Source organism: Methylotuvimicrobium buryatense 5G (assembly GCF_000341735.1).
In the GTDB taxonomy this organism is placed as follows: Bacteria; Pseudomonadota; Gammaproteobacteria; order Methylococcales; family Methylomonadaceae; genus Methylotuvimicrobium; species Methylotuvimicrobium buryatense.
In genome coordinates, this window is the sequence record NZ_KB455575.1 from 3,239,260 (window position 1) to 3,354,602 (window position 115,343).

The following is a 115,343-nucleotide window of genomic DNA, read 5'->3' on the forward strand; positions in this document are numbered from 1 at the left end:
GCTCGGTCGGCGTTGCGCTGTGGGTCGATCAAGAATCGGAACTCGATGCGGTTACTGCGGTATCGGGCAGCGGCCCGGCCTATTATTTTTTACTGATGGAAGCGATGGAACAAGCCGCATTGTCTTTGGGCATGCAGGAACACACGGCCCGTTTACTAATTCAGCAAACCGCGCTCGGCGCCGCTAAAATCGCACTCGAATCGAACGAGTCACCCGAACAATTACGCAAACGCGTTACCTCACCGGGCGGCACCACCGAACAAGCAATCGAAGCTTTCGAACAAGGCGGCTTCAGAGAGTTGGTCGCCAAAGCCGTACTCGCCGCACATAGCCGCTCGATCGAAATGTCCAAACAATTGGGAGAACAATGATGGATTCGAATTATATGTCTAATCCGGTCATTTTTTTAATCGATACGGTTTTTTCGTTATACATTCTGGCCGTCATGCTGCGCTTCCTTCTGCAGTGGTGTAAAGCCGAATATTACAATCCGATATCGCAATTTTTGGTCAAAATTACTCACCCACCGCTTCGACTCATGCGCCGCTTCATTCCACCGGTAGGTCAAATCGATACCTCCTCGTTGGTTTTGGTCATGGCTTTGCAGATGCTTGCCGATTTTTCGATCTTGCTTTTGAAAGGCATCATGATCAGCGTTGGCGCATTGATTGTTTTATCGTTTACGCAACTGGTTTCGTTGCTGTTCAACATTTTTATTTTTGCGATTTTTGCCCGGGCGATTCTAAGCTGGGTCAATCCCGGCTCTTTCGATGCCGCCTCGTCGATATTACATAGCTTGACCGAGCCCCTGCTCGATACTTGCCGTAAATTCATCCCCGATATCGGCGGCGTCGATTTATCGCCGCTAGCCGCGCTGGTGTTATTGCAACTAGCTAAAATGGTTATTTTGCCGCCTTTGCATCAATTAGCCGGTCTGATTGGCTGAACTGGTTTTGTTCAGCCATTCCAAATTTGGAGATCAAAAAAGGTGTGGAGTGTGCTTGGCGAGGATGTCGGCAGCAGGGGCAGATTTTTGCTCCTGCAAAATCTGCATTCACACCATCCTTGGTGCTTAGCTGCCGCCAAGCCCCCATGGATGGGTTTACGGCGTTCCTCGACAGGCATACCCCACACCCTAAAATCGGCGAAAATGCTCAAACTGGGAATTGCTGTTAACAACGACTCATCGCTGCATACGATTCACTTACGTTATATACTTAGCTGATTTCCGGCGAAAAATATACCGTATGCCTGATTTTTTGCCTATCTACCGCGCTCAAAATGGTTACATAGCTTCGCTTAACGCTCTTTTTTGCGCCTTGCATAGGGGAAAATACGCCATCCTGGCATATTTATAATAATAATCGTCTTATTCTTCTTTTGATCAGCTGTTGCTGTAGCCGCCTATGCCGATTGCCTTACTACGAAAATACCTTAACATTGCCGCAGTCACACTACTTCTATGTCATGCGCCCTCGATCCATGCAAAAAAAATGTACCGCTGGGTTGACGACCAAGGCAATACTTATTTTTCAGACCAAGTCCCGCCGGAACACGCAAAGCATCGCCGCGAAGCGTTAAACCAGCGAGGCAGGGTAATCGATGTCATTGAAAAAGCCAAAACAAAAGAAGAGCTAGAATTGGATCAAAGACTTAACGAGCTTCGTGAGGCGCAGGAAAAAATCATTCAAAAACAACAAACCTATGATAGGGTTTTACTAAGCACTTTCCGCAACATAGACGATTTATTGTTGTCGATCAAAAATAAGACTCGCACTATGGAAGCCCAAATCAGGGCGACGGAAGGCAACTTAAACCGGCTCAAGAGTCAGCTATCCGGACAACAAAGAAAAGCCGCAGCATTCGAAAGAAATGCTCAACGCGTCCCCGAGTCGCTATTGAAGGATATCCGGTCGACCCAAGAGCAAATTCAACAAACCGAAATAGCGATCAGTCGACAAATGGAAACGTTGAACCAAGTAAAAAAAGAGGACGATGCCGACGTCGAGCGCTATTTATTTTTGACTCAATCCAGGACCGATACGCAACCGAAACAACATAAAATTCCTAGCATTAAGGAAGCCAACGAATTAGGATTGTTTTATTGCGAGAACGATCATCAATGTAACCAGGCGTGGGAAATTGCTCGAACTTTCGTCACTTTTCATTCAACGACCGGCCCGGATATCGACACCGACAAGTTGATCATGACCCGCTCGCCGTCTAAAGATTCCGACTTAAGCTTATCATTATCAAAAATCGCGATTAGCGATGTCGACTATCAACTTTTTCTCGATATTCGTTGCCGAGACTCTTCATTAGGCCGCGAGTTATGCGCGAGTCAGCGAGTCAGCGATATCCGGTCCGCGTTTAGACCTTATATTAACGACGCCTTATCTCGGTCGACTGAATAATAAGGTCCCCACTCCCTGGTCGGTAAACAGCTCCAACAATACTGCATGCTCGACGCGCCCGTCGATGATATGGACGCTAGAGACCCCTCCTTTCAGCGCATCGGTTGCGCAGCGGGTTTTCGGTATCATACCGCCGGAAATCGTACCGTCTTCAATCAAGTCGTCTACATCCTTTAACGAGAGACCGGTCAGCAAATTTTGTTGCTTATCGAGAATGCCTGCGGTATTGGTCAACAAAATCAATTTTTCGGCTTTCAAGACTTCTGCAACCTTGCCGGCGACCAAATCGGCATTGATATTATAGGAATGCCCATCGTCGCCCACGCCGATCGGAGCAATCACTGGAATAAAATCACTGTGATTCAACATCGACAGTACCGCCGGATCGATACTACTGACCTCTCCCACATGACCTAAATCGATGATTTCAGGCTCTTGCGCTTCGATCGCATTTTTTTTCATTTTGATCTTGTTGGCGCGAATAAAGTCGCCGTCCTTACCGGTCAAGCCAACCGCTTTGCCGCCATGCCGGTTTATCAGATTAACGATCTCTTTGTTCACCAAGCCGCCCAATACCATTTCAACAACATCCATCGTTTCGCTGTCGGTTACACGCATGCCGTCAATAAACTCTGAGGTTTTTCCGAGCCGTTTCAGTAAGTCCCCTATTTGAGGGCCGCCGCCATGTACGACGATGGGGTTTAAACCGACCAGTTTCATCATGACAATATCTTGCGCAAAACTGTTTTTTAGCGATTCATCGATCATCGCATTGCCGCCGTATTTGACGACGACCGTTTTATCTTTAAAACGGCGAATATAAGGTAAGGCTTCGATCAGAACGTGCGCAATCTGATGCGCGGCTTTGTTTTTCATGTATTCTTTATCCATTGATTAAAAAGGTAAAACTAGCTGTGGCTCGATACTCGCGATCAATGTCTTGAACTCCTTTTGAATTCGGCGCATCGCTTGCTCGCTATCGGCTTCGAAACGGACCACTAATGAAGGCGTGGTATTCGATGCTCTAACTAGCCCCCAACCATCGGAAAAATCGACCCGTAATCCATCGATGTTGGTGATTTTCCCATCTTTGAAATCGGCCTTGGCAAATAACCGTTCAATAAAGTCAAAATTTTCGCCCTCTTTCATTGAAACGAGCAATTCCGGTGTATTAAGGCTTTCCGGAAACTCGGCAAAAATTTCGGCACTGGTTCTGGCATCCGAGGACAAAATCTCAATTAGACGCGCCGCTGAATATAAAGCGTCATCAAACCCGTACCATCGGTCATTAAAAAAGATATGCCCGCTCATCTCTCCAGCTAATTTAGCACCGGTTTCTTTGACTTTTGCCTTCATATAAGAGTGGCCGGTTTTCCACATTAAGGCTCGACCGCCGTATTTGGCGATCTGCTCGGCCAAATGCCTAGAGCATTTAACATCGTAAACAATCTGCGCACCGGGCTTTCTTGCCAAGACATCCTTGGCAAACAGCATCATCAGCCGATCCGGCCATATAATTTTGCCGTTTGAATCGACCACCCCAAGACGGTCTCCATCACCGTCGAAAGCGATGCCGATGTCCGCTTCATAATGTTGTACCGCAGCAATTAAGTCTTCCAAATTTTCCGGAACGCTTGGATCCGGATGGTGATTGGGAAAACTGCCATCGACATCGCAAAACAATTCGACGACTTCGCAACCCAGCGTCTTAAACAGTATCGGTGCAATATCTCCGGCCACGCCGTTCCCACAATCCAATACGATTTTCATCGGCCTGACCAAATGTACATCTTCGGCGACAATACCGATGTATTCATTAACAAACATGCTGTTCTGGTCGACCGTACCGCCTACCTCAACGGCATAATCTTGTTTATCGATGATGTTTTTAAGCTTCGCGACACGCTGCCCTGCCAAGGTTTCACCCTTAATCACCATTTTCATGCCGTTGTATTCTGCCGGATTATGACTCCCGGTAATCATTAACCCGGTCCGTCCTTCGGTATGTTGCGTAACGAAATACAGAATAGGTGTCGGCACCATGCCCAAATCGAGGACATCCCGCCCTGTCGAAACAATGCCATTGATCACGGCATCCGCCAATTCGGGACTGGAATGGCGCCCATCACGTCCGACCACGACAATGTTACAATCCGCTTTTCTCACTTCCGTACCAAACGCGCGGCCAATATCATAAGCCAGTTCGGTTGTCAGCGTTTTGCCGACCACGCCCCGTATATCATAGGCTCTAAATACTTCTCCGCTCCCCTCGTGCAACGGTGCCGTCGCTTTTGAAATAGGGGAGGGTTTTGGCTGCTCGGGAACCGGAGTTGGTTTCGCTTCTGGTAACGGCATATCCCAATCGACATCCGGCATTGAGACTGGACTGGTTTCGGCATCGCCTGCTTTAGCGTTTTCAACAATTTCTTCAATCGCAAAATCGGATTCTTCAAAAAATCCGTCAAAATCGGCTTCGCTTTCATTAGCAATCGCAACGACGTCGTCTCCTTGATGATCCAATACTCGCTTGAATTGTACCAGTGTGGAAATAATGACACTCATCTCACTCAAATTTACCGGATAATTACCATACGCATTTCCGGTCATTAGATCCTTGACGGCTTTTAAAACAATACTTTGGTCGTGGCTTAAAATATTGGCACTTTTCCGATAGCCTACAAAAAACGCAAGACAAACCAACAGCACCGCTATTAACATAATTGCCGCAATCAACCCTACATCCGAAGAGCTCCCCCCTATCTGATACCAAACCTGAACTTGCCATGCCGTGTGAGCAACAGGCATCTGCACACTAGCAGCATCGCCGATAAGCGCTCGGTTTCCAACCGCTGCCAACTCGAAGTCACCCTGCCTCAATTGAATCAACTGATTGCCGATAGAGCTAGGCTTAATGCTGTTATTAATAAAGTCATAACTCAAACTGGCCAATATGACACCCGCCACGCGGCCGCTTTCTTCAATTCTAGCCGTTATCGCAAGATGCCGGTTAGCACCCTCCCCTTGAATCAAGGGTTGAGGATTCCCGCTAAAGGTTTCCTTAACCATGTCCAAATCGGCAAAGCCCATGTGCGGAACATGTTCGGTATCCAAATCGTTTATGCCTGGCAGCAATAATCTGATCTTTAATGCGCCCGGCAAATATTTTTCCAATTGTGCTTCTAACGCTCGAATCCGGCCCCTGTCTCTGTTTTCCATTGCCTCTATTACAGTCGGATCTCGAGCCATTTTGTCGATTGCGCTAGCCAATTGTTCGATTTGTTTTGAAATACCTAATGCGGTACCGGCAGCCAGAGCCATTGCTGAATCATGCTTAGCTTCCTTGATGCTGGAGTCATTAGCCCAATAAATCGCTCCTCCTGTCAATAGCACCACAAATGCCGCAATGATCGACAGCGGTAAGAATATACGCTCCATCAAATGTCCCCTATCAATTTAATGTCGCCCGGTATGTCCGAAACCACCTTCACCTCGAGCACTTTCATCAAACGCGTCGACCAACTCGAATTGCGCCTGTTCGACAGGCACGAAAATCATTTGTGCGATTCTTTCCCCGACATTAACGATAAATGCGGTCTGTCCACGATTCCAACAAGATACGAAAATCTGTCCCTGATAATCCGAATCGATCAATCCCACGAGATTACCCAAAACGATTCCGTGTTTATGCCCTAATCCCGAGCGAGGCAGGATGATTGCCGCCATAGTATTATCGGCAATATGAATCGCAATGCCGGTGGGGATCAAGATACTGTCGCCAGGCTTCAATTCGACCGATTCTCTCAAACAGGCCCTCAAATCCAAACCGGCCGAACCGGTAGTGGCGTATTCAGGCAGAGGAATATCCTTACCCAATCGTTCATCCAGAATTTTTAATTGTATTTTTTTCATTGATTTTCTCAGCGATTAAGCTCATTAGCTGCCGTGCGAGTTGTTTTTTATCGGTCATGGCCAAATCTACGCCGCCACCATGCCAGAAGACAGACAGGGCATTTAGATCGCTTTCGAACCCGCCCTTATCTTTACCAACCCAATTGGCCGCAACCATATCCAAATTCTTTCGAATTAACTTGTCTTGAGCATATCGCTCCAAATCGTGCGTTTCGGCGGCAAAACCTACCGTATAAGGTCTGTTATGCGTCAACTTCGAAACATCGGCTAAAATATCACGGGTTTTATGTAACAAAATGACGACCTCGTCATTTTGTTTTTTTATTTTCTTATCATTAACACTAACCGGACTGTAATCGGCGACTGCCGCCGCCGCGATAAAAATATCGGCCGATTGAACACTCGTCATGACCGCTTCATGCATTTGCGCGGCAGTTTCAACCTGTATCAGACGCGCGCCATCGGGTGCTGACAATGCGACTGGCCCACTAACCAAAGTGACTTCAGCTCCCATTGCCAAGGCCGCATGGGCAAGCGCATAAGCCATTTTTCCGGAACTGCGATTCGTAATATAGCGAACTGGGTCGAGAGGTTCCCGTGTAGGGCCGGCTGTAATCAAAATCTTTTTACTCTGTAAAACCGCTTGCGCAGTATTTGCCATTAAACACTGCATGATCGCTTCCGGCTCGGACATACGCCCTAAACCTGTTTCGCCGCAAGCTTGACTGCCGACTTCCGGCCCGATGAATTGCGCTCCTTGGCCGACTAAGCGCTCTATATTTTCCTGAGTAACGGCTTTATGCCACATGACACGATTCATTGCCGGCGCCAAATAAAGAGGACACCCGGCGGCCAACACCAACGTGGAGACTAAATCGTCGGCCAAGCCATGGCTCAATTTTGCGATCATATTTGCGGTCGCCGGAGCAATCACGATGCAATCCGCCCAGCGCGCCAAGCTGATGTGTCCCATTGCGTGTTCTTGATCACAGTCCAACAAATCAATATGCACAGGGTTTCCGGATAAGGCTTGCAAAGTCAACGGAGTGATAAAGGCCATCGCCGACCGAGTCATCACCACTCTAACTTCACACCCGTGTTTTCTCAAGAGCCGGATGAGCTCTGCAGACTTGTAGGCCGCGATTCCGCCGCAAACTGCTAGTAATATTCGCTTCTTATTAATAGTTGTACCGATAGAAAATTAAATTGGATATTATGGCAAGTATAGTAAATTTCTTCTATGCTTGATATCTTTGACCTAACTTGGGTAATCAATGGCAATCAAAGATTGGCCGGCGGATGAACGACCTCGGGAAAAATTATTACAAAAAGGCTCAAACGCGCTTACCGACGCGGAATTGCTCGCAATATTTCTGCGCACCGGAACGCCTGGAAAATCGGCTGTCGATTTAGCCAGAGACTTACTGAACGACTTCGGTTCTTTAAAGGCGCTGCTCGATGCCGACCTGGAACGTTTTTGTCAAAGTGTCGGCTTAGGACCCGCCAAATACGCGCAACTGCAAGCCGTTTTAGAAATGGCTAGAAGGCATTTTTGTGAAATTCTACAACGCGGTGACGCCTTGACCAGCCCCGACATTACCCGAGCTTATCTCAGCGCGCAATTAAGAGGATACAGTTATGAGGTATTCGCTTGCTTGTTTCTCGATAACCAACATCGTGTTTTAAAGCTCGAAGAATTGTTCCGAGGCACTATAGACAGCGCCTCTGTGTATCCTAGAGAAGTAGCCAAAGCCGCTTTACAGCACAACGCCGCCGCCGTTATATTCGCACACAATCACCCCTCCGGAATCAGCGAACCCAGCCAAGCCGACCGCCACATAACCGACAAACTCAAGCAAGCCTTGGCTTTATTCGACATTCGGGTTCTCGATCATTTTATCATCGGCGACGGCTTACCCTACTCGTTTGCCGAGCATGGGTTGATATGACAAATAATTTTTATCTATATACTTTTTAAAAAGTAGACTAAAAAAGGCGACCCGCAAAGAGAGTTATAATACACGGATGTATCAATCGTCCAGAAAGAGTCTCCCCGGTCATAAACGCTAAACATCTAAGGCTGCGCATTAACTCTTTGAACCGATTAACTTTGTCTCCGCTTCCAGGTATTTTTCGGTCGTCTTCCGAATAACTTCCTCGGGCAATGATGGTGCCGGCGGCTTTTTATTCCAGTCCAAGGTTTCTAAATAGTCGCGTACATACTGCTTATCGAAACTGGCCGGGCTAATACCGACTTGGTATTGATCGGCGGGCCAAAAGCGCGATGAGTCGGGCGTTAGCGCTTCATCGATCAAATATAAGACGCCGGCGTCGTCGGTGCCGAATTCGAATTTGGTATCGGCAATAATTATGCCTCTTTCCTTGGCATAATTCGCCGCTTCTTGGTAGAGGGCCAAACTGGCCTCACGCACTTTTTCGGCGAGTTCTGGCCCCATCAATTCAACCGTTTTCGCAAACGTTATATTTTCATCATGATCGCCGACAGCGGCTTTGCTGGACGGGGTATAGATCGGTTCGGGCAATTGCTGTGCCTGCTGTAAACCTTCGGGAAGACGAATGCCGCAAATATGACCGGTTTGTTGATAATCTTTCCAACCCGAGCCAATGATATATCCGCGTACAATCGCTTCGACCGGTAGCGGTTTCAATTTTCTGACTACAACCGCCCTTCCTTCCAGCTGGGCGAGCTCTTGCGGATCGGTAAGCACTTCGGCCAAAGAAACGCCGGCTAAATGATTCGGCAAGATGTGTTTCAATTTGCTAAACCAAAAATTCGAAACCGATGTCAAAACCCGCCCTTTTTCCGGAATCGGGTCCGGCAATATCACATCGAAAGCCGATAGGCGATCGGTCGTGACGATCAACATGTGTTTATCGTCTATGTCGTAAATATCACGGACTTTTCCGCGAGCACGCAGCGTCAATTGCGACAAAGATGATTCGTAAAGAACAGCCGGAGCGTTCATAATACCTCGTTCTAAGAAGTTAATATCAAATCGCATACAATAGCATTTATTTTCGAATTACGGGATGTCTGGCAATGAGTTGGTTGGGAAAATTCTTGGGCGGCGCCTTCGGATTTCTATTGGGCGGTCCGCTTGGGGCTATACTAGGGGCATCGGTCGGCCATCATTTCGATTCCGGCTTGGAGGCATTCGATTTCGACGAGAGCTTGAGCCCCGGCGATAAACATCGCATACAAACCGCTTTTTTTACCGCGACTTTTTCGGTAATGGGCCACATCGCCAAAGCGGACGGGCGCGTTTCTCAAGCGGAAATCGATCTGGCTAAACGCGTAATGGACGAAATGGGTTTATCGGCCAACTTGCGCTCGACCGCCATCAAACTGTTTCAACAAGGCAAAAGCAAAGACTTTCCCCTTGACGATGCGCTTCGTCAATTTCGTCACGAGTGCCAGAGACGAACCGACTTAATCCGCATGTTTTTAGAGATTCAACTTCAAGCCGCGATGGCCGACGGCCATTTGGACGAGGCCAAGGATAAGCTGTTGATCAAGATCTGCGGAATACTCGGTTTATCGCGGTTTGATTACGAGCGCATCAAATTGCAAATTCTAGCGCAATATCGGCTCTATGGCAGTCAACATCGACAGCAATATCAATCGATTAAAAAAGAGGATAACTTAGCCACTGCCTATGAGGTCCTCGGCGTTCGCCCCAATGCCAGCGATAGCGATATTAAAAAAGCTTATCGCCGCCTAATCAGCCGACATCATCCGGATAAACTAGTTGCGAAAGGTCTCCCCGAAGAAATGATGACCTTAGCCAAGGAAAAAACGCAAAAAATTACAAAGGCTTATGAAACGATAAGTGAAGCGCGTAAAAAATGATTGAATTAAAAACGAGAATGTTCGTCTTCGTCTTCTTTTAAATGCATATTTTCATTGACTAAAGTCCCTAAGTCTTCGGCACCCAGCTTAATCATCAAGCGTACTTCGTTTCTTGAATCAGCAGAGTTCAAGGCATCCTCATAGCTAATTTTTCCGGCGGTATAGAGATCGTAAAGCGCTTGATCGAAGGTCTGCATCCCATGTTCCCGCGAGTTCTTCATTAATTCCTTAAGTTTGTGAACCTCGCCTTTACGAATCAAGTCGGAAACCAAGGGTGTGTTCAACAAAATTTCAACCGCGGGATAGCGCCCTTTGCCATCGGCACGGGCAATCAACTGCTGCGCGACAATGCCTCGCAAATTCAACGACAAGTCCATAAATAATTGATTATGCATTTCGTCCGGGAAAAAATGCAAAATCCGATCCAATGCCTGATTGGCATTGTTCGCATGCAAGGTCGTTATACATAAATGTCCGGTTTCGGCGAACGTAATCGCATTTTGCATCGTTTCACGGGTTCTAACCTCACCGATCAGGATGACATCGGGCGCTTGGCGCAAGGTATTCTTAAGTGCGACTTCATAGGACTCGGTGTCCATGCCGACTTCACGCTGCGTAACGATACACCCCAAGTGCGGATGCAAAAACTCGAGCGGATCTTCAATGGTAATGATATGACCGCTGCTGTTTTGGTTTCGGTATTTGATCAACGACGCCAGTGAAGTCGACTTACCGGTTCCCGTCCCGCCGACAAACAACACCAGTCCGCGCTTGTTCATGACCATATCTTTTAAAACCGGCGGCAAATGCAGATCTTCGGCATCAGGAATATGGGTCTCAATACGTCTCAACACCATTCCCGCCGCATCTCGCTGAGTAAACGCACTCACCCGAAATCGGCCGAGCTTAGGAAAGGCAATCGCAAACTGACATTCTTTGGTATTATCGAATTCGTCTTTTTGCCGTTGCGTCATCACACTCATGACAATGGCTCGAGATTGATCGTTGTTAAGCATCGTTTTGGATACCTCGATCAACTTACCGTCGACTTTTATCGTGGGCGGGCGTCCCGCTGTGATGAATAAATCGGAGGCCTTTTGCTGGACCATTAACTCAAGTAGTCGCTTAAATTCATCCATATCGCCACCTTTATCTGAACATGTCTTTGTTGACCGCTTTCATCATGGCGACTTTTGAAGCCACTAACCCTTTTTCAACCATCTCTTTCAAATTTTGATCCAAGGTCTGCATGCCTTCCTTGCGCCCGGTTTGTATCGCCGAATACATTTGCGCAACTTTCGCTTCGCGAATCAAATTTCTAATGGCAGCAGTCCCGACCATGATTTCATGCGCCGCGATACGTCCTCCTCCGACTTTTTTCAGCAAGGTTTGCGAAATAACCGCTTGCAACGATTCCGACAACATTGAGCGGATCATGTCTTTTTCAGCCGCCGGAAACACGTCGATAATGCGGTCTATCGTTTTCGCGGCCGACGTGGTATGCAACGTGCCGAAAACCAAATGACCGGTTTCCGCCGCAGTTAGTGCCAATCGTATCGTTTCCAAATCGCGCATTTCGCCCACTAGAATAACATCGGGGTCTTCCCGCAATGCGGAACGCAACGCTTCGGTGAACCCTAAAGTATCGCGATGGACTTCGCGTTGGTTGATCAAGCATTTTTGGCTTTCATGTACGAACTCGATCGGGTCCTCAACGGTTAAGATATGTGCATAATCATTGGTGTTGATATGGTTGATCATCGCCGCGAGCGTCGTCGATTTACCCGACCCGGTAGGTCCGGTTACCAGTATTAAACCTCTCGGTTTGCGCGTAACTTCTTCAAAAAACTTTGGCGCATTTAGATCCTCTAAACTCAACACCTTCGAAGGAATTGTTCTAAAAACAGCCCCCGCACCTCGATCCTGATTGAATGCATTGACACGAAACCTTGCAACGCCCGGCAATGCAAAAGAAAAGTCGGTTTCAAGAAATTCTTCATAATCGCGGCGCTGTTTGTCGTTCATGATGTCGTAAATCAAAGCATGAACTTCTTTATGCTCCAAGGCAGGAATATTGATACGCCGGATATCGCCGTCCACTCGAATCATCGGCGGCAAACCAGCCGATAAATGTAAATCCGATGCATTGTTTTTAACGGAAAAAGTCAATAATTCAGCAATATCCATACGATTCTCAAGCGGCTAATAAAAATAGAAACACTAGATAACCTTAGCCTAAGTCTTTGCTTTTTGAAAGGGCTGCTGTTTAATAGCGGTTTTTTATCATCTAAATTGTGCTTATGTTCGCAATTGCTCAACAAATCGCATCCGTTCGAACCCAAATCAGACAAGCCGAGATCGACTTCGAACGCTTACCGGGAAGTGTTCGCTTACTTGCCGTCAGCAAGACTAAACCTACTTCGGACATTATCCTCGCCTATCTTTCCGGCCAACGCCATTTCGCGGAAAGCTATGCTCAAGAAGCGCGATCCAAGCAACAAGAGCTCGGGGCTTACAATATCACCTGGCATTTCATCGGCCCGATTCAATCCAATAAGACCAAGCTCATCGCCCGCCATTTTGCCTGGGTTCATAGCGTAGACCGGTTCAAAATTGCCCAGCGGCTTAGTGAACAACGCCCGGCCAATTTACCGGCATTGAATATTTGTTTGCAAGTCAACATCAGCCATGAAAGCAGCAAATCAGGCATTGCTCTGAATGATCTTTCGGAATTGGTCGACGCAGTTAAAGCCCTTCCGAGTCTCCGTCTAAGAGGGGTTATGGCGGTACCTGCACCGCAAAGCGACTTTTCTTTGCAACGAGAACCCTACCGATTGCTCTATGAAGCGGTTTCCGAACTCAAGCATCCTGAACTCGATACGTTTTCATTCGGGATGAGTAACGACTTAAACGCGGCGATTGCAGAAGGATCCACAATGGTCAGAATCGGCACGTCCTTGTTCGGAACCCGGCAATACATTTAATCCGGTACCACAGATGCATCAACCTAAAAAGAGCAGTTTGAGACTTCACCAAGCCGGTGAAAGTGTTGTAGACCCTTCATGCTTCGACTCGGCTCAGCACGAACGGTCTACAACCCATGTCAACTGCTCTTTTTAGGATCAATCTTTTTTCTTAACTATCGCCAACCCCTGATCTTTTAGCTGCTGCGCGGCTTCGAGAATATCTTTGCGGTGCTTGTTAATATATAGCCCGCTACCGATACCCATCGCCATTAACAGCACAGGGTGCTTCGCGAGTTTGAGAATGATTTCCGCACCAACCTTAGAGCCGACCGAGAGTATGCCTAACTTGATTAATGGATGCATACTCTTTCCGTCCTGCTCTATGTTGCCAGACCCTCCATTTGACTCCTGTTCGCTCATTTAGATTTTTCCTATTATTTTGAATTGAAACCTTCACGACGAAGCATACCTTTCGCACTTCAATTTTCGCCAATATGCACTCTCTACCGACATGGGAGAGGGTTTTAAAAAACGAAAACAGGGCTGCTCGAAAGGTATATTTTCCGTCCTTCGCCTGTACTCGACAAAATATTAGCAAGACCTCTGATAAATCCCAAAATTAATGATTGATTTTTATTATTGACAGTTAAGACAACCGGTCGTATTATTTTCCCATGATCGAAATATCGCAAAAACAAATCAACCGAGATAATCTACTCAATCAAGGCGTAAAGCTATTGATGGAGCAGGGTTATCATGGTACCGGACTTAAAGAAATTTTGGATGCCGTTAAAATACCAAAAGGTTCTTTTTACAACTATTTCGGCAGTAAAGAAAATTTCGGCGCGGAGGTCATTCAGCATTACATTGAACCATTTATTAAACAGCTTGACACCTATTTGGAACATTCGAATGGCGACGCCCTATCTGCGTTAAAACGTTATTACCACGAGTTAATTGCCGAAACCGAAAAACAAAACTTCAAAGGCGGTTGCCTGCTTGGCAACCTCATGGGAGAAATCGGCGACACCAGCGAAATATGCCAAAAGGCATTGCAATCCGCGGTGACTCGTTATCGCAACATCATGCGTTCGGCACTTGCCCAAGCGCAGCAAGAAGGAACCGTTCGATCGGATTTGACGGCCGAGGAAATGGCCGATTTATTACTCAATACCTGGCAAGGCGCACTACTTCGAATGAAAATCGAGCAGTCCTCGGAACCCTTAAAGCAATGCTGCCGGAATTTGTTGGAGGGCTATTTCAAAGCCTAATTTTTTTTCAATCTCTACAGAGACGACCAGTCATTTTTTAATTGGAGAAACACATGCCTAAATTCATTATCGAACGAGAAATCCCCAACGCCGGATCGTTGACAAGCGAAGACCTTCAAGGTATTGCTCAAAAATCATGTTCCATTCTTCAGGATATGGGGCCGAAAATTCAATGGATTGAGAGTTATGTAACCGATAATAAAGTCTATTGTGTTTATATCGCTCCGGACGAAACGGCTATTCGGGAACACGCTCAACAAGGATCATTCCCTGCTAATCGTATCAGCCAAATCAAGACGATTATCGATCCAACCACTGCCGAAGCATAAGCACTTTATCACCCCTGAAACACTATAAGCCAAAGGAGGTAGCCAGTCCACCTAGCGAAAACTCACTATTACTCAGATAATTATAAGAGAGTGCATACTATGAAATCACAAAGCAAAAACCGAAATCTTCTTGGCAAACTAACTCAATCAGCCCTGTTTGCCGCTTCAACAATCATGATCAGCAGCCTTGGCATTCAGTCTGCTCAAGCCGATGAAACCTGCATGTCGCCTTATATGGCCAAAATCGTCGGACAGGAGGACTTTGTCTATATCTGGACGCTCGGCATGGAAGGTGTCGGTGACGAACAGGACAAACTGGTCACGGTCGATGTAAATCCTAAGTCCAAGAACTACGGCAAAGTCGTCAACTCGCTGTCGGTCGGCGGTCGCAATGAGGCACATCATTCCGGTTTTACCGATGATCGACAGTACTTGTGGGCTGGCGGCCTCGATACCAATAAGGTTTTTATTTTCGATGTTCACAGCGACCCGGCTAAACCCAAATTAACGAAGGTCATCAGCGATTTCGTCGCGAAAAGCGGTGGCGTAGTCGGCCCGCATACGACCTATGCCTTGCCCGGTCGCATGCTGATCACCGGTCTGTCGAATAACAAGGATCACGGCGGCAGAACCGCCTTAGTCGAATACACCAACGAAGGAGAATATCTCGCGACTCATTGGCATCCGACCGACAGCGACCTGCGCGGCGCGGTCAAGACTGGAAACTATGCCGACGGTTATGGCTACGACGTGCGCGTGTTGCCTAGACGCAATGCGATGTTCACCTCGTCGTTCACCGGCTGGTCCAATTACATGATGGATTTCGGCAAGATGCTGAACGACCCCGAGGCGATGAAACGCTTCGGCAATACCGTCGTGCAATGGGACCTGCATGCGCGCAAACCGAAAAAAGTCTTCGACGTTACCGGTGCGCCTCTGGAACTTCGTTGCGCATGGGGGGCCAATAATAATTACTGTTTTACCAGCACAGCACTAACATCGAAAATCTGGTTGATTTACGAAGACCAAGCAGGCGAATGGCAAGCGAAAGCCGTTGCCGATATCGGCGATCCTTCAAAAATCCCGTTGCCGGTCGACATCTCTATTTCGAGCGACGACAAAACATTATGGGTCAATACCTTTATGGACGGGAAGACTCGAGGTTTCGACATTAGCGATCCGTTCAACCCGAAACAAGTTTACGAACAAAAAATCGGCGCCCAAGTCAATATGGTGTCGTCAAGCTGGGACGGCAAACGTCTCTATTATACGTCTTCTCTATTGGCCAACTGGGATAAAAAAGGCGACGATAACGAGCAATTCTTCAAGCTTTATCACTGGGATGGAAAGCAACTAAAAGAACAGTTCGCGATCGATTTCATCAAGGAAAAGTTAGGCCGTGCGCATCAAATGCGGTTCGGTGCATATTCTCTTTATAGCAGCAACAGCCAGCAGCCCGACCTGCTCACAAAATATCAATAGCCCCAATGAGCGGCTTCGGCCGCTTTTTCTATTGACAGCGGCTTCCGCCGCTCTCTGTTCCCATCGATTCGCCGGAGCGACGTCATGAAACATTTGTTTACCATCGTCATTTTGCTGTCGAGCGTAGCGGTCTTTTCGGTCAAGGCCGACAACGAAACGCTTGCGCCAGGTTATGGCGCGCTGCAATACGAACTCCCGGCCGTCGGCAGCTATCTGTTACCGGCGCTCGGAAAAGCCGCAGACGGTAAAATTCTCGACGAACAAGGCCAAACTATTAACTTGCATCAACTGATGGGCGATAAGATCGTGCTACTCAGTTTTATTTATTCGACGTGCAGCGACGTCAACGGCTGCCCTTTAGCAACCGGGGTATTTCATAAAATCAAAAACCGGCTTAAAAAGGACCCCGAATTGAGCCGACAACTGCGTTTGTTGACGTTAAGCTTCAACCCGGAACAAGACACGCCAGACAAAATGAAACAGTATGGCGAGCACCTGCAGGATGAAAATATCGAGTGGCGCTTTCTAACGACGGCTTCGGAAACCGAGCTGCGACCCATTCTCGATAATTATCGGCAAAGCATCCAGAAAGTCTACGACGAAAACGGACGCTTCACCGGCACTTTTTCACATATTTTGCGCGTCTACTTGATCGACCGAAACAAAAAAATCCGCAACATCTACAGCGTTTCGTTCTTGCATACGGACACTTTGATCAATGATGTGAAGACCTTACTGCAACCGGTAGTCGTCGCCAATGGCAAAACGTCGGAACAAGTCGCCAAACGTTTTCGACCCGGCGATGATAAATCGAATTACGAAAGCAGCGACTATGCGACTCGTAGCATTGCTTTGGACGACCGAACCGGTCAAACGACTGACTTGATGAAAACAGTCTACCACCCACCGAAAGGACTGCCTCCCGTGCCGGTTCCGGCGAACAATCCTGTGACGACGGAGAAAGTGCAATTGGGCCGGAAACTGTTTTACGACCGCCGCTTGTCGCTGAATAATACCTTTTCATGCGCCATGTGTCATATTCCCGAACAAGGCTTTACCAGTAACGAGATGAAAACTGCGGTCGGCGTCGAAGGCCGGACCGTCAAGCGCAACAGTCCGACACTTTACAATGTCGCTTATTACACCAAATTGTTTCACGATGGACGCGAAAATAGTCTCGAACACCAGGTTTGGGGTCCTCTATTGGCGCACAATGAAATGGCCAACCCGTCGATCGGTAGCGTCATCGAAAAATTGCATAACGATAGCGAATACAATGCTCTTTTCAAAAAGGCTTTCGGCAAAGGGCCGACAATCGAAACAATCGGCATGGCGATCGCGAGTTACGAGCGCACCCTTAACTCGGGCAATTCGGCATTCGACCGTTGGTATTACAGCAACGACAAACAAGCCTTGAACACTTCCGCGCAACGCGGTTTCAAGCTATTTTCCGGAAAGGCGCAATGCTCGTCTTGTCACAGCATCAGTAAGAAGCATGCGCTGTTCACCGACAATGCGTTTCATAACACCGGCATCGGTTATCGCGAAGCAATGCGCAGTACTGCTAAGACACAACGAGTCCAGGTCGCTCCCGGCGTCTTTGTCGATATCGATTCGCAATTAATCGATTCGGTTTCGGAAACCAAGAGCAATGATCTCGGCCGCTATGAAGTTACCCAGAATCCTGACGACCGTTGGCACTACAAGACGCCGTCGCTGCGCAATATTAGCCTGACAGCGCCGTACATGCACAACGGATCGTTAACCACATTAAAGGAAGTCGTCGAGTTTTATAACCAAGGCGGCATCGCCAACGAAACTCTCGATCCGTTGATCAAGCCGTTGAATTTGACTTCGAAAGAAATCGACGACCTCGTAAACTTTCTTAAATCCTTGACTGGCGACAATGTCGACGAATTGGTTGCCGATGCGTTTGCGGCGCCGGTGGGCGATCATCAAGAAAACTGATTACGAGTGCAATCCTTTTTACAGCATCGCCAATAACGATGAAATCATTTGAAAATAAACGTCCAACAATCCGGCTAACGCATTTTGATATACGGCTTCCAAGGTTTCAGTCGGTTGTTCAAGCATTAAATCGAACAACTCCAGAATCGCTGAATAAACGCTCACAAAATAGACTTCCGCAACGTCAAGCGCTTGATTTGTATAATTCGTCACCGGTTCGACCAATGCTGCGACCGTTGCTTGAGGATGATCATAAAACGCTTGCCATAATTCGCCGGCTTGCCGACCTAATTGCGTCGCTTCGGCTATTGTCTGTTCATACATGGACTCGACTTTCGGAAAATAAACCTCGTTAACCTGAGCATACATCTGTGCTCCGTAATCAACGGCTTGAGCATACCATTGCGAGCCAGTCTCGACCGGATGCGCATAAAATTGTTTCGCGGAAACCGCTACTTCAGCGTGCCAATCGAGCAAAACCGTTTTAATTTGTCGATACAACTCGTTCAATTGCAAGCTCAGACTACTGTAAAGCTCCCGTGTTGGCAAAAACACTTTGTTTTCGAGGTCTAGCGGTTTGAGATCGAAAAAATCTGGATCTTTGAAAATTGACATAACTTACCTTTTTTTAAAACCGGGATGTCGAAAAAAAGATGCGGCCGGGAGGCCGCATTAAAGAGGAAGGATTCAACTCTAGTCTCGTGAAGAGTGCATACAAGAGTCGAAGTAAAGTGTATCCACTAAAGATGACCAGGAAAATGTGGCATTTTGCCGCGCGACAATTGGCCGCTAACTTTGGCATTTAATTTGCCGTGTATTATTAGTTTGGGCTTCAGACAAGCCCTTTCTATACAAACAAAACCGCATGATCAGTCGCGTTCAGCTACTAAAGATTTGGTTACATACCCATCGGAATTGCTGTAATAACTGTGTTATTTAACTAAATTAGGTGAAATGACCGATTATCCACACACACGCTTTGACATCGACTAACGCGTTTACTATTTCGACTTGCCCCGTTAAGGTGCCGGAAGGTTTGTTACTAAGACTGTATTTAGGACGCCCTCTGTCTCGCCCCGAAATCAGGCTAGCAAAAAATTAAGCCAAACAGTCATTTCAATAACCGCTTTCCTAATTAAGTCAGAAAAACTATTGACCGCACCCAATGCATTGGCCGATATATTGACTTGTTCAAATTGAAACGCTTTTCGAGCTATTGGTGCATTTTCATTCGTCTTATACACTTCAACTTCAAAAGCAACGACCGAACGCGCTTGCTCTGGAGTGTCGAAACGTTGTTCAAAATCCAATAAACGCACTTTTACAGTTAACGGCTCGCTTACTGGAATTGCTGCGAAGTGCTTGGCCAATAAAGCGGCCGGTTGCGCAATCCATCGGTCTAGGTTATAAAATTTTACAATGGTAGGGGTTAAATAAAGCTGCCTGTAGTGAATTCTCGTATCCCTTAACCACTCCGGAGCTGTTACTTCAGCATTTAATGGGGCCTGCTCGGCATTACGCTGAACAATAAGCCCAAGGTCGTGCAAAGCCGCTCCCTCAGGCCTAGTTTTATAGCTACAGCCACTTATCAGCATCAGCATGATTAAACACAAACTCGTCAGTGATACATTCACTTTGGCTCCTCATATCCCGGTTCGCCCGGAGCAGGCTCGGTTTTAATCGGCCCTAATATTAATGCTTGAGGATTAGCTTCTAGCATATTAGCAACTCGTTTTAATTGATCCATTGTGGACTGTAATTCATTCATTGTTTGATGCACTTTTGGTAATGTTGTCCGCGTCAGCACATCGCCAACATTCGCTCCCGATGTTATCAATGCATCTCCTCGGTCTCCAAGCATTTTTACGCTATTTGCCGCCGCTTTTAAATCAATCGTCAAATCACCGATTTGACCGAGCGTAGTCTCCGTACTATCTATTAAATTCGGCATTTTTTCCAATACCTTACCCAGCTGATCCTCAAGTTTTGGCATTTTCGCAGTGACGACATTTAGATTACGCAAAATTTCACGTCCATGCTCTTCATTTTCATCGCTCAACACACGGTCTAGACGTATCATCAATTGTTCGGCTTTCATTAATATTTCTTCACCTGAACTCAATAAACGATCCGTCAACGATGGCAACAACGGAATTCTTTGCTCCGGCCTATCACCAGGTAACAACCATTCATCGCTGTCTCCCGTATCTTGTAAATCGATTTGCGTTAACCCTGTCACCCCTTTTAAACGTAATGTCGCAAACCCCCCCCGTGTAAATCGTATATTGTTATCCACCTCAATTTCGACCAAAATCGTCAGTGGATCGCTCGGATCGAAATTTACCGTCAAAACCTTACCGACCGCAATCCCCCGGTAATACACGGTAGATTCTGGATTTAAACCGGTTACTGAGTCTCTAGTCGAGATCACATAAAGATCACGTGCTTTTTCAAAGCTACCGATCCAATACACTATGCCGACTAGTCCTATTATCAGTGTTAGTAAAAAAAGACCGGTAGCTAAAGCGTGCGTATCTCTACCCAAAACAATGCTCTCTATTCATAAAAACTTTCTCAGCGTGCTTATTATGAAAAAATTGTCTCGCAAAAGTATGGTTACACTTTAGCGCGACTTCCAACGGACCGTATGCAATTAATTTTTTTTCCGCCAGCACAGCCACTTTTGAACACAAATCATTCAAAACGTTTAAATCATGGGTGACCATCACAACCGTAAAGCCCAAGTCATGATGAAGCTCACACAATAGATCTACAAATCCTTGACTCGCAATGGGATCAAGACCGGATGTCGGCTCATCAAGAAATAATAACGCGGGCTCTAAAATTAAGGCTCTGGCAAGAGCCACTCTTTTAATCATACCCCCAGAAAGCTCTGCTGGCATGAGTAGTTCATCCTTTGCAGATAAGCCAACCATAGCTAATTTTAAAGCAACCAAATGAGATATCCATTCGAAATCCTTGACACCAATTTCCCGCAACGGAAACGCAATATTATCGAAAACATTTAACGAACTAAATAAAGCGCCTTTTTGAAACAATACACCACACTGACTTAACATCTGACCTGAAATATTTCCGGACTCATAATCTAAGGCCTGCCCCATTACCATAACACGTCCTTTGGTCGGAGCCTGCAGTCCGATCATTTCACGCATTAATGTGGTTTTTCCACTTCCAGATGCCCCAACCAAGCCGAGAATTTCCGCTTTTGGTAAACTGAAACTGATATTCTCGTGAATTACGTTGTCACCAAATTGGGTCCAAATATTTTCCATCTGAATTGCGTTCACATCATTCATGGCATTCCCGTTCCCATAAATAAAATTGCAAATATCGCGTCCACCATGATCACTACAGTAATTGAAGCGACAACGGAATTGGTTGTTTCATTCCCTAAACTTTCCGAATTCGGTTTAATATGAAATCCATAGTGACAGGCTATCATTCCTATTAACATGCCGAATACCGCAGCCTTGCCTACTCCAATAAATACATTAACCAAAGGTACGGAATCAGGCAGTCTCTGCACAAACTGTTGCATACTTATATCGAGCGTGTGCCAAGCCGACACCATACCACCTAAAAGAGCGGCCGCATTTGTCCATACCGTCAATAACGGTAAAGTTACTGTTAACGCCACTACTATCGGAAAAATGATTCGTAGCGAATGCGAAATTCCCATCGAGGACAATGCATCTAATTCTTCTGCAACGCGCATGATTCCTATTTGGGCGGTTAATGCAGACCCTGATCGGCCTGCCACTAAAATAGCCGCTAACAAAGGCCCCAACTCTCGAATAATACTCATCCCCAAAATATTGATAATGTAGATTTCCGCACCGAAGGCTTGCAACTGAAGTGCCGACAAATAACTAAGAACAATACCAATCAAAAAGCCAACTAACGCGGTGATGCCAAGTGCCTTTACACCGGAACTATATATCGTCATTGATATTTCCGGCCAAGGTATTTTGCTCGGTGATCTGAATAGATATACTGTGTCGAGCAATAATTGCCCAAGCAAAATAATGCCATTAAAGACATGCCTATAAAAAGCCAAAATGACTTTATTTGAGTCTTTGAAAATTTGTACCAAACTTTTCTGTGCTTCTTCCGGCCGTGCATAGCTAAAGGTTTTCCAGCGATCGAATAAGCGCTTATGCTCCGGTCTCATTTCTACTTGATTTGGAAACTCCTCTCCCCATGCTTGCCATATCAGCCAAGCCCCCGCAGTATCGAGCGCCTCAACCTCATCAAGGCGCCATATGCAATCCGAATTATATTGCAGTCCTTTAAGATCTCGAGTAATAGAGGGGCTTTCGTTGATTGCTAATAAGTTCCATGAACCTTTGAGATTAATAGAAGATAAGTTATTTTCCTGTTCTATTTGCAACACCGGTTTAGCAATAAGCTTATTATTTAACGAGGCCATCAACGTATTTTTCCATTGTTACAAGTAAATACAATCATTCGACCATTCTATAGTAATTTGGTTTTCTCCCATGAATCAATTAGCTTTATTGCAGCAATTCCCAATTTGGAGATCAAAAAGGGTGTGGGGTATGCTTGGCGAGGATGTCGGCAGCAGGAGCAGATTTTTGCTCCTGCAAAATCTGCATTCACACCATCCTTGGCGCTTAGCTGCCGCCAAGCCCCCATGGATGGGTTTACGGCGTTCCTCGACAGGCATACCCCACACCCTAAAATCGGCGAAACTGCTCAAACTGGGAATTGCTGGCTTTATTGACTACTCCCTTTATATACCCTTTGCTAGTCAAATTTCGGCGTCGGGGTGCCCGTCAAAGGACGCCGTGAATACGTCCATGTAGGCTCTATGACAGCATCCATGCTGCCAAAGCCTTTGCCGAACACCCCAACGCCTCCATACGCTAATGCCTAAATTTGAAGTGCGATAGGTATACTCAAAAAATGGTTAGCTTTATGAAGGTATAGGGTGTGGCTAGCGAGGATGTCGGCAACAGGGAGTGCCGCCGTCGAGCCTACATGGACGTATTCATGGCGTCCTGTCGGGCGAGTGAGCGCACCGTCGACAAGGCGCATGGTTTCAAAACGATATTTATCAAGAACTCCTTCGCAAATGAAATGACATCAAACGGCAACGATTGTGCTTTATTGGCGATGCCATTCTATGACAAACCTTAAGGCAAAAAAAAGCCCGTGTTGAGTGATCAACACGGGCTTTAGGATAAGAGCCTGGCAATTCCCTACTTTCACATGGCAAACTGCCACACTATCATCGGCGCTAAGCGGTTTCACTGCCGAGTTCGGGATGGGATCGGGTGGGACACGCTCGCTATGGTCACCAGGCAAACTGGTTACAGCAGGTTCAACGCTAAGCCGTAAGGAATAAGTTGGTATTCTTTAACTCACTCGATACGCTCTCGGCTTCTTGCTTTGAGCCTACTCAAAACTCTTTACTTCAGGTGTTTTCGGTTTTATCAGGGTTTTCGGTCTCTGCCGCTTAGCCTTTCGCCTTGCGCCTTTTACCTTGCTCTTTTCACCTGTTTTTTTGGAAATCTGTACACGTTTTTCGCTCTCTCGCTTTAGCGATTGTCGGCCGTTGTATAACACTCTGGTTTTCAAACCGATTGGGTGTTATATGGTCAAGCCTCACGGGCAATTAGTATCAGTTAGCTTCATGTGTTACCACACTTCCACACCTGACCTATCAACCTGATCGTCTCTCAGGGCCCTTCAGGGGACTCATGGTCCCAGTGAGATCTCATCTTGGGAGAGGCTTCCCGCTTAGATGCTTTCAGCGGTTATCCCGTCCGAACATAGCTACCCGGCAATGCCATTGGCATGACAACCGGAACACCAGAGGTTCGTCCACTCCGGTCCTCTCGTACTAGGAGCAGCTTCCCTCAAATCTCAAACGCCCACGGCAGATAGGGACCGAACTGTCTCACGACGTTCTGAACCCAGCTCGCGTACCACTTTAAATGGCGAACAGCCATACCCTTAGGACCTGCTTCAGCCCTAGGATGTGATGAGCCGACATCGAGGTGCCAAACACCGCCGTCGATATGAACTCTTGGGCGGTATCAGCCTGTTATCCCCGGAGTACCTTTTATCCGTTGAGCGATGGCCCTTCCATTCAGAACCACCGGATCACTAAGACCTACTTTCGTACCTGCTCGACTTGTCCGTCTCGCAGTCAAGCGTGCTTTTGCCTTTACACTCATCGCATGATTTCCGACCATGCTGAGCACACCTTCGTGCTCCTCCGTTACTCTTTGGGAGGAGACCGCCCCAGTCAAACTACCCACCAGACACTGTCCCCAATCCAGATTATGGACCTAGGTTAGAACTTCAAACATACCAGGGTGGTATTTCAAGGTTGGCTCCACACCAACTGGCGTTGATGCTTCACAGCCTCCCACCTATCCTACACAAATAGGTTCAAAGTCCAGTGTCAAGCTATAGTAAAGGTTCACGGGGTCTTTCCGTCTAGCCGCGGGTACACTGCATCTTCACAGCGATTTCAATTTCACTGAGTCTCGGGTGGAGACAGTGTGGCCATCGTTACGCCATTCGTGCAGGTCGGAACTTACCCGACAAGGAATTTCGCTACCTTAGGACCGTTATAGTTACGGCCGCCGTTTACCGGGGCTTCGATCAAGAGCTTCTCCGAAGATAACCCCATCAATTAACCTTCCGGCACCGGGCAGGCGTCACACCCTATACGTCCACTTTCGTGTTTGCAGAGTGCTATGTTTTTGCTAAACAGTCGCAGCCACCAGTTTAATGCTACCCTCTTGGGCTCCATCCGCAAGGGACTTCACCTACCAAGGGCGTACCTTCTCCCGAAGTTACGGTACCATTTTGCCTAGTTCCTTCACCCGAGTTCTCTCAAGCGCCTTAGAATTCTCATCCCACCCACCTGTGTCGGTTTAGGGTACGGCCGCAGATAACCTGAAGCTTAGAGGTTTTTCTTGGAAGCAGGGCATCAATCACTTCGTCTCCCCAAGGGGACACTCGTCATCACGTCTCAGAATTATGGAACCGGATTTGCCTAATTCCACTCCCTACTCGCTTAAACTGCCTATTCCAACAGACAGCTGACCTAGCCTTCTCCGTCACCCCATCGCAGTTACCTCCGGTACAGGAATATTAACCTGTTTTCCATCGACTACGCCTTTCGGCCTCGCCTTAGGTGCCGACTAACCCTGCGTCGATTAGCGTTGCGCAGGAAACCTTGGGTTTTCGGCGTGGGGGNTTTTCACCCCCATTATCGTTACTCATGTCAGCATTCGCACTTCTGATACCTCCAGCCGACTTCTCAATCGACCTTCGCAGGCGTACAGAACGCTCCTCTACCACCTTACTTACGTAAGATCCGTAGCTTCGGTACTATGCTTAGCCCCGGTGAATCTTCCGCGCAAGCCGACTCGACCAGTGAGCTATTACGCTTTCTTTAAAGGATGGCTGCTTCTAAGCCAACCTCCTGGCTGTCTGGGCCTTCTCACATCGTTTCCCACTGAGCATAGATTTGGGGACCTTAGCTGACGGTCTGGGCTGTTTCCCTTTTCACGACGGACCTTATCACCCGCCGTGTGTCTCCCGTGCTCGCACTTGTTGGTATTCGGAGTTTGCATCGGGTTGGTAAGTCGAGATGACCCCCTAGCCGAAACAGTGCTCTACCCCCAACAGTGATACACGAGGCGCTACCTAAATAGCTTTCGAGGAGAACCAGCTATCTCCGAGCTTGATTAGCCTTTCACTCCGATCCACAACTCATCCGAATCCTTTTCAACGGATCCCGGTTCGGCCCTCCAGTTAGTATTACCCAACCTTCAGCCTGGTCATGGATAGATCGCCCGGTTTCGGGTCTAATCCCAGCGACTATGACGCCCTATTCAGACTCGCTTTCGCTACGCCTCCCCTATTCGGTTAAGCTTGCCACTGAGATTAAGTCGCTGACCCATTATACAAAAGGTACGCAGTCACCCATCCGAAGACAGGCTCCTACTGCTTGTACGCATACGGTTTCAGGTTCTATTTCACTCCCCTCTCCGGGGTTCTTTTCGCCTTTCCCTCACGGTACTGGTTCACTATCGGTCGATAAGGAGTATTTAGCCTTGGAGGATGGTCCCCCCATATTCAGACAAGGTTTCACGTGCCCCGTCCTACTCGTTTTCACACTCAGCAAATTTTCGTATACGCGGCTATCACGCTGTATCGCCAGACTTTCCAGACTGTTCTACTAATTTGCTCAATGCTTAAGGGCTGCTCCCCGTTCGCTCGCCGCTACTAAGGGAATCTCGGTTGATTTCTTTTCCTCCGGGTACTTAGATGTTTCAGTTCCCCGGGTTCGCCTCCTTAAGCTATGTATTCACTTAAGGATAATCAGGTTGTCCTGATTGGGTTGCCCCATTCGGAAATCCGCGGATCAAAGTTAGTTTGCAAACTCCCCGCGGCTTATCGCATGCTACTACGTCCTTCCTCGCCTCTTATCGCCTAGGCATCCACCGTATGCGCTTATTCACTTGACCATATAACCCCAATAAGTCTGACGTTATACGGATCAGCTGACATTTTCGCTTTCTGCTTGAGAACTCATTCAGTTCACGTTCGGTTCCGCCTATTTTAATCGCTCCCCTTGCCTTTCGACACGGGCGCTTCTAAACTCGACTTCTCCGTCTGTGTACATGAACTTGTTATTTGTATCTTCTTAGTTTAAATTGCTTTAAACGCTGAATTTACAGTGTACAGATTTCCAAATTGTTAAAGAGCTATTACTGACGTTGTTGTTTCGTCACCAATGCTATACAGTCTTTTCGGGTGTTCGCCGTTAAAACTGTATAGCATTGGTGGAGCCAGGGAGGATCGAACTCCCGACCTCCTGCGTGCAAGGCAGGCGCTCTCCCAGCTGAGCTATGGCCCCTTGGGGGGTCGTGCAAACCAGGCAGTGCTAGCTTGACGGGTGGTCCTTCCGCTTCCAGGCTTGCGCCGCGTTGGTGGGCCTGGGAGGATTTGAACCTCCGACCTCACCCTTATCAGGGGTGCGCTCTAACCAACTGAGCTACAGGCCCAGGCTCGTGACGTCTTCGATCAAAATAATTTGTTGTGGGTACTTATGACGAACGCTTGCTGTCTTTGTAAGGAGGTGATCCAGCCCCAGGTTCCCCTAGGGCTACCTTGTTACGACTTCACCCCAGTCATGAATCACAAAGTGGTAAGCGCCCTCCCGAAGGTTAAACTACCTACTTCTTTTGCAACCCACTCCCATGGTGTGACGGGCGGTGTGTACAAGGCCCGGGAACGTATTCACCGCGACATTCTGATTCGCGATTACTAGCGATTCCGACTTCATGCAGTCGAGTTGCAGACTGCAATCCGGACTAGGACCGGCTTTCTGGGATTTGCTTACTCTCGCAAGTTCGCTGCCCTCTGTACCGGCCATTGTAGCACGTGTGTAGCCCTACCCATAAGGGCCATGATGACTTGACGTCGTCCCCACCTTCCTCCGGTTTATCACCGGCAGTCTCCCTAGAGTTCCCAGCTTGACCTGTTGGCAACTAAGGATAAGGGTTGCGCTCGTTACGGGACTTAACCCAACATCTCACGACACGAGCTGACGACAGCCATGCAGCACCTGTCTCAGAGTTCCCGAAGGCACTCCACTATCTCTAACAGATTCTCTGGATGTCAAGGGTAGGTAAGGTTCTTCGCGTTGCATCGAATTAAACCACATGCTCCACCGCTTGTGCGGGCCCCCGTCAATTCATTTGAGTTTTAACCTTGCGGCCGTACTCCCCAGGCGGTCAACTTAATGCGTTAGCTGCACCACTAAGTCTCAATAAAGACCCAACGGCTAGTTGACATCGTTTACGGCGTGGACTACCAGGGTATCTAATCCTGTTTGCTACCCACGCTTTCGTACCTCAGCGTCAGTTTTAGGCCAGAGAGCCGCCTTCGCCACTGGTGTTCCTTCCGATCTCTACGCATTTCACCGCTACACCGGAAATTCCACTCTCCTCTCCTAAACTCTAGCTGCCCAGTATCAAATGCCGTTCCCAGGTTAAGCCCGGGGCTTTCACATCTGACTTAAACAGCCGCCTACGCACGCTTTACGCCCAGTAATTCCGATTAACGCTCGCACCCTCCGTATTACCGCGGCTGCTGGCACGGAGTTAGCCGGTGCTTCTTCTATAGGTAATGTCAAGGCATCGGGTATTCGCCAACGCTTTTTCCTCCCTATTGAAAGTGCTTTACAACCCTCAGGCCTTCTTCACACACGCGGTATTGCTGGATCAGGCTTGCGCCCATTGTCCAATATTCCCCACTGCTGCCTCCCGTAGGAGTCTGGGCCGTGTCTCAGTCCCAGTGTGGCTGATCGTCCTCTCAGACCAGCTATGGATCGTCGCCTTGGTAGGCCTTTACCCTACCAACTAGCTAATCCAACGCAGGCTCATCTGATAGCGCGAGGTCCGAAGATCCCCCGCTTTCCCCCTCAGGGCGTATGCGGTATTAGCGTGAGTTTCCCCACGTTGTCCCCCACTACCAGGCAGATTCCTACGCGTTACTCACCCGTCCGCCACTCGTCGGCTCCCGAAGGACCGTTACCGTTCGACTTGCATGTGTTAAGCATACCGCCAGCGTTCAATCTGAGCCATGATCAAACTCTTCAGTTTAATATGGTTTGTGACTAAATAAGATCAGTCACCAATCTTGGCTCGACTAAGAATTAAACGTAATCTACTTGAATTAACGTGTTGTTCTTGCGTCGAATAGCTTTAACCGCTAAGCTACCCGCCACAAGCACCCACACAAATTATTTTGATCTGCTTGTTAAAGAGCTGGAAGACTTTCTCTCCCGTTGAGCCCGCCTATTATACAGAGGCAAAACTCAATGTCAAACTTTATTTTCAATCTCTTTCCCCGTCGTTCCGCTGTTTCGCGGCGGGAAAGACGAGCATTATACAGCAACACACCAACCCGTCAAGAGTTTATTTTGCTTTTTCATTTTGTCGATTTACTTTATCCGGCATACTTGGTCTCACCATTAAACTGCATCTCGTATAACCTGGCATAAAGCCCTTTCTTTTCAATCAATTCCTTGTGACTTCCCCGCTCTACTATTTGGCCGTTTTCCATTACAAGAATCACATCCGCACTCTCTATGGTGGACAAACGATGGGCCACCACTATTGTGGTCCTATTAGTAAGAACGTTCTGCAAGGCCTTTTGAATATACCGCTCCGATTCGGTATCGAGGGCAGAAGTTGCCTCATCTAGGATTAAAACCGGCGCATTCTTTAATAATGCTCTCGCTAAAGCTAATCGCTGCTTTTGTCCTCCTGACAACTTAACGCCATTTTCCCCGATTTCAGTTTGCAAACCCTTCGGCATTTTTTGGATAAAATTCATTGCATAGGCATCTTTCGCCGCTTGCTTCACGCTTTCCAATGAAACTCCTTGCAACGCGCCATAGGCAATATTGTTCGCTACCGTATCGTTAAACAATGTGACTTGCTGGGTTACTACTGCAATTTGTCGCCTTAAGTTTTCCAACTTATAAGCGGTTATGTCTACGCCATCCAGAAGGATTTGACCCGACGAATATTCGTAAAATCTCGGCAATAAATTAATTAGCGTACTCTTACCTCCTCCAGAGGCACCAACTAAAGCTACAGTCTGCCCTGGCTCAACAGTAAAACTTATTCCTTTTAATGCCTCGCTCTCCGCTCCCTGGTATTTAAATCGTACATTTTTAAATTCAATTTTACCGCTACAATGCTTTGACTCATATCCGCCAGAATCATTCTCGAGTGGCTCATCCAATATGGTAAACAAGGACTCGGCCGCCACCACACCTTTTTGTATTTTTGAATTAGCATCACTCAATTGCCTAATGGGTCGCGGCAATAGAAAAGCGGCTGTTAAAAACGCAACAAATTCACCCGCAGTCGCCTCCTGCATTAAAGTCAAAGACATATACATTAAGCCGGCCAAAGCAATAGAAATAATTAATTGCAGCAATGGACCATGTAACGCTGATGTTGCTGCAAGCTTTAATGATTGCCGACGATGAAATTGACTACCTTCCTTGAATCTATTTTTTTCATATTCTTCGCCACCATAACTCCTGACGATGCGATGCCCATTGACCAGCTCAGAGGTTATATGCGTTAAATTACCTATCGAATTTTGAATATCTTTACTCAATGCTCGCAATCTTTTACTCACATATTTGACCAGCCACACAATAAATGGCGTTACCGACAAAAACGCTAATGTCAACAACCAGTTCATATAAAATAAATACAGCACTAAACCAAGCGCGGTCAGTCCTTCCTTAATCACGATTTGCACCGAATCGGTCGTTGCTTGAGTCACTTCACCAACGTTATGCGTGATCCTCGACATCATATAACCGCTATTGTTTGAATCGAAATAATTCGTAGGTAAGCCTGTATAATGATTGAATATTTCACACCTTAATGCATGGACAATACTTGTTGACACTTTTGCGATGAAATAATTACCCAGATAAGATCCGGTTCCTCTTAACAGTATCAACCCAATAAAGAGCAAGGGCATCAAACCTACATCTTCTCTCGAACCACTCTGTAAAGAGTCGATGATGTGTTTTAAGATTGCCGCAAACAATGGCTGTGTCGCAGCATAAATAAAGAAACCGATTATGCTTAAAAAAAACCAACTTTTATACGGCCTGACATAGCTCAGTAATCTTTTATAAACTTGATAACCGACCTTTGCTTTTTTCTGTTTTTTTAATTTAAAAATTTTCATGATCCCACAGTCTAATTCGTAACGAAACTAACCGACTGCTTAACTGATTAATGTATATTTAGCCCTGTTATCTTTCATTTGCCTGAAAGTTGGCTCAAGGTTTTGTTTTCTGCACTTCAAATTTTGGCGATGCTTAAGGAGGCACCGGGATGCTAGGCCGATCTTTGCTCCTCGGCAATCGCTGAGATACAAGGATGTAATGAATGCAGAAATGCAGTAGCATTTTTCTGCCCTGCATCGCCTAAGCGCTAACTGTTGAAACCCTAATACACGCCATTCATACCGCTTGCAAAAGCTTTGCCTACATTGACGTATTACCGGCGTCCTTTGACGACCGCCCGGTGCCGAATTTTGATCTACGATTGGTCTATAATGAAAAATCTTCTTAGGATTTGGTCGTAAATGACTTCACTATATTACTCCCTTTATACTCAAAAAATGGTTAGCTTTATGAAGGTATGGGGTGTGGCTAGCGAGGACGTCGGCAGCAGGGAGAGCTACCGTCAAGCTCCCATGGATGGATTTACGGCAGTCCTCGATAGACATATCCAATACCTTTTATTCTTTGGCGGTTTTTCAATCAAAAGGGAGTATGAAGGGTTCGGTTGCTCGATTGACTGGTGTCGGCAACCGGGATAGCCGCCGACAGGCCTACACGAACTTATTCACGACGTACTGTCAAGCGAGTTGCCGAACCCTCAACAAAACTCATATCTCCTGGACCTTATTTATTACGAAATCCTTACTTCATAAAATCGACTACTCAGATAATTTAGGTGCTGGGCGAATCCATTCATGGCAACCTGCAGAAACCTGAACAACATGGATCAGTGAATGCAGATTTTGCATGAAGCTAAATCCGCCCCACTGACGATTACCTCGTCAAACACACCCTACACCTTCTGAAAATTAGCCTATTTTTCAATTCGATAGGAGCAAATATAAACAATCCCGATAAACATTCAGACACTTACTTTTGGATAACCAAAGTAAAAGTCTTGCGAACAGCCCTATTAAAAATGTCTTTATTGTAAATTGTAAACAAGATTCAAAGTGACGGGTACCACTCCAGTAATACTTTGCAAATTAACGATTTCTCGTAACTTTTCAACTCCCGCCTGCAAACCGAACCATTCGGTATTCATTATAATCGGCTCGATAGTTGTCACCGAGACTTGGGCATTGGTTAACTTAATAATTCTTAAGTTAGCATCCATTGAACGCTCAACGCCCTGCAATCTAAGATTCGCGGTTACGGGCAGGTCCATCATTTGCCCGGCCTTTAACGAATCTAAGCGAGTCTTTTCAAATTTCAGCTCAACTAACGCTTCCGGAAAACGTTCAATTTGAAATAACAACTCCTTCATTCGCTCATTTCTGATCGGTACGCCGGTTTCAACGCTATCTAACTGAATAACTAGTTTGGCCACACCTTCATCACTTAACGATCCAGACATTTTATTGAACGTATGTTTCTCGGTAACGCTTGCATTTTTGGTAGTGAGAAAACTTAATGACGATAATTTTTGATTTAAGGCCCAATCGGCAAACGCCGTTGGCGCAAATAATACCAACCCAATTAATGCTAACTTTTTCATTTTCAACCTCGGTTTAAAATCCAAACAATCGAAAAATCACGCGACTGAACCGCGCGTAAATAACTCAAGTGACATGAAGCAACTTATTGTTTACCCATTGCCAACCAAATTTTCGTGCCGAAACTTGATCAAAGGTACAGCAACATTCACGATGAAAAATTTTCACTCATAGAAACTCCAACTACCTATTCATCCATCGTTTGATAAGCGGCGGCTCTACTTCTCCCGATAGGTACCCAAGCAGATATATTTGTTAAGCCTCTCATGACCGGCGCCGCCCCGCCCATCGCAACCGCATCGACCAAACAATACCAAGCAGCAACTCCGCTCGGCGGATTTCCTTGTGGAAGACCCAACACAGGATCAATGGAAGCCCACGTCCAAGTTCCGGCAGCCGTCCCAATTAACTCCAACCAGGTTGTGATAAAAAATGCAGCCAGATAAACCAGCGGAGAACGTCCTTTAAATAAATAACCTAAAAATACGCAAAACAACAGCGCCCCTACCGAGTCTCCCTGCACAGCCAGGCCACTGATGCCCCAAATCGACCAAAGTCCACAAACTACGACGACGAATAGCGCAATCATTCGTGCATACCGCATAAAGAATCCGGAACGCGCCAACGCAACGGCGGTCAAGTAAACCATTCCATGCCCCGGGGGAACATACGCCGGTACATTTTCAAAGCGATAGGTATACCCCCCCATATAAGGAGACGCAAAATGCTCGCCGACTGTCGCAAAAGCTACGGCAATAATAACTTGCATCCTTACTTCACTGGATTCACCCAACAACAAACCTATGAGAAAAACCCATCCGCAAACGCCCAATGCATTTTGTTTTTCCATGGTAGCGTTGGCATCTACGACCAAACACACAGCTACACAAAAAAATGTAAATCCTGCAATAAAATAGTCGCGCGGTCTATGCTCGTAAGCAATACCCGGCTCCGGAAAATGTCTTAACATCAAACTTCCTCGTTGATCACATATTTAAACAAAAGCAGCAATCCTCGTTAATTTCCCGCGAATACCCAGGAAATCACCGCATATCGAACTAATTTTCCAATAAAAATGAATACTATAGATGAATACAAAGATAATTTTAACCACCCTCCGGCAAAACAAAAACCATCTCCGATAACAGGCAACCATGAAAATAAAAGCGCCCATTGTCCCCATTTTCTAACCCACATTATCGCTTTTTGTTTATTAGTCTCTAACAATGATTCGATAGGATATTTCTTTGCCGCCAAATATCCTAAAAACCAAGTTGTTAAAGCACCTAAAGTATTGCCGATCGTCGCAATACCGACTAATAGTATCACTTGGTCTTGATGGTCCGACACCATCAGAGCCAGCACGGCTTCAGAGCCGCCTGGAGCAATCGTCGACGATATAAAGGCACTAAAAAATAAACCCGCAAACCCTAGATAATCTTCCGGCATTTACTTAACCCACAAAAAAGCCCCTGAAACCCATAGGTTACAGGGGCTTGACCCATTTTTTACATTTATTTCTCAGGCAATACTTTATTTTTTCCTGAAAAAACGGACTGTAGCACTTTGGAAAAAAATCTGTATATAAAACCTAACACATTTCCGATTAACTCAAATACATAAGAAACACCTTCGGAAAAACTCATCCCTTTGAATTTTTTTGCTAATAAAGGCGAGATCAACAAACCAATCGCCAAACCTATCACCATAACCCCGGAAAACCATGAGCTATTCTCTTGCGAAACTGTGTTACTTGTTATTGCCGCTGAAGCGGCTTGGGACTGAATAGGATTATCGAGAATTGGGGAAACTTCGTAACTATCCTGAATCACATAGGGAGTCACACCCGGGATACTCGGCAAATCGCCGGCTCCCTTACCTACTTTCAACTGCGCCTTCATCCCTTTCTCCATGTGTTGGGCGATATCGCAATGCACTAAATAGGTTTTATCTCCAGGCGGTAAAATTAATGTACCCGATATTTTTCCGGGACCGGTTACTTCCAAATGGAACATACCTTTCGGATACAAATATTTGGGCAAGCCATGCATCATCCATTGATGTCGAATATTGTCATCGTTAATGAAATTAACCGTCAATTTGGTGCAGGGTTCGAACTGAAACTCCTGGGTATCGAATGCAAACATTCGCCCCGGAAATTTTTCGGCATATTGGTGTCCCGCGCGAACCGTAATTTCCTTAGTTGCAGCAATCTTATCGCAACCACCGGGCAAGGTATCCGAATTTTGCCCCATTACCATTCCGCCGCCCATGTCCATCAGATGGCCGCCACCGTGATCCATCATATTGTTGTGCTCTTCATACTCCTTTGCTTGGAGCACCGTCGATGCCAACATAAAACTTGCAGCAACCATTGAGAAAAATCCAAACCTCATTATTTTCACCTTAACTTTAAAATTCGTCTTCATTAATAACTTTTTGTCGACATTCTTAACCATCTGACCGTTTAGGATCGTTCGCTTGACCTATTCCACTCGGCCACAATTTCGGATTTTCGTCCGGCCTTTTCAGATCACCTGCTCCGCCTAACACAGTTCAAAGCGGTTTCTAGGCCTGGAAAAGACCCGTATCGTCGAACACCAGTTTAACAAGCCTTGCCTTCCGATTACCGGTTCTCAATGATTGCTTACTTCCTTGTCTACGCTATTAATTAAATGACTCGCCTTTAATATTTGCAACCAAAACCGACGATAAGCATTTGAAATAGATTTGAAAACAGAACTTAGCAAATATTTCATTCCTGTCATAACCAGGCATAGCACATGCATTGAAATGGGCTATGCCTGTATGTAATGACAAAAATTGATTGGCGACTTTCGAGTATTCACCGCCACCCAATAAAAACTTAGGCTTCTTTGATTTTTCCTAACAATTCGTCAACTTTTTTCTTAAATCCGGCATGAGACAGATAGAGGATATAAAGACCGGCAAACACAAAAAAGGCATATAACGCCATTAAACCCGTACTGGTCTGTTGACCTTTACCTGCGACAAAGCCCATGTGAACATCCAGCCTTTCGCCTTCATCAGGTACCAGCGTGATGTGAATTAGGTAATTTCCGACCTCTGGAACGCCTTTATCCAAAGTTAACGTTACTGTCCCGGATTTATGTTTTGACGCAGGCAAATGAAATACGCGAGTACCCTCAGGCTCTTTTGTCACCTCGAACTCAACCGACATCTTTCTGTATCGTGGATCTTGATAATCGAAAACTAATTGAGTCAAAGTGTTAATGCTAGGAATATTTGCACAAAATTCCTCGGCTGGAAAAGCATTGGGTTGATAAGCCGTGTAATGAACCCAGTGCCCAGGCTCCAATTCAAACTTACATTGATCGGTATCGGTACCCGCCGCACCACCATGAGCCCAAACGGAAGCGGAAAAAACCAAGCCCATAAGCGCTAGGAGACTATTTCTTACGATGTTCTTTCTGTTCATAATACCTTCCAGTTTTGTCGGTTAATTATAATTTTTATAATTGCTTGTTGCTCTTTTATAGACTAAAACCAGCGATAAACCAAAGCTTCGAATAAGCAAAAATCTGCATTAATTTTTTATTATCACTGATGCACTTATGAACTCTAGCATATCGCCCAATACAAATAAAGCCACTCCCGTCTTAGTCAATAACCTTGTCAGGTGGGAACATGTTCGTCGAGGCGCACCGTAAACCCATCCATAGGGGCTTGACGGTATGACCTTGATGTCGACTTTCGCCTAACATTCCGCCCACCTTTTTTGTTTATTAGACGTTTTTTCGCTCATGATAAACGTAATGATATGACATATCTCCATGCAACTACACAATCAAAATCCATCTTAACAAACAACGCCCTTTGAATTTAGGTGCGGGGTAAATTGCCCCAAAAAGGCACATAGTAATATAATGCTTATTTAATATGTATCCGCAATTAGCCGTGTTTTCGTAGACTTTTGCAAACCTGACCGCCCATACAGGAAATTAATCACATGCCATCTTTGACCCAGACCCCCACCTGGAAATCCTTAGTTAGTCATTGCGCCGCCATTCAAAACTTCGACCTGAGAGAAGCTTTTAATCTAAATCCTCGTCGTTTTGAACAATTCTCACTTCAATTCAACGACATTCTATTCGACTACTCGAAAAACTTAATCACGGAAGACACGCGTTCATTGTTGGTCGATTTGGCAACTCATTCGGCACTTAGTTCAAAAATCGAAGCCATGTTTACCGGCGAAAAGATCAACCACACCGAACAAAGAGCTGTTTTGCATACCGCATTACGCAACAGAAGCAACCACCCGGTCATGGTTGACGGAGTCGATGTAATGTCAAACATCAATCAGGTTCTGGCCAAAATGCGCGTCTTTACGGATAAGGTAAGAAACGAACAATGGCTAGGACAGACTGGAAAACCCGTTAAGGACATCGTCAATATCGGCATAGGCGGCTCGAACCTTGGCCCGAAGATGGTTGCTACTGCGCTAACCCCTTATGCTTCCGATAAATTAAATGTTCATTTTGTTTCAAACGTCGATCAAACCGATCTCGTCGAAACACTCAAACCGCTCAACGCCGAAACGACTCTGTTTATCGTTGCATCAAAAATGTTCAACACTCAGGAAACCATGACTAATGCGCACTCCGCAAGAAATTGGTTTCTCGAGCAAATTAATGACGAAAAAGCCATCGGTAAGCATTTTGTCGCGATTTCCACACACCCTGAAAATGTCATTGAATTTGGCATCGATCCGGAAAACATTTTCGAATTTTGGGACTGGGTTGGCGGACGCTATTCATTATGGTCATCAATTGGCCTGTCCATTGCGCTACAAGTAGGGATGGATAATTTCGAACAATTGTTGCAAGGCGCCCATGAGGCCGATTTACATTTTAGAGATACGCCATTCGACCGCAATATTCCGGTCATCATGGGTTTACTAGGCATTTGGTATAACAATTTTTATGGCGCAGAATCTCATGCAATATTGCCCTACGACCAATCACTGCGTTATTTTTGCGAGTTCCTACAACAAAGCGACATGGAAAGTAACGGTAAAAGCATCGACAGAGAGGGGCAACCGGTCGATTATAGTACCGGACCGATCATTTGGGGCCAACCGGGAACGAATGGACAGCATGCATTTTACCAATTGATCCATCAAGGCACTAAACTAATACCTTGTGACTTCCTGGCACCGGCTAACTCACATTATCACCTACCGAAACATCATGATATTTTAATTTCAAACTTTCTTGCCCAACCGGAAGCTTTGATGCATGGCAGAAGTGCCGAAGAAGTCATTGCCGAACTACCCGAACAAGACAGAAATAACGCCATATTAGTCGCATCTAAAGTCTTTGAGGGTAATAAACCGTCTAACTCTTTTCTTTTCGATAAGCTTACGCCTAAAACATTAGGCTCGTTGATCGCATTTTACGAGCATAAAATCTTCGTGCAAGGCGCTATTTGGAATATCAATTCTTTCGACCAAATGGGCGTTGAACTGGGCAAAGTACTGGCCAAAGTCATTTTGCCCGAACTGCTAAATGACGAAACCATCGGCAGTCATGACTGTTCCACGAACGGTCTGATTAATGCCTATAAAAAATTACGTAAAGCAGACGATTAATCAGTACTAAACTAACGACGGGCCCGAAAGAAGTCTTTAAGCATTTCGGAACACTCGTCTTTTAAAACACCGCATCGCCATGCGACTCGATGATTTAAAAATGACGATTCGGATAGATTCATTGCACTGCATACTGCGCCACGCTTAGGATCTTCGGCGGCAAATACCAGGCGCTCGATTCTTGCATGAACGATCGCCCCCATACACATCACACAAGGCTCAAGCGTAACGAAGATCGTCGTACCGGTCAGCCGATAGTTTTTCAATACCTTGCCGGCCTCACGAATCGCAAGCATTTCCGCATGTGCCGACGGATCGTGACTCGCAATCGGCCGATTCCATCCTTCGGCAATGCAGACATCATCTTTGACGATAACCGCCCCGACCGGCACCTCACCCATAGACTCGGCACGTTGCGCCAATCTAAAGGCATGCCGCATCCACGCTTCGTCGTTATGATTATCGGCTATTCCCACTCAATCGTAGCCGGCGGTTTGCCGGAAATATCGTAAGTCACCCGAGAAATACCCGAGACTTCGTTAATGATCCGACGCGAAACCAAATCCAAAAAATCGTAAGGTAAATGCGCCCAACGCGCCGTCATGAAATCGATGGTTTCAACCGCGCGCAAGGCAATCACATAATCGTAACGCCGCCCGTCGCCCATTACGCCGACCGACTTGACCGGCAAAAACACCGCAAATGCCTGACTGACCTTTTCATACAGTTGGCGCCGATACAATTCTTCGATAAATATCGCATCGGCTTGTCGCAGCAAATCGGCATAGTCTTTTTTGACTTCACCTAAAATCCGCACACCCAAGCCCGGCCCAGGAAAAGGATGACGAAATACCATTTCGTAAGGCAAGCCAAGCTCCAAACCAAGCTTTCTAACCTCATCCTTGAACAATTCACGCAAGGGCTCCAGCAACTTAAGCGTCATATTTTCCGGCAAGCCACCGACGTTATGGTGAGACTTGATTAAATGAGCCTTACCGCTTTTCGCACCCGCCGACTCGATCACATCCGGATAAATCGTGCCTTGCGCCAACCATTTCGCATCGGCCAGTTTAGCGGCTTCCTCATCGAAGATCTCAACGAACAAGTTACCGATAATTTTTCGTTTCTGCTCCGGATCCGCCACTCCTTGCAATGCCTCTAGGTAACGTTGCTCGGCATCGACCCTAATTACCCGAACGCCCATGTGCTCGGCAAATGTAGCCATGACCTGATCGCCTTCGTGCAAGCGCAACAAGCCGGTATCGACAAACACACATGTCAATTGATCGCCGATTGCCTCATGCAATAAAGCCGCCACAACCGACGAATCCACTCCGCCTGAAAGCCCTAAAATCACTCGATCGGAGCCGACTTTACGACGAACCGCATGTACACTGTCTTCGATGATATTATCGGCCGTCCACAGCGCCTCGCAACCGCAAATGTCGAGCACAAAACGCGACAGTATTCTTGAACCCTGCCGGGTATGAGTCACTTCCGGATGAAATTGCAAACCATAAAACAACTTTTCTTCATGCGCGATACCGGCAATAGGCGCTCCGTCGGAACTGGCAATACGAATAAAACCTTCCGGCAATTCGACAACCCTATCGCCATGACTCATCCACACATCCAGTAAACCGAAGCCTTCCGGCGATGTATGATCCTCAATACCTTTCAATAACTTAGAATGCGCATGCGCGCGAATTTGCGCATAACCGAATTCCCGATGACTGGACGACTCGACTCTACCGCCTAATTGCTCGGTCATGGTCTGCATACCGTAGCAAATACCCAATACAGGAACACCCAATGCAAAAACCCGTTGCGGCGCACGCGGCGTATCATCGCTAGTGACTGTTTCCGGACCACCCGACAATATAATGCCATTCGGTGCAAATCCGATGATGTCATCGATCTCGCAATCACAAGAAAGTATTTCGCAATACACACCGATTTCTCGTATCCTCCGGGCGATTAATTGGGTGTATTGGGACCCGAAATCCAGTATCAGGATTTTATACAGATGAATGTTGGTCGATGCTTGCTGGCTCACGTTGAACCTCGAATATTGTAACGACAAAAATTAAAAGGGCTCCTACGAGCCCTTGATGAGTTTTTCGGATGGATTAACCGTTATTCCATATGATAATTAGGTGCTTCCTTGGTAATCGTAACATCATGAACATGGCTTTCACGCATGCCGGCATTGGTAACCCGAACAAATTCGGATCGCTGATGCATATCATCGATCGTACGGCTACCGGTATAGCCCATGCTCGCCCTAATACCGCCCAACAATTGATGGATGATCGCATACAGGCTGCCTTTGTAAGGCACTCTGCCTTCAATACCCTCGGGCACCAGTTTTTCGACTTTATCGGTTTCCTCTTGAAAATATCGATCGCTGGAACCTTGCGACTGGGCCATCGCGCCCAGCGATCCCATTCCTCGATACGATTTATAAGATCGGCCTTGATAAAGCTCGACTTCGCCAGGCGCTTCTTCAGTGCCGGCGAACAAACCACCTAACATCACCGCATAAGCCCCCGCAGCCAATGCCTTGGCAACATCGCCCGAATACCGAACGCCGCCATCCGCGATCAGAGGAACGCCGGTACCTTTAAGCGCATCGGCAACATTACTGACTGCAGTTATTTGAGGTACACCCACACCGGCAACTATACGAGTCGTACAGATCGAGCCCGGCCCGATCCCCACTTTAACTGCATCGGCTCCTGCCTCAACCAACGCTTTCGCAGCTGCCGCCGTGGCGATATTTCCACCGATCACCTGTACTTCCGGATAATATCGCTTAACCCAACTGACCCGATCCAATACGCCTTGAGAATGCCCATGAGCCGTATCGACAATGATCACATCCACGCCGGCTTTCACCAACGCCTCAACGCGCTCTTCAGTACCCTGACCGGTACCGACCGCAGCACCAACGCGAAGACGCTCTTGCTCATCCTTACATGCTTGCGGATAGTCTTTCGCTTTTTGTATATCTTTGACCGTGATCATCCCTTTCAAATGAAATGAATCATTGACCACTAATACTTTCTCGATGCGATATTTGTGCAGCAGTTCGATAGCTTCCTTGTGATCGGCGTTTTCATTAACCGTAATCAAGCGTTCTTTTGGCGTCATCACTTTCGAAACCGGCTCATCGAAGCGTGTTTCAAAGCGTAAATCGCGACTCGTTACTATACCGACTAAATTATCGCCATCAACCACCGGAACGCCGGAAATGTTTTTTGCCCGTGTCAGCGCCAATACTTCACGAATACTAATATTGGGCGACACGGTAATAGGATCCTTGATCACCCCGCTTTCGTATTTTTTGACTCGCAACACTTCCCGCGCTTGTTGCTCCGCAGTCATGTTTTTATGAATAATACCAATCCCGCCCTCCTGTGCAATTGCGATAGCGAGCCTCGATTCTGTTACCGTATCCATCGCCGCGGAAATCAAAGGAATATTAAGCGTAATATCGCGCGTCAAACGGGTTTTCAAATCCACATCGCGAGGCAACACCGTCGAATGGGCCGGAACCAGTAATACATCATCAAACGTGAGAGCTTCCTGAATAACTCGCATACTCACTCCTTACAGTCAGAAAAATAACCGAAAATTATACTATGAAATATTTGACATTAGAATCAGCTTGTTCAATATAGTTTCCGAACCGCTAGACAATCGTGCTAACAACCTGATTATTCCGAAAGCAACTTTGCCGCCATGATAAAAATTAAGAGTGAAAAATAACACTTGATGGTTTGCGCGGGAAGCTTATGAGCCAATTTTGCTCCCAACGGAGCAGTGACCATACTCAATAACACAATGCCTGCAAACGCTGGCAAATAAACATATCCCCAACTGCCTGCAGGCAAACCGGTTTTTTCAAAGCCTAACAACATATAACTAAGCGTCCCGCCAAACGCAATCGGCAATCCGCACGCACTGGCAATACCCACCGCGTTGCGTACCGGAAATTGTCCGCGCACCAAGTAAGGCACCGTCATCGTCCCTCCCCCGATACCTAACATTGACGAAAGAATTCCGATGACAATGGAGGCCGCTGCATCCAGGAACGGCGATTGCTGCATCGCACCGGCTTCCGGCTTGATTTGGAATGCCATCTGAAACCCTATGTACAACAGAAAAATAGCAAAGATAATGCGCAGTGAGTCCGCCGATATTGTATCGGCAATTACGGCACCTAAAACCGACCCTATTACGATGCCCGGAACCAAGCTGTAGACCTTGCCCCATATCACAGACTTCAACCTGTGATGTGCAAGAGTCGCCGAAATTGAAGTCAACACGATAGTCGCCAATGACGTAGCGACAGCCATATGCATGATAAAATCGGCTGCAAAACCCTGCGCCTTAAACAAAAAAACAAGTATCGGCACCAATATTAGTCCGCCGCCGATACCGAATAATCCCGCAAATAATCCGCTAACCGTGCCGGCAATCATGCTTAAAATAAAAATTTCGACCACTCCCCCCCCTTTTGTTAACAGCGTATTTTTTTAAGACTCTAATCAAGCGTTATACTAACCCTATCATAGAAAGACGAAGACAAATCATAATCATGAAAACCTATTTAGTCGGCGGCGCAGTACGCGACCAGTTGCTCAATCTCCCCGTGACGGAAAGAGACTGGGTCGTGCTAGAGGAAACGCCGGAATCGATGCTGAAAAAAGGATTTAACCCTGTAGGCAAAGATTTTCCGGTATTTTTACACCCCGAGAGCAGGGAGGAATATGCGCTGGCACGCACCGAACGCAAGACCGGCCCAGGCTACAAAGGATTCAGCATTCACAGCACACCAGACGTCAGCCTGGAACAAGACCTTCTACGCCGCGACTTGACTATTAATGCCATCGCAATGAGCTCGGAAGGCGAAGTCATCGATCCGTACAACGGTATTGCCGATCTAGAAAATCGGATCTTACGCCATGTCTCCCCAGCTTTCAGCGAAGACCCGGTAAGAGTGTTGCGCGTTGCACGCTTTGCCGCCCGTTATGCGCATTTAGGCTTTCAGATTGCCGATGAAACCTTGAGACTCATGCAACAAATGGTACGCGGCGGTGAAATCGACTATCTCGTTCCCGAACGCGTCTGGGCCGAGCTATATAAAGCGCTCATCGAAAGAACGCCATCGGCATTTTTTTATGCCCTCAGAGAATGCGGAGCGTTAGCTAAAATTTTCCCGGAAATAGACGCCCTCTTCGGGATTCCACAACCGCGGCAACATCACCCTGAAATCGACACCGGCATTCATACGATGCTGAGTCTCGAACAAGCGGCTCGCCTATCCGAGAAACCCGAAATACGTTTTGCGGTCTTAGTGCATGATCTCGGCAAGGCGATATCTCCGAAAGAACGACTTCCGCATCACTACGGCCATGAAAAAACCGGTCTGCCTTTGCTTGAGCAATTAGCCGACCGAATACGAGTACCGAATCATTATAGATCGCTCGCTAAACGGGTCATGCGCTACCACACACTTGCGCACAGAGCTTTCGAACTGCGCCCGGCTACCTTAACCGACCTGCTGTTAGATCTAGGAGCATTTAAAAATACCTCAACTCTAAAAGATTTCTTATTGGCTTGCGAAGCGGATGCGAGAGGCAGGGGCGGGACAGAAAACAACGCCTATCCGCAAGCCGATTACATTTTAAAAGCCGCTGAAGCGGCGGCAGCCATCGATATTTCCGGCGTACTCAAATCCGGCCTGGAAGGTGCGCAAATCGGTGCGGCAATTCGCAGGTTAAGGATACATGCGATTACCGAAAATCTAAAACAACAAAAAAATGCCAATGCAACCCAGTCTTGAATTAAAAAGACATTCGTCTTATATTGCCCTTTTAAACCATACATTGCACCATGCCATCTTTTGACATAGTTTCCGAATACGACTCGCACGAAGCGCATAACGCCGTCGACCAGGCTAATAGGGAAGTCACCACGCGTTTCGATTTTAAAGGCTCCGGCGCGACATACGAACTCAAGGACGACACAATCACAATGAGCGCGGGCTCGGAATTTCAATTGCAGCAGATGCTGGACATCTTGCAAATGAAACTGACCAAACGCGGCATCAACATTAGCTGCATGGAAATCAACGAACCCAAAACCACCGGCCGAACGGCTCAACAGATCGTAGAACTCAAACAAGGCATTGAATCGCTACTTGCCAAAAAAATCGTCAAGTTGGTCAAAGATAAGAAACTTAAAGTACAAGCGGCTATACAAGGCGAAAAAGTGAGGGTCACCGGTAATAAAAGAGACGACTTACAACAAGTCATTCAAATGCTCAAGGCGGAAAATTTTGAAATGCCGCTACAATTCAATAATTTTCGCGATTAAACCGAATCATAACCATACCACCCATCGTAGATCAAAATTCGGTACCGGGAGCCCGTCATTCCGCCATGGACTGGCGAAATCCAGTGCCATGAATGGCAAGCTTTTAAGGTACATAAGAGCCTGAATACAAAAATTACTTATTTTATGATGGCTTAACTTAATGGCAGTGACATGTAGGCTCTATGCCGAGCACCCCAGCGCCGAAATTTTACTGGCAATTACTGGCAATAAGAATGACACCGAATCAACGTAATTTTAAATATCGATAACCGATATAGCAGAATAGCACTAGGAACATCCAAACTGTCACCAACGGACCGACCACACCGTCATAACTGCTCACCAAATAAAGATTTGGCGATTGGGGATCGACGTTGAATAAGGACTTGTTAAACTTTATCTGCCAAACCCAAGCGGTGTGACAGCCAATACATAAAGCCAAGCTGTTCGGCACCCTCGACCTAACGACTCCCAGAAAAGCTCCGACCATGAACAACGCCAAAAAGGCGGACAAAATATCGGGGTTCAAGACATTTAGCAGCGCCTCTTTCAACAAAATGAATCCGCTAAAAAAGGTAACCTCTTCATTCGCAAAACGGCTATGACTATCGAGAAAATGCAGTATGCCGTAATAAAAAGAACTGATCAGTACCGCTCCGATCACCGGCATTCTTTGTTTCAGGCCGGCGAACAAAATGCCTCTAAAAATCGGCTCTTCGGCCAGCGATATCAATAAAGCCAATAAAAACCCAGTGACGAATTTTTGCAAAACCCAAGCAAAAGACCAGGATCGCGCCTCATCGATGACATGAACGCCCGTGAGGTAGAGCACGATAAAAACCGGTAGCAACGTCAAAACCCCTAAGCCTAACCCGTAACCGAACTGCCGCAGCATCGTAGCCTTATCGGCAAACCCCAGATCCCGGCCCTTGAGATGAAGCACCGCCATGACCGGAAAAATACTCAATACCAAGAATAACTTACCGACCTTACTGATGATTTTATGCAGCGGAAACTGATCGCCGAAACCCAGCCATATCAAATAGCCCAGCACGCAACCCAGCGACGCCGCCACCAACAAGACCGCCAGTGGCATTAGAATATAAACAAGATATTTCATGATTGTGTGCTACCTCCGAAATCGCCCCACAGCATCTGTAGAGAAGCAATCGAAGCCAACGCTGCCGTTTCGGTACGCAAGACTCTGGAACCCAGACGAACCGGTATAAACCCCTCAGCTTTGGCTATATTCCGCTCATGATCGGCAAATCCGCCCTCCGGACCGGATAACAAGGTAACTTGATTATTTAGCGGCTTAAGCTCAGACAAACGCGTTTCGGCATAGGGATCCAAGAAAATTCTCAGGCCTGCTTGTTTATCGACCCAATCGGTCAAATCGACAATCGGATTCAATACCGGTAAAACGGTTCTGCCGCATTGTTCGACCGCATGCTGCACGATTTTTTGCCAATGCGTCAAGCGTTGCTGTTGCTTTTCACCTTTCAATTGGACGACGCAGCGCTCGGTCACCAACGGAGTGATGCGGTTAACACCTAATTCCACGGCTTTCTGCACAGCCCAATCCATCTTGTCCCCTCGCGATATCGCAAGTCCCAAATTGATCGTCAAATTAGACTCAACTTTTCGGTCATGCCATTGCCCCAGATCCAGAGCAACTCTTTTTTTGCTCGCTTCTGCAACAACCGCTGTATATTCGCCGCCCGTGCCATCGAAAACGATCAAGCTCGAATCTTTCTTCAGTCGTAAAACCGTTCTGACATAATGTGCAGCATCGTCGTCAAGCTCTACGGTTCGATTTTTGCCAAGACCTTCTTGCACATATAAACGGGAAACTCTCATCTCAAATACCCATGACCTGTGAGTTATACTTCGCGCGGTCACAAAAAAAGGGCTTTCGCCCTTTTCTCGATAAACCATCGATTCTTTTTGATTAATCCGATAAATTCAAATTATTCCAAATCGCCAACGTTGGCGCGGATTGATTCATCGTATAAAAATGCAATCCCGGGGCGCCATTATCCAACAATTGCTGACATAAACGCGTTACGACATCGCAACCAAACGCGATGATTTGCTCCTTATCGTCACCAAAGCCTTCCAGCTTTTTCCTTAGCCAGCGTGGAATGTCCGCGCCGCACATATCGGAAAAACGGAATAATTGCGAATAATTCGTAATCGGCATGATACCGGGAACAATCGGAATATCGATACCCATTTTTTCGCAGGCATCGACAAAATAAAAATAAGACTCTGCGTTATAAAAATACTGCGTAATCGCGGCATTCGCACCGGCATCGACTTTGCGTTTGAAATTCTTTAAATCCTCAGCAGCACTTCGCGCCTGAGGATGGGTCTCGGGGTAGGCAGCGACATGAATCTGAAAATAATCGCCGGTTTCGCTACGAATAAAGTCGACCAATTCATTGGCATATCGAAATTGCCCGGCCGACATCATCCCGGACGGCAAATCGCCTCTCAACGCGACGATTTTTTTTATCCCGTTCGAACGATAACCGTGCAAAATCTCTCTGATATTTTCATGCGTCGATGCAACGCAAGACAGATGAGGCGCAGCAGCAACGCCGCGCTCTTGTATTTTGACAACCGTATCGAAGGTCTTATCCCGCGTCGACCCGCCGGCCCCGAAAGTCACCGAAAAGAAATCGGGATTTAATCGGCTCAATTTTTCATGTACCGCCTGCAAACTTTCCTCGCCGGCTTCGGTCTTGGGCGGATAAAATTCGAAACTGAACAGTTTGGGATATTTTTGTTGTGTTTGCATGATTTCAGAGTATTGAAACAACAGACAAGCCAATTAATGGCTTGTCTGTGTCTACATCGATCAATAACGGTAATGTTCGGGCTTGAACGGTCCGTCCACAGGCACATTGATGTATTCGGCTTGCTTCTCAGTCAATCGGGTCAATTTCACACCCAATTGATTTAGATGCAATGCTGCGACTTTTTCATCCAATTTTTTAGGCAATACATAAACTTTGTTTTCGTACTTATCCGCATGGTTCCATAGTTCGATTTGCGCCAAAACCTGATTGCAGAACGAGTTAGACATGACAAAGCTTGGATGACCTGTCGCACAACCTAAATTGACTAAACGCCCTTCGGCTAATACGATTAAACGCTTGCCGTCCGGGAAGATGACATGATCGACTTGCGGCTTGATGTTTTCCCATTGGTATTGACGCAACGAAGAAATTTCGATCTCGGAATCGAAATGCCCGATATTGCAGACAATAGCTTGATCCCGCATCGCCGCCATATGGTCATGCGTGATCACATTGAAATTACCGGTTGCCGTGACAAAAATATTGGCAATCGGCGCAGCTTCTTCCAACGTAACGACACGATAGCCTTCCATCGCCGCTTGTAATGCGCAAATCGGATCGATTTCGGTAATCCATACGGTCGCCCCCAAGCCACGTAACGATTGAGCACAACCCTTGCCGACGTCGCCATAACCGCAGACGACTGCAATTTTACCGGCAATCATGACATCGGTCGCGCGCTTGATACCGTCAACCAAAGATTCGCGGCAGCCGTAAAGATTATCGAATTTCGACTTGGTGACCGAATCATTGACATTGAAGGCCGGCACCAACAATTTGCCTTTAGCAACCATTTCAGTCAACCTCAGCACGCCCGTGGTCGTTTCCTCGGAAAGCCCTTTGACATCGGCCATCAACTCAGGATATTGCTGATGCATCATCAAAGTCAAATCGCCACCGTCATCCAAAATCATATTCGGACGCCAGCCGTTCGGGCCTTCGATGGTTTGCACAATACACCATTCGGCTTCTTCCTCGGTTTCGCCTTTCCAAGCAAAAACAGGAATGCCTTTAGCGGCAATCGCCGCAGCCGCATGATCCTGTGTCGAAAAAATGTTGCAAGATGACCAGCGAACTTCAGCACCCAGTGCGATCAAGGTTTCGATCAACACTGCCGTTTGAATCGTCATATGCAAACAGCCGGCAATGCGTGCGCCTTTCAGCGGCTGCTCACTGCCGAATTCCTCGCGCAAAGCCATCAAGCCAGGCATTTCGGTTTCGGCGATATTGATTTCCTTACGGCCCCACTCGGCCAGGTTAATATCTGCGACTTTGTAGTCCGGTTGAGTCATTGTTATCTCCTAAATTTACTTAAAGTCCGGCTGCATCTCTCAATGCATCGGCTTTATCGGTTTTTTCCCAACTGAAGGACGCTTCGGTTCTACCGAAATGACCGTATGCAGCAGTCGCCTGATAAATCGGCTTCAATAAGTCCAAAGCTGCGATTAAACCTTTCGGCCTTAAGTCGAAATGGTCCCGAATTATCTGTACCAATCTTTCTTCGCCGACTTTTCCGGTCCCGAAAGTATCGACGCTGATCGAAGTCGGTTCGGCAACACCGATCGCATAAGAAACTTGAATTTCACAGCGTTCGGCAAGTCCTGCCGCAACGATGTTTTTTGCGACGTAACGTGCCATGTAAGCAGCGGATCTATCCACTTTCGAAGGATCCTTGCCGGAAAACGCGCCGCCACCGTGTCTCGCCATCCCACCGTAGGTATCGACGATGATTTTACGGCCGGTTAAACCGCAATCGCCGACAGGCCCGCCGATCACGAAATTACCGGTCGGGTTGATAAAATATTTGGTGTCTTTGTGCAGCCACTCTTTCGGCAGGACATGCAGAATAATCTCATCCATGACCGCTTCATGAATCTGCTTCGCGCCGATTTCGGGTGAATGCTGAGTCGATAATACGACTGCGTCGATCGCGACCGGCTTATTGTTCTCATAACGGAAAGTAATTTGGCTTTTCGCATCCGGTCTAAGCCATGGCAGGGTTTTATTTTTACGAACTTCGGCTTGGCGTTTGACCAACAAATGAGAATAAGTGATCGGAGCCGGCATCAACACGTCGGTTTCATTGGTTGCATAACCGAACATCAAGCCTTGATCGCCGGCGCCTTGCTCATGATTATCGGACTCATCGACGCCCATCGCGATATCGGACGACTGCTTACCGATTGCGTTTAAGACCGCGCAACTTTGGCCGTCGAAACCGATATCACCATGATCGTAGCCGATATCACAGACGACCTTTCTGACCAGTGCTTCGGTATCGACCCAAGCATCAGTCGTAATTTCGCCGGCTAAAATAACCATGCCCGTTTTAACCATTGTCTCGCAGGCCACCCGCGAGCGCGGATCTTGTTCCAGTAATGCATCCAATACCGCATCTGAGATTTGATCCGCGACTTTATCCGGATGACCTTCCGAAACCGATTCTGATGTAAAAATAAAATTATTGCTCACGACACCGCCTTTTATATCTATTGCCTAATACACAAAAGGCTGCATGAGCAGCCTTTTTAACTATGGTGGGCCCTGTAGGACTTGAACCTACGACCTGCCGATTATGAGTCGGACGCTCTAACCAACTGAGCTAAGGGCCCTTAATTTTTTATTCGCCGTCCAGAAAGCATCGCAATTGTTCGGATCTCGACGGATGCCTCAGTTTTCTTAATGCTTTTGCTTCTATTTGCCGTATCCTTTCACGAGTCACATCAAACTGCTTACCGACCTCTTCCAAAGTATGATCGGTATTCATATTAATTCCGAAACGCATTCTTAAAACTTTCGCTTCCCTAGCGGTCAATCCGGCCAACACATTTTGAGTTGATTCTCTAAGCCCTGCAATCGTCGCCGATTCAATCGGGGATAATACTTTAGCATCTTCTATGAAATCCCCCAAATGAGAATCTTCATCATCGCCAATCGGTGTTTCCATCGAAATCGGTTCTTTCGCAATTTTCAATACCTTACGAACTTTATCTTCAGGCATTTCCATGCGCTCGGCCAGTTCTTCAGGAGTCGCTTCGCGGCCCAATTCTTGCAGAATCTGTCTTGAAATCCGATTTAATTTATTTATCGTTTCGATCATATGCACCGGAATTCTAATCGTTCTGGCCTGATCGGCTATTGAACGAGTGATCGCCTGTCTGATCCACCAGGTCGCATAAGTCGAAAACTTATAACCGCGGCGGTACTCGAATTTATCGACCGCCTTCATTAAACCGATATTGCCTTCCTGAATCAAATCCAGGAATTGCAAGCCGCGATTGGTATATTTTTTCGCGATCGAGATAACCAGCCTTAAGTTCGCCTCGATCATCTCTTTCTTAGCGCGCCTGACTTTTGCTTCGCCAATCGACATGCGACGATTAATATCCTTGATGTCGCTAACGGATAAGCCATAAGTGCTGGCAATATCGGCCAATACCGATTGCGCCTTCTTGATTTCCTGCTCATTCTCAGAAATGACCTGATTACCAATACCCGTCGATCGCAGGTATTGCACCAACCATTCGTAATCGGTCTCATGCCCGGTCATTGCAATAATAAATTCTTTGCGACTCATTTTGGCTTCATTGACACACAGATCCGCTATTAACTTTTCCTTTTCACGGATAAGGGCGACCGCCTCGGAAACGGTAGCTGTCAACCTTTTAAAATATTGCGGAGCCCATTTAAACTCGAGAAAACTTTCCGCAAGTTCATCCAGCTTTTCATTGACCTTAGGATCACCATAACCATGTTTCTTAATTGCCGCCGCCGCCGATTTATGCAGTTTACGCAGCACTTCGACTTTTTCCTTAACTTCATTATAGTCAAGTCCTTTGACCTCATCTTCGTCGGCTTGCTCGTCGACCGAGTCGTCATTAGCCGCTTGACTACTAAATACTGTCTCCGGCTCACTGAGATCGACGAATCCCGAAACTAGGTCTGTCAAACGAACACCACCCTCTTCGTCCGATATAGAATCGAAGGCGCTAATGAATTCATCAACGACTTTGCAGGATCGAGAAATCGCTCTGACAACCTGTTGTTGTCCTTCTTCTATACGTTTGGCGATTTTTAGTTCGTCTTCCCGATTCAGTAATTCAACCGATCCCATTTCCCGCATGTACATGCGAACCGGATCGGTAGTTCTACCGAACTCGCTATCAACCGAAGCTAAAGCAGCCACTTCGTCATCATCATCCTCATCACCGGTAACCGCAGCGCCGTCGGTAATCAGCGAGTCTTCATCGGGGGCATCCTCATAAACTTGAATACCCATGTCGTTGATCATGCCGATGATATCTTCTATCTGTTCCGGATCGGCAATATCGCTGGGCAAATGATCGTTAACCTCGGCATACGTCAAGTAACCTTGCACCTTACCTTTGGCTATCAATTGTTTAAGTTGGGACTGCTGTTGTTCTTGATTCATCACTCACTCACAGAATACGATCAGCACAATTACGCTGAACAGGAAATTATACAACATATTCTTTTTTATGTTAATACGAATTCCCTTTTATCGGCTTACCAGTAACCTCCCTAATATTTCCCGCTCCTCTCGACTTAAGCCTTCCGCCGACTCTTTTTCTAATAACTGCTCAATACGACCTTCTCTCGCTTGCGCATTCAATCGTTCCAAAGCGTCTGAAAATTCGGCACGAACCCCTTCCTCGGGAACCATCACATCCAAAAAAACCAGTTGCTTCACAACTTTCTCGCTGTGTCGTCCGCGAAATAATTCTAAAAGCATGGAAAGATTTTTTGGATATTCGCTCGAAATCAGATCGACAACCTCCTTAAACAATTCTTTGCCGGGAAAGTTCAAACTCTCCCAATCAAGCTCTTTTTGCTCGACAACCTCGATTAATTCGGGATTTTGCAACAGCAATGAGATTGCCACCCTTGCAGGAGACAAGCGCTTTTTATCCCTATGGACGGCAGCCTTGGGCACCTTTGAGAGTGTAGCCGTATTTTCTAAAACGTCCAGTTTATTGAAACCCGATAAATTCTGGAGTCTTTGATACATCATCTCCCTGAATACGCCGACCGGCAATTGCTCTAAATACTTTTTCGAACGGTTAATCAACTGAGCGCGACCCTCCATCGACTCAAGCGACAATTCGTCTTGAACTCGTCCGAAAAAATATTCGGATAGGGTTGCTGCCGAAGCAATACCACGCTCGAATGCAGCAACACCTTCCGCCCTAATTAACGAATCGGGATCCTGACCTTCGGGCAGCAGCATGATTTTTACATGCCGGCCATCTTTCAAACAAGGAAAAGTTGCCTCCATCGCACGCCAAGCCGCCTCTTTTCCGGCTTTGTCGCCATCGAAACAAAACACTAATTCCGAACTGAACCGGAATAATAATTCCATATGCGCCTTGGACGTCGACGTACCTAGGGTCGCAACGGCATAGCCGATACCGAACTGAGCCAAAGCCACCACATCCATATAGCCCTCGACCACCAGAATCCGTTCCGGCCTTGAATGGCTTTGCAGTAATTCATAAAGCCCGTAAACTTCATTACCTTTAGAAAATATGGGCGTTTCCGGTGAATTCAAGTATTTCGGCAAAGAATCATCCAATACCCTCGCACCGAAACCTACGACGCGCCCACGCTTATCGCGGATAGGAAACATGACTCTACCGCGGAAGCGATCATATCCGCCCCCACCCTCCTTGCTAACAAGCAAACCGGCTTTAGTAAGCGCCACAAAATTGAAACGGGAAGCCAACGTATTCCAGCCTTCAGGCGCATAACCCAATTGATACGTCTTAGCGATGGCACCGCTGACACCACGGCGCTTTAAATAATCGATCGCCTTCTTGCCGTCTTCGCTCGCTAATTGTTCGGCATAAAATCCGGCTACTTGATCCATCAAGTCGAAGAGAGGCCCGACATCGCTCCGGGAGCTTCCTGCCGGCGCTACAAATGACTCGCGCGGCACCGAAACACCGACAAATGCAGCCAGATCTTCGACCGCCTCGACAAAATCCAAATGACTAAAATCCATCAAGAAGCTGATGGCATTGCCGCTGGCTCCGCATCCAAAACAATAAAAGAACTGTTTTTTACGATTAACCGAAAAACTAGGCGTTTTTTCTGAGTGAAACGGACAGCGCGCTACAAAGTTGCTACCCGTTTTTTTTAAAGGAACGTGCGAGTCGATTAAATCAACGATGTCAACTCGCAGTAGGAGATCATTAATAAAGTCTCGAGGAATTCTACCGGACATAGATTACCCGGAACTCAAACTTTAAAACACGAATTGGACTATCACCCTGCTAAAACGGCTTTAATTTTTGCACTAACGATCGACATATCGGCGCGACCTTGCATTTTATCTCTCAACAACCCCATCACCTTACCCATATCCTTAACCGACTCGGCACCGGATTGCTGAACCGCTTCGGCAATCATTTGATCGATTTCCTGCTCGGTTAATGCCTGCGGCAAATAATCCTGAATCACCAAAATCTCGGCTTCTTCGACCTCGGCCAAATCCATCCGGTTTGCTCCGGTGTACTGCCTGATCGACTCTCGCCGCTGCTTGACCATTTTATCAAGCACAACAATGATCTGATCGTTATCGAGTTCAATACGCTCATCGACCTCGCGCTGCTTGATGGCCGCCATGATTAAACGTATCACGGCAAGCCTCGCTTTATCGCCGCCTTTCATGGCGGCCTTCATATCTTCCCTGATACGGTCTTTTAGTAATTCCATACCGATCTCGATTCCGGACGAATTATAATTGCGGACGACCGCGGCGCAGATTTTTCAATGCATAACGTTCGCGAGCCAATTTTTTTAAATGACGCTTGATCGCCGCAGCACCTTTTCTTTTGCGTTCGGCAGTGGGTTTTTCATAGAATTCACGACGTCTGACTTCGGACAGGACACCGGCTTTCTCGCAAGCACGTTTAAAACGGCGAATAGCAATATCGAATGGTTCGTTTTCTTTAACTTTTACTGACGGCATTATTAATAATCCAACTGTGTTAATATTTAAAAATTGAAGGACGATAGTCCCTATATAAAAAAGAACTCGTTATTATACGCCCTCTTAGCATTTTTTCAAAAATCCATGTACGTTTTAGGCTTAGAAACTTCCTGCGATGAAACCGGAGTCGCCATTTATCATTCCGAAAAAGGTCTCATCAACCATTTGCTCTACAGTCAAATCGACATGCACAGCGAATACGGCGGCGTCGTTCCCGAACTGGCCTCGCGCGACCATATTCGCAAACTCGTCCCGCTGATCAAACAATGCATAAACGAAGCCGGACTAACGAGCCGAGATATCGGCGGTATTGCCTATACAGCGGGGCCTGGACTAATGGGCGCCTTGCTAGTCGGCGCGGCTACGGCAAACAGCTTAGCTTGGGCTTGGCGTAAACCGGCGATCGCGGTTCACCACATGGAGGGACACTTACTCGCGCCAATGCTGGAAAACGATCCGCCGTCATTTCCGTTTCTAGCCTTGTTGATTTCGGGAGGTCATACGATGCTGGTCGAAGTTAAAGGTATCGGCCGATATCGCTTATTAGGAGAATCGCTCGACGACGCTGCCGGCGAAGCCTTCGACAAAACCGCCAAAATGCTCGGTCTGGGTTATCCTGGAGGACCCAAACTATCCGAACTGGCTAAACGCGGTTCGCCACGCTTTAAATTCCCAAGGCCGATGACCGACCGACCAGGGCTCGACTTCAGTTTCAGCGGCCTAAAAACTTACACAATGAATGCATTGCACGACACAGCGCAATCCGATCAAGACAAAGCCGACATCGCCTTCGCATTTCAGACCGCCGTTGCCGAAACATTGAGTATCAAATGCAAGCGCGCACTACAACAAACCCGGCTGACCACATTGGTCGTGGCCGGCGGCGTCAGCGCTAATTCGACCATACGCCAATCTTTGACGGAAATGGCCGACAAAGAACGAGCCCTAATTTATTTTCCACGACCTGAATTTTGTACAGATAATGGCGCAATGATTGCCTATGCCGGTTGCCAGAGATTGATGGCCGACCAACACCAGGGAAGCGTTATATTTGCACGCGCACGCTGGCCGATTGAAGAACTGCCGCCGGTTTAACTGACTACTTAAATATAGTTCGACTTTATTGAAGGTGCGGGGCGTATCTGTCGAGGACCGCCGCTGCCGACATCCTCGTAAAACTCCCCCGAACTGCTAACTGCTAACTGCTAACTGCTAACTGCTAACTAAAATTATAAGCCATCGAACTATCCCCGCTTAATTTAGCTCTCCTCGCCGGCCAATAGCCTCTGTATGTTACTTTTATGACGCCACAATAATAATACGGTCATCAGCACACAAGACCCGACAAGACCTGGACTCTCGACAATGTACCATGCATACGCGGATGATAAGCTTGATGCAATCAATGCCGATAAAGACGAAATCTTGGAAATTTTATAAATTAACAGCCAAGTTGCAATAACCGCGAAGCCTAATGCCCAGGAAAAACCCAACAATACACCGACCGATGTCGCAACCCCTTTACCGCCTTTGAATCCAAAAAAAACCGGATACAAATGCCCAAGAAACGCCGCCAAACCGATCAAGGCCAACGCATCGACAGGCATGCCCAGTATTTTTGCTAAATACACAGGCAATAAGCCCTTCAACATATCGCCTAACAACGTAATGCCGGCCGCTTTTTTGCCGCCGATTCTCATCACATTCGTCGCTCCGGGATTTCCGGACCCCTGCTCACGAGGATCAGGCAACCCCATCATTCGACAAACAATAATCGCACTAGAAACCGAACCAGCCAAATACGCAAACACCACAAACAAGCTTTCAAGCATTATCTCACCTATCAACATAGAACTATATTTCCCCCAACATTCAATAAATTTGATGATATTTAAGGCCAATTGCTATAAATTTGCCTTATATCATTCTTATATCGATAATAACTCAACGACATAATAAACGGAAAATTCAATGGACATCATTTTTTTAGGTGGTCTGGAAATCGAAACGATCATTGGTATCTATGACTGGGAAAGAACCCAAAAACAGACCATTGTACTTGATATACAAATGGCCTTCGATATTAGCAAAGCAGCCGAGACCGACGATATCAAGCATGCCCTCGACTACAAGACCGTTTCCAAACGCATTATTTCGTTTGTCGAAGCGAGCGAATTTTTTCTAGTCGAAAAATTAATCGAAGAAATTGCTAGATTGATACAAAGCGAATTTCATGTACCATGGGTAAAAATCGTATTAAACAAAAAAGGCGCCATTCGCGGAGCCAGCGATGTCGGCATTATCATCGAACGAGGTGAAAAATAAATCATGGCGCGATGCTATATCAGCATAGGCAGCAACATCGACCGGGAAACCAATATTCCTTCAAGCCTACGTGCGCTCAAAAATCATTTCGGCGAACTGATCATTTCCAGCACTTACGAATCGGAAGCGGTCGGCTTCAGCGGCGATAATTTTTATAACCTCGTTGTGGGGTTCGATACCGATCTCGATGTCAAAAACGTAGCCAAGATACTCAAACAAATCGAATTGGAACATGGCCGAATTCGCGAGAGTAAAAAATTTTCCGCGCGAACACTAGATCTTGATTTACTGTTATACGATGATCTAATTATCGAAGATGGCCGATTACAAATACCTCGAAAGGAAATCGAACAATACGCCTTCGTCCTTGAACCGCTCGCTGAAATTGCTCCGGCCAGCAAACATCCGATTAGCCGATTATCTTATAAAGAATTATGGCAAAATCTAGATAAAAGTAATCTCAAACAAGCGCGCATTCTGCCTGATTGGCCTCTTAGAAACGGAGACGGAATAAATTAAGGATTTCGTGATAAATAACGTCCTGGAACTATGGGCTTTGTTGAGGGTTCGGTAACTCGCTTGGCAGGACGCTGCACCTAAATTATCCAAGACAATTAACCATAGGCTAATAGACTATGAAATTTAGGTGCTAGGTAAATACGTCCCGTGTGCTTGCTGCCAATCGAGCAACCGAACCTTCCATAAAATAGGGAAGTTATTTACGACCAAATCCTAAACGGCACACGCACGATTTTGGTTTTAGTTCAAGGAGCGGGCTTCCCACTTAAGGCGGGACAAAAGCACTAAGGATTACCTGATTAGCAAGTTTCTTCAGCTAAAGCCCAAAGATCAGCATATCCTTAGCAGGACGGGGTTCGCAAGCCATGCGCGTCAAGCTAAAAACGGCCAACCCGCATCACGCTCTTTCCAAAGCTCCAGCTCTCATCGTTATACATATGTCAAAAATTACCCTTTTGCAATCTTAACCAATGAGACCTCGATACTTTTTATTGCCATTTAACACCCTTGGATCTCCCTCACCTAACGCTCACTGCCATTAAGTTAAGGGAAGCCCGTCATTCCGCCATGGACTGGCGGAATCCAGTGCCATGGATGGCAAGCTTTTGAGGCAAAGTAGATCCTGGATACAAGCATTACTTAATTCTGTGATGGCTTAACTTAATGGCAGTGTCACCTAACGCTAGGTGATCCGCGTAGGGTACGCTATGCGTACCATGGTAACCCCGCGATGTTAATTTCATGTGCCAACCGAACCGCTAGGGCACGGCTTTGGTACGCGCAGCGTACCCTACAATTTATGTATAACGATGAGAGCTCCAGCTTGGGAAAGACACCCCGGAAGCTCCAGCTTCCTGTGACCGACACAACCTCCGCACATTCTCAATCAATCCCGACTCGCTCGCTCGTTCAATCTTTCTTGATTGTCGGGAAGCTAGAGCTTCCCGAACAGGTTACCCAAGCTGGAGCTTGGGTAACAGCATATTTTAGTTTTTGCGACTACGACTAGCCTCTGCTCGGACACTTGGCTTCGGTAAGCTGAAGCCTCTTGCTAATCAAAAAGGATTAACCGTTCGCCCTGAGCCCTTCGGCTGAGCTCAGGAGAGCCCTGTCGAAGGGTGGACGGTTAATCCGCCCATGGTTCGACAGGCTCACCACGAACGGATTAACCTTAAACTCACCAAGAACGAATTAACCTTAAACTGTCCCGCGTCAAGTGAGTAGCCAAGGAGCGCAAACAGGTGTATAGCTGACTATGTAACTGTTTGTGTAGCTCAGAAGGCCTATGGGTTGCCAAATCTATAAAAGCACCCCCTTAATCAAGGATCTATTTATAACTTCGTTATTCTTTATTAAAATTTAGGCTATGCTTTTTTACTATCTGCTATTCAAATTTACTCGATAAAAAATCGAATCGATTAGTTTTTTCATACCTACCTAATATCCCGCGGATTCAACTATCAATCGCTATGAATTTACGATGACCTCGTCCCCTTCCCCCACAAACCGCGGACTCGATAAATCTTTCGAGTCGTTTAGCGCGGATTTACATCGATTGGCGAAGCAACAACTGCAAGAACACGTAGGCGCGAGAACCTTCAAGCTTGTTTATCAACAACAAGCTTTTTGGATTAAACAGAGCCAGATTGCTCACCGTAGCATTTGGCATTGGCTAGGAACCGTTGTCGCGATATTGAGCCGCAACCCCTTGCTAAAGTCCACCGTCGCAACAGGAGGGCCCGAGGCATTGAAAGCCGAGGCTAGCCGCTTGAGAAAGCTTGCTGCTTTAGGCATTAGCGTTCCTCAAATCGTTGCCGAAGGCAAGGGCTGGTTCATGCTTAATGATATCGGCCGCCCATTGACGGGCTGGATTAGAGACTCCAAAGTTTCTAGGGAACAAAAATGCACAATCGTCAAAAAGGCCTCCGAACAATTGGCCTTGCTTCACAGTCAAGGGCTCTGGCACGGCCGCCCCGCTTTCAGAGACATGGCTTACGATGGTCAATCCTTCGGTTTTTTAGATTTCGAAGAAGATCCGAGCAGCATACTGACTCCGGATCAATGCATGATGCGCGATGCCTTGCTTTATTTCCATAGCTTACATCGATACCTAGCCGATGATCGAACCATGATCCTAGAAGCAATCGAATCCTACCGACAGCTGGCGCCTAATTCGACTTGGCGCAATACCCTTTCCTTCGCAAGACAAGTTTGGCTGATTTACGGACTGCTTGCTTTGCTGCACCGTTATTTAGGAAAGGATGCAAAATACGCTTACCAAACCCTCAAAACCCTAAGAAACTACGGCAACTAAAGACGATTCCCCAAATGCGTTCGCTGAAGGGTTAGCAAAACAATGTTCTCCCTCCATCGACCGCAATGACTTGGCCAGTAATGTAATCTGCGTCCTTGATTAAAAACCGTACTGCGCGAGCAATATCCTCGGGCGCGCCGCTGCGTTTCAGCGCAATCCGTTCGACAATTTCTTGTTTAACCGCTTCCGACATATCCTGCTCCGGCCATAAAATTGCACCGGGCGACACTGCGTTGACCCTGATGTCCGGGCCTAGCTCCTTGGCCATAACGCGGGTCATCGCCACTAAGCCGGCCTTGGCTATACTATATACCGGATAACCTTTGAGTCCCCGTTCCGCATGAATATCGGTAATATTCACGACACAACCCCGCCTTGCCGAAAGCTCCTTGATTAAGGCTTGCGTTAAAAAAAACGGCGCTTTGAGATTACTGCCGATCAACTCATCCCAGTCATGCTCGGAAACTTGGCCGATTCCGGTCGGATAAAACGAAGACGCATTATTGACCAAGGCATCGATACCGCCCCAGGCCGTTTTCGCATAATCGGCCAACAATAACAATTCAGCCTTTACCGCCAAATCCGCCTTAATTGTCTGTGCCGAGTCGAGTCGAATGTCGTTCAACAAATCGCACAACTGCCGAGCACTACTCTCCGATGATCTATAATGCAACAAGATATTAAACCCGCTTTCATGCAACAACTTCGCGCAGGCCGCGCCAATACGCTTGGCGCCACCGGTAATCAATACATTTTTGCGCACGAACACCCCTTCTCGCTTATGAATAAAACCATACTACTCATCGGATTTTACTTATTAATTAACGCTTGTAGCGAATCGCCACCCACTCTTCCCGAGCTGCCCAAAAATGCAGTCATTCTCGCATTCGGCGATAGCTTGACTTATGGCACCGGCGCGTCTGACGGTGCCGACTATCCTCGCGTATTATCCAAATTGATAGCCCGCGAAGTCATCAACGAAGGCCTCCCTGGAGAAACCAGCCAATCGGGGGCACATCGCTTGCCGGCCTTACTCGACGAATATCGCCCGGATTTGTTGATATTGATTCACGGCGGCAACGACATGCTAAGGAAAATTCCTACCCAGGAAACCATTGACCATCTCAACTCGATGATCGCAGAAGCACAGCAACGCAATATCGGCGTGATTATGATGGGCGTCCCTAAGCCCGCGTTATTTTTGTTGGATAGTGCGGAATTTTATCGCACCATAGCCGAACAACATGGCATTCCGGCAGACCTGAATACACTGCCTGAATTACTCGGTAGTACCGAATTCAAATCGGATCCGGTTCATCTGAATCCTGCCGGCTACAGAAAGCTCGCTGAAAAAATTCGAGATTTATTGATCAAAACAGGCGCGCTGGCGCCAGCCTAAAGCTGAACGAAACAATAGAAAATTATCAATCTTTGTCGCTATCGTTAAAACTCTGCAATTGACCCGATAACGTCTCGGCGGGTTTACGCACAAATAATCGGGAAAACAACAAACCGAGTTCGAACAAAAGCCACATCGGAATAGCCAACAAAGTCTGAGATATTGCATCCGGAGGCGTCAAAAACATTCCGATGATAAAAGCGCCGACAATCACATAAGGGCGTTTTTCAGCCAAGGCTTTCGGGGTAACCAGACCGGTCCAGACCAATACGATCGTAAAAATCGGCACCTCGAACGCCAAGCCAAAGGCAAAAAACAAGGTCAGCACAAAATCGAGATATTTGGCGATATCGGTCATTACCGCGACCCCGGCGGGCGCGGCTGCGGTCAGGAAACCGAAGATCAAAGGAAACACAACGAAATAAGCAAACACAACGCCCAGATAGAACAGAAAGGTACTTGCAATCAAGAGCGGCAAAATCATGCGACGCTCGTTTCTATAGAGCCCCGGAGCGACAAAAGCCCAAAATTGATACAGAATGATCGGTACCGCAATAAAAATCGACAGTACCAAGGCTAACTTGAAGGGTGTAAAAAAGGGCGATGCGACATCGATCGCGATCATCGTACTGTTTTCCGGCAAGTGGGCAAGTAACGGCCCCGCCAGAAAACTATAAATTTCGTTAGCATAAGAAGCTAAAGCGAGAAACACGAGTAAAACCGACAAAACGACCTTTAACAGACGATTTCTCAGTTCAATTAGATGGGAAATAAACGGCTGTTCTTGCGTTTCGTCGAAGTTATCGCGGCTCATAGGATTTACTTGGATTTGCTTTGGTCTTCCGAAGCCGATTCAATGCTGGATTGAATCGAGTGTGCCGCTTCCTTGGTTTCATCCAAGGTTTTTTGTATCTCATCGAACGCCGATTGCTCTTTCAGCACTTGACGAATTTCCTCGGCTTGTAATTCCTGCTTGATTTCCGCTTTCACCGAGGCAACGGTATTCCGTAATTTACCCACCCAAAACCCGGCAATCCGAGCGGCTTTCGGCAACCTCTCCGGCCCGATGACCAATAAGCTGACCAAGCCGATCAGAATTAATTCCCAAAAACCGACATCGAACATAATTTAAACTTTGTCCTGTTCCGACGGCGCTTTTTCTTTTGACTTTTCGGTGTCGTCCTCGGCAAGTTGCTTATCTTCCTCGCCGTCTTTTACCGCCGAACGAAAACTTTTTATCGCCCCGCCCAAATCCGAACCGATATTGCGCAACCGCTTGGTACCGAACAAAACAATCACGATCACCAAAATAATCAACAATTGCGTGACACTCATGCCCATTTTTTAACTCCGGTTGTATTAGTGAATAGCGAATGATAGATGGTGAATAGTAAATGGAAAATCGTAAATTGAGTTCGTACTTTAGCTTTTTTGTTTATACATCGGGCTATTCAGCAGCATAAGCTTAAACGAAGGACACAATGAATCCGCTAATAAACATGGCTTTCCGCCATTCATTGACTATTCACTATTGACCCTTCTCTATTTCTCCCGGCTCGCTTTTTCCTCGAGTCCGGACAGTCCGAAACGACGTTGCAGCTCGCGCAACACATCATTTGGCCCCAGTCCTTGATGCGCCAACATCACCATGCTGTGAAACCAAAGATCGGCCGTTTCGTAAACGATTTTTTCTTTATCTCCATCCTTCGCGGCCATGACTGTCTCGGTCGCTTCTTCGCCTATCTTCTTTAAAATACTATCCAAACCTTTCGCATACAGGCTTGCGACGTAAGACTTGTCGGCCGACTCCTCTTTACGTTGCTCCAGAATTGTAGCCAGCTCTTGCAATACTTGATTCATTTTTTATAGATCGTTTGAGGGTCTTTCAAAACCGGTTCTGCCGCCTGCCATTGTTCGTCTTTCAAGGTTCGATAAAAACAGCTTTCACGGCCGGTATGACAAGCGATTCCGCCCTGCTGTTCAATTTTCAGCAAAATAACATCTTCATCGCAATCCAGATAAACCCCAAGCACTTTTTGCCGATGACCCGATTCCTCGCCTTTGCGCCATAATCGGTTACGGGAACGCGACCAATACACCGCATAACCTTCGCTAACCGTCAACGCCAGCGATTCGCGGTTCATCCAGGCAAACATCATCACCTTGCCACTATCGGCTTGCTGTGCAATGACCGGAACTAAGCCGTCACTGGTCCAGCGAATTTCATCCAGCCATATTTCACTCATGACAAACGCACCTCGATTCCTTTTGCCGCCATGTGCTCCTTGGCTTGTTGCACGGTATACTCGGCAAAATGAAAAATACTCGCTGCCAAGACTGCATCGGCCTTGCCTTCGAGAATGCCGTCAGCCAAGTGGTCCAAATTGCCGACCCCACCCGAAGCAATCACCGGCACGGCCACGGCCTCGCTGACCGCGCGAGTCAGGGCCAAATCGAAACCTTCGCGAGTTCCGTCCCGATCCATGCTGGTCAACAAGATTTCGCCGGCACCGTAATCGGTCATTTTTTTTGCCCATTCGACCGCATCGATACCAGTCGGCTTGCGGCCGCCATGAGTAAATATTTCCCAACGATCGGGTTGTCCCGCTTCGCTGACTTTTTTGGCGTCGATCGCAACGACGATACACTGCGAACCGAATCGTGAAGCCGCTTCGCGCACAAATTCGGGATTGCTAACCGCCGCACTATTGATACCGACTTTATCGGCACCGGCATTCAGCATGCGTCGGATATCGTCGAGGGTTCTGATACCGCCGCCGACCGTCAACGGAATAAAAACCTCGCCGGCCACTTGTTCGACCACATGCACGATCGTATCGCGATCATGATGCGTCGCGGTAATATCAAGAAAAGTCAGTTCGTCCGCGCCTTCTCGGTCATAACGCCTGGCGATTTCGACCGGATCGCCGGCATCGCGGATATCGACGAATTTTACACCCTTAACGACGCGCCCGTTATCGACATCCAAGCAAGGAATGATGCGTTTAGCCAGAGTCATCGATCAATCGCCGAAAGACTCGGCCAATTTCGCAGCTTCGGCAAAATCCAACGTTCCTTCATAGATTGCACGCCCTGTTATCGCACCGACAATACCATCGCCGACATGCTTGCCAAGCGCTTTGATATCATCCAAATTGGTTATGCCGCCCGAGGCGATCACTGGAATTCGGATCGAACGGGCCAATTCGGCGGTCGCCTCGACATTGACGCCGCTCATCATGCCATCGCGTGAAATATCGGTATAAATGATTGCCTCGACACCGTCTGCCTCAAATTTCTGCGCCATGTCGATCACATCATGATGGGAAAGTTTAGACCAACCGTCGATGGCCACTTTCCCATCTTTGGCATCGAGTCCGACAATGATATGCCCTGGAAATTCGATTGCGACATCTTTGATAAAGTGCGGCTCACTGACCGCTTTAGTGCCGATAATGACATATTGAACGCCGGCTTCGAGATACGCCTGAATCGTATCCTCGTCGCGAATACCGCCCCCGATTTGTACCGGTATATCTGGATAGGCTTCGACAATGCTCCGAATAATCGCGGCATTTTTCGGTTTACCGGCAAACGCACCGTCCAAATCCACCAAGTGAATGCGTTTGGCACCGGCTTCGACCCATTTTCCAGCCATACTCACCGGATCGTCAGAAAACACCGTATCGTCGTCCATCTTGCCCTGCCGCAAACGGACACATTTTCCTTCTTTCAAATCGATTGCAGGTATCAACAACATAAGATCAACATCCTCAAGATTTTAATGCCGGATTAACCGGACGCCCTATCAATTAACGTTAAATTGTCCATCCCACTGCAAAAAGTTTTTCAATAGCTGTAAGCCGGCTGATTGACTTTTTTCAGGGTGAAATTGCACGGCAAAAATATTTGCCTTTGCCAATGCACAGGCAAATGGTTTCGGATAATCCGAAGTACCGGATACGACTGATTCATCCTCGGGAACGGCATAATAGCTATGCACAAAATAAAATCGGCTGCCCGGTTCGATATTTTCCCAAAGCGGGTGAGGCTGTTGCTTAACTCGATTCCAACCCATGTGAGGAATTTTCAGCCGTTCGCCGTTTTTATCCTGAAGGTTATCAGAAAAGCGCCGCACATGGCCCGGAATGATATTCAAACACATTGTCGCATCGCTTTCCTCGCTATCGGTCAATAAAGCCTGCATGCCCAGACAAATACCGAGCATCGGTTTTTCTTGCGCGGCGGTCTTGATCGCCGAGGCAAGACCTGAGGTATTGAGCGCTTGCATGCAATCGCCGATCGCTCCAACGCCGGGGAAAACGATGCGATCGGCCCGCAAAACGGATTCGATATCGGATACGACCCTGACTTCGGTACGAGGGTCCGCATGTTGCAAAGCTTTAGCAATGGAATGCAGATTGCCCATTCCATAATCGATAACTGCGACTGATGACATAGTGAAGATAGGGTTACAGTGTTCCTTTGGTTGACGGCATCATTCCGGCCATTCGCGGATCTTGCGCGACCGCCATGCGTAACGCGCGGCCCATCGCTTTGAATATGGTTTCGGCAATATGATGCGCATTGGAACCTTTAAGGTTATCGATGTGCAAGGTCACGCCGGCATGGTTAACAAAGCCTTGGAAAAACTCTCGGAATAAATCGACATCGAAGCGGCCGATTGCGCCTCTAGGAAATTTGACATCGTACACCAATCCCGGACGACCTGAAAAATCGATCACGACGCGAGATAAGGCTTCATCGAGCGGCACATAAGCATGGCCGTAGCGATATAGGCCTTTTTTATCGCCGACCGCTTGAGCAAAGGCTTGACCGAGTGTAATACCGATATCTTCGACGGTATGATGGTCGTCAATATGCAGATCGCCTTTAGCGGTAACATCGAGATCGATCAAACCATGCCGCGCAATTTGATCCATCATGTGCTCGAGAAAAGGCACGCCGGTTGAAAAAACCGCGCGTCCGGTACCATCCAGATTAATTGCGACTGCTATTTGTGTTTCGAGTGTGTTGCGCTCGATTCGCGCGCTTCGTGAGGTCATAAAGACTGCGTTGTTAATAATTAGCGGGCTTATTCTACTATGAAAAAAATCAATTATGCAGCGATTCGCTGCTAATTAAAGACTAATCTTATTTTGTAAGCCTAGACGTACATAAATTTCAGCTTTGACTGACTTCTTTTTTAGTCATTTTGCGGCACAATAAGCCGTCGCCAAAACATAGGAGTTAGGGATAGATTTCGACAGGGTGTCGTAGGGACGATCGCATAAGCCAACCACTCGGCGATAAACGCCTCGAATCGCAAGTCGATTCGAGGCTTTTTTTATGCTTTTTAAGCAGCCGCGGCTCTCGATGCCTTTTTGCGCTCATGTTCCTGCAGCAATTTCTTACGCAAGCGAATCGATACCGGCGTCACCTCAACCAGTTCGTCTTCATCGATAAACTCCAAGGCTTGCTCCAGCGACATTTTCTGAATCGGCGTTAAAATCAGATTCTCGTCGGTTCCCGCCGCTCTGATGTTAGTCAACTGCTTCGCTTTAGTCGGATTCACAACTAAATCGTTGCTGCGGGAATGAATGCCGACCAACATGCCTTCGTACACTTCATCGGCATGCACCAAAAACAACTCGCCACGCTCCTGTAACGCAAACAAGGCATAGGCCAATGCTTTGCCTTGAGCCATCGAGACCAACACGCCACGTTTACGCGCACCCAATTCGCCTTTTTTGATAGGTCCGTAATGATCGAATACATGATACAGCAAACCTGAACCTGAGGTCGATGTCATGAACTCGGTTTGGAATCCGATTAAACCGCGCGACGGAATCATATACTCCAATCGAATACGGCCTTTGCCGTCCGGCACCATATTCAACAAATCGCCTTTGCGTTCGCCGAGTTTCTCCATAATCGTACCCTGATGAATTTCCTCTACCTCGATCGTCACGAATTCGAAAGGCTCGCATTTCTCGCCATCGATTTCTTTAATAATGACTTCCGGCCGGGACACACCCAATTCGAAGCCTTCGCGGCGCATATTTTCGATCAATACCGATAGATGCAGTTCGCCGCGTCCGGACACTTTAAACTTATCCGGGTCGTCGGTATCCTCGACTCTTAATGCGACATTATGCTGTAATTCTTTTTGCAAACGATCGCGAATTTGTCTCGAGGTCAGAAACTTACCTTCGCGTCCGGCAAACGGCGAGGTGTTGACTTGAAAAGTCATCGTCACGGTCGGCTCGTCGACCGACAAGGCCGGCAGCGCTTCTACCGCATCGGGATGACATAAGGTCTCAGAAATTTCCAGCTTATCGATGCCGGTAAACGCAATGATGTCCCCGGCTTGCGCTTCCGACACTTCGACGCGTTCCAGCCCATGGAAACCGAAGATTTGTAAAATACGACCTTTTCGGATCGCCCCTTCACGATTGATCAACGTCAACGGCATATTGGTTTTCACCTTACCTCGCTGAATACGTCCAATCCCGATCACGCCGACATAGGAGTTGTAGTCCAGGCTACTGACCTGCATTTGAAATGGTCCGTCCAAGTCGACAGCAGGCGGACTGACTTTTTCTACGATCGTTTCGAACAACGGCGTCATATCGCCGTCGGTCGCATCGGAATCCAAACTGGCATAACCATTGAGCGCCGACGCATAGACGATCGGAAAATCCAATTGCTCATCGGTCGCGCCAAGACGGTCGAACAAGTCGAAGGTTTGATCGACCACCCAATCCGGACGAGCGCCGGGGCGGTCGATTTTATTGATCACGACAATCGGTTTTAAACCCAATGCAAACGCTTTTTGCGTCACGAAACGAGTTTGCGGCATCGGCCCATCGACGGCGTCGACTAGCAGCAAAACCGAATCGACCATCGATAATACGCGCTCTACTTCTCCGCCGAAATCGGCATGGCCTGGGGTATCGACGATATTAATATGATAGCCGTTCCAATCCAACGCGGTATTTTTGGCCAGAATCGTAATACCCCGTTCTTTTTCAATGTCGTTCGAATCCATGATCCGCTCGGAAACCTTTTCATGGCTCTTGAACGTGCCGGATTGTTGCAACAATTTATCGACCAAGGTGGTTTTGCCGTGGTCTACGTGCGCAATGATTGCGATATTTCTTAAATTTTCGATCACTTAAATAAACTCTGATGATTAATGAATTATGCGGCAACCTGTACTCGTGAATTGAGAAGTCAGTCGCCGAATATTGAGAAAGGCAAGTTGTGAATGGTTAGTTAGCTTTGTTCCCACGGTAGATTATGAAAGCGCCAACCTCCCAGGTTACCGCGATGTTTGTCGTCGTCGAGAGGTCCTTCGAAGCCTTCCAATATATTGATAGGACGAGAATACCCTGCCGCCTCCAAGGCAGCCGCCGCATCCAACGATCGCTGCCCGCTTCGGCACAGCAACAACACAGGCGCATTTTTATCGGGAACCGCTTCAGCTGCCTGCTCGACAAACGCGGTATTGACTTGCCAATCCGGATATTCTTTCCATGGAATATGAACCGCACCGATCGGGTGACCGACGTGGCTATATTCCATTTTGGTCCTGACATCGACCAGTACGGCGCTCTGGTCGGTTTGCAATAATTGCCAAGCTTGTTTCGGTTCTAAATTTTCTACCATAATGGAATCGATCGGCTAAGTTTAGCAAATGACGTTAAAGGGGTGTTGTTCAAACAGATCGCAACGGATTCAATTTTTCGATCTTAGGCCCGTTAGAATTTGAATAAAATTATCTTTTCCTACCAATGAATTGAGCTTCATTCCTGAGCCCTAAACCTATGCTGCCTACCGATCCGTTTTCCCGATAATAAATCAGCTTTAATTCGGCAAATAATTCCAATAATTCGCCCTCAGCTAATAAAAAGTCGGGATTATTCGGCCCTCTTTCAACGACTTTCTCGCGGGTATACGTCTGATAAAATAACAAACCGCCGGGATTCAACGCGCCTATTATCGCATCACACAGACTCCGGTCAAGAAATCGACTGATAACAATGACATCGAAACGATAGCCGAAGAAAGATTTTTTATCGATAGCGCATTGCTTTGCCTGAATAGCCAAGCCTTTCTTGTCGGCATCATCTTGTAATTTTTCTACCGCTACGGTCGATATATCCCAGGCAAAAACAGCCAAGCCTGCCGTCGCAAGCAATCGAGCATTAGCGCCTAATCCGCAAGCCAAATCCAAAGCCGCACCATTTTGCGGCAACAAAAATGCATTACCCGATAAAACCTCAGCCGGCCGGTAATCCGAAATCTCGCCCAGCCGGTAAACGGCATCCCATTTTGCCGAAATTGCTGCCTTAGATTCCGTCAATACCAATCCGCCTGGGCAACCATTCCTGTAAAAAATCCAAAAACTTTCTGACCTTGGTAGACAAATATTTTCGATGCGGATAAACGGCATGTATCTCCAGGGGCGCCAATCCATAATCTTCCAATACCGGCATTAACTTACCTTTTTCGATATCCTTACCGACGATATACCTGGGTAACATCACCATTCCCAATCCCTCTATCGCGCCGACTCGAATCGGATCGGCCACGTTGGCGACTATGCGTCCTTTCACCTTGATCATCAAATCACCGTAAGGCCCCTTGAACCGCCATTGATCCCTCGGCGGAATCGACCAATTGACCAAACAACTATGATCGGTCAAGTCCTCGGGCGTTTTAGGAATGCCATATTGTTGAAAATAACCCGGAGCACCGCATACCACTAACGGAGAACTGGCGAGTTTGCGCGCAATCATACTGGAATCTTCAACGCCGCCCAAATTTATCGCGAGATCAATGCCCTCATCAATCAGGTCACCCATATTGCCTTGCAAAATGATAGTCACCTCCAGATCGGGATACAACTTGAGAAACTCCGATATCGCCGGCGCAATCTGGGTGGCGCCGATGACTTGCGGCGCACTGATTTTCAGCGTTCCGCGCGGCTCGGTCTGCAGTTGCGTTACCGTAGCTTCCATTTCTTCGATATCATCCAATACCTGTTGGCAACGTTCCAGATACGATGCGCCCATTTCTGTCAGACTCAGACTTCGCGTGGTTCTATTAAACAGACGGGTGCCTAAATGTTCTTCCAATTGCATGATATGTTTGGTTGCCATAGCTCTCGAAATATCCAAATCGCGCGCGCCGCCGGCAAAACTACCGGCCTTTGCCACCCGAACGAAAACATTCATACTGGTTAATTTGTCCATTTATCTCTCTTTGAGTTTCAAATGCTCGAGTCAACAGCTTAACCCGTTGCTCACGATAATTCCGTTTTAGAATCGCTCCGCGACCACAATACACAACTACCGCTTGCCATTTATTTCATTTTTACTTAATATTCGCGGCGCTATAATAGCGCCTTAAGCGAAATTTCAAGACTCCATCTTCCAAATAAACGTCTCGATAGATTAGTCTCAAGAAAAAGAGACTATTTTGCATGCCTTTTGTTTCTAATCAAGAAACAATTTATCAACAAATCACCCTATTGTCTGCTGAAATAATCTCTGTATAGTATTTCCCAAGTCCGCTGCAAAACTTCATTGCCTCACTAATAGTCAACGATATCCATGCATCGGAGACCCCTGATTAGTTGAATTTAACTGCAACTTGCTGGAATGCCATCGAATTGATAGAAAATTCCTATGCAGATTCGTTTACCATGTTCTAACCCTCCTGGTGTAGTACCAACAAGCAGTTCCTCCTCAAAACTCTGCTTGATTTTTCACCTCCCTCTGCCTCCAAGCATTGGGAGGTTTTTTTTGCCTCTTTAATCATGCTCGGCTATTTTTTCTAAATAATTCGACAATGTATTATTCGCGGCAGAACTATTCGTCGAGCAGTTGAATAACCAATCGTCGATATCGCATTGGGGCGAAAAACCCGATACCGCTTGTTTCAAAATCATCCGGACTTGCCTATAGTCGTCAACTAATGCAGCCTGCTCCATTGCCGACAACAATTTTTCAAGCTCATTCCAAGCAATAACCTCTTCTTCGGCCCGCATGATACGCGGATGGTCGGTTACGGAAACATTGTCGCCTATCAATAGCTCTTCATAGAGCTTTTCTCCCGATCGCAAACCAGTATATACAATCTCGATATCGCCGTCAGGTCGCGCATCACCCTTGACCGTTAAACCGCTAAGCTTGATCATACGTTTCGCCAAGTCCAAAATCTTGACCGGTTCGCCCATGTCCAAGACAAAAACATCGCCGCCCTGACCCATTGCTCCTGCCTGTATCACCAATTGGGCAGCTTCCGGTATCGTCATGAAATAGCGAATGATTTTCGGATCGGTCACAGTCACCGGCCCGCCCTTGGCAATTTGTTCACGGAATAACGGCACCACAGAGCCCGACGAGCCCAACACATTGCCGAAACGCACCATCGTAAAACGCGTTGTCCGCAGCTTTTGGTTTTCAATGCTTAAGGCCTGCAGAATCAGCTCGGCAAAGCGCTTGGTCGCCCCCATCGTATTGGTTGGACGTACCGCCTTATCGGTCGAAATTAATACGAAAGTCTCTACATTCGCTTCGATAGCGGCGCGGGCGGTATGTAAAGTGCCGAATATATTATTCCGTACCGCTTCGCCCGGGTTTTTCTCAACCATCGGCACATGCTTATAAGCGGCGGCATGATAGATCGTTTGCACACCGAATGCCCGGCAAATTTTTTCTACTCGACTCCCGTTAACCACCGACCCGAGAACGGCAATGATTTGCGTATCGACAACATCCGATTTTGCCAAATAAAGATTTAACTCCCTCTCGATCTCATAGAGCGCAAACTCGCATCGCTCGAATAAAATCAATGTCTTTGGTTGCAATTGAATAATTTGTCTGCACAACTCCGAGCCGATCGAACCGCCGGCACCGGTGACCATAACCTTTTTCCCGGCCGTATTGGCGGTCAATAAAGTCTGATCCGGAACCACGGCATCCCGACCCAGCAAATCGGCTATATCCACCTCTTGCAATTCATCGAACGTCACCTTCCCTTGCGCAATATCGGACATTCCCGGCATTGACCGAACATGGACCGGAAAAGGCTCCAATAGGCGAATAATCTCGCTCCTCCGGCTTCTGGCAACCGACGGCATCGCCAACAGAATATCGGTAACGGCAAATTTATCGATTAAATAACTTAACGCGGTAAACGGATGAATCTTAACGCCGTTAACTTTTTGCCCATGCAACATGCCATTGTCGTCAATAAATGCAATCGGCCGAAAATCATGGCCATGTGCTAATGCCGAAGACAATTGCACACCTGCACTTCCTGCCCCATAAATAATGACATTATTGCGGCGACACAATTCCGGATCGGCACTCCTTGCCATACGCGCATATTGCTCGCCAAACCACCATCGCGCCATAAACCGGCTCCCGCCGGCAAAGAACAATATGATCAACCAATTCAGCGGTGGCACCGTTCTCGGCACCAACCCGACTCTCAATTGAAATACTAAGGCGGCAAATATCAACGCATACAAAGTGACCGCTTGAACGATCGTCGCTAACGCTCTGACGCCGATATAACGAATAATCGCCCGGTACAGACCCATTCTGATAAAAATCGGAATGACAATACAGGGAGCCAATACGAACAAAACCCAAACACGGTCTTCAGGAACATAAAACTCACCAAAACGCAAAGAAAACGCCAGCCACAGCGCGAAGACCGCAAAAAAAACGTCCGCAGTCATCGTTATCGCCGCTTTTTTAGGGCGCGATAATCTTAAAAACCAGTCCGCTAAATTTTCCATGCTCTTTAACCCTTCCAAAATGAAACTCACCGAATTGCTCAACGTGCCGGTTATACCTGATCCGAATCGAAGCTGCTAACATCAAGTATTTCCGATCGAAAAACTTGCATGCTGATCGGCAGTTTTGTCATACACCGGCTCCGAGCGTTTCGATGTCGAACCCGACTACCGAACGACTTTCCTTGCTGAATTCAACGCCGATCAAATGTATCGGTATCCTTTCGGCTTTATATTTCTCGGTGTAGTTCTTATTCTTCAATTGCCGTAAGGCTTTGCCTTCCGGCACCAGTTCCACAACCTTGAATTCGAATAGATAGATTTGCCCGTTGAAATGCACTGTCATGTCGATACGGCCATGATTGGTCGCGTCTTCGAGCGTGACGGTCAAGCCCAACGCCGCGAAGTAGCTATAGAACACGGTCGCATAGTATCCTTCGTATTGCGCGATCGGGTTGTTGCGGTACCAATCGTGCGGAATGCCGGTGTAAAAGGCCGTGAATAAGTTTTGAAGACCTTCGAAATCGTTAACCAGCAATAAATCGTATAATTGACCGGCCTGCCTGCCGTAACGTGCCGGATCGACGGTCAAGGCTTGCAGCAGAACGCCGTTCAGACTCGCCTTCACTTCCAGATTCGGATACCCCAATGTCACTTGCGTCATCCCGGGTAAATTCCGCGACGATACGATTGTCAAATAACCGGTTTGGAACAATAAAGCTTCGCTGGCGATATGATCGACATCGAAAGTCGACAGTAAGGTTTCGGTCGCCAACAGTTTTTCGAAATCCGGCGTGAAAAAACCCCGTTGCATCAGCAGATCCACCAAAAAGGTCGGCGTGCCGGTCTCGAACCAGTAAGGTTTGAATTCACGCGTATCGAACAGAAGCAATAGATCAAAAGGATTATAAACCGCCTCGCCCAGCCAATTGTAACCATTGTACCAATCCCTGATTTTGCCCCGTTCAAGGCCTTGCAATTCCGGCGCGAATACCGTGTCGAGATCGGCTTCGGTATAACCGCATACCGCCGAATAGCGTTTGTCGACGGTGATATCCTGTAGATTATTCAAGCCCGAAAACAAGCTAACCTTGCTGAATTTGGATACGCCGGTCAAAAACGCAAAGCGGATATGCGCATCTTGCCCCTTGATCACCGAGTATAGATTGCGCAAGCCATCGCACATCTGCCGGGCGATGTCCGGGTTAGTAATGTTGTCGAGTATCGGTTTGTCGTATTCGTCGATTAATACAACCGCGCGTTGACCGTATTTTTGATGCGCCAACCTGATCATTTCTGAAAAATTACCGGAAATACTCGGCTGTTGAGGATCGATATCCAATTGTTTTCTATTGAAATCCAGAATTTCTCCGATTTTCTCATCCAAATCGGCTCGGCTCTGCAGCACACCTTCGGCAAAACTAATCCGAATCACCGGATACTGCTTAGCCCAATCCCATTTATCATGACAATAAAGCCCTTGAAACAATACTTCTTTGCCGGCAAATAATTCGGCCAGCGTGTCGAGAAACAAAGATTTACCAAAGCGCCTCGGTCGCGACAGAAAATAATATTTACCTTCGACCGCAAGCTTCAACGCATAAGCTGTCTTGTCGACATAGTAACAATCGTCTTCGCGTATTTCGCAGAAGGTTTGTATACCGATCGGAAGCTTTTTTCGCGTCATTTTGTTAAGCACTATTTAATAAAACGGTAGGCCGGATTAGCAAAGCGTCATACGCAAACATCATGATTCAATCATTAGTCGTGCCGGCGCCAAGCTTCAGAACTGCAACACACAAAGGCGCCATCGCAACGATACAGATCAACGGTGCCCAAGCTTCGTACACCACCGACACATAAGCCCAAGGCAGTAACCAAAACACATTTATCGCCAGCACGCTTTGCGTTACCTTTTTATGCGAATTTAAGCGCCTCGATAATATCTGATAGGCATGACTCCGGTGAGCCTGATACCAAATTTCCCCTCTCATTATTCGTCGACATAATGTTGTCGTGGCATCGACAATGAATACCGACATTAAAATCCACCAACACCACATATTCAGCCCCCCACTTATTGAGGTCATTAGGGCCATCAAACCTAAGATAAATCCCAAAAATCCGCTACAAGCATCACCCATGAAAATCTTCGCCGGCGGCCAATTCCATACTAAAAAACCGCCTACGCAAGCGGCCAATAATAATGTAATCAATGCCCAATACATTTGACCTTGCAGCCCCAGCAGCAAAACGGCCGCACCTGCCGTCGTCATTGCCTCAACACCCGCGAGCCCATCGATACCATCCATGAAGTTATAAAGGTTCAATAACCAAACGAGCATCAAGCTATAGAAAAAAAACAAAATTATCGAACTATCCAAGACCCAGGAAAACAATTGTATCCCCGGCAATTCCGGTAGCAAGAACAATGCGCCGGTTGCCGCGATAAAATGCACCAAAAAACGCCATTTAGCCGCCAACGGTTGATGATCATCCCAAAAACCAATTCCGGCAATCAAAGCACTTGACAGAATCAACACAGCTATGGTATGAGGGTCTGCCTCCAGTTCATAAATAACCGTTAACCCTATAATGGTGGATAAAAAGACAATAACAACAGCGAAACCACCTCCTCTAGGCGTCGGAACATCATGCGAACTTCGTAAATTTGGAATATCTATCAATCTTTTTTTTAGTGCGTATCGCCTAATTAGCCCAGTTAACAGATAACTTGCCGTAAAAACATATAAACATAATGCTATCGTTAAAACCATAATCAACCTATGACTGCCTATCATTGAGGCAAGCTCTTAATGAATAGCTGTTTGCCAAAAACCGGCAACAACAATCTGCATTCGACTTATTTTGATTGATAAGTCTCATCAATGAGTTAAATCTACAACGACGGGTTTCCCCTAGCGCAGCCTCATTGCATTTAGAATTTCGTGATAAATAACGCCCTGAAACTATGAGCTTTGTTGAGGTTTCGGTAACTCGTTTGACAGGACGCAGTGAACCCAGCACCTAAATTATTCAAGATAGTTAACCATAGCCAATGGATAGAATTTAGGTGCTGGGCGAATACGTCCATGTAGGCTTGACGGCGGCGACTGATTGCCATGGATGGCGTGTATTAGGGCACCAACAGTAGGCGCTTTAGGCGATGCAGGGCAGAAAAATGCTCCTGCATTTTCTGCATTCATTACATCCATGTAACTCAGCAATTGCCGAGGAGCAAAAATCTACAAACGCCATGGATGGCGTGAATGCAGATTTTGCAGGAGCAAAAACCTGCCCTGCCGCCGACACCTGCCAATCGAGCTACCGAAACCTCCATAAAATAGGGACGTCATTTTCGACCAAATCCTAAGAAGGGAATAACACCCCTTTTTGCTACTTAAAATACGCCTCGGCAGCTTTTTGCAATTGTGCTTCCATCGTAATGACTGGGCTCCATCCCAATAGCCTTTTAGCCTTTGTACTGTCAACCCGTAATGAACCCAATAAGCTTTTCGCAACCCCTGGTTCCCCGATAAGCTTAGCCGCAAAATACAACCAACTTACCGGCACCGGAATCAACAATAGTTTTCTTCCGAACGCCCTAGCGGTCATTTTCAATAAGTCTATCGTCGACACATCTTCGCCATCGGCAATCAAAAAAATTTCATTGGCTGCATTGGGATGATCGATACATATCACGATAAACTCCACTAAATTGTCCAGAGCTATCAGCGAGCGTTTGTTATCGACCGCACCGAACGGAAGCGGTATGCTTTTCGCCGCAAAATCCATAAGCCTTCTGAAATTACCGGGAGCATTGGGCCCATAGACCAGCGGCGGACGAATAATTACGACTTCCATTCCCGTTTCACTCGCTATTGCTTGTAGACCGCACTCCGCCTCATACTTCGACACGGCATAAGCTTCAACGGGGCTAGGTCTATCCATTTCGGTAAAAGGTTGTTCATTACTGTTGCCGTTGACGCCAATGGAACTGATAAAGACAAAGCGTTTGACGCCTGCTCTCGCCGCCTGCCTGGCTAAATTCAAGGTCCCTTCAACATTGACTTTCCGAAATTCGGCCAAGGGATCGGCGGAAGAATCATTCAAAACGTGTGCTCTTGCCGCCAAATGGACGATACCGTCAACATTCTTCAGAACCACTTGCCAATCCGTAGCGGCGGTAATTTCGCTAACCGTTACCGTCTCTATATTCGAATGAATAGAAGCGCTCTTATTTCTAACGATACCCGTAACCTCGTACTTTCCCGCATCCGTTAGTCGCTTGACAAGACCTTGCCCAATGAACCCGTTTACCCCCGTTACAAGAAGTTTCATCGATTACCCTGAACGACTGCATCATAAATCTGCATGGTTTTTTGGAGCATTGTTTGGAAAGTAAATTCTTTCTCAAACCGTTGCCTCCCATTTTGCCCCATCTGTATCCGCAAGGATTCCGACTCGACAAGGCTTGTAATGGCTTGAGCCAATGCATCTTCATCATCACGGTCGACCAATATTCCTGTCTTACCGTCTTGAACCGCCTCGGGCACACCGCCTACCCTTGACGCAATAACCGGTAGCCCGGCACGCATGGCTTCTAAAATCGTCAACGGCAGACCTTCCCAATTAGAAATTAGACAAAAGATATCCGCCTTCTCCAACAGAGTATCCACATCATTACGGGCTCCTAAGAATTTAACGCGTTCCGCCAGTCCATAATCCCTTGCTAAGTCAGTCATATTGCACATGGTCGGCCCATCGCCCACGAACTCAATGATCCATGGAAGATGTTTAAGCCGAGCCAGTGCCGTTAATAGGGCGTTATGGTTTTTGGGCGCCTCGAAACGCGCGACCATAATCAGCTTGATAACATGACCGAACGGCAGGTCTCTTTTTATTTTTCGATGGGAATCGGGTATGCCATTATGAATGGTCGTTAAAAGTTTTTCATTGCCAACACCCAAATCAAGCGCCAATTTTCTATCATAATTCGAGACCGTAATGATTTTATCCGCAAAATTCGCCATGAACCGTTCGATATGCTTATAAACCAAACGCCTCTTATTGGAAACGCCCTCGGTAAAAGACCAACCATGAACCGTGAACACAACTGGAATATTCAACCGTTTTGCGACCAAACGCCCCAAAATACCGGCTTTCGACGAATGAAGATGCAGTATATCCGGCTTAATTTTTGAAATGATCTCTTTAAGTTCAAAGAATCCACGCCAATCATTAGCGGGGCTAATTTGGCGGACCATGTGACGCAATGAAATACAAGACAAGTGATTGGCTTTCGCGCGCGCTTGAAAAACACCATGTCCGCCAACCAAAATATAGACCTCATGCCCCGCCTCTTGAACCCCTCGAACCAGATCAAGCAAGTGCACACTCGCTCCCCCCATGACATCGGAACGAGTAATGACATAAACAATTTTCAAAATAATTCCTCAAAGCCTCGAGAATGAAAACCGCCCCGGCAATCCTAAGGAACGAGCATGAGATAACTTAGACAACTGTTGGAAGGGGGTTCGGTGGCTCGATTGACAGGTGTCGGCGGCAGGGCAGATTTTTGCTCCTGCAAAATCTGCATTCACGCCATCCATGGCGTTTGCAGATTTTTGCTCCTGCACAATCTGCATTCACGCCATCCATGGCAATCAGATTCCGCCGTCAAGCCTACAGGGACGTATTCACGGCGTCCTGTCAAGCGAGTCACCGAACCTCCGCAAAGCCTACCACTTGTATAAGTTATTTTGTGCATATTCCTAAATAGGTTATTTTCGCTATTATACGCTTAAAAACGATGCCTCCAGCGCCGCGCAAAGGTCAGAAGCTTAGGCGGTATTGACAACAACAATGCGATTTTGATGTACAAACCCCACAACCCTAAATCTTTTACCAATTTTAGAATGCTTATGGCACTACCGTAATCCCCTGTCTCGCACATTCCCGCGCATGTATAAAAAGCAATCCGTGAAAAAAGTAACGAAATTGACTCCCGCCGATGCGTGCCCTCTACTTCCGACAGTAATTGACTGAGATAAAGCAAAGATCCGGGGGCCTCGCTCTCGCGCATCCGCACGCTTCGATTGACCGCATCTCGATTGTACACCGCGGTGATGACGGCAGCATGAGCTACCTCATAATCTAGCGCTAATCTTGTCCAAGCAATTAAATCGGGCCCCTTTTTTACACCGACCGGAAAACCACCAACAGACAACATCGCATCTTTTCTAACACATGCCGTCGTTGAATTAATTAAGGACAGGCCATTCGCAAAGCGGCAAAAAAAATCATCGACATAACCATTAAAATTCTGCGGATATGGCATTCCCGGAACTATCGTTGTTCCATCATGAAAGATTTCGTGCATCGTACTAAACAAAGCCGCGTTAGGATAAGATTTGATCAAATGCTGCAATCTCTCAATATGATTGTCATACCAATAATCGTCAGCATCTAGAAAGGCGACATAACAACCTTTTGCCTCCCTAAGCCCAGCATTTCGCGCACTACTTTCCCCCTGGTTCGTTTGTCGTATTAATTTGATCAAAGGATTTTGAAGGCTTTCTACGATATCCGCACCGTTGTCTGTCGAACCATCATCGACCACGATAATTTCTAACGGCAACACTTTTTGCGAAAGGACACTAGCTAACGTATGAGCGATATGCGGGGCTTTGTTATAAAGCGGAATGACTGTGGATATCGTTGGCAGCACGTTAAAGTCTCCGATAATTCTTAAATAGTCTTGCCAAAAAAATTACTAGTTGAAAGAACCGGTACTCCCCTGTCGCCAGTTGCACACGAAAACATTCGGTTAACGCACCCAGGATGTCGTTGCCGCTGGTTCCCTCGGTAGAAAACTCCCCGGCAACAAAATCGGCTTTGACAATATTAGCGCCGCTATCACCCACTTTCTTTAAAAAGAATTGATCCGCCGCCATCGGAAATCGGTGAGAATATAAACCGAATTTTTCATGCAAGCCTTTACGAATAGCGGTTCCGACGGCATGGCTACTGACATAGGCAAACTGCCCGTACAACCAGGGCCAAGGCCGCCTTACACTATGAACAATACCATCGGCGAAAACCTTTGCGGTGATTATATCGACATCGGAATCGTCTACAGCCGAGCGAAACGCCGCCACTGCTTCCGGAAACAGTCTGTCGTCGGCACCTAAAACCAGATAGTATTTTCCGCTTGCCATCGTAACAGCACGATTCAACGCATCATAAATCCCAAAATCCGGTCTTGAATCCACTGCTAAATTTAGGTCTTTAACTTGAGCCAATAGCTCTAATGTATTATCAGAGGAAGCCCCATCGGCAACGACCCATTCAAAATCTTGATCGGTCTGAAGCCTGAGACTTTCTATTAATCTTGGCAATACAGATGCGGCATTATAAGTCGCCGTTATAATACTCAGCGTTGGCTTATTTCGATTAATGTCACTTGTCACTGGAATTTTTGATTATTTGATAAATATAACTTTTGCCGGCTAAATTTCGAAACCGGGCAGCCTACCTAAATTAATGGGCAAAATTGGAAGTACGAAAGATAGAATCATTATTAAACTGACGAGACTAATGATTGATAAAGCCGGCTATATTGATTAGCCACGATCGAATAGGAAAAACGCGCGACCGCATCCGTCCGTGCATTTTGACTCAACTCATCGTTACGCTTTTCGTCTTGCATTACCCATTGAATACCCCATGCCAAATCTTCAATATCAAAGGCACGGGCTAAATAACCGGAGTGTTTATGTCGAACAATATCGGGCAAGCCGCAAGTATCGAAGGCAATCACCGGAGTCCCGCAAGCGAGCGACTCAACACCGGCATTAGGTAAGTTGTCCTGGCGCGACGGCACGACAATTGCGTCCGCCGCACTATAAAAAAGACGCAAACTCACATCGTCGTGCAAATGACCTGTGTAATGCATTGGAAACCCGAATCCCTGGGGGTGTTTCGGAGCCAATTGTCCAAGTACCAATAGCTCTAAATCCGGCATCAAACCCTGTAAATGCAACAAAGACGCTTGCAATAAATCGAAGCCTTTACGAAAATCGCTTACGCCCCCTATTGCACCGAATAACAACAAAGGCACATCTTCGGGTAAATGCAATAATTGCCGTGCCAAAGCTTTGTCGACCGGGGACCATTTTTCGGTATCGATTGCATTCGGTATCACCGTTAACGGCCAATCGCCCATCAATACGCTTTTTCGAACGCAGTCGGCCAACCAGTGACTTGGAGTCACAATATGGAACGGCCGCTGCCAATGTTTTCGCTTGTGCTTCCAAACCCAGCGGTTGACATCCAGTCCTCGTTCGGAATCCGGCCTATTTTCTTTTGTATAGCCCTCTTGCCATCGTTGATGCTCAGGATAATGTTCTGCGCCGCTAAATGCCCACATGTCGTGCAATGTCCAAACGATAGGCTTGTTGAGGCGAGCAATGTCGGAGATCGACATCATTTCATCATTGACCCAATGCAGATGAATGACACCACTATCCGATGCATTCAAATTTTTTGAGCGATTTGAAGGCAATATCGCGAGGGAATTGAATGTCGAATTCCCCGAACTCAAAGACTTTGAGCACAAAGCGCCCAATAATGGACGCAATTTACTAATGGCTTTAGACCATTTTGATTGGGGTCCCATTACCGTCCAATCACCCGCCTGCGCATTGGCAACACACATACGCGAATCAATACCTTGCTGTCGTAAGGCATGATGGATGCGATAAGCCGCTCGGGCAGCACCACCGCTGATATCGGAACAATTAAGATGGGTAACTTTCAAGGTTTTATCGCCTCTAGGTACATCGATTCCGCGCCCTTTCGCGGAAGACCATTCGCATTGACATCCAAGGGCTCGAATGGAAAATCGGAAATAGCCGATGTTGTTGCGGACATTCGCCGCACATCCTTAAAGCCGGCTTGCAAAAGTAAACATTCAATCGTATGAAAATCATACATCCATGCATGTTTTTCCCCAACTCCGGTTAAACTGACATTTTGTTGCCGAAAGGTTGAAGGTAATAGCGACACAATTCCTTTTATATAAAATTGCTCCAGCTTATTAATAATCTTTTTGGGGTTTTTGATGAGTCTTGACCAACGATTCCCCGGCAAAGTCCGAACCTGCGCATGCAGATCATACCCAGTGCGCTGCCGGACGAACTCAATCATCTCTCGTTGTTCACTAGGCTCGAAGTTTAGCCTCGCATAATAGGCAGCCAATTCACCGCCAGAAACCCGACGCACACATTGGTCTAGCATTTCCAACATCAAAAAATCGGCCTTTTCGTGTTGCTCTCCTCCTGAACGCCGCAGAGACAGATAGGTATCGCACAATTCCTCCCAATCCGGCAAGACCAAACGTAAAACGCCGCCGCTTTTGGTGATACGAAAACATTCCGATATGAAGCCGCTAACTAATTCACGCGGTATATGCTCAATAAAGTGCGAGGAATACACAACATCCGCTTGCGCGTCCGATAATGGAAGCCGACCTAATAAATCGGCTTGACTGACATGAGAAGAGTGCGGCATATAATCATAATTCTTCCAGCCTTCGACATAAACATCTCCGCATCCGATATTAACAAGCATACTCATAATATTTACCATATAAAGTGAAGACTCGGCCCAAGATAACTATCTAGACAAGCCGAGCTCGAAAAACAATCATATAATTTTCCAATGAGATAAGTCTCTGTCTATTAATTTTTCAAGTCTTTCGATATCGTTTTTATATAAATAGAAAAGCCTTTCTTTAGTCGCTTTATCTAGTGTTGGCTTAACTAAATTCGACTCTTGTATTTTATCTAATTTTTGATTCAATTTTTCAGTTCCAAAAAACCAAGTGAGAAGCTTTTTTAAGGTTGGCTTAAATGGATATTTGCTTTTTATAATTGAATCGAGACACTTGTACTTTGGAACCCCTGTTTTATTTTTAAATGACGGATCACGAAATTGAAAAGTTTCATCGATACCAAGAAAAATGCATAATTCTTTTAAACATTTTTCTTTATCTTTTAAAAAATCATCGAATATTATAATTTTTACATCGTCAAAGTTTTCCAGATAAGACTTGACTGACTGATAGTAAAAGCCGGGTTTTGTGATAAAAAAACCATACCATATATTTTCCTTAACCCAGTCATCTTCTTTTCTCAAAACCTCCTCAATACTGAGCTGGTCGAATCCATCTCTTACAATATGTAAGTAATTTGAATAAGCTCTATCTATCGGGTTTCTAAGAATTAAAATAATTTTGACCGATTCCCCTAACTCCGATTTGATATTTTTTATTGATTCTTCATAATAATATAGATAATCAGGAGAAATATCGCCAATCGCCTTATTATGCTTATCGACGAATAAATTATAATATTCTTTCTTATTCGATATTATCTTAGTCCATTGTTTTTTTGAGAATGGATTTATATTCTTGTCCGAGATATTTGAAAAGTATCTACATTCTTTTATCTCTGGCAAAAAAACGTCAGGATGTTGCTTTAAATAGCCATCCAGCGATGTAGTTCCGGACTTTGCGGCACCGGCAATCAAAAAGTTTGGCCTACTCATATTTCATCGACCGAGTACCCAAGAATGTCGAGAAGTTCTTTTGTTTCCGATATTATGTATTGCCGAACACTTGCATCCATATCGGCAGCAGCTTTACCCGTACCGACAAATTGTAACTTTCTTAATGGATCGTGTTTATTATAGAGAGATTCATTCTGTTTCATGCTTTCAAGACTCACAAGCTCAATCGCCTCATTTGCAGTATCGGAAGAAATACCGACTCCCAAATTAGTGTATAACTCAATGATTGCATCGAGTGTATTTTTTCTTAAATCTTCGAACTTGAGCACATGCATTCGTTGTGACTTGGGCTTGTTTAACCATCCTTCGACATGACTTTTCCAAGCCTGAATACCATATTTTTTATTTGTAACAAAATCTATGAGCGAACCTGAGAATTGTTGCCTTTGTGCCATAAACCCATAGTAGCTATTCATGACGCTTACAGGATTTCTAACCAAGTAAATAACATGATTGTAAAATGGGCAATATCCGTAATGGCTTTTTATAAATCTAAACTTTGGCATATCCCACATTGGCTCGTCAATGATTGATCGGGAAACTTGAACGTCCGGAATAATCTGAGAAATATTATAATATGTTGCTCTATGAATAGACCCAGACTCGATCAAATTAATATTGGCGATGATACTGGAAAACCAAGTCACTCCACTTTTAGGAAACTCGACTATATAAATATCGCTATTCTTTGTTTTTTGCGGCAAATATTTATAATATTTATATTCAATCAGTTTTTCTTTTGCAAAAGCAATCATATTATCAGTCCTTGTAATAGCCATACTTCCCCAGACTTAGCTTAAAACTCTGGGATAATTTTTTGTTAGCGTCTTCATAGATCTCCAAAATCGCCTTCCTTTGCTCAGAACTCATAGATATGGACTTGCTAATATGATCATTTTTTGAAAGCACAATCGAACGCAACCATTCTTTTTGTCTTTTTGAAAGCTTGATTTTAGCAATAGGCAAATATTTTTCTTTGAAAAAATATAACTTATCCAAAAGCGTCGTTTTTCTTATTCTCTTATAACCGTGACTAGTGCTTCGAATATTCTCTTGCTTATCTATGAATTCTTTTTGTATGCAATTGCCATCGACACCCAAAAAATCACATAAATTATTATAAAATTCTTTAGGATCATGTTGGAGTTGTTCGAATACGATTACATGGATATTTCTGTCGCCGAATATTTTTTTATATTGAGAAACAACATCATTATAATCCAGAGATTTTTTAAATGCATGCTCACTTTTATCTTCTAAAAATAAACTTAAAAATTTTAAAAAAGTATCCGTCTCATTATATTTAGAATAATAATGCGTATATGATTGCGCATAAAGAGATGCTATCATGTCATCATGCTTTCTTATTGAAATTAGAATTTTTACGTCATATCGATTCTCATCAAATGCTCTTCTTAAAGCCATGGCAATATTATTACAACTAGGTAAATAATCTTTCCCTTTTATCCTTGATATCCGCAAGCAATCGAATAAAAATGCCTCTTCTGAAAGAATAGCTTTATTTTTTATTACGCTATCATCAAGAGTGCTGCTTATTTGCGATCTGACTTCATCATTGAAAATTATTTTAGCTATCAGTTCATCTTCGAATACAAATTTATTTTCCTTATCATAAAATTTACCTAAATATTGTATATCTTCAATATTTGGAAAAAAATGGTTTTGCAAGGTAGTCGTCCCTGTTTTTGGGTAACCAATATGAATAAATATTGTTTTTTTATTTTCCATTTTTATCCCAACTGATCCAATAAAATGTCAACAACGCCTTAGTTTGAAGTTTGAAGTTTATTCTAGTTCCTTTAAAAATGGCATTGCCTAAATATATAGCCAAAAAATAAGAAATTAAAGTCGCAAAAGCAGCGCCAATAAGACCATAATGGTTAATGAGTATTAAGTTAAGCACAACATTAATCACCGCTCCGACAACTAGATTAAACGATATCAGCTTTTGCTTATTCTCAGCCGTATACCACATCCTGGAACCATTATTCATAAAAATAAATATATTAGACCATATATAAATAATTAAAATACCGACTGACGGCAAGTATTCGGAACCAAAAGCAGTTTCGACAATTTCTTCCGAAAACAAAGTAATTGCTATCGATATTACAACCGAAATAAGTATCAGAAGCCTATATAAGTTTAAGAGCCTTTGATAATACAACTTTTCGTCGACTTTTTTTGCATTCAATACGGCTGGAAATAATGAGGTAGTCACCGCAGCAGTAATAAATAACCATACTTCTGTTAACCTTACTGCAACGGCATAATAACCCACCGATACAGGCCCCATAATCTCCTTAATCATTACTTGATCGATTTTCATATAAACCGATATAGCAACACCGGATATTATCATCGGCCAGGATTCTTTAAGTAGCTTTCTGGCGATGGCTAAATCGAATATTCGGTAAAATGTTGGTTTTTTTTGTAATCGATAGGCGACAATATAACTGATGGCAAGACTAAGACTATCGACAAGCACAACGAGTACAAACCATAAAAGCTCCGCTTTAACCAAAACCAAATATATTTTGATAAGTGACGACAATGCTAGCTGAATAGTCTTGCAAATGGAAACGACTTTTCCTTGTACTTTAGATTGAAAATAAAAATCAATAACCTCAAAACCTTGGAAAATTATTCCCGCCCCTATAATAAAAATATATAGATTAGTCGTCGCATCGTTTGATGTGAAAGGAAGAATAACCGCGATAAATGTCAAGGCTAGAATTGCACCTATAATTTTTAACCAAAATGCCGTTCCCAAATACTTGTCACGTTCATTCGGCTCGTTTACTAAGTCCCTTATCAATATCCCGTCAAAACCTAATTTTGCCACACACCCAAAAATAGCGGTAAACGAAAGCACATAACTCAACACACCAAATTGTTCCGGCCCCAGAAATCGAGCCACCCATATTCCAACAAGCAACCCGGCGACTATGCGTAAGACCTTCTCGCTCATTAGCCATAGGATATTATTCAAATAACGTATAAACCCTCGCTTTTTGATAATCGATCTAATCCTATTAGGGATATTATTCAACATTCAATAATACCTATTTTTTAAAATCATGCTATTCCAGAATTGCCCATCTCAATAATTTACTTGTGAATATTCAGTTCCCTGGCAATTATCGTTCCCACGCTTTGCGTGGAAACGATAGGGAAAGTGAATATACCTTTCGCACTTCAAATTTCGGCAGTGCCTGAGGAGGCGCCGAGGTGCTCGGCAAAGGCTTTGCCAGCATAGAGCCTACAGGGACGTATTCACGGCGTCCTTTGATGTGCATCCCGGCAGCAATTCCCAATTTGGAGATCAAAAAGGGTGTGGGGTATGCTTGGCGAGGATGTCGGCAGCAGGGGCAGATTTTTGCTCCTCGGCAATTGCTCCTGCATTGCCCTACTACACGCCATCCTTGGCGTAATGCAAAATCTGCATTCACACCATCCTTGGCGCTTAGCTGCCGCCAAGCCCCCATGGATGGGTTTACGGCGTTCCTCGACAGGCATACCCCACACCCTAAAATCGGCGAAACTACTCAAACTGGGAATTGCTGGTATCACACAGCACCCTTTGACGGACACTCCGGTGCCGAATTTTGATCTACGATCGCTATATCAAAGAGATGGGCTGAATATTTACCGAAATGTTCGTTGGATTTTTGCCTCGAGAAAGGTACGACTACAGAAAATACCCAATGCGAATAGCCTTTCCCTCATTGAATTTTACCACCTCCCGAAAGCAATATTGGCGGCATTTGCACGAAAAAGCCCTTGGCTTTAAGGCTCTCGATCACTTTCCCTGAATCTTCGCGGGCCAATTTTCTATCCGACGTCAACTCGAGTTCCATCACGAATTGCATCGGACTCATTGACTTGAACAAAGTATCCGGCACTTCGGTAAAGTCGTCTTTTTTATCGATGTACAAATAAAGCTCTTCTTTTTTTAGACTTTTATAAATAAAACACTGCATAATCGGATTCTTTTAAACGACAACGGATTGAGCATTTTAGCTGTTTTTGTTTAGAATCCCTATGCCGATTAATTTACGATTCCCTCATGGCCAAATCCTCATTCGACTCTTCCCGCTTTTTTACCACCGCCTGCAATTTCGAAGGCTCGCTGATTCTAGTCGCCGCTTTGTTGGGCTGGTTCGCCGGTATTAACCCTTTTGCCGATCTTTATTTTTCCGAACAAGCGCTTTTTTACGGTATTGTCGGCACGGTGCCGTTATTTATATTTTTTTTCGCGCTAGAGCAAATCAATATCCCGTCGATTCGTAAAATTCGCAGCTTACTGGTCGACACTTTGGGTTCCGGGCTGAAAACGTGCCATTGGACCGATATTTTTTTTCTCGCCGCGATCGCAGGATTTTCAGAGGAGTTATTGTTTAGAGGATTGATTCAACCGTGGATCGAAGCGTCTTGGGGTATAGCGGCGGGACTTATCGGCAGTAATATCATTTTTGGATTGGTCCATGCCGTGACACCGCTTTATGCGCTACTGGCAACCTTAATCGGTATTTATCTCGGCTTGGCAATGGACTTCGGCGGCGAAAGAAACCTGATGACGCCGATGATCATTCACGGACTCTACGATTTTCTGGCGTTTTTGATGATTATGAAATCGTTCCGTCGCGGTAGCGAATAGTGGTGTCTTTTTCTTTATTTTTCTTATTCGCCCAACGGCTCGGGGCGACCCAACCAAAAGCCTTGCGCATAGTCGACGCCTAATTCCAATAAATGTAAATAGATCTCTTCGGTTTCGACGAATTCGGCAATCGTTTGTTTGCCAAGCAAGTGCCCGATTTCATTGATCGATTTGACCATTGCCAAATCGACCGGATCGCAACAAATATCCTTGACAAACATTCCGTCGATTTTTAGAAAATCCACCGGCAGATTTTTTAGATAGGCGAACGACGACAAGCCGCTGCCGAAATCGTCCAACGCAAAACGGCATCCTAGCGTTTTCAAGGCCCCCATGAATCGAGTCGCTTGGTTCAAATTGGCAATCGCGGCGGTTTCGGTCACTTCAAAACAAAAGCGATCCGCCGGTAACTTGAATTTTTTTAGCGCCGCTTGAATACAGAGTTGAGCCGAATCGGAACCGAGCGTTTGCCCCGATAAATTGATCGAACACATCGACAAATCAGCCAATGCGCCCGAATGTTCGGCAAACCAAAGCAGCGTATTTTCGATGATATACTCGTCGATTCGGCTCATTAGGCCGTATCGCTCGGCGGCCGGAATAAATGCGCCGGGCAAAATGACCTCCCGGTCGGCACTCAAAATCCTGACCAAAATTTCATAATGCTCGCCATTTTGCGTTCCGGTCGTGCAGATAGGTTGACGGTATAATTGAAAGCGTTTATGGTCGAGCGCGTCGTTAAGTTTGGCGACCCATTGCATTTGCCCGGATAGCCGGCGAATTTCCTCGTCGTTTTTTTGATAGACAAAAACTCGATTACGTCCGGCATCTTTCGCGGCATAACAAGAGGCATCGGCAACCATTAACAAATCGTTCAAGCAGTTAAACTCCTCGGTGATCGCCATCAAGCCAATGCTGACTCCGATATGAAAGCTTTGGTTGTTCCAGTTGAATCGATAATCGGCAATGATTTCGCGCAGCTCATCGGCCAATCGTTCAGCCTGCTCGATTCCGCAATGCTCCATCAGCACCCCGAATTCGTCGCCGCCCAAGCGCGCCAACGTATCCCGTTTGCGTACCTTACGCTGCAGCAATGAAGTAACCTGCTTGAGTAATTCATCGCCGGCGGTATGTCCGCAAGTATCGTTAATCACTTTGAATTGATCGAGATCGAGATAGCAAAACGCAAATTGATCTTCGCATACTTTACGAGTCTGCAATACGCGGTTCAGCCGCGTCTCGAATTCGCGGCGATTGACCAAGCCCGTCAATGGATCGTGCGACGCTTGATAGGCCAGCTCTCTCGATAAACGTCGGGCATGACTGACATCGCTGAATACCAAAACTACGCCTTGAATTTCGTTACCTTCCCCGCGAATCGGAGCCGCTGAATCCTGTATCGCATATTCGCGGCCCAATCGATCGATTAAAACTGTTCCGGTCACCAGAATTTTCGACTCACCCTCGGATAAACATTGAGCGACCGGATTCGGCAATGGCTTTCGGGTTTTTTCGTCGATAATATGGAAAACTTCATCGATAGGGCGGCCGAGTGCTTCGGCATGCCGCCATTCGGTCAGTTTTTCGGCGGCGGGATTGATGAACTCGATCAGGCCCGTATCGCCGGTGACGATCACCGCATCGCCGATCGATTTGAGGGTTACTTGTGCGCGCTCTTTTTCCTGCATCAGCCTTTCCTCGGCCCGCTTGCGGTAATCGATTTCCAAACGCAATTCGGCGGTACGTTCTTCAACCAATTTTTCGAGATGCCGGCGATAAGATTCCAGTTCCGCCTCGACCGCTTTCGCTTTTAAAACATTGTCGATTGTAATCGGAATAAGATGCAGATATTCGCCGTTGAGATCCTTGGTCAAATAATCGGCGGCACCCAGCTTCAGAGCCTTCACGGCGACGGCTTCGTTACCGCTGCCGGTCACGAAAATAATCGGCGTTGCCATCGGAATATAATCGACGATATCGAATGCGGTACCGTCGCCGAGCGCATGGTCGGCCAACACGATCTCGAAAGTCTGTTTTTTCAACAGATCAACCGCTTCAGCCACCGATCCTGCAATCGTATAGTCGTAAGGTAATTGCTCTTGCTTGACAAAGCGCTTGAAACTCATCTGATCGGCCAAATCGTCTTCGACTAACAGCAAGTTTACCGGCTTTTTCCGATTCATGAACGTTGCGTCCAATAAGGCTTAAGTACCTGAATTGCGTCTAAAAACTGTTCGTAATCGACCGGCTTGAGAATATACCCGGAAATTCCTAAGTCGAAACAACGGTCGACATCATGCCTTTCTTTTGATGACGTCAGCATCATGACCGGAATATTTCTGAATACCGGATGCTCTTTGAGATGTTTCAGGCATTCGTGACCATTCATCTTAGGCATGTTGATATCGAGCAAAATGATGGCCGGCAAGCCATGTTTAGGATTGCGTAAATACTCGAGCGCTTGTTCGCCGTCGTGCACGACCAACAATTCATTGAGTACGCCAAGTTTTTTGAAACTCCGCTGAACGGTCATCACATCGACCTGATCATCCTCGACCAAGAGAATGGGTTGTATGTTATTCATGTTGTGCGGTTTTCGGTATCGTAAACAAAAAATCGCAACCGCAGCCCGGTTCGGACTCGATCCGGATGCGGCCGCCCCAGTTGTCGACTATTTTCTCGATTAGGCTTAATCCGATACCGGTGCTATCGGATTGATCCTTTGGCGCGAGTGTTTGAAACAGTTGGAAGATTTTCTCCTGATAGTGTCTTGGGATGCCCGGACCGTTGTCTTTGACGCTGAATTCCCAGCAGGACTCGTGTTCGCGGCAACTTATTTCAATAACCCCATGGCTTTTATCGTTATATTTAATCGCATTATCCAGTAAATTTTGAAAAACCTGAAATATTTTAAGCTTTTCTCCTACGATCGTCGGTAAGCCGGCTTGCATCTTGATTTCGATATGCGGCGGCGGTGCGATATGCTTAACCATTTCCATTAATAACACATTGATGTCGACTTGTTCGTCGGGTTCTTTGATGCGCCCAACCCGCGAATACTGCAAAATACCGTCGATCATCTCATGCATGCGTTTTGCCCGGCTTTGCAATAAGGCCATTTGCTCCTTGCCGTCATCGTCGAACGCATCACGGTAATCTTCGGCAATCCAGCCGGACAATTGATTGATCGCGCGTAAAGGCGCTTTTAAATCATGCGAGACGACATAAGCAAAACTTTTCAGTTCTTCATTGGCTTTATTTAATGCCGAGGTCCGCGCGGCAACCCGTTGTTCAAGCTCCTTATTGAGCAAATTGATTTGCAGCTGGCTTTGTTTCATTTCTTCGATCAACAAAGTATTTTGCAGCGCAATCGCCGCTTGCGCGGTCAATAGCCGGGTCATTTCGATATCTTCGAGCGAGAAAACCGATTTGATCAAACTGTTTTCCAGATACAAAACGCCCAGTACTTGTTGTTGCATTTGCAACGGCAAACACAATACCGATTTAAGTTGCCTACCCTGTACCGTATCATCGGTTTTAAAATCGCCTTCGGCCGCGGCATTGTTCAAAACCACCAGTTCGGCGGTTCGGTAAACATAATTGACGATCGCAAGGCTAAGGGTCTCGGCCGGCAATTCGCTACCGTCGCGGATCTCGACTTCGACCCGGTCATGCTTGACGCCTTTCGCCAATTTTTTTAATTGCTGATTTTCGGCAATCAGCAAATAACCGGTTTTAGCCCCCAAGCGCGCCATTACCGATTCCATGATCGTCACCAGTAAGGGTTTGAAATCGAGTTGTTGCGTGATCGTTCGAGTCGCTCGAACCAAATAGTCGACATCGAGCAATTGCGCCAACGATTGCTCGGTCTGTTTACGTCTTTCGATAACCGTGAACGAATATTGCTTCGCCAATTGCGCCGTTTTGATTTCGGCGCCGCATTGCCGATAAATTTTAACGGCCCGATTCAAATGATACGAAGTATGATCGTGTTGCCTATCGAGCAACATCCGCCCCAGCCGCTCGTGTAAAAATGCCTCCAAAAATAGAAATTGCCGCGACTTGGCCGAATCGATCGCATCCAAGCCATATCGCCGCGCCTGACTAAAGTCATCGGCGTGACAAGCCCGTTCCATCATCATGAACAGTAAATAGGGGGTGAGAATCGGTCCTAACGAAGACCAAACCTCGACCCGTTCGAAGCATTTCGACAGCAGATCATGTTCGTCTCCGTCCACTGTTCTATACAGTCTTAAACCGTTGACGTAGCGGAAAACATACCAGAGTCGATTGAGAATATTGTCGCTTAGGCCGCGTAAATACGGCTCGGCCTTTGCCAGATAACCGGCCGCCTGCCGATAATCGCCGAGATAATGACTGCTTATTCCTTTTAAAGTGTAATATCCGCCGATCGACACGACATGCTTGTCTTGCTCCCAACGTTTTAACTTGGCATCGATTTTCGCCTCGGTTAGCTTGTTTCGGCCGACATTCATTTCGTCGACCCAACCGGCCAATACGCTTTCGGCAAGCCCGAGCGATAACGACAGATTAAATTTTTTCGAAAAACGCCGGCATTCTTCGGCCACACTAATCACCTGATACAAATCGTTGCCGCGATGGATCAAATGCCAAAGATAAGGCCCGTAGGACAAACCGGCGTTGTATAAATCGCCGCAATTTTTGCCGCGGTGAATATTTTGCTGACATTGCTGAATGATATGCTCGGATGACCTTCGATTATGCATATTGGTCCATAATATGCCGTTGATTCCCTTGGTCGCACCGAAGGTATCGGGATAGCGCTCCGATAACGCGAGGCCGAGATCTTCGTATCGAAACGACATGTCGTATTTATCCTGACGCTGCAAATACAATCCGACCATCGAAAAACCGTAAATCACCGTTTCATCGACACCGCCGGCCAAACAGTTTTGCGTCGACTGAATCGCGGAAAGATACAATTGCGGCACCATGCCGGCCAAGTAATAATCCGGAATCAATTCGCTATAGATGCCGGTTTCGATCCGCGTCGCGCGATCGCCGCTGAGCGTAATATCGAGAATTTGCTGCCAAACATCGTCATGCCCTTGATGAATTTGTTCCAGAATGCTTCCTGCACGCCGCAAGGCCTCATTATCATCGTCCGGAATCGCGCGCCCAAAATAGCTCAAGCCGCGATTACCCAATTCAATCGCCTCTTTGAACTTGCCCATAGACGACAGACTCGTGGTCTGCTCGTACAAACAGTCGACCCGGTCCAGATCGCTTTTCGCTTTTTCAATCAAGGTATTGAGTATCGCCTCCGAAGCCGGTTGATTGCCGAGCGCCATTTCGGTTCGTGCCAGATATTTATGCAAATCGAATAAAAATTCATAATCGCTGTCCCAGTCCGGATTGGGATACAAGGCTTTAGCTTGCGCAAAGAAAAAATTGGCGTTATCCATCGCCAGTGCTTTCATCGCGGCAATTCCGGCATGGTAATTAAACACGGCCTCTTGTTTAATCCGCTTCGCGCTGGGGTTTTGCGGACGACCGCCCTCCAAGTGTTCGACGACCGCGAATAAGTTCGGCTGCGTCTCAAGATCGGCGTTTTCGGGAATCGCTTCAATATAGGCCTGCGCAATGCGCTCATGAACGTCGCGTTTTTTCGTTTCATCCATGAAACTCTCGACCGCCGCTTGAACTTGGTCGTGAAAGAAATAGAGTTGATTTTTTTCACGCAACAAAATGTTATCGACAAAGGCTTCCGACAATGATTGATATAAAACCGACATTTCGATACCGGCGGCGCGCGCCAAATCTTCGGCTTGAAAGCGCGCGCCCAAACAGGCACCAATCATCAACAAGTCGAGCGTTTGACGAGTCAGCTTCGTAATTTTGTCCTTAAACAAATCCAAAGCCGTATCGGGAATTTCGGTATGCCGTAAATGTTCGTCATCCCAGGTCCAAATGCCGTCATCGCCCAAATGCAAATGCCGGTAACTATGCAGCCAGCGTAAACTTTCATTGACGAACAACGGATTACCCGCAGAGGTCTGAAATATGATCTCGGCCAATGCTTCGGTCCGAACCGGATAGGTATTGAGAATGTAGGCCGTCATCAAATTGACCTCATGCAAGCCCAAGGCATTTAGACGAATCTCCAACAACGGCCGGTCATCACGCTTGATGCGTTCGATCAAGCGATTCAATCGATGGCCGGTATCGACTTCGTTATGCCGGTATGCGCCCACCCAAAACAGCCAAGGATATTCCGCCGAATTGTCGAATAGACTTTCCAGGACATCGAAGGTTGCACCGTCGCACCATTGCAAATCGTCGATGAATAAGGTCAACGGATTTTCAGCGCTGGCCAAGGCAGCGATAAAACGTCCGATGGTATCGTTGAAACGATTGCGCGCTTCGACCGGCGGCAAATCGGCGACGTTCGGCTGCGGGCCAATGATCAATTCCAATTCCGGCACCAAGTCGATCATCAAGCGGCCGTTATCGCCCAATTGCTCGCCAATACGTTTTCGCCAGTAGTCGATCCTATCCTTATCTTCGGACAAAAAGGTTTTGATCAAGCTCGTGAAGGCTTGTATCAAGGTGCTGTAAGGTATGTGTTTTTTAAACTGGTCGAACTTACCCGATGTGAAATAGCCGGAATGCGCGACGATCGGTAGTTGCAGTTCTTGAATCAGCCGGGTCTTCCCGATACCCGACCAACCGGAAATTAATGCAGCGCGAAAGACGCCCGAGCAGACTTTGTTGAATTCGCCCAATAATTGCTTCTTTTCCTTGTCTCGACCAACCATTACCGAAGGGATCGTAATCCGGTTGCTGAAATCGCGCTGCTTTAATACGAAATCGTCGATACGCCGTTCCATCTGCCATTGCGTCAAACAAATGCGCAGATCGTTGGCGAGGCCGGATGCGGTTTGATAGCGTTTTTCGGGTGCTTTTTCCAAAAGCAATGCAATAATATTGCTTAAGGCTGTCGGAATTAGCGGGTCGATTTGATGTAAGGGCTCCGGCGTTTCGGCAAGATGCGAATGAACGATTGCGATCGGATCGTTAAATGAAAACGGTGCCTTACCGGTTAGACAGGCATAAAGCACCATGCCCAAAGAATACAAATCGGTTGCATAATTCACCGTGTATTTGATGCGCCCGGTCTGTTCCGGCGAAAGATAAGGCAGGGTCTGTGTCCGAAAATGCGGATCGTAGATAAAATGACTGACCTGATTGATATCGAGGATACGAATGTCGTCGATTATTTGGACGGATAAATTATCCGACCGTATCAAAATATTAGTCGGCTTGATACTTTTGTGAATATGCCCGGCTTTATGGATTTCTTCGAGCCGTTCGGCCAGCGCTACGGCGATCGTCAGCACACGTTCGATATCCGGTTCCGAACCTACCGACAAACATTCGGATAACGGTTTAGCATCGAGATAAAGCTGACGCAAAACAAGCCTGCCGTTTTCCCTGCTGAGGATTTCCGGAATTATGCTATGCGGCAAGGCCAACTGACTGAGCAAGTCGATTTGTTGCCGAACATAATCGCCAATACCCTTCACGCAAAAACGTAGCTTGATATCCTTTAAAACGACTAACTGCGAAGTGCTTACATGCTGCGCTTTAAAAACATTTGCGTGCATACTTTCGCCGAGCTTTTCGAGGATACTGTGATTTAAAATTTGGGTCATGCCATTAGGGGAATCATTGCGGGTTAGAAAAAATACCTAGGGCATAACGACTATAGCATTTTCCTGAACAATGTCAGGGTTTTATCGACTTTGGCAGCAATTCCCAATTTGGAGATCAAAAAGGGTGTGGGGTATGCTTGGCGAGGATGTCGGCAGCAGGGCAGATTTTTGCTCCTCGGCAATTGCTGAGTTACATGGATGTAATGAATGCAGAAAATGCAGGAGCATTTTTCTGCCCTGCATCGCCTAAAGCGCCTACTGTTGGTGCCCTACTACACGCCATCCTTGGCGTTCGAGCTGCCGCCAAGCCCCCATGGATGGGTTTACGGCGTTCCTCGACAGGTATACCCCACACCCTAAAATCGGCGAAACCGCTCAAACTGGGAATTGCTGCGACTTTGGTATCATAGAGCTCTCAAGCCTAAAACAGATAGCTACCCGCTCAACCGGAATTTTTCGTAATCTACATGGTTATCACAAACTTACAGGAAGCCTCATGTCGAGTCACCATTCTTTACAACACAGCAATAACGATCTTAAACTTCATTGGACCATCGCCGGGCTGACTCTTACCACCGTAGCGGCCTATTTGATTTTTTGCCATGTAGCCGGCGAACAATGGCGGATTAATCTTCCGGAAGATCAACGCGTCCTGATTCGTACCCTCTTTTATGTGTTGGCCATTATCGGTTTTCCGGTGACCAATCTGCTCCGCCATATTCAATTGCGTCTAAACCAAACCATGCCCGGGCCAAAGCCGGCCAAACAGCGCTATTTGCTTACCGTGATCGTATCGATGGGACTGGCCGAAACTGTCGCTTTGATGGGTTTGGCGATATTCCTGCTGGGAGACGATTACAACACCCTTTATATTTTTACCGCGTTGTCGGTTTTGGCCGTGTTCCTGTACCGCCCGAAAGCCGATGAATATCGGGAAATAATGGTCGCGCTGGCAAGCAGGGAAGACGATGACGATTAATACGCTCAGCGAATGGTAAATTCCAGTGTTTTGATGACGACTTGGTAGGTTTCTTTGAGTTTTTCCGGGTTAAATACGTCAATGAGGTCGATCGGCAAAGCATCGGGGCTTGCTATCGCGATCACTTGATCGATACCTTTCGGCTCTCCGATATCGATTGTAAAATCGCCCTCTTCCGGCGGGATGCGGTAGCGCTTGCCGGGAAGACTGTAATTGTCTTCCTGATAGGGATTGGGATATACCCAACCCACGGCACCCGCCGCATCGATTACGGCGATGTAGACATACAAGGCTTGCTCGACCTGAAAATCGACTATTAAACTTTCTCCGATTTTAAAGTCGGTTTTGTTGATCGAGATAGAGAAGATATGTTCGGGTAATGAATTTTGTTCTATTTGACCGCTTGGCGGTGTTGACACTTCGGAAGTTTGCCCATCGGCGACCGTCTCCTCTGCGTCAAGCTGCGCAGCGGTTTTATCGATCGGCACTTCGGTTAGAGCTTCGTTTTCCGGTTTTTCGATCGAATACCGCTGCCAATAGGGCCGAATCATCGCCGCCGCCCCCAGAAATATCGCCGCCAGCAAGACATAATACAAAGCCTGGTAAGGCTTGTTCCGCGATTCCAAACCTTTTAAAAACGCTTCAACACTATCGATTCGATCTTCGCGCTTGAACTGTAGCCCCTTCTTCAATGCATTCCATTGCCGGGCATTGAGCGATCGTATCGCTTTGGGGCGGACCTTTTTTTGCAAACAATCGTCGGCACGCTGCCGGTTGAACGGATGAAAGCCGGCGAACAATTCATAAGCCACGCAAGCCAACGCATAAATATCGTCCCGAGGGTCCGGCTTTTCCCCATGCAACATTTCCAGCGTTGCATAAGCCGGCGTCATGCCGCCAAGCACGCCGGCATCGAAACTTCCCACCCGGGAAAAATTCTGTAGCCGTGCGATACCGAAATCCAATATTTTGACTCGATTATGGATATCGATGAATATGTTGGAGGGCTTAAAATCCGAATGGATAATCCCTTTTGCATGCGCATGGCTCAATGCAGCGCAAATTTGCCTAATAATCGCCAATGCTTCGGACTGTTCGAGTCCCGCCGGATGGTTTTTGACGATTTTGTCCAGCGTAACGCCTTCCAGATATTCCATCGTCATGAATACGATCGGACCGTCTCTGTCGAAATCGTAAACGGTCAAAATATTCGGATGCGCCAGCGATTGGGTTTTTCTGGCTTCGCTATGCATGGCCTTCAATAATTCGGGATTGGCCCTGAACTCGTCATTCAGCACCTTGACCGCAATAAAGGCTGAATTGCCGGCTTCGATATCGCGCCGGTCCAAGGCTTTATAAACACTACCCATGCCCCCCGTTCCGATTTTCTCCAAAAGGTCATAGCGATTTTTCAATACCGAGCCCGAACCCGGAGTGACTGAGCCGTCGGCATAAGGACTGCTATCGTCAAAACCGGTCGCTGTTTTACCGATTCCGCCGGTCGTTCCGAAGAGTTCGTGCTGCGTTCGAGCCGAATATAAATCCGAATTGCCCGTTTCTCGACGCGGCTTTTGTTGAATGATGGTTTCATCCGACTCTTTAGTTCGGTTGACGGCTGATTCTTTAGGATCTCGATCCATGGTTCGGTATGTGTTTGATGTCAATGAGTCGGGGAATGCGCCGGAATCATTTTTCGTCCAAATGCCAGACGCCGTCGGCGCCCAATAAGCGTCTTTCCAGCCATTTCGTTATTGTGCTTCGGTCCTTTCGGTAAACTTCGGGGCATTCCGATGTCGCCGAACTGTGCGTTTCGATGCCTGCCAACCAGTTTTCCCAAGCAGCAATCGCATCCGGCGAAAAACGCGAGTCGCCGGCATGGCCCACGGCATATAAGGTTGCCGGTTCGTTCCTGCCCTTGACTTGCAGGCGCCCTAAGCGCCGAACCGGATAATTCAATTGCCGCGCCGCGCCGATAAAGTCTTCGGTGACGATGATCTCGGTATTGAACAAGCGGGTCAGGCTTTCCACTCGCGCGGCCAGATTCATTGGATCGCCCAAAATGCCGAATTTTCTGACGCCTTTTTTCGGCCCCAGATCGCCCATCACCACCGAGCCCGCAGTCAAGCCGACACCGGCGTCGATAATCGCATGAATCCGTTTGAGCACATCGGCTTCAATTTTTCGATCATAGCGCTCTTCGAGCGTCGCAAAAAAACGTTTTTGCAATGTGACCAATTCCAACGCGGCCTGCAATGCATTGGCGCATGCTGCTATATTTTCCCCTTCATTGTATTGATAGGGCCAATAATAACAAACCATATCGCCGACATAATCTTCCAGCCAGCCATTGTATTTATCTTGAAGAATCAATGAGGTTTCGCTCAAATAATCGTTCATTAGATTCAGCACTTCGGCCGGATCCTTAATGAAGCCGGTCACGGTCGTATACCCGGCCAAATCGCTCATCAATACCAGCGCGAATCGACGCCGGTTTTGAAAGGTTTCGTTAGGTTTCAAGCTTATCAATAAATTATGAATTTGCCTCGGCATATAATTGATAATCAGCTTGCCTTCCCGCGAACCGATGATCAAATGCATCCCTATCGTTTGGCCGACACCGGCGATAAAAACGATCATACTTGTCGTTACCGGCCAAAGTTGAACCAAATCGTTCAAATAGCACAAGGATCCGACAGCAGTAATAAACAAGCCGCCGATAAACCAAACAAAGCTCTGCTTCAAATAAGCGCCCGATAGGACGCCGATCAAGGCCGCTATCAAAAACAATGCCGCTTTTACCGGTAACGCGGGCGCTCTCGGATGATCTCGATTCAGTAGCGTCTCGACCGCATCGACCAAAAACTGCGCTCCGTGAGTCGGCAAATGAGGGCCGAACAAACCCGTCGTCATCGGCGTTACCAACACGTCGGTAGCTTCGTCGGGTGCAGTCAACTGAAACACGGCTACTTTATCCCTCAATAACGCGGCAGTCCGCTCTGCAATTTCGCTATCGCAAGACGCCAAGCGACTGACCGGTATCATCGGCCTATTGCCTTCTTCGGATATGACGAACTGCGGCTTGCTCAACCGTATTCGGCGGCATGGACGGCGGCCGTCGCATAGTTCATCATCGGGTCCGTGTAAATAATCGTCGCCGGTATTTTGCGGAAGGATAAATCGAGTCAGTGCAACGACGGCATGATCCGGGCTCAAATCCAACCATCGTGAGATGGGGCTGTTATTTTTAGAGACCAAACGGTCGCTTGCTACCAAACCGTTTTCGGGTACTGCGAAAGCGGCCTCCAAGCCGTACAGTAAGAAATCGGGAAGCGCTTCTTGACCGCTAAAATAGGGAGCAATTTTGAAATGTTCTATAGCAAAGGCCGGCATTTGCAAAGGCGCGTTGCCTAATTCGCTATTACTCATTCGGCATTCGCCGGTAGGGGAAGCAGCACATCGAGGCTGCGACCATTGCACGGCGCCGGGCGATTCGATACAAGCGGCATAAGGCATTCTGCCTTCCATTTCTTTCGAAACAACCGCGTCGAGAAAAACGCCCTTACCGCCAGCGGCAATAATTCGTTCCGTAGCTTTGGCAAAAAGGGGTAAAGCCTGTTTACGGCCCACATCAATCGGGACGCCGTGATCCAAAACCACAACCGCAGTGTATCGCCATTCTTCTCGGGCTTGAAAGACCAACGCGGAATCGTGTATCCAGTCGTCGATAGCGGTACCGGCCAAGCGATCCAAAATCAAGCCGGCCAAAAATGCCGCTGCGATTAGCGGTATCAACACAATCCATCGGTTGATCGGTAAATCAAGCATCAAAAAGTGCGGGTAAACTTTTGGCCGGTTCTTGTCGCCGGATAACGGTAGTCCTTGATGACTGCCTCGACACAATTCGAAAACCGGCCGTCTTCAGATTCTATGGACGATAGCATTACAGACTCGGCGCGCCCCATCGAATCGACGGTCCAATGAACCGTAATTTTGCCGTCGACTTGAAAAAGATTCCGGCACAGTCCGATTTCAGGCTCGATGGCCTCGAAGATTTCGTCGATGCCGGCCTGCCGCTCATGATCCGAATAGTTACGCATCTTGACCGAAGTCGACATCGCAAGTTGCCCGCTGCCTGCGGTCTCGGAACGCTTGATCGCCGCGATAGCGCAAAAGAATGCATTACTGCCGCCATGAACGCCGTCGCATTTGAGTTTATGGTCCACCCATCCGGTGCAGTTTTTCAAATCGGTCGGCGTAATCCACGGCAAAAACAAGCTCGATACAGTGACTTCGAGCGGTGCGGACGAACCGTTTTGACAAACGAGTTGAAAATCCGCATCGGTTTCGGGCTTAGGTAACGATTTGATCCATAATCTTGCGTCCGGGCTTAATTTAAAGACGGTCCCCAGGCCGACTTCGTTTCCCTTGGCGCAACGATCGTTTACGACTTCGACGCCTTGACTCTTGGCATCCAGATATTGGATGTTACTACACTCCGAGGCAGGCACTTCGAGCCCCGTCAGTACTAAAAACGCAACGACTATGGTTTTCATAACAAATGCCCCCCGGCAAAACTCTGTTGAGTTACAACTTATTTCCTGATTAGCAAGTTTCTTCAGCTAAAGCCCAAAGATCAGCATATCCTTAGCAGGACGGGGTTCGCAAGCCATGCGCGTCAAGCTAAAAACGGCCAACCCACATCATGCTCTTTCCCAAGCTCCAGTTTGGGAAAGACACACCGGAAGCTAGAGCTTCCTGAACAGGTTACCCAAGCTGGAGCTTGGGTAACAGCATATTGTAGTTTTTGCGACTACGACTAGCCCCTGCTCGGACACTTGGCTTCGATAAGCTGAAGCATCTTGCTAATCAGCACTTATTTTGACTACTTTATTGATAAAAGAACAATATTCGTCAACTTGCATTAAACGATTCGGGCTAAAACGCCCTTTCATTTATTACTGTGAAAGTTCGTGGATTCGGACTCCTTATCTAATTTTTCGATATGAAAAATAATGCCGGTTCCGAGGAGGGTGCGGTTGCTCGACCGACAGGCGTCGGCGGCAGGGCAGATTTTTGCTCCTGGAAAATCTGCATTCACGCCATCCTTGGCGTTCGAGCCGCCGTCGAGCCTACAGGGACGTATTCACGGCGTCCTGTCGGGCGAGTGACCGTACCCTCCCCAACCAGAGAACTTTCATTTGCCGGGGCGATGGCTAGGCCTTCATGAACGTTACTGTGAAAGTTCGTAGATATAGACCCTTTATCTAATTTTTCGATATACGGCGCTCGACAGAGCAAATGCCGGTTCCGGAGAGGGTGCGGTTGCTCGACCGACAGGCGTCGGCGGCAGGGATAGCCGCCGTCGAGCCTACAGGGACGTATTCACGGCGTCCTGTCGGGCGAGTGACCGTACCCTCCCCACCAGAGAACTTTCATTTGCCGGGGCGATGACCAGGCCTTCATGAACGTTATGGTAAGTAAGCAATTAATTCTTTAATATGCTAGCTTTGTAAATCAATATAAGAAAAAGCGATTTTTGCCAATGTAAATCGCCGAAATCATTTCTTGATAACCAATCAATGCAGAGTCGCCATGGCCACCGATATTGACATTTTAAGAAACAACGGTTTATTCAGCGAATTGAACGACGAAGAGCTTACCGCTCTGGCAAAACTGACCCAAACCCGGACATTTCTGAAAAACTCGTTGATCTTATGCGAAGGCGATACTTCGAATGCCATGTACATCATACAAAAAGGCAAAGTCAACATTACCGTAACCAATGAAGACGGAAAAGAAATGATTCTTTCCACGTTGCAAGCGGGAGATAATTTCGGAGAATTGTCCCTACTTGACGAAGCCCCACGGTCGGCAAATGCCGTCGCCCTCGAAAAATGCGAATTGATCGTTTTGCACAAAGCCGAATTCGTACAACTACTGACTCAAAACTCTGCAATCGCATTGGCGATCATACGTTATCTATGCGAACGGGTAAGGTTTTTGACGAGCCTAGCCCATGGCTTGGCATTATTGGACGTCTACGGACGGCTCGTTAAACTGATACAAAGCCTGGCCGAACCGAATCAAGAGGGCCAATTAGTCGTCTCAATACCGTTGACCCACAAAGATATCGCGATGCGGGTCGGCTCGTCGCGAGAGATGATCAGCCGAATACTGAGCGAATTGGAAAAAGGCGGATACGTCTCATGCGAAAACAAACACATCAAAATCAACAAAAAATTACCGTCGGCTTGGTGACGACTTAGCGAAACCCAGCCTTAACAAATGTAGCACCTACGGTATAAGACAACGAATAATTTAAAAAACGCGTCATTCCGCCAGGAATTGGCGGAATCCAGTGCCAAGAATGGCTCCGATACTCTTGCGGGACGGGTTATTTAACCCGTCCCCAACGTTTCGGTTTGGCCTAAGTGTTTGAGCTTGCTTAGGCCACGGTTTAAACGTTTCGAACGGGGTTTGCAAACCTTGTCCTGCCAAAATTTTGATCTGAGATGGCTATACATCAACGCACAAACGAGACCACTTACCGGTCACTTCCAAGGAGCCGATCATGGCTGATTCTAACGAGCGCAACCGAATCGAAGAAAACCGAGGCGATCTGCCTCCCTGGTGGTTATGGGGTCCCTATGTCGGCGAAAGATCCTGGGGAACCGTCCGCGAAGATTACAGTCCGGATGGCGATGCCTGGCGTTATTTGCCCCACGATTTGGCGCGTAGCAAAGCTTATCGCTGGGGCGAAGACGGCTTGGCCGGCATCTGCGACCGCTATCAACTATTGGTTTTCGCCGTCGCCTTATGGAACGGACAAGACCCGATTTTAAAAGAGCGCGCGTTCGGCCTCAACATGTGGGAAGGCAATCACGGCGAGGACGTCAAGGAATATTATTTCTATCTCGACAACACGCCGACACACAGTTACATGCGTTATCTATACAAATATCCGCAGCGCGCCTATCCCTACGAAGCGTTGGTTCGGGAAAATCAAGCCCGGGGCGGACAAGGCCCCGAATACGAGCTGCTCGATACCGGACTATTCGACGAAAACCGCTACTTCGATATCGAAATCGAATACGCCAAGGCATCGCCCAGCGATATTTGCATCAAAATATCCGCAACCAACCGGGGACCCGACAACGCACCGCTACACATACTCCCCCATCTGTGGTTTAGAAATACTTGGGCCTGGAGCGAACCGCGCAAACAGGCGCCGGAAATTAAATTAATCGATTCTCCGAATTCACCCTATCGTTGCATATTGGCCGATACCACCCGGCTAGGTGCACTACCCGGCCTGCTTTTCCCTTACCGCTTACCTAATTACCATCTATATGCCGAAGGCGACTGCACGCCGCTGTTTACCGATAACGAAACCAATACCCTTAGAGTCTACGGTACCGACAATACGCAGCTTTACACCAAAGACGCGTTTCACCGCTACCTTATCGATCGGGAACCGTGCCTTAAACCCGACAATTCCGGTTCCAAAGCCTGTTTGCACTATGCGTTCGATATCGAGGCGGGCAAAACGGCCGTAATTCATCTGCGTCTAAGCGAGCAACTCGTCGACGAGCCGTTCCGGGACGCGGAAAGCTTAATCAAACAACGCAAATCGGAAGCCGATGCATTTTATCGAACGCTTCATCCCGAGCTTGCGACCGAACAAGAACGCTTGGTGCAGCGGCAAGCATTGGCCGGCTTGCTGTGGAGCAAGCAGACCTATTTATTCGACGTGCGCAAATGGCTCGACGGCGATTTGCCGAGCGCACCGCCGCCGGAATCGCGGCAAACCATTCGTAACCGGCACTGGCGGCATCTCAATTCGATGCGCGTGCTGCTAATGCCTGACAAATGGGAATACCCCTGGTTTGCCGCTTGGGATTTAGCGCTTGCCAGCATACCGATGGCATTGATCGATCCTCAGTTTGCCAAAGAACAGCTATGGCTGATGTTATTCGAACAATTTCAGCATCCGAACGGTCAGATCCCGGCCTACGAATGGGACTTTTCCGATTTGAATCCGCCGGTACACGCATTGGCGGTCTGGCGCGTTTACAACATGGAAAAGCGCTTGCACGGCCATGCCGACCGCGACTTTCTGGAGCGTTGCTTTCATAAATTAATGCTCAATTTCACTTGGTGGGTCAACAAAGTCGACAGCCAAGGCAATAATATCTTCGAAGGCGGATTCCTGGGTCTGGACAACATTTCGGTCGTCGACCGCAGCCAACCGTTGAACGGCGGCCAAACCCTCGAACAATCCGATGCAACCGGGTGGATGGCGATGTTCTGTTTGAACATGATGCGTATCGCCTTGGAACTCGCGTTGACCAACCGCACCTACGAAAGCCTTGCGACCAAGTTTTTGGAACATTACATTTACATCGGCGCCGCAATGAAAAACATGGGCGGACGCCACTACCAACTTTGGGACGAAGACGACGGCTTTTTTTATGACGTGCTCCGGCATCACGACGGGCATTTCGATAAGTTCCTGGTCCGCTCCTTGGTCGGGCTGATCCCGTTATTTGCCGTCGAACGCCTCGAAGCCGATTGGATCGCCCCATTTCCGTCGTTCCGGGCCAATCTGCAATGGTTCCTGACGAACCGCAATCAATTCGCGCAGTTCAGTTGTCATCCCGTCGAACGGAACGGCCAAACCAATTATTTATTGAGCATTCCGAATCAAGCGCAAATTAAACGCATGCTGGAACGCGTCTTCGACTGTAACGAATTCTTATCGCCGTTCGGTATGCGCAGCCTATCGAAATTCCATGACGAAACCCCCTTCGAGTTCGGGGCGAACAGCGTCCGGTATGAGCCGGGAGAAGCCGAGTCCAAATTGAAAGGCGGCAATTCGAACTGGCGCGGTCCGATCTGGTTTCCGGTCGGTTTCTTAATGGTCGAATCGCTACGCAAACTGGATAAAGCCTTGGGCCCCGAATTTAAGATCGATGTCATGTTGGACGATAAACCTGCTTCGCTAACTCTAGGTGTACTGGCCAAAGAATTGGCGGACCGCATGATCAAACTTTTTCAGCCGGGCTCCGATGGACGTATTCCCGCTTTCGGGGAAGACAGCCGATTTCATGACGACCCGCATTGGCGGAATCTATTGCTGTTTCACGAATATTTTCATGCCGAAACCGGCAAGGGTCTGGGTGCATCTCATCAAACTTGGACAAATTTAGTGGCTGCGATGATCGACGAATGGAGACGCGAAGAGTAAAGCTATGAATTCATTTACGAACCGATGTGAATTGTAGGTTACGCACAGCGTACCCTTATGTTTTGATGTTGGTGTAGTATTAATTTAATCTATTAACAAGAACATAGCATCGTAGGGTACACTGCCATTAAGTTGAAGGAAACCCGTCATTCCGCCATGGATTGGCGGAATCCAGTGCCATGAATGGCAGGCTTTTGATGCGCATTCGAACATGAATGCCAGCATTACTTATTACGTGTCGGCTTAACTTAATGGTAGTGAGTCGTAGGGTACGCTTCGCGTACCTCTTTTAGTTTTGGTGAGCGTTGTATCCCACAATCTCCAAATTTCGGCATTGGCGTAATTGACTTATGAATACCACTATAACCAAAAAAAGCACGTCCCTGTGTCATACGGTAGTCCATTAGGTCTTTTTCCTTACAGTAAATTTGTCTTTGGCGACGTTCATTCAAAAGCCGGTGTTTAGGGTTCTTCCTTAAAAGCTTCTTTCCTGCCGGATAATCCAGGAGAAAATGTGGAATTGAAAGAAGCCTGATCACTTAAGAATCGAACCGTTAGCGAATATCGATCGAACCGGTATTCGCGACACTGTCCCTGCCGATCGCTTGGGTGTTGGTCAACGTATTTTTAGACGCATTGATTACGGTGGATTTTTCGACTTTCGACCCGACCACGTTGATAGAACCGGTGCTCGCGGCGCTATTGCGGCCGATGGCTTGCGTGTTGGTCAACGTGTTTTTCGATGCGTTGATCAAGGTCGATTTTTCGATTTTGGAACCTTCGGCCATTGCCGATCCGCTGAAGACTGCGACCAATGCGACTGCTGCTACTGTGAATTTTTTCATGACGTTTTCCTCTTGAGTTTTAAGTATTGGGTTTTCTGTTACGGTTTTACTGTATCGTTTGGTTGTTTGTTTTGCGGTGAACCGCTCACACTAAAATTGTGAACTATTCACCGCTTCTGCTTTAGCGAATGTCGATCGAACCGGTGTTCGCGACGCTGTCCCTGCCGATCGCTTGGGTGTTGGTCAACGTGTTTTTGGACGCATTGATCACGGTGGATTTTTCGACTTTGGAGCCGACCACGTTGATGGAACCTGTGCTCGCGGCGCTGTTGCGGCCGATCGCTTGCGTATTGGTCAGCGTGTTTTTCGAGGCGTTGATCAAGGTCGATTTTTCGATTTTGGAGCCTTCGGCCATTGCCGATCCGCTGAAGACTGCGACCAATGCGACTGCTGCTACTGTATATTTTTTCATGACGTTTTCCTCTTGAGTTTTAAGTATTGGGTTTGTTTGCCACGGTTTTAATGTACCGTTTGACTGTTAGTTTTGCGGTGAACCGTTCACGCTAAAATTGTGAACTATTCACCGCTTCTGCTTTAGCGAATGTCGATCGAACCGGTGTTCGCGACGCTGTCCCTGCCGATCGCTTGGGTGTTGGTCAACGTGTTTTTGGACGCGTTGATCACGGTCGATTTTTCGACTTTCGAGCCGACCACGTTGATAGAGCCTGTGCTCGCGGCGCTGTTACGGCCGATCGCTTGCGTATTAGTCAACGTGTTTTTCGATGCATTGATCAAGGTCGATTTTTCGATTTTGGAACCTTCGGCCATTGCCGATCCGCTGAAGACTGCGACCAATGCGACTGCTGCTAATGTATATTTTTTCATGACGTTTTCCTCTGATTATTAATGGATGATGTTGGGTTCAACCGTGCTGTTGAACTTGGGTACAGTATCCCGATTTGGAGAAGAAAACGCGGTGATCGAGTAACGCCGGTTCTGTGATTTATTCACGAACCGGATTCCAATGAATCATTGGTCGTTGTGTTTAATCGATCGGATTGACGAATCATAGAAAAAGTAAATTTATTCTGATCACAGATCTTTCAAATTCAGGTGCGCCGTTACTCGACCCAGGTTGTGATTTAATTGAACCAATGTTTTTTTGAGTGCAAGTCGTAATTTGGAGTTGCTAAACTGCGCATTTTTTCAGGATTGAGAGAATGGCTGCCGAAAAGAAATCATTGGCCCGCTACGGGTGGTTGTCATTCATTGCGGCTATATTGACCATCGGACTGAAGAGTTATGCTTATTGGCTAACCGGTTCGGTGGGCTTGTTGTCCGATGCGCTAGAGTCGTTGATTAATCTGGTCGCTGCGGTGATTGTGTTGATTTCATTGAACATTGCTGCTCGACCACCGGATGAATCCCACTCATACGGCCACGATAAGATCGAGTATTTTTCCAGTGGCGCCGAGGGCATGATGATTTTGCTGGCGGCCGTCAGTATCGCATACACCGCTTGGGAACGCCTGCTGCATCCGGAGCCTTTGCAGCAACTGGATGTCGGTATCGCCATTTCCGTGTTTGCGTCGTTAATCAATCTGGTTGTGGCTAAAATTCTGATTACGGTCGGTCGTAGCCGGCATTCAATTACTTTAGAAGCGGACGGTAAGCATTTGATGACCGACGTGTGGACCACAGTCGGAATTGTCCTAGGTATTGGCTTGATCGCGTTGGGTAATCGGTTTCAGTTGACGCTGGATTTTGCCGAGCAAATAGGGATGCCGGGTTGGGAGATTCTCGATCCGGTGATTGCGATTTTAGTGGCAATCAACATTCTATGGGCAGGATTGCATCTATTGCGCCGCACTATTTCCGGATTGATGGACGCTACGCTACCGGAGGAAGAACTAGCGGAAATTGTAGGGGTATTGGAGCAATTTATCGCTTCGGATCAAATTGCCTACCATGCTTTGCGCACTCGATATGCCGGCGCGCGCCGTTTCATGTCGGTGCATGTGTTAGTGCCGGGGCAATGGTCTGTACAGCAAGGCCATGATTTGCTGGAAACCATAGAACATCGAATCAAAGCTAAATTCGACCATATCGATATAGAAACACACCTGGAACCGATAGAAGATGCGGCTTCGTGGCAGCATTAGGCAAGGAGTGTAGTAAATACCATACATGAGCTTCACCTCTTAGATCATCAAAGGTCTGCTCGACCTGCATGTATTTGATGTCCTCGACATCATTACCCGCCAAGTAAGATGCAATCCTCTGCTCAGCATCAATCCAATATTCTGGTGTCATTTTGCCCCTACTTGCTGACTAAGGGGCGTGCCGCTGAAGAAAGCCAAGAGAAGCCGCCAACGGGCGGCGTGTCCCTTAGACCGTTGTGTTAGGCCAAATTATAGAGATGGCTGGTGCTCTCGGCTTGCGTGCCAAAACGCAAGTACATGAAGGAAACTGCCCTCAGCTTTGTAGTAACTGAAGTACCCTACGCGACTGAGAAAAAGGCGGCGAACGCCAACGGTGCGAGAACCTTTATATTTAGCGCCGATGCCTGGTTGTTCGGCCAACAAAGCCACTGCCTCGCCAAAGTCTGTGGCGATAGCGTTTGGAACGCTGGGGCGGTTTACCGACCACCACTCAGATGCCTTGCGAATCTGGTTTGCTGCTCGTGCGGCGATTCTTATCCGAAGCGCCATGCTCAATTATGCGCGGGAAGAGACTGCAATAGTTCTTCCAAGCTTACATATTCACCACGTTCAATTTCAGCCATGGCCGCAAGTAGTTCGTTTTCTTGGGCCTCAGTAAGTAAAAAGCTTTCGTCAGAACCGCGCGTAACGACGGTTACCACGGCACCCTCGGTAAGAGAGACCCCTTCCAGCACGATTTTTCCGTTGACAACGGTTCCGGTAGCAACTTGCATAATATGAATGATACTCCGAATTGCTCAATTAAGTTGTTTGCATAATGATACCACCACCTTGCTTACCAAACTCAACGCTTCAATCAACCGACGCGTTAGCAGTAGGCTGTTTTGATTTGTTAAACGTTACCACAGCAATTCCCAGTTTGAGCCGTTTCGCCGATTTTAGGGTGTGGGGTATGCCTGTCGAGGAACGCCGTAAACCCATCCATGGGGGCTTGGCGGCAGCTCGAATACGCCAGCGGTCAGCGTGCGACGATCATCGGCAAACCGTCGCCCAATTTTTTCCGTGCGGCGCTGACCGAATTGGAATTGCCGCCCGAACGCGTCGCGATCGTCGGCGACGACATCGATTCCGACATCGGCGGCGGTCAAAATACCGGCCTAATCGGTATTCTGGTGAAGACCGGCAAATACCGCAAAGCCTATGCGAACGCCAGCCGCGTGATGCCGGATTTGATCATTCCGTCGGTCGCTGAGTTGCCGGCTCGATTGCCCATTGAGATCGCCGGTTCTTAACATTCAATTCGGACGCAAGCTTGGCTAAGCTGCGCGCTTCCCTTCCCTCTCGATTTTTGGACTTCCTTGCGCCGGGCCATACTGCAAAGAGCGAATAAAAAAAGCTATGTTAGCATTAATAGTTGAAATTAATACTACGCCAATGTCGAAACTTTAAGACTGTAGGGTACGCTGTGCGTATCGCAGGAAACCCACCCGCTGCTTAATGTGCCTTAAATAACTGGGGTCAGGTTCGGGTTAAATGATACTGAATGCTGAATTGGCCTGCGTTTAATTTTTACCTGACCCCAGTTTTCCTCAGTTTTCCTCAGTTTTCCTTAAGGATTTTGCCAATACCCTTATTCTTCTTTACAGATTCTTTGCGATAGCTTTTTTTTCTTCTACAGCCACCTAACCTCCTAATTTTTTGGCGTAACGTAAAGCTCAGCGGTGTAGCTCTAGCGGAGTCTTCTGGTGCGTTGGTTTAGACTAGAAATTTAAGTAACTCTCCAACTGTCATGCCAATATCCTTAGCGATTTGCCGAAGTAAAACTGGCGAGATATCACGTCCTGCATGAAATGGCACTGTTGTGCATCTACCGTCAGGATGACGGAATTGTTTATGTGAGCCGCGTTGCCGGATTTCTGTAAATCCTAATATTTCAAGCAAAGCCACAACTTCGCGAGGTTTAAGAACTGGTATGTTTCCCATGCTTAAGCAACAACTACATTTTGAGTTCCAACAAACTCGGCTTCCAGTATTGGCTCGCCATCCTCAAGTAACATTTCAATGACTTCCCGAAGATTTTGATTAAGCTCATCCAATGATTCCGCTTGGCTATGTGCACCTGTAAATCCAGGAATGAAGCCCACGTATAATCCGGTATCGCGACATTTTTCAATAATAGCCGTGTAATTTTTCATATTGATCTAACCTCTTTGAATATCAATTGGAATCCAAGCCGAATTTCCCTCACTTGGATTTTATGAACAGAATTTCGTCATGTAATCAGTCGGATTTATATCATTATCGCTAGTTTTCAAATCATCAAACATTAAGTGTTCCAGATCTAGCGGCCCAATAGCTCCAAATACGAAGCGCTCAATTCCGGCGTCTTTAAGCTTATTCGCAAATTGAATTTTTATTACGAAAGAATGCCGAATAATAATATCGTGTGGCCCCTGCCATAAGGTCGGCGACTTGAAGAGCAGGATATTGTCTTGAGTTTCCAGAGCGAAATTCTTTAACTTTTAAAGGAACCGTAAATTTCCTTTGACCATAGCCCACTTCTTCAGGAGGAATCGAACTATCCATCATTTTCATAAAAATGGGTTGCGACGCTGTAATGGGTTTTGATTCGTCATAGATAATGATAGGCGCTTCATCTAGCTGTTTTTCCCATTCAGTTAAATGACAAAAGAACAGACTAATGGCGGGGTCTATAGCGTATTTTTTGTCAATGCCGTTGAGAATATCATCTATAACACGCTCCGCATAAATGTAATGAGCAAGCATGGATTTATGCTTCTCATCTGTGCAGTTATCGTATAGCACTTTAGCGCTATTAAAAAACTTACTTTTAAATTCGCTGGATTGATTTCTGACCATCTCAACAAAACTGGCCAGAAAGTCATCAAATTGTTGTTCGCCACAAAAATGTGGTGTCAAATACCAATGTAAATTGGCTAATACAATATTGCCGCTATTTTTATAAATATCGATTCCATCCCTACGCATAAGCGTTTCTTCTATGCTATCAACAAGTTGAGTAATTACATTGAAACGCTTATGTACAATCATCGTTTTTACACATTTTTCAGAGTGCATTTGCGAATTAACAAAATCCAATATTTTTCTACGTCCTGCTTCACTGCTTTGAAGACTACTGAATTTCGCTTCGGATGCTTGATGGGATGAAACTAAGTGTAAAAGCTCTGAACATTCATCTGGATTGTAATCTACCGAGGCAAGCGTAAATATCGGTTGATTAGCATCTAATAAATGAGAACCGGTATTATGTGACTCATCGAAGAAAATTATTGGTGTTGTCATTGGGTAATCGTTTAGCCCCCCATCACTAAAAAAGTAGCATCTCCCGTTAAAACATGAAAAGCTATAGGACATGACGTTGAGCGACCGAGACCTTAGCCAAATGGACACGGACTATCTGGATGATTTGCCGGAGGGTGAGTTGCGTCCATTGAGTAAGCAACTGTTGGCGGATCTCAAAGAAGCCCGAGAACGACTCAAACAATCCCCGGATACGAGTTCGCGTCCGCCGTCATCCCGGGAGCCTTGGCAATCGAATCAATCCAGCGCCGAACCGTCGGAAGAAGCGCCGGCAACGGACGACTTGTCGGCACTGGATTCGTCTGAGTCTTCGTCAGATGACTTACCTAGCCAGGACTCGGCAACACCTCCGGCGGCGACCGGTGATAGCGGAAAGCCTAAAAAAGCCGGGCGCCAAGTCGGTAGCCCAGGCTATAGCCGCAACCTGACCTTACCGGTGACACGGACAATTGAGCATCGCCCGGATTGCTGCGCCGCGTGTGGGCAATCGTTTGCCGACAACACCGACTATCGACCCTGGAACGCCCGGTTCGAACTGGAGCTTGAAGTCGGCAACGCCGAATCGCCGAAATTACAAATCGAACATAGCCGACATGACTACTTCTCGGCGACCTGTCCCTGCGGTCATCAAACCCTTGCCGAGCCCGGGCGAGGCGCCGACGAAGACGGCTGGAGCGTAGCCCTGAGCGAATGGCATCTGTGCGGCCCCCGGCTGGTCAGTTTTCTGGTCTATCTCTCATTGTCCCTACGGGCATCGCGCCGCAGAATCCAAGCCTATTTGCGCGATTGGCTGGGAATCTACCTCAGCACCAGCACCATTAATCAATGCATTCATGAAGCGGGACGTGCCGTTGCGCCGGTCGTCGACGAGCAGTTGATCGCGGAACTCAAGGCCGCCGGCCTCTTACATATCGATGAAACACCCTGGAAAGAAGCCGGGCAGTTATTTTGGCTCTGGGTCTTTGTCAGCGCACAGACGGTGATTTATCAAGTGGGCAAACGCCATCGTCTCGTCGTGAACCAGCTCTTAGGGGAAGCGTTTTGCGGCTTACTGATGACCGACGGCTACAGCGTCTATCGCATCTTTCCTAGGCGCTTGCACTGTTGGGCGCACTTGGTGCGCAAGGCCCGAGCACTGTATCAGTGCCTGGATAGCGAAGGACAAGCTTTCGGCGAAGCCTTGTTATTGGCCATGATCCTGTTGATGCGCAACATCCACCGACTCCGCGAATCGCCGCCGGATGCCGAATCCTTATGGGCGCAGAATCAACAGTTGCTGACCTTGCTGCGCTCGCTCTGCGAGACGCACCGAGACATCGCGCATGTTGACAGCCGACAATTAGCCGGCGAATTTCTCAACGATTGGGAGGCCATCGTGCGCGTGGTCGAAACGCCGGCGCATCCATTGACCAACAACGTGGCGGAACGCAGTTTGCGGCACTGGGTATTGCTGCGCAAAATCACCTTCGGTTCGCGGACGGCACAAGGCAGTCGCGTGGTTGCCTTGCTGGCGAGCGTGATTGATACCGCGCGTTTGAGAGACCTGAATCCTTGGGAGTTTATTGCTCAAACACTGGCCGAACGCCGTAAAAACCAACCCGTCCCTCGTTTGCCTATGCCGGTTTTGGCGTGATAGGAACAGGGGGGGGGCTAAACGATTACGTCATTGGATATATCATGGGGAAGAGATGCCTGGTTTTAACTCACCAGATTGAAGCTTAGCGATTTTTCTTTTAATTCCTAAAATTCTGACAAAAAAATAGTTTTATCTTTTTACAACAACCGAATAAATTCATCTGCTGGCTTATCATTTTTCATGGAATTTGCGTCATAGCATGGCGCGACAATGTTTTTGTAAGAGTTGTTTCCAAAACCTACTTGCGGAATGACGTGATCTAGATAGCAATTTTGGGTGGTTATCTTGCGGCCAGTATAGAAACAACGACGCTTCTCTCGAGCCAATATACTACCGAGGGGCCACCGGTCTCTCGTTACGGTCAATTGGCAATCACTGAATCGTTATTCGGCATCGTACAAATGCAGAAAAACAATCGTCTTTTGCATTTCTCTATTTACCCTCTGTGTCTGGATAGTTCCCACGGCGGAACAGTTCTCTATAATTTTACATTACGAATCAATGAAATATAACTAATCCTGGACAAACTTACATTTTTCAGATATAAAGCATCCTGACATTCTATGTTTGGGATACAGGCTTTGAACCTTCAAGAGATCATCGTACAGCCAGCTCAGTCGGAAGAGCGGGAACGTTTTCAGTCATTAATGAAGGCACACCACTATCTGGGCGCTTTACCAAAGATCGGACATACCTTGTGGTATGTCGCCAGCTATCATAATCAATGGCTGGCACTCATCAGCTTTTCCGCCGCAGCCTGGAAATGTGCTGCGCGTGATCAGTGGATTGGTTGGAGCTATCGGGTTCAATATGATCGCCTTCACCTGATTGCTAACAATAGTCGCTTTTTGATTCTCCCCGAGCACCATTATCCTAACCTTGCGTCCCGGGTTCTTTCCTTATGTGAACGGCGAATTTCTCAGGATTGGCAGCAACGCTTCGGTTACCCCTTATTATTGCTAGAAACTTTCGTTGATCCTCAGTTGTTTCATGGCACGATTTATCGTGCTTCTAACTGGGTGCATGTCGGCGATACCCGTGGTTACCGTCGGATTCGCCAAGGCTATAGCCCTAGCGCTCAACAGCCCAAGCAGGTTTTTGTTAGACCCTTGGAAAAGCGCGCTCAAACTCACTTGTCGCAACCTATGCTTAGCCCCTGTTATGGCTATGGAGCACCAAAAATCATGCTAACCGCCGATCAAATGCGCACTTTACCAGAGTTCTTTCTTGATATTCCTGACCCGCGGCGTAAGCAGGGACAGCGTCATTCTCTGCCGTGTATTCTGGCTCTTGCCACAGCTGCCGTGC

104 protein-coding genes, 3 tRNA genes and 3 rRNA genes (2 of these 110 only partly in view) are annotated in these 115,343 nt (G+C 46.9%); 27 read left to right on the forward strand and 83 right to left on the reverse strand.

Annotation, left to right across the window (positions count from 1 at the left end):
* The 3 genes from proC to METBU_RS0114615 form a co-directional block, all read left to right on the forward strand.
* On the forward strand, positions 1-371 hold the 3' portion of the coding sequence (gene proC / locus METBU_RS0114600; RefSeq protein WP_017841341.1) for a pyrroline-5-carboxylate reductase. The gene continues 457 nt to the left of window position 1, outside the view; only the last 371 of its 828 coding nucleotides appear in the window; the start codon falls outside the window, past its left edge; the stop codon is at positions 369-371.
* Positions 371-946: a YggT family protein gene (locus METBU_RS0114605; RefSeq protein ID WP_017841342.1), complete on the forward strand. Its 576-nt coding sequence runs from the start codon at positions 371-373 to the stop codon at positions 944-946. Before proC ends, METBU_RS0114605 begins: the two co-directional genes overlap by 1 nt.
* Positions 947-1,406: 460 nt before the next feature.
* A complete protein-coding gene (locus tag METBU_RS0114615) occupies positions 1,407-2,414 on the forward strand; it encodes a DUF4124 domain-containing protein (RefSeq protein ID WP_083877738.1) in 1,008 nt (335 codons plus the stop codon).
* On the opposite strand, the gene argB is transcribed toward METBU_RS0114615, so the two are convergent.
* The 4 genes from argB to coaBC are packed head-to-tail and all read right to left on the reverse strand — an operon-like array spanning position 2,394 to position 7,518.
* Positions 2,394-3,290, reverse strand: coding sequence for an acetylglutamate kinase (gene argB, locus METBU_RS0114620; RefSeq protein ID WP_017841345.1), 897 nt, complete (start codon positions 3,288-3,290; stop codon positions 2,394-2,396). The two genes, METBU_RS0114615 and argB, sit on opposite strands and share 21 nt — an antisense overlap.
* An 18-nt stretch (positions 3,291-3,308) precedes the next feature.
* Positions 3,309-5,849: a phosphomannomutase/phosphoglucomutase gene (locus tag METBU_RS0114625; protein WP_017841346.1), complete on the reverse strand. Its 2,541-nt coding sequence runs from the start codon at positions 5,847-5,849 to the stop codon at positions 3,309-3,311.
* A gap of 18 nt (positions 5,850-5,867) precedes the next feature.
* On the reverse strand, positions 5,868-6,323 hold the full coding sequence (gene dut / locus METBU_RS0114630; RefSeq protein WP_017841347.1) for a dUTP diphosphatase: 456 nt from the start codon (positions 6,321-6,323) through the stop codon (positions 5,868-5,870).
* Positions 6,292-7,518 (reverse strand): bifunctional phosphopantothenoylcysteine decarboxylase/phosphopantothenate--cysteine ligase CoaBC, encoded by a 1,227-nt coding sequence (gene coaBC, locus METBU_RS0114635; RefSeq protein WP_026130245.1) that lies wholly within the window; start codon positions 7,516-7,518, stop codon positions 6,292-6,294. The genes dut and coaBC overlap by 32 nt, the downstream gene beginning before the upstream one ends.
* Positions 7,519-7,597: 79 nt before the next feature.
* Between coaBC and radC the strand changes: the two genes are divergently transcribed.
* On the forward strand, positions 7,598-8,272 hold the full coding sequence (radC, locus tag METBU_RS0114640; RefSeq protein ID WP_014146648.1) for a RadC family protein: 675 nt from the start codon (positions 7,598-7,600) through the stop codon (positions 8,270-8,272).
* A gap of 138 nt (positions 8,273-8,410) precedes the next feature.
* Here the strand turns inward: radC and METBU_RS0114645 are convergent, their stop codons facing one another.
* Positions 8,411-9,310: a phosphoribosylaminoimidazolesuccinocarboxamide synthase gene (locus METBU_RS0114645; protein WP_017841349.1), complete on the reverse strand. Its 900-nt coding sequence runs from the start codon at positions 9,308-9,310 to the stop codon at positions 8,411-8,413.
* Between the two features lie 74 nt (positions 9,311-9,384).
* On the opposite strand from METBU_RS0114645, the gene djlA reads away from it, so the two are divergent.
* Entirely contained in the window at positions 9,385-10,194 is an 810-nt protein-coding gene (gene djlA / locus METBU_RS0114650) for a co-chaperone DjlA (RefSeq protein WP_017841350.1), read from the forward strand.
* A 5-nt stretch (positions 10,195-10,199) separates the two neighbouring features.
* Here the strand turns inward: djlA and METBU_RS0114655 are convergent, their stop codons facing one another.
* Positions 10,200-11,333 carry a PilT/PilU family type 4a pilus ATPase gene (locus METBU_RS0114655; RefSeq protein ID WP_017841351.1) on the reverse strand — a complete coding sequence of 378 codons (1,134 nt, stop codon included), beginning with the start codon at positions 11,331-11,333 and terminating at the stop codon, positions 10,200-10,202.
* A gap of 10 nt (positions 11,334-11,343) precedes the next feature.
* Positions 11,344-12,381, reverse strand: a complete 1,038-nt coding sequence (locus METBU_RS0114660) for a type IV pilus twitching motility protein PilT (RefSeq protein WP_017841352.1) — start codon at positions 12,379-12,381, stop codon at positions 11,344-11,346.
* 113 nt (positions 12,382-12,494) lie between these two features.
* Between METBU_RS0114660 and METBU_RS0114665 the strand changes: the two genes are divergently transcribed.
* Positions 12,495-13,178 (forward strand): YggS family pyridoxal phosphate-dependent enzyme, encoded by a 684-nt coding sequence (locus METBU_RS0114665; protein WP_017841353.1) that lies wholly within the window; start codon positions 12,495-12,497, stop codon positions 13,176-13,178.
* 138 nt (positions 13,179-13,316) lie between these two features.
* On the opposite strand, the gene METBU_RS0114670 is transcribed toward METBU_RS0114665, so the two are convergent.
* On the reverse strand, positions 13,317-13,580 hold the full coding sequence (locus tag METBU_RS0114670) for a hypothetical protein (protein ID WP_014146642.1): 264 nt from the start codon (positions 13,578-13,580) through the stop codon (positions 13,317-13,319).
* Positions 13,581-13,834: 254 nt separating this feature from the next.
* On the opposite strand from METBU_RS0114670, the gene METBU_RS0114675 reads away from it, so the two are divergent.
* The 4 genes from METBU_RS0114675 (at position 13,835) to METBU_RS0114690 (ending at position 18,210) form a co-directional block, all read left to right on the forward strand.
* Positions 13,835-14,431 carry a TetR/AcrR family transcriptional regulator gene (locus METBU_RS0114675; RefSeq protein ID WP_017841354.1) on the forward strand — a complete coding sequence of 199 codons (597 nt, stop codon included), beginning with the start codon at positions 13,835-13,837 and terminating at the stop codon, positions 14,429-14,431.
* A 53-nt stretch (positions 14,432-14,484) separates the two neighbouring features.
* Positions 14,485-14,760 carry a DUF4242 domain-containing protein gene (locus METBU_RS0114680; RefSeq protein WP_017841355.1) on the forward strand — a complete coding sequence of 92 codons (276 nt, stop codon included), beginning with the start codon at positions 14,485-14,487 and terminating at the stop codon, positions 14,758-14,760.
* A gap of 174 nt (positions 14,761-14,934) precedes the next feature.
* Positions 14,935-16,242, forward strand: a complete 1,308-nt coding sequence (gene mtoX, locus METBU_RS0114685; protein WP_235726469.1) for a methanethiol oxidase — start codon at positions 14,935-14,937, stop codon at positions 16,240-16,242.
* 84 nt (positions 16,243-16,326) lie between these two features.
* Positions 16,327-18,210 (forward strand): cytochrome c peroxidase, encoded by a 1,884-nt coding sequence (locus tag METBU_RS0114690; RefSeq protein WP_017841357.1) that lies wholly within the window; start codon positions 16,327-16,329, stop codon positions 18,208-18,210.
* An 18-nt stretch (positions 18,211-18,228) separates the two neighbouring features.
* Here METBU_RS0114690 and METBU_RS0114695 read toward each other — a convergent pair whose 3' ends face one another.
* The 5 genes from METBU_RS0114695 to METBU_RS0114720 all read right to left on the reverse strand — a co-directional run bounded on the left by METBU_RS0114695 (position 18,229) and on the right by METBU_RS0114720 (position 22,663).
* Entirely contained in the window at positions 18,229-18,825 is a 597-nt protein-coding gene (locus METBU_RS0114695) for a hypothetical protein (RefSeq protein ID WP_017841358.1), read from the reverse strand.
* 467 nt (positions 18,826-19,292) lie between these two features.
* Positions 19,293-19,844, reverse strand: a complete 552-nt coding sequence (locus tag METBU_RS0114705; RefSeq protein ID WP_144053588.1) for an ABC-type transport auxiliary lipoprotein family protein — start codon at positions 19,842-19,844, stop codon at positions 19,293-19,295.
* Complete coding sequence (locus tag METBU_RS0114710) at positions 19,841-20,755, reverse strand: MlaD family protein (protein WP_026130246.1); 915 nt, start codon at positions 20,753-20,755, stop codon at positions 19,841-19,843. Before METBU_RS0114710 ends, METBU_RS0114705 begins: the two co-directional genes overlap by 4 nt.
* On the reverse strand, positions 20,748-21,530 hold the full coding sequence (locus METBU_RS0114715) for an ABC transporter ATP-binding protein (protein ID WP_017841362.1): 783 nt from the start codon (positions 21,528-21,530) through the stop codon (positions 20,748-20,750). Before METBU_RS0114715 ends, METBU_RS0114710 begins: the two co-directional genes overlap by 8 nt.
* Positions 21,527-22,663, reverse strand: a complete 1,137-nt coding sequence (locus tag METBU_RS0114720) for an MlaE family ABC transporter permease (protein ID WP_017841363.1) — start codon at positions 22,661-22,663, stop codon at positions 21,527-21,529. The genes METBU_RS0114715 and METBU_RS0114720 overlap by 4 nt, the downstream gene beginning before the upstream one ends.
* Before the next feature lie 524 nt (positions 22,664-23,187).
* On the opposite strand from METBU_RS0114720, the gene METBU_RS28580 reads away from it, so the two are divergent.
* On the forward strand, positions 23,188-23,394 hold the full coding sequence (locus tag METBU_RS28580) for a hypothetical protein (RefSeq protein ID WP_208976562.1): 207 nt from the start codon (positions 23,188-23,190) through the stop codon (positions 23,392-23,394).
* 49 nt (positions 23,395-23,443) lie between these two features.
* Here the strand turns inward: METBU_RS28580 and rrf are convergent.
* The 11 genes from rrf to METBU_RS0114790 form a co-directional block, all read right to left on the reverse strand.
* A 5S ribosomal RNA gene (gene rrf / locus METBU_RS0114730) occupies positions 23,444-23,559 on the reverse strand.
* A 292-nt stretch (positions 23,560-23,851) separates the two neighbouring features.
* Positions 23,852-26,747: ribosomal RNA gene (locus METBU_RS0114740) — 23S ribosomal RNA — on the reverse strand.
* Between the two features lie 316 nt (positions 26,748-27,063).
* A tRNA-Ala gene (locus tag METBU_RS0114745) sits at positions 27,064-27,139 on the reverse strand.
* Positions 27,140-27,210: 71 nt separating this feature from the next.
* Positions 27,211-27,287, reverse strand: a tRNA-Ile gene (locus tag METBU_RS0114750).
* Positions 27,288-27,354: 67 nt separating this feature from the next.
* A 16S ribosomal RNA gene (locus METBU_RS0114755) occupies positions 27,355-28,889 on the reverse strand.
* The 16S, 23S and 5S rRNA genes sit together here with 2 tRNA genes alongside, the layout of an rRNA operon.
* Before the next feature lie 346 nt (positions 28,890-29,235).
* A complete protein-coding gene (gene msbA, locus METBU_RS0114760; RefSeq protein WP_017841365.1) occupies positions 29,236-31,011 on the reverse strand; it encodes a lipid A export permease/ATP-binding protein MsbA in 1,776 nt (591 codons plus the stop codon).
* Between the two features lie 1,025 nt (positions 31,012-32,036).
* Positions 32,037-32,609: a YceI family protein gene (locus METBU_RS0114770; RefSeq protein WP_017841367.1), complete on the reverse strand. Its 573-nt coding sequence runs from the start codon at positions 32,607-32,609 to the stop codon at positions 32,037-32,039.
* A gap of 185 nt (positions 32,610-32,794) precedes the next feature.
* Positions 32,795-33,577, reverse strand: a complete 783-nt coding sequence (locus METBU_RS0114775) for a hypothetical protein (RefSeq protein WP_017841368.1) — start codon at positions 33,575-33,577, stop codon at positions 32,795-32,797.
* A 47-nt stretch (positions 33,578-33,624) separates the two neighbouring features.
* Positions 33,625-34,056 (reverse strand): YqaA family protein, encoded by a 432-nt coding sequence (locus METBU_RS0114780; protein ID WP_017841369.1) that lies wholly within the window; start codon positions 34,054-34,056, stop codon positions 33,625-33,627.
* 65 nt (positions 34,057-34,121) lie between these two features.
* Positions 34,122-35,036, reverse strand: a complete 915-nt coding sequence (locus tag METBU_RS0114785; RefSeq protein ID WP_412768463.1) for a copper oxidase — start codon at positions 35,034-35,036, stop codon at positions 34,122-34,124.
* A 437-nt stretch (positions 35,037-35,473) separates the two neighbouring features.
* Positions 35,474-36,067 (reverse strand): hypothetical protein, encoded by a 594-nt coding sequence (locus METBU_RS0114790; RefSeq protein WP_026130247.1) that lies wholly within the window; start codon positions 36,065-36,067, stop codon positions 35,474-35,476.
* A gap of 531 nt (positions 36,068-36,598) precedes the next feature.
* On the opposite strand from METBU_RS0114790, the gene pgi reads away from it, so the two are divergent.
* Complete coding sequence (gene pgi / locus METBU_RS0114795) at positions 36,599-38,242, forward strand: glucose-6-phosphate isomerase (protein ID WP_017841372.1); 1,644 nt, start codon at positions 36,599-36,601, stop codon at positions 38,240-38,242.
* 11 nt (positions 38,243-38,253) lie between these two features.
* Here pgi and tadA read toward each other — a convergent pair whose 3' ends face one another.
* The 4 genes from tadA to METBU_RS0114815 form a co-directional block, all read right to left on the reverse strand.
* A complete protein-coding gene (gene tadA / locus METBU_RS0114800) occupies positions 38,254-38,718 on the reverse strand; it encodes a tRNA adenosine(34) deaminase TadA (protein WP_017841373.1) in 465 nt (154 codons plus the stop codon).
* On the reverse strand, positions 38,709-40,298 hold the full coding sequence (gene guaA, locus METBU_RS0114805) for a glutamine-hydrolyzing GMP synthase (protein ID WP_026130248.1): 1,590 nt from the start codon (positions 40,296-40,298) through the stop codon (positions 38,709-38,711). The genes tadA and guaA overlap by 10 nt, the downstream gene beginning before the upstream one ends.
* A gap of 80 nt (positions 40,299-40,378) precedes the next feature.
* Entirely contained in the window at positions 40,379-41,845 is a 1,467-nt protein-coding gene (gene guaB, locus METBU_RS0114810; RefSeq protein ID WP_017841375.1) for an IMP dehydrogenase, read from the reverse strand.
* A gap of 116 nt (positions 41,846-41,961) precedes the next feature.
* A complete protein-coding gene (locus METBU_RS0114815) occupies positions 41,962-42,753 on the reverse strand; it encodes a sulfite exporter TauE/SafE family protein (protein WP_017841376.1) in 792 nt (263 codons plus the stop codon).
* Positions 42,754-42,845: 92 nt separating this feature from the next.
* On the opposite strand from METBU_RS0114815, the gene METBU_RS24280 reads away from it, so the two are divergent.
* Positions 42,846-44,093: a multifunctional CCA addition/repair protein gene (locus METBU_RS24280; protein ID WP_017841377.1), complete on the forward strand. Its 1,248-nt coding sequence runs from the start codon at positions 42,846-42,848 to the stop codon at positions 44,091-44,093.
* 50 nt (positions 44,094-44,143) lie between these two features.
* Positions 44,144-44,626 (forward strand): YajQ family cyclic di-GMP-binding protein, encoded by a 483-nt coding sequence (locus tag METBU_RS0114825; protein WP_017841378.1) that lies wholly within the window; start codon positions 44,144-44,146, stop codon positions 44,624-44,626.
* Positions 44,627-44,870: 244 nt separating this feature from the next.
* Here the strand turns inward: METBU_RS0114825 and METBU_RS0114830 are convergent, their stop codons facing one another.
* From METBU_RS0114830 to rpsU, 10 genes are all read right to left on the reverse strand, one after another.
* Entirely contained in the window at positions 44,871-45,746 is an 876-nt protein-coding gene (locus METBU_RS0114830; protein ID WP_017841379.1) for a CPBP family intramembrane glutamic endopeptidase, read from the reverse strand.
* Positions 45,743-46,486 carry a 16S rRNA (uracil(1498)-N(3))-methyltransferase gene (locus METBU_RS0114835; protein WP_017841380.1) on the reverse strand — a complete coding sequence of 248 codons (744 nt, stop codon included), beginning with the start codon at positions 46,484-46,486 and terminating at the stop codon, positions 45,743-45,745. The genes METBU_RS0114830 and METBU_RS0114835 overlap by 4 nt, the downstream gene beginning before the upstream one ends.
* A 91-nt stretch (positions 46,487-46,577) precedes the next feature.
* Positions 46,578-47,429: a methylenetetrahydrofolate reductase [NAD(P)H] gene (gene metF, locus METBU_RS0114840; protein WP_017841381.1), complete on the reverse strand. Its 852-nt coding sequence runs from the start codon at positions 47,427-47,429 to the stop codon at positions 46,578-46,580.
* A gap of 60 nt (positions 47,430-47,489) precedes the next feature.
* Entirely contained in the window at positions 47,490-48,782 is a 1,293-nt protein-coding gene (gene ahcY / locus METBU_RS0114845) for an adenosylhomocysteinase (RefSeq protein WP_017841382.1), read from the reverse strand.
* Between the two features lie 19 nt (positions 48,783-48,801).
* Positions 48,802-49,962 carry a methionine adenosyltransferase gene (gene metK, locus METBU_RS0114850; protein ID WP_017841383.1) on the reverse strand — a complete coding sequence of 387 codons (1,161 nt, stop codon included), beginning with the start codon at positions 49,960-49,962 and terminating at the stop codon, positions 48,802-48,804.
* 63 nt (positions 49,963-50,025) lie between these two features.
* Positions 50,026-50,102: transfer RNA gene (locus tag METBU_RS0114855), tRNA-Ile, on the reverse strand.
* 8 nt (positions 50,103-50,110) lie between these two features.
* Entirely contained in the window at positions 50,111-51,922 is a 1,812-nt protein-coding gene (gene rpoD / locus METBU_RS0114860) for an RNA polymerase sigma factor RpoD (protein ID WP_017841384.1), read from the reverse strand.
* Between the two features lie 87 nt (positions 51,923-52,009).
* Positions 52,010-53,734: a DNA primase gene (dnaG, locus tag METBU_RS0114865; protein ID WP_017841385.1), complete on the reverse strand. Its 1,725-nt coding sequence runs from the start codon at positions 53,732-53,734 to the stop codon at positions 52,010-52,012.
* A 41-nt stretch (positions 53,735-53,775) separates the two neighbouring features.
* Positions 53,776-54,225 carry a GatB/YqeY domain-containing protein gene (locus METBU_RS0114870; RefSeq protein WP_017841386.1) on the reverse strand — a complete coding sequence of 150 codons (450 nt, stop codon included), beginning with the start codon at positions 54,223-54,225 and terminating at the stop codon, positions 53,776-53,778.
* A 22-nt stretch (positions 54,226-54,247) separates the two neighbouring features.
* A complete protein-coding gene (gene rpsU / locus METBU_RS0114875) occupies positions 54,248-54,481 on the reverse strand; it encodes a 30S ribosomal protein S21 (protein ID WP_014146611.1) in 234 nt (77 codons plus the stop codon).
* A gap of 105 nt (positions 54,482-54,586) precedes the next feature.
* Here rpsU and tsaD point away from each other — a divergent pair, with 105 nt between their 5' ends.
* A complete protein-coding gene (gene tsaD, locus METBU_RS0114880) occupies positions 54,587-55,597 on the forward strand; it encodes a tRNA (adenosine(37)-N6)-threonylcarbamoyltransferase complex transferase subunit TsaD (protein WP_017841387.1) in 1,011 nt (336 codons plus the stop codon).
* 164 nt (positions 55,598-55,761) lie between these two features.
* Here tsaD and plsY read toward each other — a convergent pair whose 3' ends face one another.
* Positions 55,762-56,337: a glycerol-3-phosphate 1-O-acyltransferase PlsY gene (plsY, locus tag METBU_RS0114885; RefSeq protein WP_201764901.1), complete on the reverse strand. Its 576-nt coding sequence runs from the start codon at positions 56,335-56,337 to the stop codon at positions 55,762-55,764.
* A 136-nt stretch (positions 56,338-56,473) separates the two neighbouring features.
* Between plsY and folB the strand changes: the two genes are divergently transcribed.
* The 3 genes from folB to METBU_RS0114900 all read left to right on the forward strand — a co-directional run bounded on the left by folB (position 56,474) and on the right by METBU_RS0114900 (position 59,660).
* Positions 56,474-56,827, forward strand: a complete 354-nt coding sequence (gene folB / locus METBU_RS0114890; RefSeq protein WP_017841389.1) for a dihydroneopterin aldolase — start codon at positions 56,474-56,476, stop codon at positions 56,825-56,827.
* A gap of 3 nt (positions 56,828-56,830) precedes the next feature.
* Positions 56,831-57,346: a 2-amino-4-hydroxy-6-hydroxymethyldihydropteridine diphosphokinase gene (gene folK / locus METBU_RS0114895; protein ID WP_017841390.1), complete on the forward strand. Its 516-nt coding sequence runs from the start codon at positions 56,831-56,833 to the stop codon at positions 57,344-57,346.
* A 1,480-nt stretch (positions 57,347-58,826) separates the two neighbouring features.
* Complete coding sequence (locus METBU_RS0114900) at positions 58,827-59,660, forward strand: BUD32 family EKC/KEOPS complex subunit (RefSeq protein ID WP_017841391.1); 834 nt, start codon at positions 58,827-58,829, stop codon at positions 59,658-59,660.
* A gap of 31 nt (positions 59,661-59,691) precedes the next feature.
* Here the strand turns inward: METBU_RS0114900 and METBU_RS0114905 are convergent, their stop codons facing one another.
* The gene (locus METBU_RS0114905) at positions 59,692-60,429 is read right to left on the reverse strand and encodes a pteridine reductase (protein WP_017841392.1); all 738 of its coding nucleotides are present in this window, start codon (positions 60,427-60,429) and stop codon (positions 59,692-59,694) included.
* 12 nt (positions 60,430-60,441) lie between these two features.
* On the opposite strand from METBU_RS0114905, the gene METBU_RS0114910 reads away from it, so the two are divergent.
* On the forward strand, positions 60,442-61,059 hold the full coding sequence (locus METBU_RS0114910; RefSeq protein ID WP_017841393.1) for a GDSL-type esterase/lipase family protein: 618 nt from the start codon (positions 60,442-60,444) through the stop codon (positions 61,057-61,059).
* Between the two features lie 25 nt (positions 61,060-61,084).
* Here the strand turns inward: METBU_RS0114910 and tatC are convergent, their stop codons facing one another.
* The 28 genes from tatC to METBU_RS0115050 all read right to left on the reverse strand — a co-directional run bounded on the left by tatC (position 61,085) and on the right by METBU_RS0115050 (position 87,510).
* On the reverse strand, positions 61,085-61,873 hold the full coding sequence (tatC, locus tag METBU_RS24285) for a twin-arginine translocase subunit TatC (protein ID WP_017841394.1): 789 nt from the start codon (positions 61,871-61,873) through the stop codon (positions 61,085-61,087).
* A 5-nt stretch (positions 61,874-61,878) separates the two neighbouring features.
* Positions 61,879-62,184: a Sec-independent protein translocase protein TatB gene (gene tatB / locus METBU_RS0114920; RefSeq protein ID WP_017841395.1), complete on the reverse strand. Its 306-nt coding sequence runs from the start codon at positions 62,182-62,184 to the stop codon at positions 61,879-61,881.
* Positions 62,185-62,187: 3 nt separating this feature from the next.
* Positions 62,188-62,400 (reverse strand): twin-arginine translocase TatA/TatE family subunit, encoded by a 213-nt coding sequence (gene tatA / locus METBU_RS0114925; RefSeq protein ID WP_017841396.1) that lies wholly within the window; start codon positions 62,398-62,400, stop codon positions 62,188-62,190.
* A 201-nt stretch (positions 62,401-62,601) separates the two neighbouring features.
* A complete protein-coding gene (locus tag METBU_RS0114930) occupies positions 62,602-62,919 on the reverse strand; it encodes a phosphoribosyl-ATP diphosphatase (protein ID WP_017841397.1) in 318 nt (105 codons plus the stop codon).
* Positions 62,916-63,305, reverse strand: a complete 390-nt coding sequence (gene hisI / locus METBU_RS0114935; RefSeq protein WP_017841398.1) for a phosphoribosyl-AMP cyclohydrolase — start codon at positions 63,303-63,305, stop codon at positions 62,916-62,918. The genes METBU_RS0114930 and hisI overlap by 4 nt, the downstream gene beginning before the upstream one ends.
* Positions 63,302-64,078, reverse strand: coding sequence for an imidazole glycerol phosphate synthase subunit HisF (gene hisF / locus METBU_RS0114940; RefSeq protein WP_017841399.1), 777 nt, complete (start codon positions 64,076-64,078; stop codon positions 63,302-63,304). Before hisF ends, hisI begins: the two co-directional genes overlap by 4 nt.
* Positions 64,079-64,081: 3 nt before the next feature.
* A complete protein-coding gene (gene hisA / locus METBU_RS0114945) occupies positions 64,082-64,819 on the reverse strand; it encodes a 1-(5-phosphoribosyl)-5-[(5-phosphoribosylamino)methylideneamino]imidazole-4-carboxamide isomerase (protein ID WP_017841400.1) in 738 nt (245 codons plus the stop codon).
* Between the two features lie 48 nt (positions 64,820-64,867).
* Positions 64,868-65,518 carry an imidazole glycerol phosphate synthase subunit HisH gene (hisH, locus tag METBU_RS0114950; protein ID WP_026130250.1) on the reverse strand — a complete coding sequence of 217 codons (651 nt, stop codon included), beginning with the start codon at positions 65,516-65,518 and terminating at the stop codon, positions 64,868-64,870.
* 13 nt (positions 65,519-65,531) lie between these two features.
* Entirely contained in the window at positions 65,532-66,125 is a 594-nt protein-coding gene (gene hisB / locus METBU_RS0114955; protein ID WP_017841402.1) for an imidazoleglycerol-phosphate dehydratase HisB, read from the reverse strand.
* A gap of 290 nt (positions 66,126-66,415) precedes the next feature.
* The gene (typA, locus tag METBU_RS0114960) at positions 66,416-68,236 is read right to left on the reverse strand and encodes a translational GTPase TypA (RefSeq protein ID WP_017841403.1); all 1,821 of its coding nucleotides are present in this window, start codon (positions 68,234-68,236) and stop codon (positions 66,416-66,418) included.
* A gap of 101 nt (positions 68,237-68,337) precedes the next feature.
* Positions 68,338-68,730, reverse strand: a complete 393-nt coding sequence (locus tag METBU_RS0114965) for a rhodanese-like domain-containing protein (protein WP_017841404.1) — start codon at positions 68,728-68,730, stop codon at positions 68,338-68,340.
* A gap of 109 nt (positions 68,731-68,839) precedes the next feature.
* A complete protein-coding gene (locus tag METBU_RS0114970) occupies positions 68,840-69,427 on the reverse strand; it encodes a class I SAM-dependent methyltransferase (protein ID WP_017841405.1) in 588 nt (195 codons plus the stop codon).
* A complete protein-coding gene (locus METBU_RS0114975; protein WP_017841406.1) occupies positions 69,414-70,319 on the reverse strand; it encodes a LysR family transcriptional regulator in 906 nt (301 codons plus the stop codon). Before METBU_RS0114975 ends, METBU_RS0114970 begins: the two co-directional genes overlap by 14 nt.
* A gap of 560 nt (positions 70,320-70,879) precedes the next feature.
* The gene (locus METBU_RS0114980; RefSeq protein ID WP_017841407.1) at positions 70,880-72,877 is read right to left on the reverse strand and encodes a polysaccharide biosynthesis protein; all 1,998 of its coding nucleotides are present in this window, start codon (positions 72,875-72,877) and stop codon (positions 70,880-70,882) included.
* A 127-nt stretch (positions 72,878-73,004) separates the two neighbouring features.
* Entirely contained in the window at positions 73,005-74,561 is a 1,557-nt protein-coding gene (locus METBU_RS0114990; protein WP_017841408.1) for an ATP-binding protein, read from the reverse strand.
* 67 nt (positions 74,562-74,628) lie between these two features.
* Positions 74,629-75,417 carry an MraY family glycosyltransferase gene (locus tag METBU_RS0114995; protein ID WP_017841409.1) on the reverse strand — a complete coding sequence of 263 codons (789 nt, stop codon included), beginning with the start codon at positions 75,415-75,417 and terminating at the stop codon, positions 74,629-74,631.
* 853 nt (positions 75,418-76,270) lie between these two features.
* The gene (locus tag METBU_RS0115000; RefSeq protein WP_017841410.1) at positions 76,271-77,215 is read right to left on the reverse strand and encodes a UDP-glucose 4-epimerase family protein; all 945 of its coding nucleotides are present in this window, start codon (positions 77,213-77,215) and stop codon (positions 76,271-76,273) included.
* Entirely contained in the window at positions 77,212-78,321 is a 1,110-nt protein-coding gene (locus METBU_RS0115005) for a glycosyltransferase family 4 protein (RefSeq protein ID WP_017841411.1), read from the reverse strand. Before METBU_RS0115005 ends, METBU_RS0115000 begins: the two co-directional genes overlap by 4 nt.
* Before the next feature lie 9 nt (positions 78,322-78,330).
* A complete protein-coding gene (locus METBU_RS26530) occupies positions 78,331-78,522 on the reverse strand; it encodes a hypothetical protein (protein ID WP_083877740.1) in 192 nt (63 codons plus the stop codon).
* A gap of 155 nt (positions 78,523-78,677) precedes the next feature.
* On the reverse strand, positions 78,678-79,604 hold the full coding sequence (locus METBU_RS24290; RefSeq protein ID WP_014146584.1) for a glycosyltransferase family 2 protein: 927 nt from the start codon (positions 79,602-79,604) through the stop codon (positions 78,678-78,680).
* A 1-nt stretch (position 79,605) separates the two neighbouring features.
* Complete coding sequence (locus METBU_RS0115015) at positions 79,606-80,346, reverse strand: glycosyltransferase (protein ID WP_017841412.1); 741 nt, start codon at positions 80,344-80,346, stop codon at positions 79,606-79,608.
* A 110-nt stretch (positions 80,347-80,456) separates the two neighbouring features.
* Positions 80,457-81,695, reverse strand: coding sequence for a glycosyltransferase family 4 protein (locus METBU_RS0115020; protein ID WP_017841413.1), 1,239 nt, complete (start codon positions 81,693-81,695; stop codon positions 80,457-80,459).
* Positions 81,692-82,513 (reverse strand): class I SAM-dependent methyltransferase, encoded by an 822-nt coding sequence (locus METBU_RS0115025; RefSeq protein WP_175421647.1) that lies wholly within the window; start codon positions 82,511-82,513, stop codon positions 81,692-81,694. The genes METBU_RS0115020 and METBU_RS0115025 overlap by 4 nt, the downstream gene beginning before the upstream one ends.
* A 69-nt stretch (positions 82,514-82,582) precedes the next feature.
* A complete protein-coding gene (locus METBU_RS0115030; RefSeq protein WP_017841415.1) occupies positions 82,583-83,485 on the reverse strand; it encodes a sulfotransferase family protein in 903 nt (300 codons plus the stop codon).
* On the reverse strand, positions 83,482-84,261 hold the full coding sequence (locus METBU_RS0115035) for a sulfotransferase domain-containing protein (protein WP_175421646.1): 780 nt from the start codon (positions 84,259-84,261) through the stop codon (positions 83,482-83,484). Before METBU_RS0115035 ends, METBU_RS0115030 begins: the two co-directional genes overlap by 4 nt.
* Before the next feature lie 4 nt (positions 84,262-84,265).
* Positions 84,266-85,255: a sulfotransferase domain-containing protein gene (locus METBU_RS0115040; RefSeq protein WP_017841417.1), complete on the reverse strand. Its 990-nt coding sequence runs from the start codon at positions 85,253-85,255 to the stop codon at positions 84,266-84,268.
* Positions 85,245-86,582: a flippase gene (locus METBU_RS0115045; protein ID WP_017841418.1), complete on the reverse strand. Its 1,338-nt coding sequence runs from the start codon at positions 86,580-86,582 to the stop codon at positions 85,245-85,247. Before METBU_RS0115045 ends, METBU_RS0115040 begins: the two co-directional genes overlap by 11 nt.
* Positions 86,583-87,252: 670 nt before the next feature.
* Positions 87,253-87,510, reverse strand: a complete 258-nt coding sequence (locus METBU_RS0115050; RefSeq protein ID WP_014146576.1) for a YcgL domain-containing protein — start codon at positions 87,508-87,510, stop codon at positions 87,253-87,255.
* An 86-nt stretch (positions 87,511-87,596) separates the two neighbouring features.
* Here METBU_RS0115050 and METBU_RS0115055 point away from each other — a divergent pair, with 86 nt between their 5' ends.
* On the forward strand, positions 87,597-88,187 hold the full coding sequence (locus METBU_RS0115055; RefSeq protein WP_014146575.1) for a CPBP family intramembrane glutamic endopeptidase: 591 nt from the start codon (positions 87,597-87,599) through the stop codon (positions 88,185-88,187).
* Between the two features lie 23 nt (positions 88,188-88,210).
* On the opposite strand, the gene METBU_RS24295 is transcribed toward METBU_RS0115055, so the two are convergent.
* The 3 genes from METBU_RS24295 to METBU_RS0115070 are packed head-to-tail and all read right to left on the reverse strand — an operon-like array spanning position 88,211 to position 95,884.
* Entirely contained in the window at positions 88,211-90,370 is a 2,160-nt protein-coding gene (locus tag METBU_RS24295; protein WP_017841419.1) for an EAL domain-containing protein, read from the reverse strand.
* Positions 90,367-90,771: a response regulator gene (locus METBU_RS0115065; protein WP_014146573.1), complete on the reverse strand. Its 405-nt coding sequence runs from the start codon at positions 90,769-90,771 to the stop codon at positions 90,367-90,369. Before METBU_RS0115065 ends, METBU_RS24295 begins: the two co-directional genes overlap by 4 nt.
* Complete coding sequence (locus METBU_RS0115070) at positions 90,764-95,884, reverse strand: AAA family ATPase (protein ID WP_017841420.1); 5,121 nt, start codon at positions 95,882-95,884, stop codon at positions 90,764-90,766. Before METBU_RS0115070 ends, METBU_RS0115065 begins: the two co-directional genes overlap by 8 nt.
* 496 nt (positions 95,885-96,380) lie before the next feature.
* Between METBU_RS0115070 and METBU_RS0115080 the strand changes: the two genes are divergently transcribed.
* Positions 96,381-96,863, forward strand: coding sequence for a hypothetical protein (locus tag METBU_RS0115080; protein WP_017841422.1), 483 nt, complete (start codon positions 96,381-96,383; stop codon positions 96,861-96,863).
* Positions 96,864-96,868: 5 nt separating this feature from the next.
* Here METBU_RS0115080 and METBU_RS25355 read toward each other — a convergent pair whose 3' ends face one another.
* From METBU_RS25355 to METBU_RS0115095, 3 genes are read right to left on the reverse strand one after another with little or no spacing between them, the layout of a single operon-like run.
* Positions 96,869-98,503 carry a serine/threonine-protein kinase gene (locus METBU_RS25355; protein WP_017841423.1) on the reverse strand — a complete coding sequence of 545 codons (1,635 nt, stop codon included), beginning with the start codon at positions 98,501-98,503 and terminating at the stop codon, positions 96,869-96,871.
* A gap of 46 nt (positions 98,504-98,549) precedes the next feature.
* The gene (locus METBU_RS0115090; protein ID WP_017841424.1) at positions 98,550-100,688 is read right to left on the reverse strand and encodes an adenylate/guanylate cyclase domain-containing protein; all 2,139 of its coding nucleotides are present in this window, start codon (positions 100,686-100,688) and stop codon (positions 98,550-98,552) included.
* Positions 100,688-101,416, reverse strand: a complete 729-nt coding sequence (locus tag METBU_RS0115095; protein ID WP_017841425.1) for a hypothetical protein — start codon at positions 101,414-101,416, stop codon at positions 100,688-100,690. Before METBU_RS0115095 ends, METBU_RS0115090 begins: the two co-directional genes overlap by 1 nt.
* A gap of 1,039 nt (positions 101,417-102,455) precedes the next feature.
* On the opposite strand from METBU_RS0115095, the gene METBU_RS0115105 reads away from it, so the two are divergent.
* On the forward strand, positions 102,456-103,121 hold the full coding sequence (locus METBU_RS0115105; RefSeq protein ID WP_017841427.1) for a Crp/Fnr family transcriptional regulator: 666 nt from the start codon (positions 102,456-102,458) through the stop codon (positions 103,119-103,121).
* A gap of 313 nt (positions 103,122-103,434) precedes the next feature.
* A complete protein-coding gene (locus tag METBU_RS0115110) occupies positions 103,435-106,110 on the forward strand; it encodes an MGH1-like glycoside hydrolase domain-containing protein (RefSeq protein WP_017841428.1) in 2,676 nt (891 codons plus the stop codon).
* Positions 106,111-106,664: 554 nt separating this feature from the next.
* On the opposite strand, the gene METBU_RS0115115 is transcribed toward METBU_RS0115110, so the two are convergent.
* The 3 genes from METBU_RS0115115 to METBU_RS0115125 all read right to left on the reverse strand — a co-directional run bounded on the left by METBU_RS0115115 (position 106,665) and on the right by METBU_RS0115125 (position 107,780).
* Positions 106,665-106,955, reverse strand: coding sequence for a hypothetical protein (locus METBU_RS0115115; RefSeq protein ID WP_017841429.1), 291 nt, complete (start codon positions 106,953-106,955; stop codon positions 106,665-106,667).
* A gap of 121 nt (positions 106,956-107,076) precedes the next feature.
* Positions 107,077-107,367: a hypothetical protein gene (locus tag METBU_RS0115120; protein WP_017841430.1), complete on the reverse strand. Its 291-nt coding sequence runs from the start codon at positions 107,365-107,367 to the stop codon at positions 107,077-107,079.
* A gap of 122 nt (positions 107,368-107,489) precedes the next feature.
* Positions 107,490-107,780 (reverse strand): hypothetical protein, encoded by a 291-nt coding sequence (locus METBU_RS0115125; protein ID WP_017841431.1) that lies wholly within the window; start codon positions 107,778-107,780, stop codon positions 107,490-107,492.
* A gap of 335 nt (positions 107,781-108,115) precedes the next feature.
* Between METBU_RS0115125 and METBU_RS0115130 the strand changes: the two genes are divergently transcribed.
* Entirely contained in the window at positions 108,116-109,057 is a 942-nt protein-coding gene (locus METBU_RS0115130) for a cation diffusion facilitator family transporter (protein ID WP_017841432.1), read from the forward strand.
* Between the two features lie 249 nt (positions 109,058-109,306).
* On the opposite strand, the gene METBU_RS29235 is transcribed toward METBU_RS0115130, so the two are convergent.
* Together METBU_RS29235 and METBU_RS0115140 are read right to left on the reverse strand one after the other, a co-directional pair.
* A complete protein-coding gene (locus METBU_RS29235) occupies positions 109,307-109,606 on the reverse strand; it encodes a type II toxin-antitoxin system RelE/ParE family toxin (protein ID WP_017841433.1) in 300 nt (99 codons plus the stop codon).
* Positions 109,607-109,608: 2 nt separating this feature from the next.
* A complete protein-coding gene (locus METBU_RS0115140) occupies positions 109,609-109,830 on the reverse strand; it encodes a transcriptional regulator (protein ID WP_014146562.1) in 222 nt (73 codons plus the stop codon).
* Between the two features lie 210 nt (positions 109,831-110,040).
* On the opposite strand from METBU_RS0115140, the gene METBU_RS0115145 reads away from it, so the two are divergent.
* Complete coding sequence (locus METBU_RS0115145; RefSeq protein ID WP_017841434.1) at positions 110,041-110,349, forward strand: HAD hydrolase-like protein; 309 nt, start codon at positions 110,041-110,043, stop codon at positions 110,347-110,349.
* Positions 110,350-110,812: 463 nt separating this feature from the next.
* On the opposite strand, the gene METBU_RS29240 is transcribed toward METBU_RS0115145, so the two are convergent.
* The 3 genes from METBU_RS29240 to METBU_RS0115155 form a co-directional block, all read right to left on the reverse strand.
* Positions 110,813-111,040 carry a type II toxin-antitoxin system HicA family toxin gene (locus METBU_RS29240; protein WP_083877746.1) on the reverse strand — a complete coding sequence of 76 codons (228 nt, stop codon included), beginning with the start codon at positions 111,038-111,040 and terminating at the stop codon, positions 110,813-110,815.
* A gap of 2 nt (positions 111,041-111,042) precedes the next feature.
* Entirely contained in the window at positions 111,043-111,252 is a 210-nt protein-coding gene (locus METBU_RS0115150; RefSeq protein ID WP_017841435.1) for a type II toxin-antitoxin system HicB family antitoxin, read from the reverse strand.
* A 199-nt stretch (positions 111,253-111,451) separates the two neighbouring features.
* The gene (locus tag METBU_RS0115155; protein ID WP_017841436.1) at positions 111,452-112,381 is read right to left on the reverse strand and encodes a DUF3800 domain-containing protein; all 930 of its coding nucleotides are present in this window, start codon (positions 112,379-112,381) and stop codon (positions 111,452-111,454) included.
* 100 nt (positions 112,382-112,481) lie between these two features.
* Here METBU_RS0115155 and tnpC point away from each other — a divergent pair, with 100 nt between their 5' ends.
* Positions 112,482-114,032, forward strand: coding sequence for an IS66 family transposase (gene tnpC / locus METBU_RS0115160; RefSeq protein ID WP_017841437.1), 1,551 nt, complete (start codon positions 112,482-112,484; stop codon positions 114,030-114,032).
* Positions 114,033-114,172: 140 nt separating this feature from the next.
* Here tnpC and METBU_RS29245 read toward each other — a convergent pair whose 3' ends face one another.
* Complete coding sequence (locus METBU_RS29245) at positions 114,173-114,400, reverse strand: HNH endonuclease (RefSeq protein ID WP_083877748.1); 228 nt, start codon at positions 114,398-114,400, stop codon at positions 114,173-114,175.
* 216 nt (positions 114,401-114,616) lie between these two features.
* Here METBU_RS29245 and METBU_RS25360 point away from each other — a divergent pair, with 216 nt between their 5' ends.
* A protein-coding gene (locus tag METBU_RS25360; RefSeq protein ID WP_235726418.1) for a Druantia anti-phage system protein DruA crosses the window boundary here: on the forward strand, positions 114,617-115,343 show its 5' portion. It continues 341 nt past the right edge of the window; 727 of the gene's 1,068 nt are visible here — the first part of the coding sequence; it begins with the start codon at positions 114,617-114,619; its stop codon lies off the right edge, out of view.

Coding starts and splice junctions, on each gene's coding strand:
- METBU_RS0114605 (WP_017841342.1), top strand. CDS start 371: ATGGATTCGAATTATATGTCTAATCCGGTCATTTTTTTAATCGATACG.
- METBU_RS0114615 (WP_083877738.1), top strand. CDS start 1,407: ATGCCGATTGCCTTACTACGAAAATACCTTAACATTGCCGCAGTCACA.
- argB (WP_017841345.1), bottom strand. CDS start 3,290: ATGAAAAACAAAGCCGCGCATCAGATTGCGCACGTTCTGATCGAAGCC.
- METBU_RS0114625 (WP_017841346.1), bottom strand. CDS start 5,849: ATGGAGCGTATATTCTTACCGCTGTCGATCATTGCGGCATTTGTGGTG.
- dut (WP_017841347.1), bottom strand. CDS start 6,323: ATGAAAAAAATACAATTAAAAATTCTGGATGAACGATTGGGTAAGGAT.
- radC (WP_014146648.1), top strand. CDS start 7,598: ATGGCAATCAAAGATTGGCCGGCGGATGAACGACCTCGGGAAAAATTA.
- METBU_RS0114645 (WP_017841349.1), bottom strand. CDS start 9,310: ATGAACGCTCCGGCTGTTCTTTACGAATCATCTTTGTCGCAATTGACG.
- djlA (WP_017841350.1), top strand. CDS start 9,385: ATGAGTTGGTTGGGAAAATTCTTGGGCGGCGCCTTCGGATTTCTATTG.
- METBU_RS0114655 (WP_017841351.1), bottom strand. CDS start 11,333: ATGGATGAATTTAAGCGACTACTTGAGTTAATGGTCCAGCAAAAGGCC.
- METBU_RS0114660 (WP_017841352.1), bottom strand. CDS start 12,381: ATGGATATTGCTGAATTATTGACTTTTTCCGTTAAAAACAATGCATCG.
- METBU_RS0114665 (WP_017841353.1), top strand. CDS start 12,495: ATGTTCGCAATTGCTCAACAAATCGCATCCGTTCGAACCCAAATCAGA.
- METBU_RS0114670 (WP_014146642.1), bottom strand. CDS start 13,580: ATGAGCGAACAGGAGTCAAATGGAGGGTCTGGCAACATAGAGCAGGAC.
- METBU_RS0114675 (WP_017841354.1), top strand. CDS start 13,835: ATGATCGAAATATCGCAAAAACAAATCAACCGAGATAATCTACTCAAT.
- METBU_RS0114680 (WP_017841355.1), top strand. CDS start 14,485: ATGCCTAAATTCATTATCGAACGAGAAATCCCCAACGCCGGATCGTTG.
- mtoX (WP_235726469.1), top strand. CDS start 14,935: ATGATCAGCAGCCTTGGCATTCAGTCTGCTCAAGCCGATGAAACCTGC.
- METBU_RS0114690 (WP_017841357.1), top strand. CDS start 16,327: ATGAAACATTTGTTTACCATCGTCATTTTGCTGTCGAGCGTAGCGGTC.
- METBU_RS0114695 (WP_017841358.1), bottom strand. CDS start 18,825: ATGTCAATTTTCAAAGATCCAGATTTTTTCGATCTCAAACCGCTAGAC.
- METBU_RS0114715 (WP_017841362.1), bottom strand. CDS start 21,530: ATGAATGATGTGAACGCAATTCAGATGGAAAATATTTGGACCCAATTT.
- METBU_RS0114720 (WP_017841363.1), bottom strand. CDS start 22,663: ATGGCCTCGTTAAATAATAAGCTTATTGCTAAACCGGTGTTGCAAATA.
- msbA (WP_017841365.1), bottom strand. CDS start 31,011: ATGAAAATTTTTAAATTAAAAAAACAGAAAAAAGCAAAGGTCGGTTAT.
- METBU_RS0114770 (WP_017841367.1), bottom strand. CDS start 32,609: ATGAAAAAGTTAGCATTAATTGGGTTGGTATTATTTGCGCCAACGGCG.
- METBU_RS0114775 (WP_017841368.1), bottom strand. CDS start 33,577: ATGTTAAGACATTTTCCGGAGCCGGGTATTGCTTACGAGCATAGACCG.
- METBU_RS0114780 (WP_017841369.1), bottom strand. CDS start 34,056: ATGCCGGAAGATTATCTAGGGTTTGCGGGTTTATTTTTTAGTGCCTTT.
- METBU_RS0114785 (WP_412768463.1), bottom strand. CDS start 35,036: ATGAAGACGAATTTTAAAGTTAAGGTGAAAATAATGAGGTTTGGATTT.
- METBU_RS0114790 (WP_026130247.1), bottom strand. CDS start 36,067: ATGAACAGAAAGAACATCGTAAGAAATAGTCTCCTAGCGCTTATGGGC.
- pgi (WP_017841372.1), top strand. CDS start 36,599: ATGCCATCTTTGACCCAGACCCCCACCTGGAAATCCTTAGTTAGTCAT.
- guaB (WP_017841375.1), bottom strand. CDS start 41,845: ATGCGAGTTATTCAGGAAGCTCTCACGTTTGATGATGTATTACTGGTT.
- METBU_RS24280 (WP_017841377.1), top strand. CDS start 42,846: ATGAAAACCTATTTAGTCGGCGGCGCAGTACGCGACCAGTTGCTCAAT.
- METBU_RS0114825 (WP_017841378.1), top strand. CDS start 44,144: ATGCCATCTTTTGACATAGTTTCCGAATACGACTCGCACGAAGCGCAT.
- METBU_RS0114830 (WP_017841379.1), bottom strand. CDS start 45,746: ATGAAATATCTTGTTTATATTCTAATGCCACTGGCGGTCTTGTTGGTG.
- METBU_RS0114835 (WP_017841380.1), bottom strand. CDS start 46,486: ATGAGAGTTTCCCGTTTATATGTGCAAGAAGGTCTTGGCAAAAATCGA.
- metF (WP_017841381.1), bottom strand. CDS start 47,429: ATGCAAACACAACAAAAATATCCCAAACTGTTCAGTTTCGAATTTTAT.
- ahcY (WP_017841382.1), bottom strand. CDS start 48,782: ATGACTCAACCGGACTACAAAGTCGCAGATATTAACCTGGCCGAGTGG.
- rpoD (WP_017841384.1), bottom strand. CDS start 51,922: ATGAATCAAGAACAACAGCAGTCCCAACTTAAACAATTGATAGCCAAA.
- dnaG (WP_017841385.1), bottom strand. CDS start 53,734: ATGTCCGGTAGAATTCCTCGAGACTTTATTAATGATCTCCTACTGCGA.
- METBU_RS0114870 (WP_017841386.1), bottom strand. CDS start 54,225: ATGGAATTACTAAAAGACCGTATCAGGGAAGATATGAAGGCCGCCATG.
- rpsU (WP_014146611.1), bottom strand. CDS start 54,481: ATGCCGTCAGTAAAAGTTAAAGAAAACGAACCATTCGATATTGCTATT.
- tsaD (WP_017841387.1), top strand. CDS start 54,587: ATGTACGTTTTAGGCTTAGAAACTTCCTGCGATGAAACCGGAGTCGCC.
- folB (WP_017841389.1), top strand. CDS start 56,474: ATGGACATCATTTTTTTAGGTGGTCTGGAAATCGAAACGATCATTGGT.
- folK (WP_017841390.1), top strand. CDS start 56,831: ATGGCGCGATGCTATATCAGCATAGGCAGCAACATCGACCGGGAAACC.
- METBU_RS0114900 (WP_017841391.1), top strand. CDS start 58,827: ATGACCTCGTCCCCTTCCCCCACAAACCGCGGACTCGATAAATCTTTC.
- METBU_RS0114910 (WP_017841393.1), top strand. CDS start 60,442: ATGAATAAAACCATACTACTCATCGGATTTTACTTATTAATTAACGCT.
- tatC (WP_017841394.1), bottom strand. CDS start 61,873: ATGAGCCGCGATAACTTCGACGAAACGCAAGAACAGCCGTTTATTTCC.
- tatB (WP_017841395.1), bottom strand. CDS start 62,184: ATGTTCGATGTCGGTTTTTGGGAATTAATTCTGATCGGCTTGGTCAGC.
- tatA (WP_017841396.1), bottom strand. CDS start 62,400: ATGGGCATGAGTGTCACGCAATTGTTGATTATTTTGGTGATCGTGATT.
- METBU_RS0114930 (WP_017841397.1), bottom strand. CDS start 62,919: ATGAATCAAGTATTGCAAGAGCTGGCTACAATTCTGGAGCAACGTAAA.
- hisI (WP_017841398.1), bottom strand. CDS start 63,305: ATGAGTGAAATATGGCTGGATGAAATTCGCTGGACCAGTGACGGCTTA.
- hisF (WP_017841399.1), bottom strand. CDS start 64,078: ATGACTCTGGCTAAACGCATCATTCCTTGCTTGGATGTCGATAACGGG.
- hisA (WP_017841400.1), bottom strand. CDS start 64,819: ATGTTGTTGATACCTGCAATCGATTTGAAAGAAGGAAAATGTGTCCGT.
- hisH (WP_026130250.1), bottom strand. CDS start 65,518: ATGTCATCAGTCGCAGTTATCGATTATGGAATGGGCAATCTGCATTCC.
- hisB (WP_017841402.1), bottom strand. CDS start 66,125: ATGACCTCACGAAGCGCGCGAATCGAGCGCAACACACTCGAAACACAA.
- METBU_RS0114965 (WP_017841404.1), bottom strand. CDS start 68,730: ATGGTAGAAAATTTAGAACCGAAACAAGCTTGGCAATTATTGCAAACC.
- METBU_RS0114975 (WP_017841406.1), bottom strand. CDS start 70,319: ATGGACAAATTAACCAGTATGAATGTTTTCGTTCGGGTGGCAAAGGCC.
- METBU_RS0114980 (WP_017841407.1), bottom strand. CDS start 72,877: ATGGAAAATTTAGCGGACTGGTTTTTAAGATTATCGCGCCCTAAAAAA.
- METBU_RS0114990 (WP_017841408.1), bottom strand. CDS start 74,561: ATGACGCGAAAAAAGCTTCCGATCGGTATACAAACCTTCTGCGAAATA.
- METBU_RS0115000 (WP_017841410.1), bottom strand. CDS start 77,215: ATGAAACTTCTTGTAACGGGGGTAAACGGGTTCATTGGGCAAGGTCTT.
- METBU_RS26530 (WP_083877740.1), bottom strand. CDS start 78,522: ATGCAGATTGTGCAGGAGCAAAAATCTGCAAACGCCATGGATGGCGTG.
- METBU_RS0115025 (WP_175421647.1), bottom strand. CDS start 82,513: ATGAGTATGCTTGTTAATATCGGATGCGGAGATGTTTATGTCGAAGGC.
- METBU_RS0115030 (WP_017841415.1), bottom strand. CDS start 83,485: ATGAGTAGGCCAAACTTTTTGATTGCCGGTGCCGCAAAGTCCGGAACT.
- METBU_RS0115035 (WP_175421646.1), bottom strand. CDS start 84,261: ATGATTGCTTTTGCAAAAGAAAAACTGATTGAATATAAATATTATAAA.
- METBU_RS0115040 (WP_017841417.1), bottom strand. CDS start 85,255: ATGGAAAATAAAAAAACAATATTTATTCATATTGGTTACCCAAAAACA.
- METBU_RS0115045 (WP_017841418.1), bottom strand. CDS start 86,582: ATGTTGAATAATATCCCTAATAGGATTAGATCGATTATCAAAAAGCGA.
- METBU_RS0115050 (WP_014146576.1), bottom strand. CDS start 87,510: ATGCAGTGTTTTATTTATAAAAGTCTAAAAAAAGAAGAGCTTTATTTG.
- METBU_RS0115055 (WP_014146575.1), top strand. CDS start 87,597: ATGGCCAAATCCTCATTCGACTCTTCCCGCTTTTTTACCACCGCCTGC.
- METBU_RS24295 (WP_017841419.1), bottom strand. CDS start 90,370: ATGAATCGGAAAAAGCCGGTAAACTTGCTGTTAGTCGAAGACGATTTG.
- METBU_RS0115065 (WP_014146573.1), bottom strand. CDS start 90,771: ATGAATAACATACAACCCATTCTCTTGGTCGAGGATGATCAGGTCGAT.
- METBU_RS0115070 (WP_017841420.1), bottom strand. CDS start 95,884: ATGACCCAAATTTTAAATCACAGTATCCTCGAAAAGCTCGGCGAAAGT.
- METBU_RS0115080 (WP_017841422.1), top strand. CDS start 96,381: ATGTCGAGTCACCATTCTTTACAACACAGCAATAACGATCTTAAACTT.
- METBU_RS25355 (WP_017841423.1), bottom strand. CDS start 98,503: ATGGATCGAGATCCTAAAGAATCAGCCGTCAACCGAACTAAAGAGTCG.
- METBU_RS0115090 (WP_017841424.1), bottom strand. CDS start 100,688: ATGCTTGATTTACCGATCAACCGATGGATTGTGTTGATACCGCTAATC.
- METBU_RS0115095 (WP_017841425.1), bottom strand. CDS start 101,416: ATGAAAACCATAGTCGTTGCGTTTTTAGTACTGACGGGGCTCGAAGTG.
- METBU_RS0115105 (WP_017841427.1), top strand. CDS start 102,456: ATGGCCACCGATATTGACATTTTAAGAAACAACGGTTTATTCAGCGAA.
- METBU_RS0115110 (WP_017841428.1), top strand. CDS start 103,435: ATGGCTGATTCTAACGAGCGCAACCGAATCGAAGAAAACCGAGGCGAT.
- METBU_RS0115115 (WP_017841429.1), bottom strand. CDS start 106,955: ATGAAAAAATTCACAGTAGCAGCAGTCGCATTGGTCGCAGTCTTCAGC.
- METBU_RS0115120 (WP_017841430.1), bottom strand. CDS start 107,367: ATGAAAAAATATACAGTAGCAGCAGTCGCATTGGTCGCAGTCTTCAGC.
- METBU_RS0115125 (WP_017841431.1), bottom strand. CDS start 107,780: ATGAAAAAATATACATTAGCAGCAGTCGCATTGGTCGCAGTCTTCAGC.
- METBU_RS0115130 (WP_017841432.1), top strand. CDS start 108,116: ATGGCTGCCGAAAAGAAATCATTGGCCCGCTACGGGTGGTTGTCATTC.
- METBU_RS29235 (WP_017841433.1), bottom strand. CDS start 109,606: ATGGCGCTTCGGATAAGAATCGCCGCACGAGCAGCAAACCAGATTCGC.
- METBU_RS0115140 (WP_014146562.1), bottom strand. CDS start 109,830: ATGCAAGTTGCTACCGGAACCGTTGTCAACGGAAAAATCGTGCTGGAA.
- METBU_RS0115145 (WP_017841434.1), top strand. CDS start 110,041: ATGGGGGCTTGGCGGCAGCTCGAATACGCCAGCGGTCAGCGTGCGACG.
- METBU_RS29240 (WP_083877746.1), bottom strand. CDS start 111,040: ATGGGAAACATACCAGTTCTTAAACCTCGCGAAGTTGTGGCTTTGCTT.
- METBU_RS0115150 (WP_017841435.1), bottom strand. CDS start 111,252: ATGAAAAATTACACGGCTATTATTGAAAAATGTCGCGATACCGGATTA.
- METBU_RS0115155 (WP_017841436.1), bottom strand. CDS start 112,381: ATGACAACACCAATAATTTTCTTCGATGAGTCACATAATACCGGTTCT.
- tnpC (WP_017841437.1), top strand. CDS start 112,482: ATGGACACGGACTATCTGGATGATTTGCCGGAGGGTGAGTTGCGTCCA.